Origin of the sequence: Ignatzschineria cameli, from assembly GCF_003121895.1 — a bacterium.
GTDB lineage: Bacteria > Pseudomonadota > Gammaproteobacteria > Cardiobacteriales > Wohlfahrtiimonadaceae > Ignatzschineria > Ignatzschineria cameli.
Map to the genome: position 1 here is coordinate 461,372 of NZ_QEWW01000001.1, position 115,343 is coordinate 576,714.

General features: G+C 40.7%; 92 protein-coding genes, 1 tRNA gene, 2 pseudogenes and 2 riboswitches (1 of these 97 cut by a window edge). Of the genes and pseudogenes, 30 read left to right on the top strand and 65 right to left on the bottom strand.

What is annotated here, in order from left to right:
• From ruvX to clpP, 13 genes are all read right to left on the bottom strand, one after another.
• Positions 1–406, bottom strand: the 5' portion of a protein-coding gene (ruvX, locus tag DC077_RS01785) for a Holliday junction resolvase RuvX (protein ID WP_109201047.1). The gene continues 98 nt to the left of window position 1, outside the view; the window shows 406 of its 504 coding nt (coding positions 1–406); it begins with the start codon at positions 404–406; the stop codon falls past the left edge of the window.
• Positions 407–450: 44 nt separating this feature from the next.
• A complete protein-coding gene (locus DC077_RS01790) occupies positions 451–1,041 on the bottom strand; it encodes a nitroreductase family protein (protein ID WP_109201048.1) in 591 nt (196 codons plus the stop codon).
• The gene (gene pepN, locus DC077_RS01795) at positions 1,038–3,596 is read right to left on the bottom strand and encodes an aminopeptidase N (RefSeq protein ID WP_109201049.1); all 2,559 of its coding nucleotides are present in this window, start codon (positions 3,594–3,596) and stop codon (positions 1,038–1,040) included. Before pepN ends, DC077_RS01790 begins: the two co-directional genes overlap by 4 nt.
• 297 nt (positions 3,597–3,893) lie before the next feature.
• A complete protein-coding gene (locus DC077_RS01800) occupies positions 3,894–4,427 on the bottom strand; it encodes a hypothetical protein (protein WP_109201050.1) in 534 nt (177 codons plus the stop codon).
• A gap of 61 nt (positions 4,428–4,488) precedes the next feature.
• Positions 4,489–5,316, bottom strand: coding sequence for a glutamate racemase (gene murI, locus DC077_RS01805; RefSeq protein ID WP_157953467.1), 828 nt, complete (start codon positions 5,314–5,316; stop codon positions 4,489–4,491).
• A gap of 26 nt (positions 5,317–5,342) precedes the next feature.
• A complete protein-coding gene (mraZ, locus tag DC077_RS01810; protein ID WP_109201052.1) occupies positions 5,343–5,843 on the bottom strand; it encodes a division/cell wall cluster transcriptional repressor MraZ in 501 nt (166 codons plus the stop codon).
• A gap of 367 nt (positions 5,844–6,210) precedes the next feature.
• Positions 6,211–8,277 carry an FUSC family protein gene (locus DC077_RS01815; protein ID WP_109201053.1) on the bottom strand — a complete coding sequence of 689 codons (2,067 nt, stop codon included), beginning with the start codon at positions 8,275–8,277 and terminating at the stop codon, positions 6,211–6,213.
• Positions 8,278–8,401: 124 nt separating this feature from the next.
• Complete coding sequence (locus DC077_RS01820; protein WP_109217812.1) at positions 8,402–9,721, bottom strand: NCS2 family permease; 1,320 nt, start codon at positions 9,719–9,721, stop codon at positions 8,402–8,404.
• Between the two features lie 63 nt (positions 9,722–9,784).
• Positions 9,785–10,834 carry a TerC family protein gene (locus DC077_RS01825; RefSeq protein ID WP_275663858.1) on the bottom strand — a complete coding sequence of 350 codons (1,050 nt, stop codon included), beginning with the start codon at positions 10,832–10,834 and terminating at the stop codon, positions 9,785–9,787.
• A gap of 127 nt (positions 10,835–10,961) precedes the next feature.
• Positions 10,962–12,545 (bottom strand): glutamate--cysteine ligase, encoded by a 1,584-nt coding sequence (gene gshA / locus DC077_RS01830; RefSeq protein ID WP_109201055.1) that lies wholly within the window; start codon positions 12,543–12,545, stop codon positions 10,962–10,964.
• Between the two features lie 54 nt (positions 12,546–12,599).
• Positions 12,600–13,271: a ribonuclease T gene (gene rnt, locus DC077_RS01835; RefSeq protein WP_109201056.1), complete on the bottom strand. Its 672-nt coding sequence runs from the start codon at positions 13,269–13,271 to the stop codon at positions 12,600–12,602.
• Between the two features lie 247 nt (positions 13,272–13,518).
• Positions 13,519–14,871: an ATP-dependent Clp protease ATP-binding subunit ClpX gene (gene clpX / locus DC077_RS01840; protein ID WP_109201057.1), complete on the bottom strand. Its 1,353-nt coding sequence runs from the start codon at positions 14,869–14,871 to the stop codon at positions 13,519–13,521.
• Between the two features lie 143 nt (positions 14,872–15,014).
• Entirely contained in the window at positions 15,015–15,623 is a 609-nt protein-coding gene (clpP, locus tag DC077_RS01845) for an ATP-dependent Clp endopeptidase proteolytic subunit ClpP (protein ID WP_109217813.1), read from the bottom strand.
• Between the two features lie 357 nt (positions 15,624–15,980).
• Between clpP and serC the strand changes: the two genes are divergently transcribed.
• The 7 genes from serC (at position 15,981) to DC077_RS01880 (ending at position 26,454) form a co-directional block, all read left to right on the top strand.
• Positions 15,981–17,081 carry a 3-phosphoserine/phosphohydroxythreonine transaminase gene (gene serC / locus DC077_RS01850; RefSeq protein WP_109201059.1) on the top strand — a complete coding sequence of 367 codons (1,101 nt, stop codon included), beginning with the start codon at positions 15,981–15,983 and terminating at the stop codon, positions 17,079–17,081.
• Between the two features lie 505 nt (positions 17,082–17,586).
• A complete protein-coding gene (locus DC077_RS01855; RefSeq protein WP_239990332.1) occupies positions 17,587–19,755 on the top strand; it encodes a carboxy terminal-processing peptidase in 2,169 nt (722 codons plus the stop codon).
• 72 nt (positions 19,756–19,827) lie between these two features.
• The gene (gene mnmA, locus DC077_RS01860; protein ID WP_109201061.1) at positions 19,828–20,925 is read left to right on the top strand and encodes a tRNA 2-thiouridine(34) synthase MnmA; all 1,098 of its coding nucleotides are present in this window, start codon (positions 19,828–19,830) and stop codon (positions 20,923–20,925) included.
• Positions 20,926–21,133: 208 nt separating this feature from the next.
• The gene (locus DC077_RS01865; protein WP_109201062.1) at positions 21,134–22,969 is read left to right on the top strand and encodes an ABC transporter ATP-binding protein; all 1,836 of its coding nucleotides are present in this window, start codon (positions 21,134–21,136) and stop codon (positions 22,967–22,969) included.
• Positions 22,970–23,035: 66 nt separating this feature from the next.
• A riboswitch (M-box (ykoK) riboswitch) is annotated at positions 23,036–23,235 on the top strand.
• A gap of 222 nt (positions 23,236–23,457) precedes the next feature.
• The gene (locus tag DC077_RS01870; protein WP_109201063.1) at positions 23,458–24,393 is read left to right on the top strand and encodes a magnesium transporter CorA family protein; all 936 of its coding nucleotides are present in this window, start codon (positions 23,458–23,460) and stop codon (positions 24,391–24,393) included.
• A gap of 54 nt (positions 24,394–24,447) precedes the next feature.
• Entirely contained in the window at positions 24,448–25,398 is a 951-nt protein-coding gene (locus DC077_RS01875; RefSeq protein WP_109201064.1) for a magnesium transporter CorA family protein, read from the top strand.
• A 108-nt stretch (positions 25,399–25,506) separates the two neighbouring features.
• Positions 25,507–26,454, top strand: coding sequence for a magnesium transporter CorA family protein (locus tag DC077_RS01880; RefSeq protein WP_239990207.1), 948 nt, complete (start codon positions 25,507–25,509; stop codon positions 26,452–26,454).
• A 105-nt stretch (positions 26,455–26,559) separates the two neighbouring features.
• On the opposite strand, the gene DC077_RS01885 is transcribed toward DC077_RS01880, so the two are convergent.
• The gene (locus tag DC077_RS01885; RefSeq protein ID WP_109201065.1) at positions 26,560–26,799 is read right to left on the bottom strand and encodes a hypothetical protein; all 240 of its coding nucleotides are present in this window, start codon (positions 26,797–26,799) and stop codon (positions 26,560–26,562) included.
• Between the two features lie 190 nt (positions 26,800–26,989).
• On the opposite strand from DC077_RS01885, the pseudogene DC077_RS01890 reads away from it, so the two are divergent.
• Positions 26,990–27,792: pseudogene (locus DC077_RS01890) on the top strand (integrase core domain-containing protein).
• On the opposite strand, the gene DC077_RS01895 reads toward DC077_RS01890, so the two are convergent.
• From DC077_RS01895 to lhgO, 4 genes are all read right to left on the bottom strand, one after another.
• Positions 27,771–29,816 carry an autotransporter outer membrane beta-barrel domain-containing protein gene (locus DC077_RS01895; RefSeq protein WP_109217814.1) on the bottom strand — a complete coding sequence of 682 codons (2,046 nt, stop codon included), beginning with the start codon at positions 29,814–29,816 and terminating at the stop codon, positions 27,771–27,773. The pseudogene DC077_RS01890 and the gene DC077_RS01895 overlap by 22 nt on opposite strands.
• Positions 29,813–30,190, bottom strand: a complete 378-nt coding sequence (locus tag DC077_RS01900) for a hypothetical protein (RefSeq protein ID WP_109217815.1) — start codon at positions 30,188–30,190, stop codon at positions 29,813–29,815. Before DC077_RS01900 ends, DC077_RS01895 begins: the two co-directional genes overlap by 4 nt.
• Positions 30,191–30,252: 62 nt before the next feature.
• Positions 30,253–30,678, bottom strand: a complete 426-nt coding sequence (locus DC077_RS01905; protein WP_109201067.1) for a hypothetical protein — start codon at positions 30,676–30,678, stop codon at positions 30,253–30,255.
• Between the two features lie 383 nt (positions 30,679–31,061).
• Positions 31,062–32,276, bottom strand: a complete 1,215-nt coding sequence (gene lhgO, locus DC077_RS01910) for an L-2-hydroxyglutarate oxidase (protein ID WP_109201068.1) — start codon at positions 32,274–32,276, stop codon at positions 31,062–31,064.
• A 29-nt stretch (positions 32,277–32,305) separates the two neighbouring features.
• On the opposite strand from lhgO, the gene DC077_RS01915 reads away from it, so the two are divergent.
• The gene (locus DC077_RS01915; RefSeq protein WP_109201069.1) at positions 32,306–33,016 is read left to right on the top strand and encodes a GntR family transcriptional regulator; all 711 of its coding nucleotides are present in this window, start codon (positions 32,306–32,308) and stop codon (positions 33,014–33,016) included.
• A 640-nt stretch (positions 33,017–33,656) separates the two neighbouring features.
• On the opposite strand, the gene DC077_RS01920 is transcribed toward DC077_RS01915, so the two are convergent.
• The 6 genes from DC077_RS01920 to DC077_RS01945 all read right to left on the bottom strand — a co-directional run bounded on the left by DC077_RS01920 (position 33,657) and on the right by DC077_RS01945 (position 38,382).
• Complete coding sequence (locus DC077_RS01920; RefSeq protein WP_109201070.1) at positions 33,657–34,940, bottom strand: arsenic transporter; 1,284 nt, start codon at positions 34,938–34,940, stop codon at positions 33,657–33,659.
• An 82-nt stretch (positions 34,941–35,022) separates the two neighbouring features.
• Positions 35,023–36,774: an arsenical pump-driving ATPase gene (gene arsA, locus DC077_RS01925; RefSeq protein ID WP_109201071.1), complete on the bottom strand. Its 1,752-nt coding sequence runs from the start codon at positions 36,772–36,774 to the stop codon at positions 35,023–35,025.
• 23 nt (positions 36,775–36,797) lie between these two features.
• Entirely contained in the window at positions 36,798–37,094 is a 297-nt protein-coding gene (gene arsD, locus DC077_RS01930) for an arsenite efflux transporter metallochaperone ArsD (protein WP_109201072.1), read from the bottom strand.
• Positions 37,095–37,128: 34 nt separating this feature from the next.
• The gene (locus DC077_RS01935; protein WP_109201073.1) at positions 37,129–37,530 is read right to left on the bottom strand and encodes an ArsC/Spx/MgsR family protein; all 402 of its coding nucleotides are present in this window, start codon (positions 37,528–37,530) and stop codon (positions 37,129–37,131) included.
• Positions 37,531–37,668: 138 nt separating this feature from the next.
• Positions 37,669–38,013 carry an ArsR/SmtB family transcription factor gene (locus DC077_RS01940; protein WP_109201074.1) on the bottom strand — a complete coding sequence of 115 codons (345 nt, stop codon included), beginning with the start codon at positions 38,011–38,013 and terminating at the stop codon, positions 37,669–37,671.
• Positions 38,014–38,067: 54 nt separating this feature from the next.
• On the bottom strand, positions 38,068–38,382 hold the full coding sequence (locus DC077_RS01945) for an ArsR/SmtB family transcription factor (RefSeq protein WP_239990335.1): 315 nt from the start codon (positions 38,380–38,382) through the stop codon (positions 38,068–38,070).
• A 99-nt stretch (positions 38,383–38,481) separates the two neighbouring features.
• On the opposite strand from DC077_RS01945, the gene DC077_RS01950 reads away from it, so the two are divergent.
• A complete protein-coding gene (locus tag DC077_RS01950; RefSeq protein ID WP_192874921.1) occupies positions 38,482–39,429 on the top strand; it encodes a permease in 948 nt (315 codons plus the stop codon).
• Positions 39,430–39,683: 254 nt separating this feature from the next.
• On the opposite strand, the gene DC077_RS01955 is transcribed toward DC077_RS01950, so the two are convergent.
• Both DC077_RS01955 and DC077_RS01960 read right to left on the bottom strand, forming a co-directional pair.
• A complete protein-coding gene (locus tag DC077_RS01955; protein ID WP_109201076.1) occupies positions 39,684–40,133 on the bottom strand; it encodes a VapD in 450 nt (149 codons plus the stop codon).
• 111 nt (positions 40,134–40,244) lie between these two features.
• Positions 40,245–40,949, bottom strand: a complete 705-nt coding sequence (locus DC077_RS01960; RefSeq protein ID WP_109201077.1) for a hypothetical protein — start codon at positions 40,947–40,949, stop codon at positions 40,245–40,247.
• A gap of 557 nt (positions 40,950–41,506) precedes the next feature.
• On the opposite strand from DC077_RS01960, the gene DC077_RS01965 reads away from it, so the two are divergent.
• On the top strand, positions 41,507–42,475 hold the full coding sequence (locus DC077_RS01965) for an AEC family transporter (protein WP_157953468.1): 969 nt from the start codon (positions 41,507–41,509) through the stop codon (positions 42,473–42,475).
• Positions 42,476–42,600: 125 nt separating this feature from the next.
• Positions 42,601–43,917 (top strand): acetamidase/formamidase family protein, encoded by a 1,317-nt coding sequence (locus DC077_RS01970; protein WP_109201079.1) that lies wholly within the window; start codon positions 42,601–42,603, stop codon positions 43,915–43,917.
• A 93-nt stretch (positions 43,918–44,010) separates the two neighbouring features.
• Here the strand turns inward: DC077_RS01970 and DC077_RS01975 are convergent, their stop codons facing one another.
• Positions 44,011–45,870, bottom strand: coding sequence for a DNA/RNA helicase domain-containing protein (locus DC077_RS01975; protein ID WP_239990336.1), 1,860 nt, complete (start codon positions 45,868–45,870; stop codon positions 44,011–44,013).
• A gap of 624 nt (positions 45,871–46,494) precedes the next feature.
• Between DC077_RS01975 and DC077_RS10820 the strand changes: the two genes are divergently transcribed.
• Both DC077_RS10820 and DC077_RS01980 read left to right on the top strand, forming a co-directional pair.
• On the top strand, positions 46,495–46,668 hold the full coding sequence (locus tag DC077_RS10820; RefSeq protein WP_157953469.1) for a hypothetical protein: 174 nt from the start codon (positions 46,495–46,497) through the stop codon (positions 46,666–46,668).
• 37 nt (positions 46,669–46,705) lie between these two features.
• Positions 46,706–48,199 carry a basic amino acid/polyamine antiporter gene (locus DC077_RS01980; RefSeq protein WP_109201081.1) on the top strand — a complete coding sequence of 498 codons (1,494 nt, stop codon included), beginning with the start codon at positions 46,706–46,708 and terminating at the stop codon, positions 48,197–48,199.
• Between the two features lie 145 nt (positions 48,200–48,344).
• Here DC077_RS01980 and DC077_RS01985 read toward each other — a convergent pair whose 3' ends face one another.
• The 4 genes from DC077_RS01985 to DC077_RS02000 form a co-directional block, all read right to left on the bottom strand.
• Positions 48,345–49,262: an energy transducer TonB gene (locus DC077_RS01985; protein WP_109201082.1), complete on the bottom strand. Its 918-nt coding sequence runs from the start codon at positions 49,260–49,262 to the stop codon at positions 48,345–48,347.
• A gap of 51 nt (positions 49,263–49,313) precedes the next feature.
• Positions 49,314–51,317, bottom strand: coding sequence for a TonB-dependent copper receptor (locus DC077_RS01990; RefSeq protein ID WP_109201083.1), 2,004 nt, complete (start codon positions 51,315–51,317; stop codon positions 49,314–49,316).
• Positions 51,318–51,498: 181 nt separating this feature from the next.
• Positions 51,499–52,440: a sulfite exporter TauE/SafE family protein gene (locus DC077_RS11055; RefSeq protein ID WP_109201084.1), complete on the bottom strand. Its 942-nt coding sequence runs from the start codon at positions 52,438–52,440 to the stop codon at positions 51,499–51,501.
• A 441-nt stretch (positions 52,441–52,881) separates the two neighbouring features.
• Complete coding sequence (locus tag DC077_RS02000; RefSeq protein WP_094568016.1) at positions 52,882–53,643, bottom strand: GntR family transcriptional regulator; 762 nt, start codon at positions 53,641–53,643, stop codon at positions 52,882–52,884.
• A gap of 334 nt (positions 53,644–53,977) precedes the next feature.
• Here DC077_RS02000 and DC077_RS02005 point away from each other — a divergent pair, with 334 nt between their 5' ends.
• Positions 53,978–54,604, top strand: a complete 627-nt coding sequence (locus DC077_RS02005) for a CopY/TcrY family copper transport repressor (protein WP_109201085.1) — start codon at positions 53,978–53,980, stop codon at positions 54,602–54,604.
• Positions 54,605–54,794: 190 nt separating this feature from the next.
• Here DC077_RS02005 and hydA read toward each other — a convergent pair whose 3' ends face one another.
• Positions 54,795–56,201 carry a dihydropyrimidinase gene (hydA, locus tag DC077_RS02010; RefSeq protein ID WP_109201086.1) on the bottom strand — a complete coding sequence of 469 codons (1,407 nt, stop codon included), beginning with the start codon at positions 56,199–56,201 and terminating at the stop codon, positions 54,795–54,797.
• Positions 56,202–56,611: 410 nt separating this feature from the next.
• Between hydA and cobB the strand changes: the two genes are divergently transcribed.
• Both cobB and nhaA read left to right on the top strand, forming a co-directional pair.
• Positions 56,612–57,358: a Sir2 family NAD+-dependent deacetylase gene (gene cobB / locus DC077_RS02015; RefSeq protein ID WP_109201087.1), complete on the top strand. Its 747-nt coding sequence runs from the start codon at positions 56,612–56,614 to the stop codon at positions 57,356–57,358.
• A gap of 207 nt (positions 57,359–57,565) precedes the next feature.
• Entirely contained in the window at positions 57,566–58,729 is a 1,164-nt protein-coding gene (gene nhaA, locus DC077_RS02020) for a Na+/H+ antiporter NhaA (protein ID WP_109201088.1), read from the top strand.
• Positions 58,730–59,143: 414 nt separating this feature from the next.
• Here nhaA and DC077_RS02025 read toward each other — a convergent pair whose 3' ends face one another.
• Complete coding sequence (locus DC077_RS02025; RefSeq protein ID WP_094568011.1) at positions 59,144–60,607, bottom strand: catalase; 1,464 nt, start codon at positions 60,605–60,607, stop codon at positions 59,144–59,146.
• Positions 60,608–60,974: 367 nt separating this feature from the next.
• Here DC077_RS02025 and DC077_RS02030 point away from each other — a divergent pair, with 367 nt between their 5' ends.
• Positions 60,975–62,018, top strand: a complete 1,044-nt coding sequence (locus DC077_RS02030) for a CNNM domain-containing protein (protein ID WP_109201089.1) — start codon at positions 60,975–60,977, stop codon at positions 62,016–62,018.
• Positions 62,019–62,185: 167 nt separating this feature from the next.
• Here DC077_RS02030 and DC077_RS02035 read toward each other — a convergent pair whose 3' ends face one another.
• The 7 genes from DC077_RS02035 to DC077_RS02065 form a co-directional block, all read right to left on the bottom strand.
• Positions 62,186–62,404: a glycine zipper 2TM domain-containing protein gene (locus DC077_RS02035; RefSeq protein ID WP_094568009.1), complete on the bottom strand. Its 219-nt coding sequence runs from the start codon at positions 62,402–62,404 to the stop codon at positions 62,186–62,188.
• A 294-nt stretch (positions 62,405–62,698) separates the two neighbouring features.
• On the bottom strand, positions 62,699–65,374 hold the full coding sequence (gene acnA, locus DC077_RS02040; protein WP_109201090.1) for an aconitate hydratase AcnA: 2,676 nt from the start codon (positions 65,372–65,374) through the stop codon (positions 62,699–62,701).
• Between the two features lie 180 nt (positions 65,375–65,554).
• Positions 65,555–66,019, bottom strand: a complete 465-nt coding sequence (gene ribH / locus DC077_RS02045) for a 6,7-dimethyl-8-ribityllumazine synthase (RefSeq protein WP_109201091.1) — start codon at positions 66,017–66,019, stop codon at positions 65,555–65,557.
• Positions 66,020–66,228: 209 nt separating this feature from the next.
• Positions 66,229–67,455 (bottom strand): 3,4-dihydroxy-2-butanone-4-phosphate synthase, encoded by a 1,227-nt coding sequence (gene ribB / locus DC077_RS02050; RefSeq protein ID WP_109201092.1) that lies wholly within the window; start codon positions 67,453–67,455, stop codon positions 66,229–66,231.
• Between the two features lie 84 nt (positions 67,456–67,539).
• A complete protein-coding gene (locus DC077_RS02055; RefSeq protein ID WP_109201093.1) occupies positions 67,540–68,169 on the bottom strand; it encodes a riboflavin synthase in 630 nt (209 codons plus the stop codon).
• Positions 68,170–69,318, bottom strand: coding sequence for a bifunctional diaminohydroxyphosphoribosylaminopyrimidine deaminase/5-amino-6-(5-phosphoribosylamino)uracil reductase RibD (gene ribD / locus DC077_RS02060; RefSeq protein ID WP_109201094.1), 1,149 nt, complete (start codon positions 69,316–69,318; stop codon positions 68,170–68,172).
• A gap of 445 nt (positions 69,319–69,763) precedes the next feature.
• A riboswitch (FMN riboswitch) is annotated at positions 69,764–69,890 on the bottom strand.
• A 117-nt stretch (positions 69,891–70,007) separates the two neighbouring features.
• Positions 70,008–70,547 (bottom strand): HdeD family acid-resistance protein, encoded by a 540-nt coding sequence (locus DC077_RS02065; RefSeq protein ID WP_109201095.1) that lies wholly within the window; start codon positions 70,545–70,547, stop codon positions 70,008–70,010.
• A gap of 583 nt (positions 70,548–71,130) precedes the next feature.
• Here DC077_RS02065 and DC077_RS02070 point away from each other — a divergent pair.
• The gene (locus tag DC077_RS02070; RefSeq protein ID WP_239990344.1) at positions 71,131–72,474 is read left to right on the top strand and encodes an SLC13 family permease; all 1,344 of its coding nucleotides are present in this window, start codon (positions 71,131–71,133) and stop codon (positions 72,472–72,474) included.
• 145 nt (positions 72,475–72,619) lie between these two features.
• On the opposite strand, the gene DC077_RS02075 is transcribed toward DC077_RS02070, so the two are convergent.
• From DC077_RS02075 to DC077_RS02085, 3 genes are all read right to left on the bottom strand, one after another.
• Entirely contained in the window at positions 72,620–73,237 is a 618-nt protein-coding gene (locus tag DC077_RS02075; protein ID WP_109201096.1) for a class I SAM-dependent methyltransferase, read from the bottom strand.
• 243 nt (positions 73,238–73,480) lie between these two features.
• Positions 73,481–73,942, bottom strand: coding sequence for an META domain-containing protein (locus tag DC077_RS02080; RefSeq protein WP_109201097.1), 462 nt, complete (start codon positions 73,940–73,942; stop codon positions 73,481–73,483).
• Between the two features lie 118 nt (positions 73,943–74,060).
• On the bottom strand, positions 74,061–74,498 hold the full coding sequence (locus DC077_RS02085; RefSeq protein ID WP_109201098.1) for a TOBE domain-containing protein: 438 nt from the start codon (positions 74,496–74,498) through the stop codon (positions 74,061–74,063).
• A gap of 590 nt (positions 74,499–75,088) precedes the next feature.
• Here DC077_RS02085 and DC077_RS11060 point away from each other — a divergent pair.
• A complete protein-coding gene (locus tag DC077_RS11060) occupies positions 75,089–75,766 on the top strand; it encodes a response regulator transcription factor (protein ID WP_275663860.1) in 678 nt (225 codons plus the stop codon).
• A gap of 140 nt (positions 75,767–75,906) precedes the next feature.
• Here the strand turns inward: DC077_RS11060 and DC077_RS02095 are convergent, their stop codons facing one another.
• From DC077_RS02095 to DC077_RS02115, 4 genes are all read right to left on the bottom strand, one after another.
• Positions 75,907–77,220, bottom strand: a complete 1,314-nt coding sequence (locus DC077_RS02095) for a PLP-dependent transferase (RefSeq protein ID WP_109201099.1) — start codon at positions 77,218–77,220, stop codon at positions 75,907–75,909.
• A 583-nt stretch (positions 77,221–77,803) separates the two neighbouring features.
• Positions 77,804–78,571 (bottom strand): dethiobiotin synthase, encoded by a 768-nt coding sequence (gene bioD / locus DC077_RS02105; protein WP_109201101.1) that lies wholly within the window; start codon positions 78,569–78,571, stop codon positions 77,804–77,806.
• Between the two features lie 94 nt (positions 78,572–78,665).
• Positions 78,666–79,610 (bottom strand): methyltransferase domain-containing protein, encoded by a 945-nt coding sequence (locus DC077_RS02110; RefSeq protein ID WP_109201102.1) that lies wholly within the window; start codon positions 79,608–79,610, stop codon positions 78,666–78,668.
• Positions 79,603–80,913 (bottom strand): aminotransferase class I/II-fold pyridoxal phosphate-dependent enzyme, encoded by a 1,311-nt coding sequence (locus tag DC077_RS02115; protein WP_109201103.1) that lies wholly within the window; start codon positions 80,911–80,913, stop codon positions 79,603–79,605. Before DC077_RS02115 ends, DC077_RS02110 begins: the two co-directional genes overlap by 8 nt.
• Before the next feature lie 381 nt (positions 80,914–81,294).
• On the opposite strand from DC077_RS02115, the gene bioA reads away from it, so the two are divergent.
• The 4 genes from bioA to DC077_RS10615 all read left to right on the top strand — a co-directional run bounded on the left by bioA (position 81,295) and on the right by DC077_RS10615 (position 86,017).
• Positions 81,295–82,668 carry an adenosylmethionine--8-amino-7-oxononanoate transaminase gene (gene bioA / locus DC077_RS02120; protein WP_109201104.1) on the top strand — a complete coding sequence of 458 codons (1,374 nt, stop codon included), beginning with the start codon at positions 81,295–81,297 and terminating at the stop codon, positions 82,666–82,668.
• A gap of 167 nt (positions 82,669–82,835) precedes the next feature.
• Positions 82,836–83,819, top strand: coding sequence for an alpha/beta fold hydrolase (locus tag DC077_RS02125; RefSeq protein WP_157954927.1), 984 nt, complete (start codon positions 82,836–82,838; stop codon positions 83,817–83,819).
• A gap of 183 nt (positions 83,820–84,002) precedes the next feature.
• Positions 84,003–85,709 (top strand): amidohydrolase, encoded by a 1,707-nt coding sequence (locus DC077_RS02130; protein WP_109201106.1) that lies wholly within the window; start codon positions 84,003–84,005, stop codon positions 85,707–85,709.
• A 113-nt stretch (positions 85,710–85,822) separates the two neighbouring features.
• Positions 85,823–86,017 (top strand): hypothetical protein, encoded by a 195-nt coding sequence (locus DC077_RS10615; protein WP_133243402.1) that lies wholly within the window; start codon positions 85,823–85,825, stop codon positions 86,015–86,017.
• 158 nt (positions 86,018–86,175) lie between these two features.
• Here the strand turns inward: DC077_RS10615 and DC077_RS02140 are convergent, their stop codons facing one another.
• Together DC077_RS02140 and DC077_RS02145 are read right to left on the bottom strand one after the other, a co-directional pair.
• Positions 86,176–86,451 (bottom strand): hypothetical protein, encoded by a 276-nt coding sequence (locus tag DC077_RS02140; protein ID WP_109201108.1) that lies wholly within the window; start codon positions 86,449–86,451, stop codon positions 86,176–86,178.
• A 108-nt stretch (positions 86,452–86,559) separates the two neighbouring features.
• Positions 86,560–87,447, bottom strand: coding sequence for a LysR family transcriptional regulator (locus DC077_RS02145; protein WP_109201109.1), 888 nt, complete (start codon positions 87,445–87,447; stop codon positions 86,560–86,562).
• Positions 87,448–87,702: 255 nt separating this feature from the next.
• Here DC077_RS02145 and DC077_RS02150 point away from each other — a divergent pair, with 255 nt between their 5' ends.
• A complete protein-coding gene (locus DC077_RS02150; protein WP_109201110.1) occupies positions 87,703–88,758 on the top strand; it encodes a DMT family transporter in 1,056 nt (351 codons plus the stop codon).
• 152 nt (positions 88,759–88,910) lie between these two features.
• The gene (locus tag DC077_RS02155; RefSeq protein ID WP_109201111.1) at positions 88,911–89,552 is read left to right on the top strand and encodes a class I SAM-dependent methyltransferase; all 642 of its coding nucleotides are present in this window, start codon (positions 88,911–88,913) and stop codon (positions 89,550–89,552) included.
• Between the two features lie 194 nt (positions 89,553–89,746).
• Here the strand turns inward: DC077_RS02155 and DC077_RS02160 are convergent, their stop codons facing one another.
• From DC077_RS02160 to DC077_RS02205, 11 genes and pseudogenes are all read right to left on the bottom strand, one after another.
• Positions 89,747–90,094 (bottom strand): arsenate reductase, encoded by a 348-nt coding sequence (locus DC077_RS02160; protein ID WP_109201112.1) that lies wholly within the window; start codon positions 90,092–90,094, stop codon positions 89,747–89,749.
• Positions 90,095–90,239: 145 nt separating this feature from the next.
• A tRNA-Met gene (locus DC077_RS02165) sits at positions 90,240–90,316 on the bottom strand.
• A gap of 79 nt (positions 90,317–90,395) precedes the next feature.
• A complete protein-coding gene (gene hisIE, locus DC077_RS11115) occupies positions 90,396–91,064 on the bottom strand; it encodes a bifunctional phosphoribosyl-AMP cyclohydrolase/phosphoribosyl-ATP diphosphatase HisIE (protein ID WP_239990345.1) in 669 nt (222 codons plus the stop codon).
• Positions 91,062–91,826: pseudogene (hisF, locus tag DC077_RS11120) on the bottom strand (imidazole glycerol phosphate synthase subunit HisF); the annotation flags it as partial. The pseudogene hisF and the gene hisIE, both read right to left, overlap by 3 nt.
• Positions 91,811–92,542 carry a 1-(5-phosphoribosyl)-5-[(5-phosphoribosylamino)methylideneamino]imidazole-4-carboxamide isomerase gene (gene hisA, locus DC077_RS02175; RefSeq protein ID WP_109201114.1) on the bottom strand — a complete coding sequence of 244 codons (732 nt, stop codon included), beginning with the start codon at positions 92,540–92,542 and terminating at the stop codon, positions 91,811–91,813. The gene hisA and the pseudogene hisF, both read right to left, overlap by 16 nt.
• Positions 92,543–92,699: 157 nt before the next feature.
• Entirely contained in the window at positions 92,700–93,788 is a 1,089-nt protein-coding gene (gene hisB / locus DC077_RS02180) for a bifunctional histidinol-phosphatase/imidazoleglycerol-phosphate dehydratase HisB (protein ID WP_109201115.1), read from the bottom strand.
• A gap of 59 nt (positions 93,789–93,847) precedes the next feature.
• Positions 93,848–94,981: a histidinol-phosphate transaminase gene (hisC, locus tag DC077_RS02185; protein WP_109201116.1), complete on the bottom strand. Its 1,134-nt coding sequence runs from the start codon at positions 94,979–94,981 to the stop codon at positions 93,848–93,850.
• Positions 94,974–96,320 (bottom strand): histidinol dehydrogenase, encoded by a 1,347-nt coding sequence (hisD, locus tag DC077_RS02190; protein WP_109201117.1) that lies wholly within the window; start codon positions 96,318–96,320, stop codon positions 94,974–94,976. The genes hisC and hisD overlap by 8 nt, the downstream gene beginning before the upstream one ends.
• 236 nt (positions 96,321–96,556) lie before the next feature.
• Positions 96,557–97,453 (bottom strand): ATP phosphoribosyltransferase, encoded by an 897-nt coding sequence (gene hisG / locus DC077_RS02195; protein WP_109201118.1) that lies wholly within the window; start codon positions 97,451–97,453, stop codon positions 96,557–96,559.
• Between the two features lie 471 nt (positions 97,454–97,924).
• Positions 97,925–98,761, bottom strand: a complete 837-nt coding sequence (locus tag DC077_RS02200) for a MetQ/NlpA family ABC transporter substrate-binding protein (RefSeq protein ID WP_109201119.1) — start codon at positions 98,759–98,761, stop codon at positions 97,925–97,927.
• A gap of 337 nt (positions 98,762–99,098) precedes the next feature.
• Positions 99,099–99,803 (bottom strand): TIGR04211 family SH3 domain-containing protein, encoded by a 705-nt coding sequence (locus tag DC077_RS02205; protein ID WP_109201120.1) that lies wholly within the window; start codon positions 99,801–99,803, stop codon positions 99,099–99,101.
• Positions 99,804–100,057: 254 nt separating this feature from the next.
• Here DC077_RS02205 and DC077_RS02210 point away from each other — a divergent pair, with 254 nt between their 5' ends.
• The 3 genes from DC077_RS02210 (at position 100,058) to DC077_RS02220 (ending at position 108,591) form a co-directional block, all read left to right on the top strand.
• Positions 100,058–100,780 carry an SDR family NAD(P)-dependent oxidoreductase gene (locus DC077_RS02210; RefSeq protein WP_109201121.1) on the top strand — a complete coding sequence of 241 codons (723 nt, stop codon included), beginning with the start codon at positions 100,058–100,060 and terminating at the stop codon, positions 100,778–100,780.
• 359 nt (positions 100,781–101,139) lie between these two features.
• Entirely contained in the window at positions 101,140–105,690 is a 4,551-nt protein-coding gene (locus DC077_RS02215; protein WP_109201122.1) for a hypothetical protein, read from the top strand.
• A gap of 246 nt (positions 105,691–105,936) precedes the next feature.
• On the top strand, positions 105,937–108,591 hold the full coding sequence (locus DC077_RS02220) for a hypothetical protein (protein WP_133243403.1): 2,655 nt from the start codon (positions 105,937–105,939) through the stop codon (positions 108,589–108,591).
• A 244-nt stretch (positions 108,592–108,835) separates the two neighbouring features.
• On the opposite strand, the gene htpG is transcribed toward DC077_RS02220, so the two are convergent.
• The 4 genes from htpG to DC077_RS02240 form a co-directional block, all read right to left on the bottom strand.
• Positions 108,836–110,731 carry a molecular chaperone HtpG gene (gene htpG / locus DC077_RS02225; protein ID WP_109217816.1) on the bottom strand — a complete coding sequence of 632 codons (1,896 nt, stop codon included), beginning with the start codon at positions 110,729–110,731 and terminating at the stop codon, positions 108,836–108,838.
• 775 nt (positions 110,732–111,506) lie between these two features.
• Positions 111,507–111,785: a hypothetical protein gene (locus DC077_RS02230; RefSeq protein WP_109201125.1), complete on the bottom strand. Its 279-nt coding sequence runs from the start codon at positions 111,783–111,785 to the stop codon at positions 111,507–111,509.
• 231 nt (positions 111,786–112,016) lie between these two features.
• Positions 112,017–112,913: a pirin family protein gene (locus DC077_RS02235; protein WP_109201126.1), complete on the bottom strand. Its 897-nt coding sequence runs from the start codon at positions 112,911–112,913 to the stop codon at positions 112,017–112,019.
• An 85-nt stretch (positions 112,914–112,998) separates the two neighbouring features.
• Positions 112,999–114,015 (bottom strand): lipoate--protein ligase, encoded by a 1,017-nt coding sequence (locus tag DC077_RS02240; protein WP_109201127.1) that lies wholly within the window; start codon positions 114,013–114,015, stop codon positions 112,999–113,001.
• Positions 114,016–114,230: 215 nt separating this feature from the next.
• On the opposite strand from DC077_RS02240, the gene DC077_RS02245 reads away from it, so the two are divergent.
• Complete coding sequence (locus tag DC077_RS02245; RefSeq protein ID WP_109201128.1) at positions 114,231–114,866, top strand: hypothetical protein; 636 nt, start codon at positions 114,231–114,233, stop codon at positions 114,864–114,866.
• Between the two features lie 15 nt (positions 114,867–114,881).
• Here DC077_RS02245 and DC077_RS02250 read toward each other — a convergent pair whose 3' ends face one another.
• The gene (locus DC077_RS02250; RefSeq protein WP_109201129.1) at positions 114,882–115,286 is read right to left on the bottom strand and encodes a hypothetical protein; all 405 of its coding nucleotides are present in this window, start codon (positions 115,284–115,286) and stop codon (positions 114,882–114,884) included.
• Positions 115,287–115,343: the final 57 nt, after the last annotated feature.

Sequence of the window (115,343 nt, forward strand, 5' to 3'; positions counted from 1 at the left end):
CACTCTCTTGGGAGCTATATGCCTCATTGACAACAAAAACGGGGAGACCAAATCGACCATGAAGTCGATTGATAAATTTTTTGATGATTTTTTGATGTTCAGTGACCGTACCATCTCGGGTATAAGGAATACCAACAATAAAAGCCTCAGGTTGCCACTCTTGTAGAAGCTCCTCAATCGCTTCCCAGCGGGGTTGATTGTGAGTCACTTTTAAGATTGTAAGAGGTTGTGCAGTCTGAGTTAAACAGTTCCCGACGGCGATCCCTAAATTTTGGGTGCCAAAGTCAAATCCTAGGACAATTGAGAGCTCTTCACCCTCTTTAAGCGCCCCCAGATAGGGGGCATCTTCTTCTGTTTTATCCTCTTTCGCGATAAGCGACTTTAGAGATTGAATAGTAGTTTGCATAACGAATATCAATAATAGATCTGCTATTGAACGACCGATCCCGACTATTTTAGTACGGTAACATACTGTTCAAATTGTGGTTTTGGAAAGGGAAGTGGTCGTTTTTCAGGATAACCATACCAAAAGAGTCCTTCAATGACCTCTTCTTCGGGATTGATCCCTAAGACAGCATAAGCCGCTTCAGTAAAGAGAAGAGAACCGGTAGACCACTTTGTACCAATGCCTTCAGCAGTTAAAGAGAGCATCATAATATAGAGTGAGATACTGAGCGTGGCATAATCTTCATGAGCAACCTTCTCCTTATCGCTCTTCTTACGAGTGGCCAGGATCCAGCCGGGAATCTTTTTCCAGCGCGCAAGCTTTGTCTCGGCAGAGGCAGGATCTCGTTCAGAGAAGGCCTCTTTAGCATAATCGAGAAAACGCGATCTAATCTCTTCCCCCATTAAGTAGAAACGGTAGGGGTGAGTATGATGGTGATTAGGCGCATAAACAGCAAGCTCTAATGCTCTTTTAACAGGTTCAAGTGGAACTGCAGTCGGCTCAAAGTGATGAATGGTCCGACGGGCAATAATCAGCTCCGCCATCTTATGTTGCTCTAAGTTAGGGCTTAATAACGACTCTTCTCTATTCATCATAATAAAATCCTCTTCAATTGATCTGATAAGTTATGCGAAATCTCCTGGGAATCGAGCATCTCTTGACCGATAGCTCGAACTTCATCTTGCAATGGTTCTGGCAAACGAGCAAGTTTCGCAAAAGGAGTGATAAGACGGGCAGCTGTTACTGCATTGATCTTATCAACTTTTACAATCTCTGTCGCAATCCATCGATAAAGAGGAGCACCTATTCTTGCTAAAGCAATACGATTTCGCCCAATCGATCCAACAATTGCACGTGCGCGATTGGGATTTTTGAGATCAAAAGCAGGATGAGCACTAATCATTGCAACATCATCCATTGTTAAGTGTGGTGTCCCGCCTAAAAGTGCAAAGTAACGGTCAACTAAGAGCGCATCTTCTTGATATCGCTGATAGAAGTTTTGCATAATTGTTTCTGCCTGAGGATTTTGATTGGTAAGAAGCGCAATAAGTGCGGCATTGATATCAGTCATATTATCTGCTTGAGCATACTGTATGACCGCTAATTCCGCCTCATCAGGAAGATGGCTAAGGTAACGCAGGGCGACATTTTTAATCGCTCTAGCGGCAACAGAATCTTCTTGATAATGGGTATAAAGTGCTTTCCATTGTGTAGAGAAACGTTTTGCTAAACCGACCTCGACCTCTCTTTTAAGCTGATAGAGCGGCAGAATCTCTTCATTTTCAAGTCGATCAAAGAGTTGATCATTATCAGGAAGCGTTAAGAGTAGGGCTGCAAATTCAGGTGCCTGATAGGCATACTCAAAAAGAGGAGCTAAAGCATCACCAATGATCTCAATCTGCTCCTCGCGAGGCAGTACTCGATTAAAGAGAACGCGAGTTACTAATTTTTGGACCGCTTCCCATTTTGCAAAGTAATCACTCTCATATTGAATAAGGATCTTCAGATCATCGATCGATTGAGGATAATCAACAGTAACAGGAGCGGAAAAATCTCTTAAGAGGGAGATTACCGGCACTTCATCAATATTGTGGAAGATGAGACACTGATGCGCCATCGTCAATGTATAGGTCTCTTCTAGAAGCATCTCGCCTTCTCGATTGAAAAAGGCATACTTGATGGGAATGGGAAGCGGCTCTTGTAGCTCATTGGTGACAGGATCGAAGAGAAATTGCTTCAAAGAGAGGCGCATCTCCCGTTTGTCAGGATAGTACTCCGTTGCTACCTGAATTTTAGGTGTTCCTCGCTGCGAGTACCAGAGCGGGAAGTTCTCAAAAAGACGGGGATTTTCCATCTTCATTGAGGCATAGAGATCATCCACCGTAACCGCCATTCCATCAAACTCTTTGATATAGCGCGCAAATCCTCGATCAAAACCTTCGCGCCCTAAAATTGTTTGGTAGAGCCGAATAATTTCCGCCCCTTTCTCATAGGTTGTTGTGGTATAGATATTCTCAATCGACCCTAATTTATCGGGTCGAACCGCATGGGAGAGGGGCCCTTGATCCTCTGGGAATTGGTGAAGGCGTAGAAAGTTTACATCTTCAATTCGGCGAATTCCGGGGGCTACTTCCGACATAAATTCTTGTTCGCGAAAGACTGTTAAGCTCTCTTTTAAGGAGAGATTAAACCAATCTTGGCAAGTAATCCGATTCCCCGTCCAATTGTGGAAATATTCATGAGCAATCACCGCTTCAACAAAACGGAAATTTTGATCAGTTGCTTGCGCTTTAGTGGCTAAAATACAGCTTGTATTAAAGAGGTTGAGCCCTTTATTTTCCATTGCACCGCTATTGAAATCATCTACAGCTACAACATTGTAAAAATCGAGATCGCAGGCAAGTCCAAATCGCTTCTCATCCCAGCGCATCGCTTTTTTTAGGCTTGCGAGGGCAAAATCACAGGCACCAATATTCTCTTTGGAGGCGTAGATGCGAAGTTGTACCGGGCGACCATCTGGACGGATATGTTGATCTTCAATAAATTGAAGATCGCCGGCCACAATAGCAAAGAGATAGGTGGGTTTAGGAAAAGGATCTTCCCAAATAGCGTAGTGGCGCTCTTCATCAATTGAACCTTCTTCCACTAAATTGCCGTTAGAGAGCAGGATTGGGTAGCAGCGATTAGCCTCTAAGGTGACACGATATTGGGTCATCACATCAGGTCGATCAGGGAAGAGGGTGATATTTCTAAAACCTTGCGGCTCACAATCAGAGCAGATAATACCTCGTGAAAGGTAGAGTCCACTAAGCGCACTATTGGCAGCTGGGGAGATGCTATTTTCAATCTCTATTAACTGCTCCCTCTCGCCTAACGTCAATGTGAGATTTCCCGCCTCATCGAGCAGTGGTGCTACTTCCACTCTCTCTCCATCGATCTTTAGCTGAAGGTCAAAGAGGGCTTTTGAACCATGGAGTTTGATTGAGTGGGGTAACTCGATTCCCTCTTCAATAATCACCTTAAATTGTGAGCGAACTCTGCTCACTTCTGGATCAAGCGTGAAGTGTAGCTCTAAAAGAGGGATTGTAAAAGTGGGTGCAAGATAATCTAAGCGGTAAATCTGCTGGTCAGAGCGGGGGGTAAATGGCATAGAGTAATCCTTGTAATCTTTTTATAACATACTACTTTAGGGGGTATTTCGAGCAGTTTTGCAAAGTAGTAAAAAACAGTAAAGAGTAGTAATTTTAAGTAGTAACTTTTTAAGTAGTAACTTTAAATAATTTTTAATAACTTTAAAAATTTCAGATAGTGGCTTTTCAAATCATCAAATGGACTAAAACGAGATAATAGAAGAAGGCCCAAATAAGAATCCGCTAATGTGCTGCTACCATAGAGCGACGACACAATTAGCGGATTGAGCTATTCAGCTATTTCAGCTAATAAACATTTACTTTTTAAATTGAATACTATTGATTGCCGCTTCAGCGCCTTTAGTATCATTTGTAGTTCCCATACAGATGGTTGTGATCTGCTCTTCGACAGCAATACGGCAATACTCATAGTAGGGAACATTATTGAGCCGGGTTTCGGCAATATAGTTAATCTGTGTTTCACTTCCTTTAACGGGAGTGACTTTAAAATCGACAATCTCATTGATGGCATCCATCTGCTCATTCATCACCTCTTCAAACTCAGGAAGAGTAATTACAACGCCTTCTGGAAGATCGATCGTGACTGCATAGAGAATATCTTTCTCAATATCTCCCTCTTTTGCTTGAAGCAGGGTGATATTTTCTGCAGGAGCGCCCTCTAGACGGACGGCAACAATGGCATCCTTCTTGTCCATAACATCTTGGAACTGCTCGCTAATCTTCATGGTAAAGAGCTGATCTTGAGGAGCGACACTCTGTAGTGAGTCACCACATGCTGCTAAAATCATCATTGCGCCTAAGGCGATAGTTGCTTTTAATAATTTATTCATGGTTAATCCTAGCATCTTTTGTCGATAATAGGATCGATTCTACCATATCTGATGAGAGGGGTTAAGTATCGATTTTTGCAATCTCTGTTGTGATACCATCATTCTGCAGGAGTGAGAGTTGTCGTTGAAATTCTGTGATCTCTCCGGTTGTTAAAAGAAGCACACTCTTCTGAGCGACTCCTTTTAAAGTATCAGAAGAGGCGAGGGCAACAAGATGAGGTTGATGTGCTGAAAGACGGCTATAACACTCTTGAACAATTGCATTAGCAGGATCGATAATGGTGATCTCTTTAGGAAGAATAGCCTCAAGTGCCGGCATCAAGAAGGGAAAGTGTGTACAGCCTAAGACCAATTGATCAATAGGGTATTGAAATAGTGGACTTAAGGTTTTGCTTAAAATCTCCCGATTTTGCTCAAGTGTTAATTTCTGCGCCTCCACCAAATCGACCCACTCTGAGCCGACAATTTTATGAAGCTTCTGATCTGCGGCAAAACGTGCTGCAAGATTCTCTAACCGTTCACTATTAAGGGTTGAGCGAGTTGCCGCAACCGCGATATGACCACTCTTTGTTGCTTGTGCTGCAAGTTTTATAGCAGGTTCAATCCCGATAATAATAAGATCGGGATATTTTTCTCGTAATTTCTCGGCACTGACCGCCGTCGCCGTATTGCAGGCAATCACTAACGCATCGATCTTTCGCGCTAACAGCTCCGCCGTTAAGCGCTCCATTCGCTCATGAATATAGTGATCACTCTTTAAGCCATAAGGAAGATGGCCTGAATCGGCAATATAGATAAATTGTGTCTGATTAAGGGGTTTCGCTGCTAAAAAAGCATTTAAGATAGAAAATCCACCAATACCGGAATCAATTAAACCAATTCTAATCACATCTAGCCTCACCTATCTCGGACAATCTATCGACGGCCTAAAGGAACCACAATAGAAGGGTCTAAGAGAGGCGCTTCTTCAACCTCTTCCTCTTTTGTCATCACCTCTTCAGCTAAGAGGGAGAAATCCTCTGGATCGATATCGAGCATTGTTTCATAAGTGGTTAGATCCCACATCTCAAAGAGATTGCCATTTCCTAGGAGAATAAGATCACTCTCAATATTGGCATATTGCATCAATCTTTTAGGGAGGACCATTCGCCCTTGTGCATCTAAAATCACCTCTGTCGCACCGCCACGGACAAATCGTGCAAAATCACGCTCTTTTTTAACAAAGGGATTGAGCTTCTCCAATTCTGCTTCCACTTCGCGCCAAGCCTCAATAGGGTAGAAGTTAAGACACTTATCGAGCGCACGGCTGATGACAAAATGGTTCATCCCATTAAACTGTTTTCTTAAGGCAGCAGGGAGCGCGATACGATTTTTCGTATCGACCTTTAACTCATATTCCCCTAAAAATTGGTACATATCTGTTACCTGCGCCTACCATTGAATATCCTACTGCCGGATATCGTCTACGACTCGATGTCGCTACTCTTCAATATCGATGAAAGAGTAAAGCGATTCATTAATAATACGATTATCATCAATAAATGCCAACTCTTTATCGTCATAGTTATCAATTTTAGTCATCAATTTTAATCATCACTTTTAGTGATCAATCATTCATTTGATCGTAACCATTAGATCATAACTCCTCAGATCATAATTTATGTGATCCTATTGCTCTGTACGTATTGCTTTGTACGTATGGCTCTGTACATATCTCCCTTATCCCTTCTACCACACTTATCATCCCCGTATTATTCATATCGATTTTGAGAGGCGCATGATGCTATTTAGGCTCCACTAGCCAGATAAGGGGCTTTAACTCACGCATCATAAATTTAGGAATACGATGGGAGCGGCTATTATGGATTTTGGGATCCATGCGAAATTTAATCACTTGAAAGATCTCTCTAAACTCAGGAATCTTAGTGGCATCTTTTCCTTCTAAGAGCGAAGCGAGATAGGAGAGCTGTGAAAGTACCGACTGCATCTCAATCAGCTCATCATTAATTGCTGAAATATCCCGTTCTCGATTTTTGATAGGCTCATCTTTCATCCGTTCTAATGAATTTGAGAGGGAGACAATCGAAACTTGTGCACGGCGAAGTGCTAATTTCAGATCAGCATCATCTTCGCTCTCTTTTGTAATTTGCCATTTCTCTATCTCTTCGATAATGGTAAAGAGATCTTTTCGGGCATTTTTTGTCAATCTTGGTAGGTTAACTTTCTCCCAGCTTGGTAGAAAATGGCTAAAGCCGATTGCAATCACCGCTGCAATCAAGGTATCGATAATGCGCTCAATAGAGACAGAGATCCCTTGGAACATTGTTAGATCTTTACTAATGTTCAAGATAATTAAAACATAGACCGTCGTAAAGGTAACACTTAACGGATTATGAATACGAATCAGACCATTATTTAAGATCACAGAGACAAATAGGATTGAGAGTAATCCTAAGGTAGAGATCTCAAGCGAGATCAAAATCCCGCCGACGATACAGCCAATAATAGTGCCGATAATTCGATTTCTACTGCGCTCTTTTGTGAGGCTAAATCCAGGACGCATCAGACTCAATAGTGTAAATGCAATCCAGAATCCATGGGAGAGGAAATCGGTAATACTGACGATTGAAAGCGCACAAAACATCGCCAGCGACGAGCGAATCGCAAAACGCAGCACAGGAGATTGGAGCGTTAAATTTTGTAAAATATAATCATTAGACCAATGGGAGTGGGAGAGAAACTTCTTCAATTTATGTTTAGGAAAGCTTCCCTCTAGCGCCACATCATCCACTAAAAAGGAGCGGATTCGCTCTAAATTACGAGAGAGTGACCAAACTTTGCGAAAGTGGTTTGCAACAATTTGGTACGCCTCTAAAGCTTCTCCTTCAAGATCTTGGCGACGAAGAAGCTCTAATTCATACTCTAAAGCACGCAATTCCGCCTTAAAGCCGAGTCGTTTTAACATATCACCGGCACGCAAGGAATACATCCCCATCTCTTCAAGGTTGATTCCCGCTTTTGAGAAGCTATCACGAAAGAAGATCTGCAGATCACTATTGGGATAATTCTCTCGAATAATCACAAAATCTTGGAGAGGAATAGTGGCGATCTCGCGGGTTTCGATCAGCAAGAGTAGCTCATTGACCATCTGATTGAGGCGATGATCCTTCTCATAGTCGAGGCGAAAAAGAAGATCTCGCATCACCTGCAACTCTTCTAAAAGCTCAGTCTGTGAGTTAATAAAATTCTTAAATTCCTTCTCAATAACGACATTTTGTCGATAACATTTCGAGAGCGCTTTAAGGTAACGTGAAAGAAGAAAGTAGATGCCGGAGAGATTCTGCCGCACAATGTAGATCTGAAAGAGCTTTGTCACAATCATGCTAAAAGCAAAGTAGAAGAGCGCACCTAATGAGAAGAAGAAGAGGTAGACAGTAGGGGAAGCCGCGCTATTTCCGGCAGCAAGGAGGGCCGTAAATCCTACAATAAAACCTAGTGCAATAAATTTAGCTTTAAAGGCGTAGATAAAGGCGACAACAAATGAGATCAATGAGAGAGAGATAATCTTTAAAAGATGAAGCCCTGGCGATTGGAAGATAAAGAGCAGGGTAATCAGGACAATCGCAATAAAGGTGCCTAGCATCTCATTACGTTTATGCTTTAAGGTGCCGGTCTGATCGGCAATAGACATCGTTAAACTACCATAACCGGCAATCATTAAGATCTCTAGCGGAATTGAGAAGAGGGCTAACAGCGCAACAGGCAGGAAGATCCCTAGCGCCATCTTTACCCCCATGGCAAAGTCGCTACTAAAAAAGAATCGATACGTTGCTGTTATAAAATGATTCATACTTCAAAAACCCCACATTTAAAAAACGCCATATTAAAGATCATGCTCTAATATGGCGTATTTATGCCTATCTCAATGTTACAACTCTAGGTTACCATCTTTACCCTAGAAAAAGGGGAAGATCCTAGAAGAGTGCAAATTTTACTAGAAATAGAATTGCAATGATATAGGTTGCAGGATGAATATCTTTTAATTTTCCTGTCCCTAACTTCAATGCAACATAGCTGATAAATCCAAAGGCAAAACCTTCTGCAATCGAGTAGGTAAATGGAATCCCTAATACTAAGAGTGCAGCAGGAATAGAGTCTGTTGGTGAATCCCACTCAACCTCTGTTAACTCTCTTAACATCAATCCCGCAATATAGACTAATGCCGGCGCTGTTGCATAAGCAGGGATCGAATTTGCTAAAGAAGAGAAGAAGATTGCAAGAATAAAACAGGCCGCAATAGCAAGTGCTGTCAATCCTGTGCGACCACCTGCTTGGACACCTGCGGTACTCTCAACATAAGCTGTTACAGAGCTCGTTCCTAAAAGGCTTCCAGAAAGAATCGCGGTACTATCAGAAAAAAGCGCACGATTAAAGCGTTTTTTAGCATCTGGAACCTTTGTCTCATCGAGTAGACCACTCTGTTTAGCCACACTCATCAGAACGCCGGTAGCATCAAAGAGCTCTACAAGAACAAGAGCGATTAAGATCTGTACGAAGCTACCACTTAAGACCTTCTCAAAGCTTAATTGGAAGAATGTTGGCTCGATTGAAGGAGGCGTTGAGATCACACCTTTAAATTCAGTATGGCCTGCTAATGCACTAATAATAGAGACTATAAGGATACTTAAGAGAATTGCTCCACGAATCTTAAAGTTATCTAATACAACAATTAAGAAGAATCCTAAAATTGCATAGAGCGCCCCGTGAGAGGAGAGATCCCCTAAACTAACTAGCGTTGCTGAATTGGCTTTAATAATACCAACTTCAGGATTGGAAAGACCGATAAAAGCAAGGAAGAGACCGATACCAGCGCCAACTGCAGCTCTTAGAGATTTAGGAATACCATTGATAATCCAGGAACGCAATCCGGTAATCGTTAAGGCAAAGAAGATCACCCCAGAGACAAAGACGGCACCTAATGCTTCTTGCCAAGTATAACCAAAACCACCGGCAGCAACGGGCGCTGCGATAGTAAATGCAAAGAAAGCATTGAGTCCCATTCCAGGTGCGAGACCCACAGGGTAGTTAGCGACAAACGCCATCACTAATGTACCAATAGCGGCGGCCAGACAGGTTGCCATAAAGACAGAATCGTGATCCATTCCTGTTGTTGAGAGTAGGCTTGGATTTACGAAAATGATATATGACATCGTTAAGAAAGTCGTAATTCCGGCAATGATCTCTGTTCGAGTCGTTGTACCGTGTTCTTTCAGTTTAAAGAGTTTCTCTAACATGACGCGTCCTTTTTGCGAAGAGAAATGAAAAAAGTCTCGCAGATAATACGAGACTTGTTGGGGTTAAGATGATCGTTTTTTAGGAGGGATCATCAGTGATAAGATGATGGAACCCACCAGTGTTCCTAAAATAATGGTTAAAGAGATCGTGATCGGGAAGTGGTAATCGAAGTAGAGTACCAACATTTTAATTCCAATAAAGATCAGAATGATCGCTAAACCATATTGTAGAAGATGGAATCGCTCGGCCATATCTGCTAAGAGAAAGTACATCGCTCTTAAGCCTAAAATTGCAAAGACATTTGAGGTCATCACAATAAAGGGGTCAGATGTAATAGAGAAGACAGCCGGCACCGAATCCACCGCAAAGATAATATCGGAAATTGTAATCAAAACTAACACAATGAAGAGCGGTGTTGCGTAACGAACACCCTCTTTAACGATGAAAAAGTGCTCTTTTTGATACTCATCAGTGGTTTTTACAAACTTTTTCGTCCATTTAACAATCTTATTCTCACTGAGATCAGCTTCTTCATCATGCCCAAAGCACATCTTAATCCCGGTAAAGAGAAGAAATGCACCAAAGAGATAGAGGATCCACTCAAATTTAGAGATCAAGAAGCTACCGATCAAGACCATCACAACCCGCAAGAAGACTGCAGCTAATACCCCATAGACTAAGACACGGCGTTGATAGATATTGGGGACTTTAAAGAAGCTAAAGATCAGAAGGAAGATAAAAATATTATCGATCGAGAGAGATTTCTCAACGATATAACCTGTTAAAAACTCAAGTGCTTTGCTCGTTGCATATTCACTTGTGGTAGCGAATTGACTAGGGATAAGAATATCAGGCGGCAACATATATTGAATGTAGCCCCAAATTCCCGCCATAAAGAGTAGTGCAACGGTAATCCAGATCAATGTCCAGATTAAGGCTTCTTTTACACTAACGCGATGATCCCCGCTCGCCTTTAATGCGAACATATCGATGAGAATCATCACGCTAACAACAATTGCAAAGATAGTATAGAGAAGGGGAGAACCTAGTGAGTGAACCTCGTGCGCGATCTGCGCCGTCGATTCTAACGTTTGTGCGACAGTTTCAGTCACTTACAATACCTCTAAAAGAAGGGTCAATTTATAAAAGGGTTTTATATAAAATAGCTCTATTCAATATAGTTATTGAATTTATTGAATAGAAATATCATTAAACAACTAGATTTTACGCTTCAAATTTTTACGACTCAAATTGAAAATAGTTATCTAAATATTGTGCAAAAGGAATTTGCGGCTCTGCTTCAATCGCACGCTGCTTCTCCACTGATTTTACCGCACTTGCTTCAAAAGCGACACGTTTCTCTTCAGCTAAAGGAGCAAATTCTTCCTGATAGAGTCTTTTAGCTTGCGCTAAAAAGAACGCTTGATAAGAAGTCCCGCTCTCTTTGAGCATGGATAAAACCTGTTGTGATGGTAAAAGGGAAGGATCTTCAACTCGCGCATACATCGTCTCAAGTGCCGCTTGATACTTTTCACCCAAAATTGGCGCTAAAGGTGTCAGCCACCTTAATACCGCTAAGATAGACTCCTTAAGCGTCATTGTTGATTCGGCAACGGTAAATGCTTGGTCAAGATCTAATCCACGTTTAGCCACTGCTTTCATATTTTTTTGATTATGCTCATATTCTTTTTGCGATAACTCTGGCGCATCGGTTAAGATTGAGGCGGTCATCAGCAACTGAATAAAGCGCATCTCTTCAATTCCAATCCCTTCAGCAACTAATGGATTAATATCGATCGATCTTAATTCAATATACTCAATACCACGGCGATTGAGAGCTGTTAAGAAGTTCTCTCCTGCACGCATAATCTGTTTTGGTCGAACGCTCGCATAATACTCATTTTCGATCTGTAAAATATGATTATTGATCTGATTATATTCCCCATTCTCCACAACCGGAATTTGAGAAAAGATATTACAAGGCGTTGTGATGGCAAATTGAATATTTTTGGTAAAAGCTTCAATCGTATTGAAAGAGACATCAAAATGACACTTATTATTGCCATAACCGATATCAGAAAGGCGTAGTGATTCTCCCTTTTCAAGGTAGCTATCACTTGCATTAAGTGATGCGAATGGATTCTCTTTTCCTCGAAGGAAACTCTTATCCATCACAGGAGATGCCCCTAGTAAGAAGGGAATCACAAAGCCGTAACGAGAAATATTACGACAAGCATGGAGATAGCGATCCGTCTTAAACTGCTGTAAGCTCATCGCTTCTACTGAAGCATGGGCAGGGGATTGCGCCGCTAGAGCAACCTGAAAAGCATCAAAGAGGTGATCTTTTAAAGAGAAGTTGTAGTGAATTCCCGAGATCACCTGCATCATTTTGCCATAACGAAGGCTTAAGCCTTTACGATAGAGAGACTTCATCTTGCCATCATTAGAGGTACCATAATACCCAATCTTAATCTCATCTTCTGATTCGATATAGGGGGGCATAGAGTTAGGCCAGAAGAGCTCTTCATCTAATTTTTCTAAGACAAAGCGTTGAATATGATTGAGATCTGTCAATGCCGCTTCTGGCGAGTCGACAGGATCGGTAACAAATTCAAGCAACGATTCGGAGAAATCAGTAGTGATATTAGAGTGTGTAAGCGCCGAGCCGATTGCTTCAGGATGCCCCTTATCACTAATTCTACCTGTCTTTGGGTTAATTCGAAGAGTCTCTCTTTCGAGCCCAATATTAACCTCTTTGAGGGAGGATTGATGCTTTCCAAGGAGTGTTAGATTCTTCTCTAAACGGTCTAGTAACTTATCCATGCAAACGCTCTCTTATCGGTACTACGGGATGGTTCATTTGATTTTCTACTGCCCTTATCGAGCATCAATAGGGTCATCATTAGGTTGGAATAGGGCGAGATTAAAACCGACTTTCTCCTGCCATATATTGACTATATTACAAAATAGCTCTGCCGTCTTTTCTGTATCGTAAAGTGCTGAGTGAGCTCGGCTATGATCCCACTCAATACCTGCGGCTTGAATAGCGCGCGCAAGAACAGTCTGGCCATAAGCAAGGCCGGCAAGACTGACCGTATCGATAACAGAGAAGGGGTGAAATGGAGAGTTTTTAATGCCGGTACGCTCAATCGCCGCATTGAGGAATGCAAGATCAAAGTGAGCATTGTGTCCCACTAAAATAGCTCGCGTACATCCTTTCTCTTTTAGTGCTGCACGAACAACAGCAAAGACCTTTTTTAGGGCCTCTTTTTCTGAGATAGCAAAACGGAAAGGGTTATCAATCTTAATTCCATTAATCTTCATCGATTCAGGATTTAAGAGAAGGCCTTTTTCCGGCTCGATATGGGCAGAGACGCTCTCCGCCATAGTAAGTTCACCTTCATTACTCATATCGATCACAACGGCAGCGATCTCTAAAAGGGCATCTGTTCGCGGGTTAACCCCACCGGTTTCCACATCAATTACGACGGGAAGAAAACCACGAAAACGCATTGAGATGGGGGGAGGGGATTGTAAATGGTCTGCCATAATCTTTGAAGAGTCTCTTCTTCCTTTTATCTTTTATCTTAAATTTCTATCTTGCACTTCTATTTTAAACTTCTATCTTGAATCTAATGGCTATCTCATTTCTCTGTTACGCTACCTAATCGAATGCTCAGTTCTATGACACTAAGACGAAGAACTAAGACGAAGAGGTAGCGGTAAGAGAGATAGGTTAGATAGATCGGATAGGTCAGTGGCTTATCAATGCTTATCGATTCTATCGAGAGATCAATTAAGCTGTTGTGCTCTTTTTACCACTTTTACTACTATTTTGATCACCCTTCTGGTTATCATTTTTGCCGGGGCTACTCTTATCATCTTTTTCTGAATTCTTTTCAGAGTCCTTTTCAAAAATGATCTCAGGCGCAACACCTTCTGTAACACACTTCTCATCAACGACCACTTTTGCAACATAATCGAGAGAAGGGAGTTCAAACATAGTGTCGAGGAGAAGATGCTCAATAATACTTCTCAATCCGCGCGCCCCTGTTTTACGAGCCAACGCTTTCTTCGCAATCGCTCTTAAGGCTGATTCGGTAAACTCTAATGAGACATTCTCCATCTCAAAGAGATAGGCAAACTGCTTAGTAAGCGCATTTTTCGGCTCTGTTAAGATATTGACAAGCGCATCTTCATCGAGCTCTTCAAGTGTTGTAATAACAGGTAGACGACCGATAAACTCAGGGATTAAACCATATTTAGCTAAATCCTCTGATTCCACCTCTGAAAGTAGTTGCGAGATATTCTTCTTCTCATCTTCTGCCTTCACCTCTGCGCCGAAGCCGATGCCACCTTTTGATTGACGCTGCTGCACAATCTTATCTAATCCGGAGAAAGCACCCCCACAAATAAAGAGAATATTACGAGTATTGACATCGATCAATTCTGCATTAGGGTGCTTACGTCCACCTGTTGGTGAGACCGATGCAGTTGTTCCTTCAATAATTTTAAGCAATGCCTGCTGAACACCTTCACCAGAGACATCACGCGTAATTGAAGGGTTTTCGCTTCTTCGTGAAATCTTGTCGATCTCATCGATATAGATAATGCCTGATTCTGCACTCTCTACATCAAAATCACAATTTTGTAGTAGGCGAAGAACAATATTTTCAACATCCTCCCCCACGTAGCCCGCTTCTGTTAAGGTTGTCGCATCGGCAATGGCAAAGGGAACATTAAGCGTTTTCGCTAAAGTTTCCGCAAGTAGTGTCTTCCCCGATCCTGTTGGACCAATGAGAAGAATATTACTCTTACTTAATTCAACCTCTTTAGTATCGGAAAAACGCTCGCTCTCTAGACGCTTATAGTGGTTATAAACAGCAACACTTAAGGTGCGCTTAGCATCCTCTTGACCGATAACATATTGATCAAGATGGGCAAAGATCTCTTTTGGAGTAGGGAGACTTTCATACTCAGCTTCAAGTTCAGCCTTTACATCTTCCGTTACAAGATTGTTGCAGAGCTCGATACACTCTTTACAGATATAGACGCCATTGCCGGAAATAAGGCGTTCTGCTTCGCTCTGATCTTTACCACAGAAGGAGCATTCAATACTTTTTGTGGGTTTATCAGTTTTATTACTCATTGTGTGAATTCACTCCCAATTCTTTTATTTATCAATGCTTGATATCGCTTTTACTATCGCTATCTATTCGATCTATCCGATCTCAATTCGTTAGAATCAAAACTTAAGATTTTGTTATTAGCATCTTGTAATAACGTTTGCAGTTAACGCTTTGTCACAACCTTGTCAATAAGGCCATATTTTGCAGCTTCTTCTGCACTCATGAAATTATCGCGGTCGGTATCTTTCTCAATCTGTTTGACAGTTTTACCCGTATGATGGGCAAGTAGCGTATTGAGCTGCTTCTTAATTTTGAGCATCTCACGAGTATGAATCTCAATATCGGAGGCCTGGCCTTGATATCCGCCAAGAGGCTGATGAATCATAACGCGCGAATTGGGCAGGGCAAAACGCTTTCCTTCTGCACCGGCAGTCAATAAGAATGCACCCATACTACATGCTTGACCTAAGCACATCGTTGAAACATCAGGTTTCACAAATTGCATTGTGTCATAGATCGACATTCCGGCTGTTACAGAACCACCGGGGGAATTGATATAGAGGTGGATATCTTTATTGGGATCTTCCGCTTCTAAAAAGAGGAGCTGAGCCACAATAAGGTTAGCCATATGATCTTCCACTTGACCGACCATAAAGATAATCCGCTCTTTCAGGAGTCGTGAGTAGATATCATATGAACGCTCTCCACGACCAGTTTGTTCAACAACCATGGGCACCAAACGCGCCATTTCAGTATCGATAATAGAAGACATTACGAATTTTCCCTTTGTGGTTTAAACCAATTAATCTCAATTAATCTCTTTCAAACGAGCCATTTTAGCAGAAAAGCAAAAAGCATTATGAATAATATTCAGATATTCTCAAATATCCGCATCAATTGCATTTATTCAAAAAATCCCTCAAAAATTATCTTGCGCAAAAGAGAGCTGAAGATCCCATTTTCCCCTCTTCTATTGCCTAAAATATCTCTGAAATATCTCGCCCATAGTAGTAAGATAGAGGAGGTTATTTTATAAGTTTTTAGTGTTTTTCGCTTTAACTTATTTTCTAACTTATTTTTTTAACTTATTTGCAAATTAAGCATAAGCAGAAACAGAGGATTAATCGCAGTGAGAGAGACATTCAATTTTTGTGCAGGTCCAGCAACGATGCCTTATAAAGTCTTAAAAGAGGCACAAGCAGAACTTCTAGATTGGCAAAAGCAAGGGGCTTCCGTCATGGAGGTATCCCATCGTGGTAAAGAGTTTGTGGCATTAGCAAAAGAGTGTGAAGCAGATCTACGTGAGCTACTCGATATCCCTGTTAACTATAAGGTTCTCTTTCTTCAAGGGGGCGGTTTATCACAATTTGGGCTAGTTCCACTCAACCTTTTAGGCGATCGTATTGGTGATGGTAAAACAACTGTCGACTATATTGAGACCGGAGTTTGGTCGAAGAAAGCTGCGATTGAAGGATCTCGCTACGCGAAGAACAATATTCTCTACAGTGGCCGAGAAGAGGGTTATCTCTCTGTTCCTAAACCAAAGGAGATCTCCCCTAATCCTGATAGCGCTTATCTCCATCTCTGTTCAAATGAGACTATCAATGGGGTAGAGTTCTTCTACGATATTAAGAATAGTCCTATTCCAGTTGTTGCCGATATGAGCTCTAATATTCTTTCTCGTCAAATTGATGTAAGCCAATATGGCGTGATCTATGCCGGCGCACAGAAAAATATTGGTCCTGCCGGCTTAACCTTGGTCATTGTTCGTGAAGATCTTTTAGGAAATGCTTCTCCTTATGTTCCTGATGCGCTCAACTATACGCTTCAAGCGAAAAATGATTCAATGCTCAATACGCCGCCTACTTTTGCCATCTATCTGATGAGCTTAGTCTTAAAAGAGCTTAAAGAGAAGGGTGGTTTAGCAGAGATTGAGAAGCTTAACTATAAGAAATCATTCCTACTCTATAATACGATCGATAATAGTCGCCTCTATCGTAATCATGTTCATGTTGATGCTCGCTCAAATATGACTATTCCTTTTACATTGGCAGATCCTACGCTCGATGCACTCTTCTTAAAAGAGGCAGAAGAGAATCATCTCATTAACCTTAAAGGACATCGCAGTGTTGGTGGTATGAGAGCAAGTATCTACAATGCTATGCCGATCGAAGGGGTTATTGCTTTGACCAACTTTATGAAAGATTTTGAAGATCGTCACTACTCATAATTCAAATTCACAGTTCATGATAAGCTCTACTGTTGATGATGCACACTAAGATCATATGAGTCAGTCATAGAGGTCGAGCAGAGTGACAGCAGAGTTGTAGCAAAGTGGCATCACTAGATCAACTAGATGTGAAATCGAGAGAGTCCTATTTTAGGACTCTCTTTTTAATGCGTGGTGGAGATCGAGATAGATCGAGATAGATCGATTAGCATATGAGAAAAGCGCCGATTATAGTGAGCAGAAGTGAGGGTATGAGGTAAAAAAGTTAAACAAAAAAGCCTGATTCCGCTATACTAAAACGAGTTTTATCAATTGATATGGAACTGATAATAGACTGATTGTTTTGTAACATCGATTAGTCACTATTCAGGAAATATTCCCTTCTATTGCGGATCAATAGGCTAGGGATATCTTTTATCGTTCTAGATGCTAAATCAAGGTGATGGTCTTATGAAAAGGGCGTTGCCTTGGCGCAGTAGCTAGTTACGAACTAATCAAACAGACAATGGATATAGAAAACGTAATGGTTAATGGGAAAAAATATATTAAAAGCCGCTTTGCCAAATTAGTCGGCGGAATCTTTATCTCGTCAGCACTTCTATTTGGACAATCGACAATTGCCGCAACCGATACACCAAAAACACCGATTATCACGAAGCCCTCCTACAATGAGCAATTGATCAACTCTGCCCATTCGGCAATTTTGGCTCAATATCATTATGATCGTATCCCTATTGATGATGCGCTCTCAGAGAGGATCTATACGCTCTATCTTAAAGCGCTCGACCCGCAAAAAGTCTTCTTTATACAATCCGATATTGATCAATTTGAGCAATATAAATATAGTTTCGATGACTTTGTTCGTCGCTCTCAGCTAGAGATTCCCTATGAGATGTATCAGCAACTGTTGGTCCGTATGGATGAGCAGTATGCCTTAGTAACAGAGATCTTAGCGGAAGACTTCGATTTTGATGTTGATAAAACATTAGTTATTCAGCGAAAAGATGAGAACTTTCCCAAAGATAAGACCGAGATGCGTCAACTCTGGAAAGATCGCCTTCAAAATGAGCTAATTAATCTAATGGTCACGGATGATACATTGACCCTTGAAGAGGCAAAAGAGAAGTTACAAAAACGCTATAATGCACGCCAAAAACGCATTCATGATATGGAAGAGGGAGAGCTTTTCAGCCTCATTATGAATGTCGTTTCTCTCAGTTTTGATCCCCATTCTGGTTACTACTCTGCTAAACAGATGGAGCAGTTTAATATCAGTATGAGTCTATCACTGCAAGGGATCGGTACGGTTCTGCGCCAAGATGATGATTCCATCAAGATTGTAGAGGTCGTTCCTGGAGGACCTGCAGACTTGACTGGCCAGGTGCAGATCGGTGATGAGATTATCGGCGTTGCGCAGGGTGAAGATGGTGAGTTTGTCGATATTGTTGGAATGCGTCTTGATAAAGTGGTTGAGATGGTTCGCGGCGAAAAAGATACCGTTGTCCGTCTACAGATGATTGGCAATAAAGGAAAAGGCGCAGAAAAAATTGTTAAGATCGTTCGTGATACGGTCAAACTTGAAGAGCAAGAAGCGAAATCGAAAGTCTATCAACTCCCTTCTGAAAATGGTGAAGAGGAATATACTTTAGGCGTTATTACACTTCCGGCATTCTATAGTGACTTTGAAGGTAGTAAAAAAGGGATTCAAGACTTCAAAAGCACAACACGTGACGTTAAAAAATTACTACTTAAGTTGGTCAATGATGAGCATATTGATGGGCTCTTAATTGATCTACGCGGTAATGGTGGTGGATCTTTAACGGAGGTGATCGATCTCTCTGCACTCTTTATCGGTAGTGATAAGACCATTGTTCAAACGCGAGGATTTGATGGTCAGCAAGATGCACAATCGAGCCCTAATGAAGAGTTGATCTACGATGGACCTATGGTGGTTCTAATCGATCGCTTAAGTGCTTCAGCTTCTGAGATTTTTGCCGGCAGTATGCAAGATCAAGGTCGAGCGATTATTGCCGGTCAAACCTCCTTTGGTAAAGGTACCGTTCAGACCATGATCGATCTGAGCCGAATCTTAGCTAAATCCACGAAGCCGGGACAATCAAAAGTAACGATTGCAAAATTTTATCGTGCAAATGGAGAATCAACGCAAGAGAAAGGGGTCGCTCCTGATGTAACGCTTCCCTCTATCTATGATCCTAATGAGATTGGTGAGTCGAAAGAACTTTATGTTATGGCTTGGGATACTATCGATGCCGCGCCAGATTATGATCCTTCAGTCGTTATTACAGAAGCGGTGACTACACAATTGCAGGATAAGAGCAAAGAGCGTTTCAAAGAGGAAGAGAAGCATCAGATCTTTAAAAAGCAAGCGAATAAGACGCTTGAGCTCTGGAAGATCAATGAGATGAGCCTCAATCTTGACGAGCGTAAAGAGAAGCTTAAGAGAGAAGAGAAGGAGAATCTCGAACTACAAAATAGAATGAGAGTTCTCTACGACTATGAGCCCTTAACATTAGAGCAGTTCCGTAATGAAGATGGATCATATACTAAACTCTTAAAAGAGACAGAGACCGATCTTTTGCTAGAAGAGGGCTTATTAATCCTCCGTGATTATATCGATCTCCTTGAGAGTGAAACAGATGCCAAGAGCCATTAAATAGGTATGAAAATAGGTTTGGCTGGCTAAGATACAAATAGAGTGAAGCAGATTAAAGCGTAAGGAAAAGTGATGGAAGATATAAGAGGCAAACGTGTCATTGTAGGCATGAGTGGTGGTGTTGACTCCTCGGTCGCCGCATTTCTCTTAAAAGAACGAGGCGCCGATGTTCATGGCGTCTTTATGAAGAACTGGGAAGAGGAGTTCGATCAGGGTTACTGTACCGCTGAAGAAGATCTCAAAGATGCTGAAGCTGTCTGTGAAACGCTTGGTATTCCTCTTCACCGAGTCAATTTTGCGAAAAACTATAAAGAGCGAGTATTTGATTACTTTATCGATACTCTAAAAGATGGCTTAACACCTAATCCCGATGTTCTTTGTAATAAAGAGATTAAGTTTAAAGCGTTTTTAGAGTACGCCGAAGAGCTCGGTGCTGATTATTTAGCGACCGGTCATTATGCTCGAGTGAGACGAGAAGATGGAAAAGCTTACCTTTTAAAAGGGATCGATAATAATAAAGATCAGAGCTATTTTCTCTATCTGCTTAACCAGCAGCAATTGATCAATACGCTCTTTCCCATAGGGGATTATGAGAAGAGTGAGGTACGTCAAATCGCACTCGATAATCGTTTGATCACCTTTGATAAAAAAGATTCTACCGGGATCTGCTTTATTGGTGAGCGGGATTTTACCGATTTTATTATGCAATATCTCCCTACAGAGCCGGGCGATATGGTTCTACCTAATGGCGAAGTAGTCGCACAGCATCAAGGTTTGGCATTTTATACCATCGGACAACGACAAGGATTAGGAATCGGTGGACGCAAAGATTCTACCGGCGAACCTTGGTTTGTGGCAGATAAAGATCTTGAAAAAAATCAGTTAATTGTTGTTCAAGGGGATCAGAAAGAGCTCTATGGTACAGGATTAATTGCGCGAGAACTCCATGAGATCAATCCTATCGATTGGCAAGCGGTTAATCCACGCCTAACGGCAAAGATTCGCTATCGCCAGCAGGATGTAAAATGTGAGGTGATACCGGAAGAAAATAATCGCATTCGAGTCCAATTTACGGAGCCTCAAAGAGCGATTACACCTGGGCAATCGATCGTCTTCTACGACGGCGATATCTGCTTAGGTGGTGCTTTTATCGAGCGAAAAATTGCTTAATCACAAGTTTCCAATCATAGATGATTATCAGGGATAAATTGATAACTAAAGAGGCGACATTACAAGTCGCCTTTTTTATTCGACTCTTTTTTTATTCAATCTCTATTCCTTACCCTCTAATTGATAATAGATATCAAATAAGGTACTCTATCAACTATTAACCGAATATTTTTAGCATCTATTTTTCGTACTTTTATAATGGCCCTTTATGAAAATTCTCCAACGTTTTGAATCCCTTATCGACCCTTTTAAATCACACCCCGATAAGGCGCCTCCTAAAACGTTATTCGCCTTCTATTGGCACTATATTAGCCAGGTTAAATGGGTCTTTGTTACACTCCTTGTGACAGGATTTTTTGTCTCAACATTGGAGATCTTTCTCTTTAAATATATTGGGGAAATTGTGGATCTTGTTGATAGTGTCGACACACCGGCAGAGCTTTGGGCAGAGCATCGTTGGACCTTTATTGTGATGTTATCGGTAATTCTTCTTTTTCGCCCTTTAGCCTCATTTTTACACAATCTCCTTATCAATCAATCTCTCACGACCAACTTTACCTCGATGATTCGCTGGCAACAACATCGGTATGTGGTAAAGCAGAGTCTCAACTTTTTTCATAGCAGTCTTTCCGGCGGTATAGCTAGCCGAGTGATGAATACGGGGCAATCGATCCGTAACTCCGTCATCATGTCGACAGATTCCATGTGGCGAATTGTGATCTATGCCGTTACAACGATTATCCTCTTTTTTGAGATGAATCCTTGGTTAGCGCTTCCGATCTTAATTTGGATTGTGCTCTATAGCTTTATTCTGCGCTACTTTCTACCCAGAACGCGCCATCGCTCCCATATCTCCGCAAAAGCGCGCTCTCGATTGATGGGACATATTGTCGATAGCTATAGCAATATTACAACGCTAAAACTCTTCTCCCATTCGGAAAAAGATGAGGCGGATGCTCAATCTGTAATGCAGAAGCAGACAGATGCCGCACTTCGATCAACTCAACTCTCAACCATGATGGATCTTACTTTAATGGTGCTAAACAGCATTCTTATCGCCACAACCATTCTTCTTTCCCTCTATCTATGGGGTGCATCACTGATTACCGCAGGAGCAATTGCTTTTACGATGAGTCTTGTGATTCGGATTAACACTATGTCGAGCTGGGTCATGCGAGTTATTAGCCATATTTTTGAGGATATTGGAAATGTTCAAGATGGAATTAAGGTCATTGCACAACGCAGAGAAGTGCAAGATCATCCTGATGCAAAAAGATTAGAACGGGTAAAAGGGGAGATCACCTTCCGCAATGTTCATTTTAATTACCATCAAGAGAAACCGATCTATCACAATCTCAACTTGATGATTCATCCAGGAGAGAAAATTGGGCTTGTTGGGCCATCTGGTGCCGGCAAAACCACATTAACGCAGATTCTCTTACGACTATACGATATCGATCAGGGAGAGATATTAATTGATGGGGAGAATATTACACAATTTACGCAAGATTCTTTACGCCAAAAAATTGGTGTTGTGACCCAAGAGCCGACTCTTTTCCACCGATCGATTCGAGACAATCTACTCTATGGCAATCCTCATGCCACCGATGAGATGCTCTATGAAGCTCTCAGAAAGACACATGCCGAGCAGTTTGTGCGTGAATTAGTGGATCAATATGGGCAAAAAGGGCTCGATGCATTAGTTGGTGAGAGTGGAGTTAAACTCTCTGGTGGACAGCGACAACGTATTGCCATTGCTCGCGTCTTGCTTAAAAATGCGCCGATCTTAATTCTCGATGAAGCGACCTCCGCGCTTGACTCAGAATCAGAGAGTGTCATCCAGGAGAATCTCGAGCAGCTGATGGCGGGAAAGACCGTCATCGCAATTGCCCATCGCCTTTCGACCATCGCTAAAATGGATCGCTTAATTGTGATGAAAGAGGGGCAGATTGTCGAACAGGGAACCCATCAATCATTGCTGAAAAAAGGGGGGCTTTATGCCTCATTTTGGGAGATGCAAGCAGGGAAAATGGGTAGAGAATAGATCTTAAAACTTCATAAAACTTGACAATGATCTATTGTTGAGACTATGATCTGTTCCAACATATTACATATACCTCGTTAGGTGAGGCTCCTGTACGGAGACATGCTACTGCCCAGAAACGTCCAAAGACGCCAATGGGTTTGAACAGAAACTATCGAATTAAGGTGGTTTATAACGTAGCTAGTCAATCAGAATAGAAAATGATTTTTCTCAATTGATTGATCTTATGCCGTACAGTGCTAAAGCTCAATGAATGGAGGAAGATCGGACTCAACGGAAATCGATAGGATAATGGTCATTATCGAATCTTTTTTGAGTCAATTAAGATCGTGCTAAAGCGAGATCGCTCATTTTGAACGTATCTCCATAAAAAAGCGCGCCTTCGTCATTGAGGTGCGCTTTTTTTGTATCTATAGCCTCTCCAAACCTGTTTTACCTCTTGTATAGAGCAAGGGGACCAAGAATCACCAACAGAAAGGAGTTCTATCATGGCGATCAACCCAACCTATCAAGACATTCTACTCAATAGCACCGCTCGGCATGAAGAGAAGCAAAGCGCTAAGACTCTTTGGATCAATCTTGTTGCACCGAGTAGAGAGAAGGTTGACAGACTCCTCCATTCTCTCGATCTACCACTCGATACGCTCAATCAACCTCGTAGCAGCTTGCAGAAAAAGATCGGAGATCTACTTCTCTTAAGGCTCCATATTCCTAAAAGAAATCTCCCTTACTCTCCGATTCCTTATCAAGTGACCCTTTTAACGATCTTAATTAAGGGTAATAAGGTGGTGACGATTTTAGAAGATGAGACAACGCTCTTAATGCATCTTGAGCATGAGTATCTTGTGAAATGGGCATTTTTAGATGTGACAAGCTTTGTCTATCGCCTCTTAGCATTAACAACAGAGGGCTTTATTCTGGCAACAAAAGAGGTTGAAAGAGAGACAACGCAGATGGAAGAGGCATTAAAAAGAACTTTTAATAACCAATCGGTCTATCAACTTCTCAACTACAACAAGAGCTTTCTCTTCTTTGCAAAAGCATTGAAGCATAACTATAAATTACTCAATGTCATCTATGAGCAGAGTATGCTCAAAGCCGATTATGAGCAGGATCTTCAGCTCTCAGATCTAATTGTAGAGACTGCTCAAGCAGAGAATTTAGCCCGTATTTACAATGCCAATCTGCGCAATTTGATGGATGCTTATTCCGCATTGATTAAGAATAATCTAAGTCTCTCTGTGCAATATTTAACGATCTTTATCACCATCTCGGCGATACCTATGTCAATTGCAGCGCTCTATGGCATGAATACCCCCTTACCATTTCAAGATGAGCCTTATGCGCTCACGCTTCTTGCAATCATTACCGGCATCCTCATCTTAGGCGCCTTACTGGTCTTTAGAGTAAAGAGAATGATATAGCACCAATGCTTTAGAAAGAAATCTTCCCCATTTTTAAAGAGAGGAGTAATAAAAATGTTAACCATCTACCAAAATAGCGATGAGCGCTTAATAAAAAAATCAGTCATTCGTCCTAATCATCTTCTTCTTTTGATTGATCCTAATGAGGATGAGATCAGACAGATGACACGTCACTTTCAATTACCGGCAAAATTCTTTATCGATGCGCTCGATCAGGATGAACGCCCCCGTTTAGAGCGAGATGAGCAGGGCTATCTTATTGTCCTTAATCTACCGGTGAAGAATCCCAAGGCCGGGGAGAAGCATGAGCCTCCCTATATCACTCAGCCTTTAGGCGTTATTCATACCGATAGCAATCTCATTTTAGTGAGCAAGAGTGGTCATCCGATTATCGATCAACTTATCGCCGGAGAGTGTGGTGAATTTCAAACAGAGATGAAGACGCGTATTACGCTACTACTCTTTAAGGCTGTTGCAAAAGCTTATGATGATCATCTTGGTTATATCAATGATCAAGCGGCACAATTACAGCAGAAGTTACGCGCCTCCTATCAAAATAAAGAACTCTTTAGCTTGATTGAGTTGAGTAAAAGTCTTGTCTTCTTCTCCACTTCACTCTCTGCTTTAGCGATTCTCTATCGGCAGATGATGCAGGGGAAAACGTTCAAGATTCAAGAAGAGGATCGCAAGCTCCTCGACACTATCTTAATCGATATTGAGCAATCGGCTGAAGTTGCAGAGATGCGGCGAGAGAGCCTTAGTAACTTGATGGATGCTTATGCAGCGATTGTTCATAATAATCTTAATACTGTTTTAAAAGCGCTCACAGCAATCGCCATTGTGATGATTATTCCCACTATGATCGGCTCAATCTTCTCCATGAATGTGGCACTCCCTAATGAGGATGATCCCACAACGACAATCATTGTCGCAACGATTATGGCAGGTATGAGCCTATTACTGATGGTCTTTTTCTACTTTAAACGATATATCCGTTTGCAGTAGAGGATTTATAAAATTGATTCAGATCTTAAATATATGAATATATGAATATATAAAAATATACGAAGATATGAAAATATGAAGATGTAAAGATATCTCGGAGGTATCACAATGATGCAGATCTATAAAAATCTTATTCGCAATAGCTACTATCATGAATCAGAAATTACTCAAGATAACTGGGTTGAGGTCATAGCCCCTACAGCGGCAGAGCGTCTAAAGATGAATCGCCAACTAGGTATTTCGAGCCATTTTATTGCAGAAGCGCTCGATCTAAATACACGTCCTATGATCGAAAAGAGTGAGGGGATCACCTACATTATTATCCATGTCCCAACGGTTAATCGGGAGATTGAAAAGAATAGTGATGGTATTCGTTATCGCACTGTTCCTTTTGGAATCGCACTCACTGGCACCCATTTAGTCACCATCTGTAGCGTAGAGACTCCACAACTACGTGAAAATTTTATTCGCAATTGTCAGGGGTTAGGGAAGGAGCGACTCATTCAAAACACCCTCGATCTATTGCATCATACCGCTCAACGCTATCTAAAGTTGATGCATACCATGGAGCATGAGATTGCTGAGGCAGAGGAGGAATTATCCCGCTCATATCGTAATTCTGAGCTCTACACATTACTCTATCTTAATGATGGGCTTCTCGATATGACAATATCGCTCAAGCAGATGCTTCATCTTATGCGTAAGATCAATCATGAGCATCATTTAGAATTGATTGCCGATGGCCAAGAGCTATTTGATGATACGATTATTGAACTTGAACAAGCTTACTCTGTTGCAGAGATCAATCAACTTAATGCCAATAATGTGATGGATGCTTATGGCAATATTATTCAAAATAATGTGAGTCACGTGGTGAAGCTCTTAACGGCAATGACAATTGTCCTCTCGATTCCCACCCTAATTGCAAGCATCTATGGAATGAATGTACCTCTCCCATATCAGGATGCACCTGAGGCATTTATGCTTCTCATTGCAATCATGGTTGTTTTAAGTGGAATTGTTGCCGGCATCTTCTTTAAGAAACGTTTTTTTTGAAATGTAAAAAGTATCTTGATGAGTGGAAAAGAGAGCCCTAAATATGTCTTTTATATTTAGGACGAGACAATATTTAGGGCTCTTTAACTAATAAGGGGTTATAAATTAAAGCTCATAATTGACTCGAATACTTATCTCGCCTCCTTTCCGTTTACCAAAATAGCCGGAAAGATTTGTATCATAAGAGAATCGAGATGTTTCAGAAGGTTTTAGCGTTGCACCAATATTAACAATCCCGCTACTTCCCTTAAGTGATCCTGTATCAACCTTCATAGTCTGGTAGGTAGAGAAGTTAAAATCAGTATCAAATTCATACTCATAAGCAACTCCTGCTTTAAAAGTCATATTAGGGCGATATTGGTAACGCCACTCAGCAGCAAGATTGAGTCGTTTAGAGTTGATTGCACCAAAATGGATAGGATCACCTGTTATTCGGGTATTCTTCCCACTAAGTCGTGTCCATAAAAAGGTAGAGGAGAGATCTAATTTGTAGGATTTACTAGCGTTGTTTACAGTATTCGGAGAAAATACTGTTATGAATATGCATAAAAATACCAGATTAACGCCTTATCATCGTGAAGAGATTTGGCGTCTTTATACCAAAGAAAAAGTGACTGTTACTTATCTTGCGCAAAGATTCAATGTCAGTCGTCCCACTATTTACAAAGCTCTTAGGCTCTCCAGACTTGGGCTATTTAAGCCACAGACTAGCACTAATGAGCGTTTTAAAACCATCAAATACGGTATTAAAAGGCTTGTAAAGGTTGAAAAATCAATAGAGGATCGCCTAAAAAGGCAAGCTAAACGTTACAACAAATCCTATCCTGGTGAAATGGTTCATGTTGATACCAAAAGGCTACCATTGCTTAAAGGAGAGCTTAAAAAAGGTCGTAGAGAATACCTGTTTGTGGGTATCGATGATTTCTCAAGAGAACTATATGCTGGTATTTATGAAGATAAATCACAATTTAGTGCGGCAACATTTCTTCAGGAAGATATTCTTGCCCAATGCCCTTATACTGTTGATTGCGTCTACTCTGATAATGGACGAGAATATAAGGGAACGATAGATCATGCCTTTGTTAACCTGTGTAGATTGAATCATATTAATCAGAAATTTACACGACCAGCAAGACCACAAAGAATGGTAAAGCTGAACGGGTCATCCGTACATTAATGGAAATGTGGCATGAAAAAGAAGAGTTTTTAAATAGTAATGATCGAAAATCAAAACTCAAAAGATTTTTAAATTTCTATAACACGGTAAAACCTCATAAGGGATTAAATGGCTCAACGCCTTATGAAGTTTTAGATTTTTATTTTAAACAGGAAGTGTAAACAACGCTCCCTTTTCTTACATCTAATTGTTGTCGCTCTGCAACAGCTATCTGATACCCCAAAGAAAGATGCGCTCCCCAATAGGGGCTTGATATCTTATAACTCGCTAACTCCTTCGTTACTACATGAGCTAAATCTTTAGAGTTAAATTTATTACGGCTTCGGCCATAACGTATTCCTCCATCAAGGTAGAAACCATTCTCAAAGTTATAGCGGCTTAACAACCCTAGACCATAATAATAGTTATCGCCAGAACCACGGCTACTTAAATGGTTGCCATAAGGGGTATCAGTTTTATAATCAGACCAGCCATATTCAATAATCGGCGCTATCACCCAACGATCCTTTTGATAGGTCACCCCCATTGTAATGATATATTCATTCGCTCGAATAGTTGAGCCATTGGTATATTTCGAATGTCCCGCATAAAAATCAGCAAAAGGAACATAACCATCAACTTGGTTTTTACGCATAATGCCGGTGAGATTATCAGCACCTCTTAAAAGAAGCTCTTCCATAGCTAAGCGCCCATCACCGATCGCTTTTAATTTTGGATTAACCTGAACCGCAGGGGGATTAGGCTTATCGGGAGGAGAAGGCTCATCAGGCCTATTAGTTCCACTCTTAATGACTGTAATTACTCGATCATTCTCATACTCAACAACGGTTTCAACATCATAAATTAATGAGATTCCTTGATGCAATTGAGTGATTTGATCCGTTCCCGCAGTAGCATCCCCTGTTAATTTTCCAGCTCCCGCTTGCATTAAGATAAATTGATCTCCGGCACCTAATAACGTATCGCCAGAATGCATTCCTACAACTTTAATGTCAGAAGGTCTATTGGAATTCCTATCCTGATAATCACCATAATTGCCATTATGGCTACCTAAAGTAATGGTATCAGCATTAATAATAGCGATATTCTTATTTGCTAATTGAGGCGTTAATGTGAATTGATAATATTCAAAGTTCGCTACATCTTGAAAATAGAGTGGCGATTTTGCACTCACATGAAGTCTATTGCCGGTAAAAAGATCATATTGGCTTGCACTATAAGCATCATTATAAGTTAGGCGGCCGCCATATAACTGCCCACCATTTTCAACTTTTGCAAACTCCCCTAACTCCACTAGGTTATTGATCGCAGATACTTGAGTGCCATCCATCAATACTTGATTTCGCCCCGCGATCTCACTTCCATTGGAGAAGTACGCATTTCCGGGAGTAATTGCATAGTGAATATCACCTCCATAAATATTCCCTCCATCATTAAGGGTACCTAAAAGCTTTACACTATTATCATTTGCTTCTAATACTGTATTTTTTAGATCGATATTGGCCCCGGCATCGATCTTATCGCTCGATTGCTCATGATCTCCTGAATGAATTACAGCACCACTTGTTGCTGATCCAGCCCTTAAATTGAGAGCAGTATATCCACCGATAAGATCGCTCACAGATCCTTTATCGGCAACTTCAACTCGATTCTTATTGGCTTGAAGTGTCATGGAATCGGCATAAATTTCTGAATAGGCATAAGCTTTCTTATGAGGTAAATTCCCCTCTGGATCAGCAGGATCATGATATTCAGGATTACGGTCATAAATATTTGAGTTAGAAGTAATATTGCCAGCCGCCGCATTCCCTGATCTTAAAGATGCAACGGCATTTCCGCCCACGACCTTATTAGCTGATCCTGCTGATAAAATAGCATTGTCACTAGCATTAATGACGGATCCTGTCGCCCGAGTAATTGCGTTTGCATCAACATCTGCAAATATTTTTGTTCCATTTTGATAGGTCACATCTCCCGCTGTCGCATCAGCGGCTTGAAGTAATAAGGTGGCATCTCCACCATAGATAGTTTTACTATTACCCGTTGTTTCAACATGATTACTGCTCGCTTTAAGATTTAAATCTCGAGCTACCACATAACTATTGGCGAAAGTATAGTTTTCAGCAGCAATATCTTCGGTTGTATCGATCGTGATATCTCTTGATGTTGCGTTGCCCGATATCAACTGTACTGATGCTTTTCCCCCACAAGAAGATTAGCATCTGAAGAAGATTGGATACGATTCTCAGAAGCATCTAAAGCGATCTTATTGCTATCGATATTTGTAAAGGCCGATGCCCGATTTTCCAAGCGAGATAAGCTGTTTTGGCTTGTCGGTTGATTTTTTATATCCCCTTTTTGTGCGCTTCCTGTTTTCCCATCTAATAATGCTTCGCCCCCAATAACCGAATCGATTATATTTTGACTTGAGAGGAGAGAAACCTGATTTTTAAGAGAGGAGATGCTCATCTCACCATAAATATTGAGACTACTATTTTTAACACTAAAACCATATTGGCCATCACTAGTAACTTTATCTCCCTGAGTCGCACCTGTCATTAGTTCAACGGCCGATTGTCCACCGTAAAGAGAGCCGGTAAAGCCTATCTCATCTTTAAGGGTTAAGCTATTACTTGGGTTTTTAGTGAAAAATTAATGTTAGCGGGCAGGGTAATCGCCGATTCAGCACGGGAATGTCCTGTTGATTCTCCAGCGATCGCATCTCCAGTTTTAATAGTAGCACTCGATTCTCCACCAAAAAGGGGATAACTATCTGCCGGCGCACTTGCTACAGCCGTCTCTCGATCTTCAATTACTGACTCATAACTCCCTAAATTAATGGTCGTGACAGCAGAGTTATCAAAGTTTGTAGAAGGTTCGGCACTCTTATCTATAGAGGGTGTTATCTGCTGATAATGTTTATTCTCGCTCGCACGATTCTCCTCTTGAGCAACTGTTAATCCCGGAATAGAAGATATTAATAGAAATAGTAGAAGAATTTTTTTAATCTCTCTTTTTGTACAACCAGAAAAAATATTATGATTCATAATCAGCCTTCGTTTTTATAAAGGGTTAATTTATACAGCCACTCATGAAGTAAATAATCCTTAGGGAATATTTAACAAAATTTATCTAAACACAAAACTATATTATTAATATTTACAATCTACTACACTATAGATCGAACGAAAAGTTAATTTAATTATCGATTATTCTCATAATATAAAAAATATTAATCAAAAAGATAAAAAACATTAAGTTACATAAATCATCAAAAGGTAATAGCGCTATCAAATCGCTATTTTAGTAGAATGGGCTAACTCAATAAGCACAAAAAAGGCCGTGAATTTTAACCCTAATTCACGGCCTGTCGTCTCACGCTACCATCAAATAGCAGATAGGGAAGATCACTTTAATCTTTCGCTCTGAACTACGCTTTTCCTTGCATCACTTCGCGGACAATATACTCTGCAATTGCCATAGAAGAGGTTGCACCGGGTGATGGTGCATTACGAATATGGGTAATATTTCCATCTCGGCGAATAACGAAGTCATCCACTAATGTTCCATCTGCTTCCATCGCTTGCGCTCTAATCCCTCGAGTTGCGGGTTTGACCGTCATATTGGCAAGGCTAGGTACATATTTAGTCGCTTCATTAATAAAGTTTTGTTGGCTAAAGACAGTCTTCGATTCCCGCATAGCCGCTGGAATATTACGAAACGCAAAGCGCCAAAAACCAGGGTAGAGGAGATACTCTTTAATATCACGCCAGTTAAAGCCTTTACCATCATAATTTTCTCGCCCTTTAGAGAGGAAAGCATTAGGGCCAATTGTCATCTTGCCATCGATACGTTTTGTAAAATGAACCCCTAAAAATGGATATTTCGGATCCGGCACCGGGTAGATAAGCCCTTTGACATCATGAGTATATTGATCATCTAAAACAAAATATTGACCAAAGAAGGGAACTATTTTAGGCGTATCGATATCACCTGAGTTTTTAGCCAATCGGTCTGACTGTAAGCCGGCGCAACTGACCGCATAATCAAACTCTGTCGCTACTCTTTTTCCACCGGCAAGTGTTAAGATAATTTTTCCATTTGCTGTATTGATAATAGACTCAATGGGGCTATTGAGCTCAATCTTTCCGCCACGCTCACGGATCTCTTCTGCAATTCGTTTTGCAATCGCCTCATAGCTAACAATTGCCGTTTCAGGAGAGTGAAGGGCAGCAACACCAATACAGTTAGGTTCTACCTCTTTAATCTCATCACCATAGAGCATCCGGACATTAGGCACTTCATTATCAAGGGCAATTTGAAAGAGTTTTTTAAGGCGTTCTTCTTCCACTTTATTGAGTGCAACCACCACTTTGCCACATTGATCATAAGGGAGATCATTTGTTTGACAATAATCACGAACAAGCTCAACACCCCTTCGACATAACCTTGCTTTTAAGCTACCCTTTGCATAATATAATCCTGCATGCACAACGCCGGAGTTATGGCTTGTTTGATGCCTTGCAACCTCAGATTCCTTTTCAAAAAGGGTCACATTGGCATCGGGATAGTCGATGAGAAGTTGTCTTGCAACGGAGAGTCCGTTGATTCCTCCTCCGATCACTGCATAGTTGATGGTTGACACATTTATCTCCTTAATTACGATACTTGAATATGAAAAAACTAAAAAAAATAGAAAGTCTCTCTGATCAAGCGTTTGAACTCTTACGTGAAGCGATCCTTAATAATGTGTTAGAACCAGGAAAACTCTACTCAGCAACAGAGATTGGGGAGTGGGTTGGAGCATCACGCACACCGATTCGAGAAGCGGCTCAGCAGCTAGCAAATATCGGTCTTGTACGGGTTGAACGCAATCGCGGCATCCGTATTCTTCCCACCTCTTTAAAAGATCTTTTAGAATCTTTTCAAATTCGTCTTATGCTGGAAGTTCCATTGGTAAGAAAAGTGGCGATGATTCGTACTGAAGATGATCTCAAAGCGCTCAATACTGCTTATCACAATCTCTTTAAAGCAGCAGAAGCAGATGATGCAAAAGCAACGCTTCAAGCAGATAAAGAGTACCACTCAGCGCTATTAAAGATCGCTGCAGTAGAGAGGGCGCTTACAATTATCGACAATACTCGTAATACCGTATTACTATCAGGGCCTAGTACAATTCCTCATTCACGCACCTGTCTTGAAGCTTTTGAAGATCATCAAGAGTTGCATAAAGCGATCCTTAATGGTGATCCGGATACTGCTGGTAAAGAGATGGAGCGCCATATTATCAACACCGCACGCCTCTTAGTAACACAAGAATCAAGTAGCCGTGAAAATTGGAATGATACCGATATCCTCGAACAGTTTTCATGGATTCATAAATAGTAGTATTTAAAGATCTCTCCTTACTTATAAATTCGTTTAGCTTACAGCTATTTTTATCATATGTGACAGTTGCATGCAACACGCAATGTGTAATATATCCACTAGGATTAGGCATATTACCAAGACGGATAGAGTAGCTAAGAATCGATCTCACCACTTATAAGGCTGCTTTTTAAGAGTGAATCTAATGAAGATGAATCTATTTGAGTTTGTTGAGATAAGAAATAAGAAGAGAGATCTCCATACCTCAAAATAACAAATGGATTAACAATTGGATGAAAGAATTCGATAAGCATTCAATAGGAAGATGCTATAGATCTAGCTATAAGTCTAAATCTATTAAGTCTATAAAAAATCGCTACACGAATATTATTGTTAGATGAGATCAAAATCGCATTGAGCTAATGAATCCTCATCAAAGAGGGTACTCCTCCACTGAGAGATGGAAGATATATAGAATGTCTGATTCTATATATTATGTTAAATAGTATGTTTATACAGTCCTAACTCATAAATATCTATCTCTTATAGATTCATAATAACGATCCCAAATTAATATTAATCGTAAGCTTACGCAATGAAACCTCAGAATAAATCTTGAGGTTTCATTAAAAGTATTTATATTCAATTTCTACTCGAATTAGAAAGAGAGTCTGATGGCCAAAGCAGCTAAAGTGACTAATAAAATTGGCGTGGTTAAAATAATACCGACTTTAAAGTAATATCCCCAAGTGATTTTTAAGTTCTTCTGAGATAAAACATGTAACCAAAGTAGTGTTGCGAGGCTTCCTATTGGCGTTATTTTAGGACCTAAATCACTACCGATTACGTTTGCATAAACCATCGCTTCTTCAGTCAGTCCTGCCGCCGTACTCGCATCAATAGAGAGTACGCCGACCAATACTGTAGGCATATTATTCATCACAGATGATAAAATAGCGGTGAGAACCCCTGTTCCAAATATGGATGCCCATAACCCGTTATCCGCAAGATGATTGAGAATATCGGTAATATAATCTGTTAATCCTGCATTTCGTAATCCAAAAACTACAAGATACATGCCTAGTGAGAATATCACGATTTGCCAAGGAGCGCCTTTTACAACAGTTTTGAGGTTGATTTTCTTTCCTCGATAAGCAATCAATGCCAAAATTAATGCGGCAATAGAGGCGATTAAACTGATAGGAATCTCTAAATAATCAGATGTGAAGAAGCCAATCAATAGGAAAACTAAAATCCCCCATCCAGCTTTAAATGTCGCTAGATCCACAATAGAATTTTTCGGTGCTTCAAGGTGATGAACGTTATATGAAAATTTTGTATCTCTTCTAAAAAAGAGATGGAGCACAATTAATGTTGTGACAACAGAAACGATATTTACCGGCAACATAACAGAGGCGTAACGTGTAAAATTAATATCAAAATAATCCGCTGAAACAATATTAACAAGATTCGAAACAATAAATGGCAAACTTCCTGTATCAGCGATAAAGCCAGCCGCCATCACAAATGCGAGTGTGGTTGCTCGGCTAACGCCTAAAGATAGAAGCATGGCCATAACGATTGGTGTAATAATGAGAGCCGCACCATCATTGGCAAAGAATGCCGCAACTAAAGCCCCGAGCAGAATTAGATAGGTGAATAGTTTTCGACTATTACCGTTGCCAAATCTGGCAATATGTAAGGCCGCCCATTTAAAAAAGCCTGCTTCATCTAAAATTAAACTAATAATAATAATGGCGATAAAAGTAATCGTCGCATTCCAAATAATTTCCCAAACGAGGGGAATATCCTCAAAGGTAATCACCCCAAATAAAAGTGCTAATATAGCGCCAATAGATGCGCTCCAACCAATTCCTAAACCTTTGGGTTGCCATATGACTAACACCAAAGTCAGTATAAATATAATAATTGCTGCTATCATCAGTAATTTCCTAAAAAAAGATAAATAAGCCCCTAATAAAGGAGCTTATCAATATATGATTTATTTATAAAAAGAATGCTTATCAGTGATGAGAAAGTTTACTTAATCCTTCTATGCCCACAGGCTCATCATTTTGTAACCTAACAAGCGCTAAGTTTTCTTGACGTTTTGATACCTTTTCAATTTCCTCTTTTTCTTTCAAGGCTCGCTCTTTTAGGAGTCCTGATCGAGTAGGATGATTGACTAAACTGTTATTGACGATCCAGCCCCATGGTTGAATTCCTGCTCTACCTAAATCTTCTTCAAGATGCTGAGCTTCTGTAATAGGCGTTGTTTCCGCAAGTGTCACAAGAATAATCTTTGTTTTATCGGGATCTTGAATCTGCATCATCGGCGTTGTAACGCCTTTACTACCCATTTGCTTAATCACTTCATTGTGATAGGCACCTGTTGCATCTAATAATAGTAGTGTATGCCCCGTTGGCGCTGTATCCATTACGACAATCTTTTTACTAGATTCTCTGATAATTCTCGAGAATGCTTGGAAAATCGCAATCTCTTCGGTACAAGGTGATCTTAAATCTTCCTCTAAAACAGCTTTTTCACTATCACTTAAATTATCCCCATGGCGTTTCATCACTTCCCCACGATATCTTTCAGTTTCCGCAGTAGGATCAATGCGACTGATGGTTAAATTGCTCAACGCTTCATCATTTAAAGTCGATGCTAAATGTGCTGCAGGATCAGATGTCGATAGATGAACCTGTTTCCCCATTTGCGCTAATTTAACGGCAATTGCTGCGGCCATCGTTGTTTTCCCGACACCGCCCTTCCCCATTAGCATTAATAATCCCGTATCCTTTTGAGCAAGTTTTTCTACCATAGTTGCTAAATTGGGAACAGTAACATTGATTGCTTCGGGTGTTATCAATGTTTCAAACGAGAGATTCTCACGATTTAACAGTAATCTTAAGTAATCAATCCCCACTAAATTAAAGGGTTTTAAAGGGATATAATCAATCGATAATTTCTCAAGATTTGATGGGATGGCTTTTAGAATTTTCTGCTCTCTTTCATAAATTGTAGCCCCTAGTTCATCCTTCTGCGCTTCTTCTTTAGGAAATAAGCCATTGATCACGAGATATTGTTTATGAATTCCAAGAGCATACAGTTCATCGAAAGTTTTAGATACCTCATTGATTGCACTTCTTTGCGCTCGAGAGACAAGAACCATCGTTGTCATTTTTTCATCAGCTAAAGCATCAACCGCAGCTTTATATTGAGTTTTCTGTTTTTCTAGTCCTGCTAAAGGTCCTAAACAAGAAGCGCCTTCTGGTGAAGCTTCTAAGAATTCGCTCCAAGCACCTGGCAACGATAGCATTCTAATAGTATGACCAGTGGGTGCTGTATCAAAGACAATATGATCAAATTCACGCTTAATATCACTATTTGTTAATAGTGCTGTAAACTCATCAAATGCCGCAATTTCAGTGGTACATGCTCCAGATAATTGCTCTTCTATTCCGGCAATAACATCTTCAGGAAGTGTGCCTTTAATAGGATCAATTATTTTTTTACGATAGGCTTCAGCCGCATCGTGAGGATTAATTTCAATCGCTGAAAGATTTGAAACAGCCTTTATCTCGGTAATATGTGAACCTACTTTTTGCCCGAATACTTGAGCAATATTAGAAGCAGGATCGGTACTAACAATTAATACCTTTTTCCCCATATCCGCCAGCGTTACAGCCGTGGAGGCGGCAATAGATGTTTTTCCAACACCGCCTTTACCGGTAAAAAATAGAAAGGGAGAGGCATGTTTAATAAAATTCATATCAATAACTCCTAGTTCAACCGCTATAAAAGCGCTAACAGATCTTTTTCTTGAGGATAACTTTTAGAGAAGGCGATCACTTCATCGATGATCACTATCGGTAGCGCCGAACTTCCCTCTGCTTCTAATAAATTTTTCACAAGAGTGTTCTCAGCAAATTTCGCTGGCTCTTGACCTAAATTATACCGAGTCACGGGATAACCTTTCTTCTTCAAGGATTCAACAATTCCCGCCATTCTTACTAATTCATCATCAGGAGTTGCGCCACAAACGCCGGTACTGCAACATAATGCTGGATCAAAAATTTCGATTTTTTTCATAAATATTTCCTTACAATTGATATTTAAAAAGAACCTAAACTACTTTTTCCCCATCTTCTTTATAAAAACTATTTAATTGAGGCTTGGTTAAGATTTCTAGGACTTTTTCAGAGGGTCTACAAAGAGCTGTACCTTTAGATGTAACAACAAAAGGCCTATTAATTAAAATTGGTGTTAGAAGCATATGATCAATAATCTGCTCTTCACTTAAAACTTGATTTTTTATTAATTCAAATTCATTAACATTTTTTCTTAAAGCTTCACTTGGTTTCAGTCCAGCAGAAAAAATTAATTTTTTTAGTTCATGTTTTAAAGGAGGTGTTTTCAAGTATTCAATAATAATAGGCTCAATCCCAGTATTTCTAATCAGCCCTAAAACATTTCTTGAAGTGCCACAATCTGGATTGTGATAAATAATTACTTCATTATTTTTCATTTTATAAATCTCTATTTTTAAATTTTAATAAATCAACTATTCAACAACTATTGAAATATTTCAGGAGAAGCTTATATACCAATTATTCAACTAGTATTGAAATATTAGATGAGTAATTATATATACAACATCCTAAAATTATCTTAAAACATTTTTAAGTTTGGGATGTTTCTCTCGAATAGATAAACAATGGTTTGGGTTATTAAAACAACATTCATCAGTTAAAAATTCTACTAAAGATAACATTAAATCAATATTAGCTTTATAACGTAGGAACCTTCCTTCTTGCTCTACATATAGCATTTCAGCGTGTACAAGAGCCTTTAAATGAAAGGATAAATTAGTATTAGGAATATCCAGTAGAGTTGCTATTTCTCCTGCAACTAAACCTGAATCACCATACTTAACTAATAAGCGGTATACATCCAATCTGACCTCAGACGATAATGCTTCAAACATTTTTATTGCAATTTTCTTTTCCATATTTTGATACTATAACTTCTATTGAAATAATGCAAATAATCTATATGATTTTTTCTAATAGCCCAAACAACATTCTTCTTTTAAAAAATTAATAATTTCATCAAGTTTAGTATAAACAGGAATACATCTGACAATTCTCCCTTCCTTTTTCTGATCAATGAGGCCAACATTAACCATTCTCGATAGATGATGTGAAAGAGTCGAATTGGGAATATTTAATTTTTGTTGTATGTCTCCAACTATAGCACCTTCGGTTCCTGATTTTACTAAATAACGAAAAATCGCCAATCGATGGACATTTCCTAATTCAGCTAAACATTTAGCAATATTTTCATGTTGTTGCATGGTGATAACCTTTTTTAATTTCATTATATGGATCTTCCCATTATAGTTGACATCCTAAATTTTGTTGTATAACTTATATTTCTATATTTCTAGAAACATAAAATAATGAAAAGGATGGTATCAATGACTGAAGAACTAAAGAATGCTATTGAAATGTTTATTTTTCTAGCATTCGAATTATCTATTCTATTTATAGGAATAAGTTTTATTATTAGCTATTTGCAGGAGAGATTTCCTACTTTAAAGAATGGCTTTTTTCTTAAAAAAAATAATAAAAGTAGCTATTTAATTGCTGCCGGATTTGGTGCTATAACCCCATTTTGTAGCTGCTCTACTATCCCTATGTTAAAAGGTATGTTAAAGGCAAAAGCTGGATTTGGCCCAACTATGGTTTTTCTATTTGTTTCGCCATTGCTAAATCCTATTATTGTTGGCCTGCTGTTAATAACTTTTGGCTTTAAAATAACAACTATTTATGCTTTCTCTGCACTTTTAGTTTCATTATTTTCAGGCTGGATGCTGCAAAAAATAAACTTTGATCGCTATATTATTGAAGAAAAAGTACAGGAAAATAGTAGTTGCCAAAATAACCACTGTGAATCTAGTTTATTAGCAGAAGTAAATACGAGATGCGATAAAAAAATGGCTTCCCCTAGGAAGAAGATAAACTTAAAAAAAATCTGGATTAATGCATGGCTAGAATACAAAAAATTATCTTTATATTTATTTATAGGGATTGCTATTGGAAGCTTCATTTATGGTTTTATTCCAACAGAATTTCTAGCTAAATATACCAGTGATGATAATCCGTTTGCGATACCTCTAGCTGCTATCATAGGTATTCCCCTATATGTTAGAGCTGAAACAGTTATTCCTTTAGCATCTGGATTATTAGCTAAAGGAGTAGGAACAGGAACAGTCCTAGCATTAATTATTGGTAGTGCTGGTGCGAGCATTACAGAGTTAATTTTATTAAAATCGATATTTAGAACTCAATTATTAATAGCTTTTGTTGTCATAATATTAGGAATGGCTTTACTTGCGGGCTATTGTGCATATCTATTTTTTTAAATGAATCAAAAGGCTCTGCTGTTATGTAGAGCCTTTTAAATTATCGAGGCATTTAAAAAGAAATTAGCGAGGGATTGATATTCGTAAAAAATTATTTGATATCATTTTACTCAATTAAATTATCACGTAATAATTTAAATCTAGTATTAGCTACTTGTATCGCTCTGTAAGCGCTATCTGAAATAAACTAGGGGTATTAAACTCATTTTCAATACGGTAAAATTATATGTTTGGTAATATTGATCTAACCACTTTTAAGTTTTAGAGTTATCTATATCTAGAATATGATTAAAATTCTGTTGTTCCTGTTTTGCTAGAATCTGTTCAATCTGAGCTTCACTCAATCCGCTTTCAATTAAACTCTCCCGTAATAATTCTAATCTCGCACGACTAGCCTGTTTTGCTTCATGGACTCTATCAGAGATAAATTGTGCGTTTAAATCACTCTCTAGTCGATAAAATCGAATATTAGATACACAGGGATTAAACCAATCAAATTTATAGGTTACTTCCTGGATCGCAATCGTTCCATGCGCTTCACTAATATTTTCATCACCTAAATAGACACTACCCTGAATATTTTTAAACCCATGCTTTTCTAAGACACGTCTAATATCGGCATATGCGTTGTTTGGATTATTATGATGATACTTTTCAGCCAAACAGTTGGTATCCATATCAAAGGTTATTAAATAACGACTCATTAAAATTCTTCTCCCGTCCTATCGGTATAGTACAAAGAAATATAAATCTACTCTCAATAGTGTACTTCATTTTTAAAGACCAGTTATAACCTCTCTATAAAGATATTAAGATCACTTCGATAATAAATAGAGCCCATATTCACCCACGCCGAAGACGGCGACGCCATTTGTCATCTCAAAGCAGTTATCGATCTTCCAGGTTGAAGGATTAAACCATTGATCACTCTCTTCTCTATAGCGCGTATGCCAATCGATCCCTTCTGGATAGTTGAGCATCACAACCCATCCTTTATCGCAATGGTGAATCTCACCATCCTTCTCATATTGATACACCTCGGCAAGTTCAAGGGCGATTCCTTGATAGTTGAATTCAAAGGCGGAAGTTGGGAGATGATGAATCGCTTGAGGCGTTGAAAAACGGACACTATCGATGCCTTGGCGGATATCTTTTAGACTCTCTAACGGATAATCTGTGGGGGAATCGAGATTAATCCATGATTGTGCCGGGATCACTATCTCGCCAAAACTTAAATCTTCTTCTACTTGAAAATAACGCTTATTAAGCTCTTCTAAAGCTCGCTTTTCAGCGATCAGATCGGTGATTTCTGTAACAAAGATGGTCCAAAGAAGCATGACTGCCGGGAAAACCGTAATCACCATCGATAGATTGATTCCAAAGAGTTTGAGCTTAGAGATCTCTCTCGATCCTCGTAAATAACGCCGGCGATAGATCCACAAACCTAAAAAGAGTAGAAAGCCAAGGATGGCAATAAAGATAACAATAATAAAACCACCAGCAGCAGCGGAAGCGCCCATAAAGCCTCTCTTTTAAGGTATTGAAGGAGTCGTTCGGATCGATTACAGAAGAGCTCGCTCTTTGTGTATCTAAAATTTCACGTTTGATCTTTACTATTGAAGATCAAGGTCGTTATCTTAACTCGATATTACAAATAGTGTCTATTACAATGCTAAATTTATCCATATAAATCATCAAGTTCACAAGCTTTATAGATTTTATTTTCTATTTTCTTATCTATTTACTTCTCTATTATTATTTACAGCTCTATTTCACAATAAATATCTTCAATTTAAAGAGGTCATCATTTCACTAAATCAGTGAAAAATATTCTAAATACTGAGCTTCGAAAGGTGTTAAAGTTATCAAATAGAATGTAGCTTTTTAACTAAAAATCGGTCCACATTATTTTGATTTAATTTAATTTGATTTGATTTTTAAAAAATTATCTCTTTTAAGATACCTATTTAAACTCACCTATTTAAATTTTAATTGAAGACTAGTCAATATAATAAATAGGCTGATATATTCTTGATATATTTATCGATAACTACACCATAAAAGCGAGGTGATGAAGATGATGATGACTGTATTAGATACGACGCTCCCTATCGTCGTAACGCTGTTACTCGGTTTTTTTGCTGCATGGCATCATGATTTTACCAGTAGTGATGCGCCGATTTTAAACCGAATGGTCTTAACGTATGCGGTGCCAATGGCGATTTTTGCCGGAACAATCACCACTTCTCGTGAGTATTTAATTGAAAGCCTCCCATTATTTACAACCATTACTGCCGGCGTCGTTATTACCTATATTGTTGTCTATTTTATTTCACGTCTCTTATTGAGATTATCCCTTAGTGCAAGTGCCTTGGTCGCGGTCGCTGTTGCCGGGCCGGCAGTTCCCTTCTTTGGGCCGGCAATTCTTGAAGGAGTCTTCGGTACAAGCGGCGCCGTCCCGATGGCAATAGGAAGTATCGTTATTAATGTCACTATCGTCCCCTTCACTGTTTATCTCTTAACTGTCGGAAGAATGAAATCTGAACGAGCAGAAAATAATAAAGAGATAGAAGAGCACGCAGGATCAATATTTATTGATCACTTAAAAGAGACTGTACAAAAACCTTTAGTATGGGCACCTATACTTGCCGTTATTATTGTCTTCTCAGGGCTTGATCTCTCCTCACTCTTTGGGAAATCCTTGGATCTATTAGGATCATCCGCCTCTGGCGTTGCCCTCTTCGCTTCCGGGATTATGTTAGCTGCCTATAAAATCCGATTAGATTTTTTAACCTGGTTTATCGTCATATTGAAGAATATCGCAGCGCCAGCGGCTATCTATTTTGCAGCTTCTGCATTAGGGCTTGATCATAAAACCGTAGCTCAAGCGGTAATCACAATGGCAATCCCAGCAATGCCGATCATCGTTGTTTTTGCAATTGAATATAAGGTCGCAGAAAAGAATATGCCATCAGCACTGTTACTCAGCACCATTCTATCGCCATTAACAATTGGTGGGTTTATCTATCTGTTGACTGCTTTCTAATAGGTTGTTTAATTTAAAAATAAAATGTAAATAATCTAATACATTGGTCAATATTTTTATATAAAAGCATGATATCTTGGTAATAGGTCGTTTCGTTCTGTTTCACTTCAATATGAAGGGTCGATATGATGAAAAAAGCAGTTAATACTCTTTTAGTTAATAGTTTTGTTGATGGTATTTTGGATCCTAACAAACCGATGCTTGGACCTATTAAAGATGGAGGTCATATTATTGCTCATACGACTCCCGGTTGCTGGGGGCCTATGATAACTCCTGAACTTAAAGGTGGTCATGAGGTCACTCAACCTGTCTATGTAGAGGGGGCTGAAGTGGGTGATGCGATTGCCATTAAAATTCTTAACGTTGATGTTGTCTCAACCGCAACCGCTTCCGGCAGTGATCAACCTGTAGAGGGGAGATTTAATGATGATCCTTTTGTCGCAGCAAAATGCGATTCCTGTGACACCTTAAGACCTGTTACTAGAATCGAAGGGATAGGTTTAGAAGCGATTCGCTGTGATAATTGTGGAGCAAATGCGATACCTTTTCTTTTAACAAATGGTTACACAATAGTTTTTGATCAGCAAAATAAAATTGGGATTACTCTCACGAAAGAGAAAGCTGAAGAGATTGCCCATCAAGCCCGTGATTATATGGGAACACCTGAAGCTTCTATTCAAAATCCTGTCGTTACTTTAGCGCCACATGATCTTGTAGGAACTGTTGCTCGAATGCGTCCTTTTTTAGGTCAATTAGGAACAACACCTTCAACTCCCCTGCCCGATTCTCATAATGCCGGTGATTTTGGCGCATCATTAGTGGGCGCAAGTCACGAGTATGGCTTAACAGAAGAGGAGCTCAATAAGCATAAGACTGATGGGCATCTCGATATTAGTCGAGTCCGAGCAGGTGCAACACTGATCTGTCCGGTCAAAGTTCCAGGTGGCGGTGTCTATCTAGGGGATATGCACGCGATGCAAGGCGATGGAGAGATCGCAGGTCATACTGCTGATGTTGCCGGTATAGCCCATCTACAAGTCCATGTTTTAAAAAATGTAACTCTTGATGGCCCTATCTTGTTACCCAATCATGATGATCTGCCTTATACGGCAAAATGCTTTAATACTCATGAAAAAGCAGCGGCTGAAGCGCTTGCTAAAAAATGGGATATTCCGGCATTAGAAGAATCTTATCCCGTAGCATTTATCGGCACCGGCGCAACTCTTAACCAAGCAACAGATAATGCGCTTAATCGAGCAGCAATATTATTTGATGCCCCTGTAACAGAGATTATGAATAGAGCGACCATCACAGGCTCTATTGAAATTGGCCGTAATCCTGGCGTCGTAACAGCAACATTTTTAGCACCTAAAAAGTACTTAGAAAAAGCAGGAATATTAATGACGGTCGAAAAACAATATTTTGAGCAATCTGATTGTTAGAATCGATTTAAGTTATATAAGCTTGCAAGTTATCAAGCCAAAAAAATCCAAAGTTGAAGTAGACTTTGGATTTTTTGTTTAATATAAATAAGTTTATTTTATAAAATTTCTTTTATAGCTTTTTATTAAATTTAATCTGCGCTTTATATATGCCTCTAATTCCTTATCTTCACAATATATGTAGCATCCTTTTTGACCCCTAGTTAATAAAACTCTGTAAGTATTTTTTATAATTTCATCAGCAAGTTTTATAGCTCTTTCAGGATCTTCCTTCATTAACTTTTTAATACCTCTCAAAGACTGGTCTGTTTTTGCTCTTTCTGTATGATCTGTAATAACTTTTTCATTCTCAAATCTTAAGTCATTACCTATAATTACGCCAACATAATCTAGTTCTAGTCCTTGAGATGTGTGAATACAACCAATCTGCTCTATTGATTTTTCATCGAGAATATAGGTCTTTGTATTACCTAAATTCCAACTTTTTTTAAAGGCATATTCCTCAATAATTATGTCATAGTGGTCAGGATTATTTCTATTAGAGCTATCCCAATCCCAACAATATCCTGCTAATATCCTTGCTCTATTATTAATATTTTTTTCTAAAATAATATCGTATAAATCATTTGGATTGTCTATAACAAGCATTTCATAATCAATATCAAAACCATCATAATTAGCTGTATCTCTAATTTGTAAAAGATCATCAATAAAAGCCAAATAACCATCTGATCCATTACAGCGAAACTGTGATTTCAGCTCCATTTTTTTGAAATCCGCATCATAATAATCTGAATAATATTCTATGTCTGCAATACTTCCTGAATCTTTAATATGAACACGCTGTCTTTCATCTATAAAGAAAACTGATAATTTCGCTGAATTAATTAATTCTTTGGTTTGGTTTTCTCCTAGATTACTGAAAATCCCTGACTTTTCATTTAATCTATGAGCCTCATCAACTAGAACCACATCTAATTCATTTGCATTTAAACTATGATATATTCCAGAGCTTTTGAATAGATTATCTATACTATTACGTTTCATATGTCCCTTAAGTTTTGAAGCATAGACCTCCCTTGGAGCAAGGTTTTTAGTTACATAATGACACATTTTATCTTGATTAATTAATGCTACTAAGGCTTGAATTGCTAAAACACTTTTTCCTGTGCCAGGTCCTCCCTCAACAACTAATACTTGTTTTTTATTTGTCTTTTGAGACTTATTGGCTAAATATAAAATTTCTTCATAAATAACTTTTTGTTCATCTATCATTACAAATTCTTTATTTCCTTGAATCATCTTTAAAAGAGACTCTTGCAATGATTTTGAAGGCTTTAATTTCCCTTCATTTATTAATTTTAATGTACTGTTGTCACTAGACTTAATTTTACTTTTAATAAAGTCTCTTAATTTTGTAGAATCAGTCCTCCCAAATATAGGTGCCTGATTAACATAGTCTAAATAAATTTCATCTAATAGAGGATCTGGATTTTGTACAATATAATTATGTAAGTAAGCGCAAGGGAATAATTTAATATTTTCATGGCAAACAGCTTCATTAAAATCCTCTATTAAGGTTGCATATGATAAAGCTTGATAAGATGGATGAATTGTTTCACGCTCCCCTCCTCCTAAAAAAGTTTTGACTACTCCATCTTTTTCTATAACTTTTTCTGCGCTCTCCCATTGTTTTAATTCAATAATAACTGCTGATTTATTATCTTTATTTTTCCCAGCAATAATAAAATCGACTCTTTTTGAAGTTGATGGGATCCGATATTCTATAGCAATATTCAAATCATCAGGTATCTCGCTATCATTAATTACCATATACATTCTAGATAAAGAGTTATCCCAAGATCGTATTTCGCTTTTTCCTGTTCTACCTATTTTTTCTAAAAAATTTTTATATATTTTTTCTACTAAAACCCCATTAGTAATATCTTCCATAAATCCCAACTTAGTACTGCTATAAATTATCATTTTAATAACACCTGTAAATTAGAGTAAATAATATAGGATATTCCCATATTACATTTTTATCTACTATAAGCGAGATTTGATATAGTTTCCCCTCCAAAAAACAAAAAGCCGGCGCTATGCCGGCAATTGAATGGATACTCCCTTTCAGGTTTATTGTTTTTAAGATATGTGATTATGAGTAGTGATACAGATTTTTCACAATTTTTGTACCTTGGGAGAAAGTGATCCTCAATAAGTATGATGAATTGTGATGGAATTCATCAAAAAGGATACGGGGTACTTTAAGCCCCCTCTATAAAATAACCTCAGTTAGAACGCTGAAAATTCCGCGCTGTTTGGCCTAGTGAGATTACGCTACAGAACTATTGATAGTAGCAAATATCCTTAACAAGATCATGACAATTTTTTTCATTTATCGTCACAAATTGACATATATCATTGTTTACTTCAATAGTGTAAATATCTCTAAAAATAGCGGAAATTGAGGCCTATTTATATAAAATATCTTTCTTAATTGTTATATATTGTTAATAAGGTATTAACAATACTTTATTGGGATAACCCCTTTATCCATCTAATGCGGAGTTTAAGATGAAATATAATAGAGATATTCTTTTTATTAATGATTTTTCCGATTATAGTGATCATCCTTCCCACCTACTCAATGAGCGATTAACGGCGCTACAGAGCGCGCTGACAGCTTTGGGGTATCAGTTTACAGTGACTGATTCTCTTCAGCAGGCGACGGTAATTAAATGTCATTAAGTGTTATTAAATTTTAAAAAATAAGGATTCATCAATAATGGGTCAATCAAAAGGTGGTAAATTGGGCTTAATCGCCCTAATTGCAATCGTTATGAGCTCCATGATTGGGGGCGGTGTCTATAGTCTTCCCCAAAATATTGCTCAATATTCCGCGCCGGGACCGGCAATTATCGCATGGATTATTACCGGTATCGGTCTCTTCTTTATCGCAAACTCTTTTAGTATCTTAGCCAATGCTCGCCCCGATCTAAAAGCGGGGATCTATATGTACGCCCATGAAGGCTTCAACCCCTTTGCCGGCTTTCTCGTCGCTTGGGGTTACTGGCTTATGACGATCTTTGGCAACGTCGCCTTTGCCGTGATCTTAATGGATGCGCTCAATACCTTCTTCCCCGGCGTTTTTACCAATGGAAATAACTTAAACTCTATTATCTGCGGTTCGATTCTTATTTGGGGATATAACCTCCTTGTGAGTCGTGGTGTAAAAGTGGCCGGCTTTATCAACTTTATCGGGACAATCGGCAAGACAATTCCTCTTTTGATCTTTATTATCGTTGTGGGAGTGATGCTCGATTATAGTAATTTAACGCATAACTTCTGGGGAAATGATCCCCATACAATGAGTGAGCTAGGTTCACCACGAGAGCAGATCACCAATCCCTTAATGGTGACCTTATGGGTCTTTGTGGGAGTTGAAGGGGCTGTGGTTCTCTCCGGCAATGCTAAAAATCCTAAAGATGTTGGAAAAGCAACCTTAATCGGCTTCTTCCTTAGCCTCTTTATCTATATTGCGCTCTCCATTTTGCCCTATAGTGTGGCGAGCCAAGATACGCTAGCGAAGATGGCAACGCCTTCCACTGCCGAAGTCTTAAAGTTAGTGATTGGCGAAGCGGGTTCAATCATTATGAGTGTTGGAGTCATTATCTCAGTGATGACCGGATGGCTCGCCTGGACAATGCTCTGTGCTGAGATCCCTATGGCGGCTTCAGAAAATGGAACTTTCCCCAAATTTCTCTCTATCAAAAATAGTCGTGGCGCTGCAAAATACTCGCTACTGATTAGCAGTAGTATTATGCAGATCGCGATGATCTTGGTCTACTTCTCTAAAGATGCCTGGAATACAATGGTAGATATCACCTCGGTAATGGTGATTCCCGCCTATCTTGCCACTACCCTCTTCCTCTTTAAATATGCAGTCAAAGGGGATAATGAGGTGATTAAGAAGCGTAGAATCTTGGCATTAATGAGTGGCTTAGTTGGATTTCTCTTCTGCGCATTTATGCTCTACGCTAGCAATCGTCTCTATGTTGCCGTCATTCCATTACTATTAACGCTAGGTGTTCCGCTCTATATCTGGGCGAAGAAGGAACATCGAACAGCGCCTACAGCAGATGGAGTGATAGAAGCGGGAGATTCTCAATCTGAAAAAGGAAAACTCTTTAGACGTGATGAATTGCTCTATCTCATACTGCTCCTTATTCTCGATGCGGTTGCGTTAGCAGTTCTCTACTTTGCCCTCTTTAAACATTAGTCTTAATAAAAAAAAGCCGGCATGATCGCGATGATCGTGTCGGCTTTTGTAATTGATAGGATGCATTCTCTATCAATATTACTAGGGGATCGTTATCTATCGATAGTGATAAGACTATCGATTATCAATTCTCTTAATCTCTCTGCTATCTCTTTTCGATTGAAAAGGTCACAGTGAAGAGATAATCATATTCAACCGCTTGCCCATCCCGCTTTGCAGGCTGATAGCGATACTCTTTTGCAGCTTTAAGCGCTGCTTCATCTAGACGTGGGTAGCCACTACTTTTATGCACTTTAACACTCTTCGCTCGTCCTGAAGGGAGTACTGTCGCTAGTAGTGTGACTTGCCCCTCTTCTCGACGCCGTAAAGAGAGCTCTGGATAGCGAGGTTTACGATTGCCTAGTGCCGCTCCCTGATGCGATGGCGGCACAAAGGCTTGATTTCTAAGATCACTCCCACCGGCTTGGCGATTATTGGAGCGACTCTCTTGTGGATTATCTCCACGATTATTGGCTTGCCTATTAGCTTGACGCTTCCCACTATTTTGTGGTTTTTTTCTCTCCTCTTTTATGTTCGATTTCTGCGTTTTAACTTGCGTTTGCTTAACCTCTTTTGGCTTTTCAACCGCTTTTTTAACTCTTTTTTCAACTGGTTTTTCAACTGTTTTTCCAACTGATTTTCGAGCCGACTCTTTAATCACTTCTACCTTATCACCCTGGTAATATGATGCTTTTGATGCTTTAGTGGTTAAGAAAGTTGCCCCCTCTTCTAAAAATGGTGAGGTCATTGCCTCCGGTGGAGAGATCTCTTTTGCAGCTTCCGAAAGCTCTTCCACATTGATCTTTTCTACCGCGCTGATCTCTTCCCTATTGCTAACAGATTGAGCGCTTGATGCACTCTCCATCCGCATCTCGGGAATTAAAGAGATCTCTAATATTGTGCCCGCCGTAGCAAGATCTTGCCGAACGACTTGATCAGGGGGAGCGATCAATAATCGTTGCAAAATCCCATAGTGGAGGAGAATCACTCCGGCAAAGATCACAATATTAGAGAATTTAAACATCAGACTAAAATACTCTGAAAATCATTTCTAAAGATCGTTCTGAATATCGCTCTAAAGATCGATATTCATCCGTACCCAAAGGCTTCTCCCCGGCTCATTAATACGCGTTTTATTCTGAATGTTATAACCTGCAATATCATGAGTCTTACGGCTGATAAACTCGGCATAATTTTTATTAAAGAGATTATCAACGCCCGCCATCACTGTCATCTCATTACGTACTTTCCATGATGCATTGAGAGAAACCGTGCCATAACCTGCGCCAGGACCAATATCTGCTCCAAAAATATTCCCTTGCCCTTTTGCATAACGATGTTGAGAATTCACCACTCGCCATACAACACCGGCACTAAATTGCTCATTATGCCATTGAAGTGAGCTATTCCACTCTAATGGCGGAACTTGTGCTAAAGGACGATCATCAGTTTTATTCTTTCCATAGGTATAAGCGATGCTACTACTCAAGCGCCAATTAGGGGTCATATTCCATTGTACTTGCGCTTCAATACCATATCGATCGGCATCAATATTACGAGCCGCTTTCTCTTGAATTAAAATATAATCTTTCATTTTGCTAGCAAAGAGCGTTGTTGAGAAAGCGATAGTTTCATTTTGGAAGATAACCCCTAGATCGATCTCATGATTAGTCTCTTTCTTAAGACGTTCACCATTATCTTTACTTCTCTCCCAGAAATCGGGCGCACGTTGTGCCATTCCGTAACCGGCATGGAGTAACCAATCCCCTAAACGATGCTCATAGCGAATAAAGGCTGAGTCGAGATTGTAACGTTTTGAATGAAATTGAGGATCAACATCTTTCCCTTTATCAAAATTGGGATTATATTTTGCATCATAACGATCATGACGGTACCCCATTGCCAACTTCTGAGAATCATTGAGGAACCACTCATCTTCAATAAAAAGGCCCCAATTTTTAAATTTCTGATTCGCTTGATAAGGCATCTTATGGTAGTTGGCTGCCTCTGCTAAATTTGGTTTCATACGGCTCACTCGCAACTTATGGCGATCATCAAGCCAATCGATCCCCACTGTTGTCTCATGATTCCCTAAAGAGAGCTCTGCAAAAAGCTTTGCCGATTGTGTTGTCCGTGCAGGATTACTTACCGAATACTTACTAGGAGTGGCGCGATAGCTATAATTATCCATCACGTGATCAATCTTATTATGGCTATACTCAAATTGAAGCGTGCGTAACCAATCGGTAATATTCTCCTGCTTCACTTTAAGACGCCAACTGTCGCGGTCAAATTTAATACCATCCATCATCCGATCTGCATAGTAACTGTGGCCACGACTACGATCATAGCCTAATTCAATGAGCGTATTCTCTGTTGGTGTTAAGCCTGCATCAATGGTTTGACTCTGACGTTTATATTGGGAGTGAATCTTATCACCGGCACCATCTTTATAATCGTGCGAGCGATTATAGGTCGCATTTGCATGAATCCAGCCCCACTCATTACCAATGATGCCATCGATATAGGAATCAATTCGATCAAATGATCCTCCTAAGAGTGAAGCGCTCAATTTCGCTGTTGGCTGATCGAAACGAAGATCATTCCGGATAAAACGGGCGACTCCGGCAATATTACCAGGGCCATATTTCACCGATTGAGGACCTTTAATAAAGATCACTTCATCATACGATTCAGGGTAGATATAAGCGGTTGGGGGATCCATTCGGCCACCACATCCCCCTAAAATCTGATGATCATTACTTAAAATTCGTAGACGAGAACCCCCTAATCCACGGAAGATTGGCTCACCTCCACCGCCCCCTTTACGAGCGATACTCATATTGGGGATTAAGCGTAATAGCTCTGCACCATCTTTTGCCGGCGCGGGCTGAATCGCCTCTTTAGGATTGATATATTGCACATTGGGCTGATCGGAGATCTGCGCTATGACCTGAATATCATCTAATGCGGCTAACTGCTCTTCTGCTGCAATCTCTTGAGAATGCGTTATTTCATCTGCTAAGAGTGGGGGGATAAGAATCGCAAAGAGCGCGAGACACAATCTCTTCTGTTTCATAGAGGTTCCTTCAACTAAATAAGCGTGGCTCCATTCAATGAGTGATGGAGGTTAATGATTAATAGAGGGCGATTGAGAATTCAATTCTCCTTCGCCGGAGAAATAGCGTTGTAGCATCATAGGGATGCTCTGATCGTAGGGCCTTATTTCAAAGGTCTGATCCCCAACGATCTTTCAACGCTTAATGATTCATTTGACTATGATCCATCAAGTCATGATTGGTCTCGGAGTGATTTTGCATCTGATGCTCCATCGTGTGATCCATCGTATGGTCCATTGCCTTATGATCCATAGTGCTGTGATCCATTTCACTATGCCCCATCGCACTATGATCGATCATCTCATGCCCCATTCCCGCATGATCCATGCCGCTGTGATCCATTTGAGAGTGGTCCATCTGTGAGTGATCCATCATTCCATGTCCATGATGATCATGTCCGCCACCGATTCCAAGATCGCTCATCAGCATCGATCCCATATAGAAGATGGTCATCGCTAACACCAATAATCCGGAAATCTTGCGTGCTTTTGGAGAGCTAAAGAAGCTTCCAAAGAAGTTGCCGGAGACACTTAAGGTCAACATCATCGGCAAAGTTCCTAAACCAAAAAAGAGCATTACTAATGGTGCAGCAAGCACGTTTTCGACCCCTAAGCTCATCGCAAATGCCATATAGACCATGCCACAAGGGAGGAGACCCCATGCAAGCCCGGCAACATAAGCCCCTTTTAGACTCTTAATGGGGAAGAATTTGCGCGTCAATTGAGAGATTGGGCGCGAGAGCTTGTTAAGCGGTTTTTCAATAAAAGCAAGATATTGAGGAAAGCCGATCAGTTGTAGTGCTACAAAGAGCATAATCACACCTGAAAAATAGCGAATCACTATCTGCAACGGTTTGAGATCTTGCATCGCAATACTCAAAAGCATCGCTACAAAACCTAAAATCACATAAGTAGAGATTCGACCCAAATTATAAAAAATGGCCGTCCCTATCCGTTTACGGTGTGTATCCGCCTCTGTATTCATCCCTAAAATACCGACAATCGGCCCGCACATCCCTACACAATGCAGCGACCCATTAAGGCCTACTAAAAATACCGCTGCGAGCAACGTAATATCAATCATTTTTGTCCCTTATTATTGCTGTTTTTTATAACTATTTTTATAACTATTTTTATAACTACTTTTGTAACTACTTTTGTAACTACTTTATTTTTTATATCTATTTTCTATCTTTACGCACTCCACTCTGAGTTGCGCTATATCTCACAAGCTCTAATTTATAAGTTGTATATACAGGATTATAGTGTATAGTTGTCTATACAGATTGTTAACTATAGGGATATAGTCTAGCCGTAAAAAAATAAATAATAAAGCCCCAAAGATCACTCTTTTTGAAAAAAGGTTAAAAATCACCGCTAATTTAGAAATAGATGATCAATATCAAATAATTAAAAATAATTAACCTCATTGAGTTTGAGTGCATTCTATAAAATAAAAATAAGCTCTATCAATGAATTTTAGATAAGGGGCTTGATGATCTAATGATTTATTTAATAATTGATTTTAAATACGGCTATGGAACTGGTAGCGAGATGCAGGATAGAACTGCTCTGCATAAGAACGAAGTTTCTCTTGAATCTGGAACTTCTCGATCACCTTAAAGCAAGCCTCTTCGCCATCAAGCGCTAAGATCTTCTGTAACTCTAAAGAGGGAATGATTGCTTCTAATCGATGTTTTTGCGACAGTGCCGGCACTAAATTGAGCAGATAAGCACTACTGCAATGGTGAAGAAAATGCTCCTCTTCATAACGGGGGGCAAAAGCGGCAAGTAACGTTCGCTTCTCATACTGAATCGGAACGCCATTGCTTAGATAGAGGATCTCACTATAGAGAAAGGGGAAATCTGCCGCCTCTTCATCGGTAAGTTGAAAGTGGGACGCAAAAGGGACCTCATCGAATGCAAGGCGCTTACGCTCTAAGATAAGAACGCCATATTGGTTCCCTTCAATAGCAATCTCCTGAGAGATCGGGAAGAGCTCAAAAAAGGGGGTTAATTGAAATGGCTCTGCGACAAAAGTTCCAGAGCCCTTCTCCCGAAAGAGATACCCCTCTTCTGTCAGCTCCTTAAAGGCACGATTCACCGTCATGCGGCTAACATTTAAAGCGGCAGAGATCTCATTTTCAGAGGGGAGCTTCTGATGGGGGCGCCACTCTCTGAGCGCAATCTTTTCGAGAATAAACTCTTTAATCTTCTGATAGAGCGGTAACGAGCGATCATCACGCTCAAGTGAGTGCTGAAGTTCTTGAAATGAATGAATAGGCATATTTTCGATTCAATCTCCCATCGATCGATCATTATAAAAGAGGGTAGTATAACTTAAAATCCTGATCACTATGCTATTTCCCCGAAATTGATCTTACTTTTGATCTATAATGGAAAGATAAGTAGATCAACTCCTTTATTTTAACCACTCTACCCCAATCTTACTTGATTGATTATCTCTTATCGATCATATTTCATGAGTCATATTTCATGAATCAATGTTTCATTGAGGTTTTATTAAAGTTTTATTAAGTTTTTATTAATTTTTATTAAAGGGCGAGTTGATCTCTCATAGCTTACCCATCAACTTCTAGATCGAATCGAGGGCGATAATAATGACAAAAAACAAGATATCACCAGCTGAATATAGCATTATGCAGGTTTTATGGTCCCAAAACCAAGCCACTAGCCAGGAAATGATCACCATTTTAAGCAAATCGACCGACTGGAAACCTAATACGATTCAGGTAATGCTCTCTCGCTTAGTGAGTAAAGGGGTTGTCGGCATTCGAAAACGGGGTCGCTACAATGTCTACTTTCCTACTATTGCCGAAGGTGAGCGCAGTCGCCATATTGGAGAAAATGCCGGCCATATCTGTGCAAGAAAGATTGGAAGCCGTATTGTCGAGATGATTGAGAATAGAGTTCTCTCTTTTGAAGATATTGCCAAGATTGAAAAGGCGCTCGAGGCGAAAAAAGCCTTTGCTGTTGAGGAGGTGATGTGTGATTGCCCGCCGGGAACCTGTACCTGTAAAAATTGTAACTGTAAGCGAGAAGATCGAAAATTTGCCCTAACGCCGGCCAATAGCCAGGTAGAAGATCTTGCTAAAAGTAGCATAGTAGATCAAGGGCTTGCAACGGCATTGATGGCAGAGCTAGATAATAGCGCTGGCAATGCGAAAAATAGCGCTGAAAATAATCCCGCAAAAGCAACCGTTAAAAGTAGCTGTTGTGGTGGATAGAGAAAACCCACTTTTGACTATTTTAAACTTAATCTCCAATAAATCTATTAAGGAATCTATTAAGGAATCTATTAAGGAATCTATTAAGGCCATTAAAAACAGATCGAAAGTGGGAGGACTATACTTCTCTTACTCTCTTAAATTAACTTATTACACTTATGGCAAATGATGATGAGATCGAATCATCAAACTAAGTTAGAGGTTCTGGAGAATGTTTTAAGTAATCGAAGCAGCGACCAAAGGGTTTTGCATATTGGCGTCTTCCTTGCCCTTTCTCACCAACAAATTTCCCCTTCTCCGCCATCAATTTTCCCCGAAGGAAAACTTTATCTGCACGCCCTTTAATTTTAAATCCTTCAAATGCAGAATAGTCGATTCCGTGGCAGAGATCGCTATTATGAATCACACCTTCATAATTTTGATCCCAAATTAAAATATCCGCATCACAGCCCACAGCAATACGCCCTTTATGCGGAAGGTTGATCAATTTTGCGGGATTACTTGCCGTAATCTCTACAAATTTTTGCCGGCTAATATGGCCTGCTTCAACACCATAGGTCCAGAGCATCGACATCCGCTCTTGCATGCCGGGAATGCCATTAGGAATTTTTGCAAAATCGCCATATCCCTCCTTCTTCTTCTGAAATCCGCCCACTAAAGCACAGTGATCGGAACTTGCTGCCGTTAACCAACCTCGGCGAAGCCCTTCCCAGAGAGGTGCTTGATTCGATTTACTTCTCAAAGGAGGTGCACAGACATATTTAGCCCCTTCAAAATTGGGCAGTCCAAGATAAGATTTATCGAGCGTTAAGTAGTGAGTGCAAGTTTCACCATAGATAGGATACCCTTTAAGATAGGCATCGCGGATCGCTAACATCGAATCTTCCAATGTGACATGAACAATAAAGAGTGGCGCACGCGTTAAGATTGCCATATCGATCCCTCGATGAGTCGCCTCTACTTCTGTAATCGGCAAGCGCGAATAGTAATGATCGATCGTCTGCTCAGGATGCTCCTTCTCTAAAATTTCAGTCAAGTAGGAGATCATATCGCTATTTTCACAATGGAGCATTGTGGTTACCCCATATTTTCTCGCTTCTCGCATACAGTGCATAATGGTCTCATCATTTGAGTAATACTCACTCCCCTTATATCCCATCAATAACTTAATGGTTGAGACACCATGTTTCGGGAGATTCTTCACATCATCAAAGAGTCCCTTATGCCCACCGCCCATCACCATCGAGTGGAAAGCATAGTCACAGCTTGCGATTCCGGCCGCCGTTTGGTCATGCGCTTCAATCGCTTCACTGAAGGTCTCCCCTTCATGCATAGGAGCAAAGTCGATCACCATTGTTGTCCCCCCGGCAAGGGCTGCATGGGTTGTTTCAAAGCCCATTCCACCAAATGAACCGAGATGGGTATGCTCATCAATTCCCCCGGGAAGAAGATATTTTCCTTCGGCATCAATCACTTCATCCGCCGGTAGAAGCTGATCGGTAATCGCAACGATCTTTTCACCATCAGTCAATAGATTGGCACGATACTCATGATCTGTATCGACAATAATGCCATTTTTAATCAAAATAGTTCCCATTACTCTACCCTCATCACAATATTATTATTGATCAAGCGCTAATTGATCAGCGCCAGGTCTGATCAAAATTTAACGAATTATGTCGACATTTTAACACTCTTTTAAGGAATGTCATTATCAATGATTACGAATATTTTGTTATCGTTATTATTATCAAATTATTGTTATTTGTCTGTTTGCCCGCTTGGCAGTTTCGTTATTTGTTGATTGAGCTATTTTTATTGGGTTATTATTAAGTTATTAAAAACTAATTATTAAAAACCAATTATTAAAAAATTATTTATTGAAAAATATTTTGAAGCGTGAAGTCACTGAGCATTTGGGTATTTGGGTATTTGGGTATTTGGGTATTTTAATATTTAAAGACTGAGAACTTGAGAATACTGAGATAAGAAATAAGGAGATAAGAGATGAAAAGAGAGAGCAAGAGAGAATCATTTAGAAGGAAATTACCCGGAGTAAAGCCTAAGGTAGTTGTTTTAACAGGAGCCGGCATCTCTGCTGAATCTGGCATTCGCACCTTTCGCGCCGCGGATGGCCTTTGGGAGAATCATCCTATTGAAGAGGTGGCATCACCACAGGGGTTTAGACGAAATCCACAATTAGTGCAGCAGTTTTATAATGACCGCCGAGCACAACTGCAAGAAGAAAGCATCAAGCCTAATGCCGCTCACTTTGCCTTAGCGAAATTAGAGGAACGCTTAGGAGATCACTTTCTTCTTGTAACCCAAAATGTCGATAATCTCCATGAGCGAGCGGGATCAAAACGATTAATTCATATGCATGGAGAGCTTCTTAAAGTTCGTTGTTTAGAGACCGAAATGATTTTTGATTGGCAGCAACCGGTGACGATAGAGAGCCTCTGCCCCTGTTGCCAACAGCGAGGAAATCTCCGCCCCCATATTGTTTGGTTTGGGGAGATGCCGCTAGAGATGGAACGAATCTATAAAGCGTTAGAAAATGCAGATCTCTTTCTCTCCATCGGTACCTCGGGAAATGTCTATCCCGCAGCTGGCTTTGTTGAACTTGCGAAAATGGTGGGGCCGCATAGCGTTGAACTCAACCTTGAACCGACAAAAGGAGCAACCCTCTTTGATGAGGCTTATTATGGTCCCGCTTCTAAAATTGTTCCCCAATATTGTGATAAGATCGGCTAAAAAAGGAGGATTTGAGAAAAGAGCTTAAGGACTCTGCGAGAGTAAGGTTGAGAGATTAGAGGTGATTTAAGCTATTCTTTGGGTAATTTTCACCCATAATCTGCGTAAATTTCAATATTTTGTCACGGAAAATTTTAGTACACTGAAATTTCACGTTGAAAATATCAATGAAAATTACAAACACCTGACTCACTTTAAGGAGCCAAGATGTATCAGAAAATTAAGTACTTTTTTACACTTCCAACTGCCGGTGGCATTATCTTAATGCTTTCGGCAATTATTGGTCTTATTCTCGCCAATAGTGCACTATCAGAACTCTATTTCTCTATTTTAAATAGTTATGTTGCCGGCTTATCGGTACTTCATTGGATTAATGATGCTTTGATGGCAATTTTCTTCCTCTATGTCGGTCTCGAATTGAAACGAGAATTTATTAGTGGAGAACTTGCAACAAATGCTCAACGTATTTTACCAGGCTTAGCAGCTTTTGCAGGATTAGCGGTGCCGGCATTGATCTACTTTACTCTTAATCGTGCCGATTCTGTAGCGCTTCAAGGCTGGGCGATTCCTACCGCAACCGATATTGCCTTTGCTCTTGGGATTGTCGCACTTTTAGGAAGTCGCGTCCCGGTCTCTTTAAAGATTTTCTTAACCGCATTAGCGATTATCGATGATTTAGCGGCTATTTTAATCATTGCGCTCTTCTATAGTGACTCCTTACAATTGAGTTATCTTTTAGCGGCGCTTCTCTGTTTGATCATTTTGATCTTCTGTAATTACCGCCGAATCACCCAACCACTCGTCTATATCATTGTGGGCGCTATCCTCTGGTTTGTTGTCTTAAAATCAGGGATTCATGCCACGCTCGCGGGTGTTGTCTTAGCAATGACAATTCCGCTTAATGGCGTTAAAGAGAATAAAAGAGGTGAAACACCGCTTATCGCTTGGGAGCATGCGCTTAGCAATTGGGTCAGCTTCTTAATTATTCCGCTCTTTGGATTAGCCAATGCCGGTGTCTCTCTCAAAGGATTTGATTTCTCCATGTTGACCCATCCTGTTGTTTTAGGGGTAACATTAGGACTCTTTGTCGGAAAACAGATCGGCGTTTTTGGAATGGTCTTTATCGGAGAAAAATTGGGAATTTTCAAGCGCCCAAGTGGTGCGACTTGGTTGCAGGTTTATGGTATCGCCCTACTCTGCGGAATCGGTTTTACGATGAGTCTCTTTATTAGCATGTTGGCCTTCACCTCGGCAGAATTACAAGATCTCAGTAAGATTGGTGTCTTCTTAGGATCTATTCTTTCGGGAGTTTTAGGTTATCTTCTGCTTCGTTTCCACAAAGCACCAGCAGAAAAGCTCGGAAGCAATTAAAGAGCGACTACAAGTCATTAAATGCCACTATAGATAGACTATTAAAAATCTGAAATGATTTGAAATGATTTGAAATGATTTGAAATGATTTGAAATGATTTGAAATAATCTAAAGAATCTAAAATAAGCAAAAACAAGCAAATTTAGCTAAAAAAGATGCCCCAATTTCTACTATTAGATCAAAAGATCGAAGATAGAAATGGGGCATTTCCAATAAGAGATTACAGATATTGCTCTAAGGAGAATACTTAATCCAATGTTAATTCAATATTAATTCAATGTTTTAAGAATCCGCAATTTAGCAATAGAGACTGTTACCTCTTTCACTCAAATTCAGGTCTAATCTTATCTTTTACCCTCTGCAATAGAAGATTTGGTCAGCGATAAGATTAGAACGGAGTTAGTTTACCTCAATTACGCAGGAATAACACTCTTAATATCGATTCCTAACGCTTCTGCCACACCTTTTCCATAGGCTGGATCTGCTTGATAGCAGTGATAGATATGACGTTTTTTGATCTGCTCTTCGCTATCACCCATATTTCGAGCCGTATTCTCAAAGAGACGTTGCTGCTCTTCAGGTGTCATTAATCGGAAAAGTTTGCCCGGTTGCTCAAAATAGTGATTATCATCTTCATGGAAATCCCAACGCGTTGCCGGTCCGATAAGATCGAGTTCTGGCTCTTCTAAGTGACGAGCTTCAGTCCACTCACTATAACTATTGGGCTCATAAGCAATACGGCGTCCTTGGTTACCATCAACACGCATTGCTCCATCACGATGGTAGCTATGAACAGGACATTTAGGAGAGTTAACAGGGATCTGATGATGATTAACTCCTAAACGGTAGCGCTGAGCATCCCCGTAAGAGAAGAGTCGACCTTGTAGCATTCTATCTGGTGAGAAACCAATTCCTGGAACAACATGAGCCGGATTGAAGGCTGCTTGCTCAACATCTTGGAAGTAGTTATCAGGATTACGATTAAGCTCAAATGTTCCTACCGGAATCAATGGAAAATCCTTTTTATACCAAACTTTGGTGAGATCAAAGGGGTTGTAAGGCATCTTTTCTGCCTCTTCAAGCGTCATCACCTGGATAAACATATCCCATTTTGGATAATCTCCTTCGGCAATCGCATTGTGTAGATCACGTTGACTCGCTTCCCGATCTTTACCAACAATCTTTTCTGCTTCGCTATCGGTTAAGTTCTCAATCCCTTGACGTGTATGGAAGTGGAATTTTACCCAGAAACGCTCTCTCTCTTTATTGATAAAACTAAAGGTATGGCTTCCAAATCCATGCATATGACGATATGACTTTGGAATACCACGGTCACTCATGGTAATGGTGATTTGATGAAGCGCTTCCGGTAACGATGTCCAGAAATCCCAGTTAGCATTAGGACAGCGCATATTGGTATGTGGATCACGTTTAATGGCATGATTAAGATCAGGGAATTTTAAAGGATCACGGAAAAAGAAGACCGGCGTATTGTTACCGACTAGATCCCAATTTCCCTCTTCGGTGTAGAAACGAAGCGCAAATCCTCGAATATCACGCTCCGTATCAGCCGCACCGCGCTCGCCGGCAACGGTTGAAAAGCGAGCAAACATCTCTGTCTCTTTACCAATTTCTGAGAAGATTTTTGCACTGGTATATTGGGTAATATCATGGGTAACGGTGAATTTCCCGAAAGCTCCCGATCCTTTTGCATGCATCCGTCGCTCAGGAATAACTTCACGATCAAAGTGGGCTAATTTCTCTAAAAACCAGACATCTTGAAGCAACATTGGTCCACGACGACCTGCGGTTAAAGAATCTTGGTTATTCGCAACGGGAGCACCTGCTGCGGTTGTAAAATATTTTTTATCGCTCATAAAGTTATCCTTCTGCTGAAGTGTTAAACATTGATGTAAGATCCTCTCAATGAAGAATGATCGGATGATGATCGATCCACTCTGCTTAATCGACCCTACCACTGCAGATTAATACTTTTTTGATCATTATGAAAATGAATTATATTAATAGATCTATTTAATCTTATTAAAAAGAGTCTCATCAATTTTTTTTATTACGGAATTGCCCAACTGGCCTGCTGCCTGAGTCGGATAAAGAGAGAATAAAGAAAAATAAGGTGGAATAAGGTGAAACAAGGCGAAGATGCAGCCTAAAGCGATGATTGCTACAGCAGAGGCATGAATAATTCGTTATAATTGACTCTTCTTTTCTATTTTTAGAGTCATTATGGTTCTACTGACACTTACCGTTATTCTTTCTATTGCCGTCTCGTTTCTCTGTTCGATATTAGAGGCGACGCTACTCTCATTAACGCCCACCTTTATCTCGCAGCAAAAAGAGCGATCACCCCAGCTCTATCTTCGTTTAAAAGCGCTAAGAGATAAGATTGATCGACCATTAGTCGCAATCTTAACACTCAATACTATTGCCCATACGGCTGGTGCTGCCGGTGTTGGTGCTCAAGTAACAGCACTCTATGGAAGCGCTTATTTAGGAGTAGCTTCCGCTGTTATGACGATTCTTATTTTGATCCTTTCAGAGATTATCCCTAAGGTTTTAGGGGCGAAATATTGGCGTCAGATAGCGCCAACCCTACCGGGAATTCTCAATCCGATGATTCTAATTCTTCGCCCTTTTATCTGGCTTTCAGATCGGATTTTGCGCATTATTGGCAATAATAAGGAGGAGATCAATCTTCGTGCTGAAATAAAGGCACTATCACAATTGGCGAAAGAGCTTGGGAAGATTGAGACAAAAGAGCAGCAGGTGATTGCTAACGTATTAGATCTCAATGAGGTTGATATCACCTCAATTATGACTCCGCGTGTTGTAACAACGGCAATTAAGCCGGATATCGATCCTCAAGAATTGACGGATCTTATTGAAAAACATCAATTTTCACGATATCCCATTATTGATGATGAGGAGAATCCATTAGGTATATTTTTTCGTCATGATCTCCTTAAAGTAGCACAAGGCGGCGAAAAGATTATGGATCTAGCGGAAGAGCCTCTTGTTTTTCCCGATACGATCAGCGTTAAAAATGCTTTTCGTAAACTACTCGATGAGCAACAACACCTTGCCTTTATCTATGATGAGTATGGGACTTGGCTCGGTATTATTACCTTAGAAGATATCTTAGAGAAGCTGATTGGCGAAGAGATTCTCGATGAGCATGATCTTGTTCCCGATATGCGTCTATTGGCCAAAAAGCGCTGGGAGAGCCGGCAAGAGAGTGAATTAGGTAAAATTAAAGGGAAATCCCATTAGCCTATAAAGCTTATACAACTGCACAGCTTCAGGCGGTAGATAATAGATGATAGATAATAAACGATAAAAAACCCGTAGAAAACTACTACTCTACGGGTCTAATTAAAAATTGATGATTACAACTAACGATTAGTAAGCTAGCAAAATTTGTTGCAGATCGCTCTAATTTAGAGGGCTTTACCAACTTCGTTACCGATTACACCACCTACAGCAGCGCCAATCCCTGTACCTAAAATCGTATCTGTCACCGCAGCACCAGCGACTGCACCAGCACCTGTACCGATGACCATGCCCTTCTCTTTATTGCTCATCCCATCCCAAGTTGAACAGGCTGTTACAACAGCAACAATCGCAAATAAAGAAGCTACTTTTATGATTAACTTCATCGATTTTCTCCTTATTAAACATCAAAGATATCAACTAAATACCTCTGCGGTACCATGATATAACATCAACTAATATCTTAATTTCTTGCTACCTATCTTATCTAAAATTGTCTGCTAACTTTCTATTAAACTTTCTATTAAACTTTCTATTAAACTTTCTATTAAACTTTCTATTAAACTTTCTATTAAATTTTTGTTAACTTTTACTTAGTATTATTACATAAAACAAAAAAAGAGATGCAACAATCTGCATCTCTTTTCGTTTATAAGCATCTACTTATCAATAGCCGATAATTATTTATGCTCTTTGATCATCTCACGAAGAACGTAATGTAAGATACCGCCTGATTTGTAGTAATCTACTTCATTAAGGGTATCGATACGGCAAAGAACAGTGAATTTCACCTCACTACCATCTGCTTTACGTGCTACGACTTCGATATCTTGACCTGGCTTGATATTGTCATCTAATGCAATTGTAAATGACTCTTCACCTGTTAAACCTAAGCTTTCAGCATTTTGACCATCTTTGTACTGAAGTGCAAGGATTCCCATACCGATAAGGTTAGAACGGTGAATACGCTCATAGCTCTCAGCAATAACTGCTTTAACACCTAAAAGGTTTGGACCTTTTGCTGCCCAGTCACGGCTTGAACCTGAACCATACTCTTTACCCGCAAGAACGATTAATGGCGTATTCTCTTCTGCATAGCGTACTGCGGCATCATAGATCGGCATTGTCTCGCCTGATGGGATATGTTTTGTATATCCACCTTCAACATCCGTTAACATCTTGTTACGAATACGGATATTTGCGAATGTACCACGGATCATTACTTCATGGTTACCACGACGTGATCCATAAGAGTTAAAGTCTTTAGGCGCTACACCTTTATCTTGGAGATAGAGACCGGCTGGTGAACCTGCCATAATTACCCCTGCTGGAGAGATATGGTCTGTTGTGATTGAATCACCAAAGTATGCAAGAACGTTTGCATTTTCGATCGATTTAACCGCTTCAACGGGTTGGTCAATTTTCTCAAAGTATGGAGGATGTTGAACATAAGTTGATTTCTCATTCCATTGGAATGTCTCTGTCTTATCAACATCAAGCGCTTGCCAGTGAGCATCACCATCGAAGACACCTTCATAACCTTTACGGAACATTGTACCATCAACTTTAGCAACTGCTTCTGCAATCTCATGATTTGAAGGCCAGATATCTTTGAGGTAAATATCTTTACCATCTTTATCTTGAGCGATCGGATCTTTAGAGATATCGATACGAGTTGTCCCTGCAATTGCAAATGCAACAACTAATGGTGGTGAAGCAATCCAGTTCGTTTTGATTTGTGGATGGATACGACCTTCAAAGTTACGGTTACCTGAGATCACAGCTGCCATTGTGAAATCGTTTTGATCGATCGCTTCGCCCACTTCTTTAATCAATGGACCTGAGTTACCGATACATGCAGTACAACCGTAACCTGTTAAGTTGAAGCCAACTTCATCAAGATACTTAGTTAAACCTGCTTTATCGAGATATTCACTAACAACTTTAGAGCCAGGTGCTAAAGAAGTTTTCACCCATGGCTTACGTGTTAAACCGAGTTTCGCTGCTTTCTCAGCAACTAAGCCCGCTGCCATCATAACACTTGGGTTAGAAGTGTTTGTACATGAGGTGATCGCTGCAAAAACAACATCCCCTTGGTGAAGCGTTTCTGTTTTACCATCTAACGTGATATCTGCTGAAAGCTCGAGATCTTCTTTTGAATCTTCAACAAATTTATCAAATGCTGATTTAAGATTTGGTAAAGTCACACGGTCTTGAGGACGCTTTGGACCTGCCATGCTTGGCTCTACGCTACCAAGATCGAGTTCGAGCGTATCTGTGAAGAGTGGCTCATCATTATCATTACCCCAGAAGCCTTGCTCTTTAGCATAGCTTTCAGTTCTTGCAATCACTTCTTCATCACGGCCTGTTAAGCGCATGTAGTCGAGTGTGATCTGATCTACTGGGAAGAAACCAACCGTTGCACCATACTCAGGCGCCATGTTAGAGATTGTTGCACGGTCTGCTAATGGAAGCTCTTTAAGTCCATCACCGTAGTACTCAACAAATTTACCAACAACACCTTTCTTACGGAGCATCTCAACAATCGTTAAGACTAAGTCAGTTGCTGTTACACCCTCTTTCAATTTACCAGTTAATTTAAAACCAATTACTTCAGGGATGACCATTGAGATTGGCTGGCCGAGGATCGCAGCTTCCGCTTCGATACCACCCACACCCCATGCAAGGACTGAAAGACCATTCACCATTGGTGTATGTGAGTCAGTTCCAACACATGTATCTGGCATAATCCAAGTTTTGCCATCTTTCTCGTTAGTCCATGCAACTTGTGAGAGATACTCAAGGTTTACTTGGTGACAGATTCCTGTTCCTGGAGGAACAACACGGAAGTTATCAAATGCATTTTGACCCCATTTAAGGAACTCATAACGCTCACCATTACGCTCCATTTCGAGCTTAACGTTCTCTTCAAACGCTGCATTTGTACCAAATTTATCGATCATTACTGAGTGGTCGATAACAAGGTCTACAGGTGCTAATGGATTGATATGTTTTGCATCACCACCCGCTTTTACCATCGCATCACGCATTGCTGCTAAGTCAACAACAGCAGGTACACCAGTAAAGTCTTGCATTAAAACACGTGCAGGACGATATTGGATTTCACGTTTAGATGAACGATTCTTCGCCCACTCACCGATCGCTGCGATATCGTCAGCATTTACGGTAACATTATCTTCAAAGCGAAGTAAGTTCTCTAAAAGAACTTTCATCGATTTAGGTAAACGGGAAAGATCACCTAATTTCTCTTCTGCTTTTTTGATTGAGTGGTAGTGGTACTCTTTATCCCCTACTTTTAAGGTAGAGAGAGTATTTAATGAGTTTACATTACTCATGTTGACCTCCTAAGTTAATAAAAAAATAGTCTGCTAAATCCTTTAAAAACTCTATATTAAGGCTTTTATCAATAACTTTGTTCTTATTCTCTTTAATACTGTTTTGTTATTGCACCTTATTCCGCGCTCATGATAGCAAGATTACACGATAAAAGGAAACCTTAAAAACACTCTTGCATGCTACGCGATTTCATCAATCAAGCTCAACATTTCCACAACACCCATCGCCGCAGCAAAACCATTATTCCCTGCTTTTGTACCAGCACGCTCTAACGCTTGTTCAATAGTATCAACCGTTAAAACACCAAACATCACCGGCTTACCACTCTCTAAACCTACACGGCTCACCCCTTTAGCGACTTCACCGGCAACATACTCAAAATGCGCCGTTGCACCACGAATCACAGCACCTAAGCAGATAACAGCATCGATATCACTCTTCTCTGCAAATTTTTTGGCAATTAAAGGAATCTCATACGCTCCTGGAACCCATGCAAGAGTAATATCACTCTCCGAGATACCACTACGAACTAAACCATCTCTAGCACCTTCAATTAATTGCTTTGTAATCAAGCTATTAAAACGACCGGCAACAATAGCGATTTTTTTACCTTGGATATTTAATTGACCTTCTAATACTTTCATCTGTTCCTCTCTTTCTTAATTTCTCTTAAATTTTCTTAATTTTTTTCAAATGGTTAAAAATTTTTTAAAACTTTTTTAAAACTTTCATAAGCTTGTTCAGAAACTTGTTCAGAAACTTGTTCAGAAATTTATTATTTATTTAAAAAATCGACTGTTCAATAAGATATTACTCAATAGGAGACTCAATAGGATATTGCTCAATAAGGCTCTTAACGAGCGAGCCCTTTGTGCCCCATATGATCACGTTTAACATCTAAATAATCAGCATTCTCTGCGGTCTCAAATCGTGGCGTGCCACGCTCTAATACCTCAATCCCGGCAGTTTTAAGAGCCGCAATCTTATCGGGGTTATTAGTCAATAGATTGACCCGCTCTACCCCAAAAAATTTCAAGATTGCAGCAGCTTCATCATAGGTTCGTTCATCAGCACCGTGACCTAAAAGCTGGTTGGCCACAATAGTATCGTAACCCTCCTCCTGTAGCTTATACGCTTTCAACTTCTCAACAATTCCAATTCCACGCCCCTCTTGACGCAGATAGAGCAATATTCCATTGTTCGCTTTTGCTGTCTCTTCTAATCCAAATGCTAGCTGCGCATGACAATCACACTTTAAAGAGGAAAAGACATCCCCGGTAAGACATTCAGAATGAATACGGACCGTTGCCTCTTTAAGATCACTGCCCTCTGTAGCACGAAGGGCCATATGAGGTTCACCACCATTTTTATTAGGAAAGGAGTAGATCTTAAAGGTGCCATATTGGGTGGGTAATGTCGCTTCACTTAAGGGCATCAGAAGCGATTGATCTTCTAACATTAAGCGATAGTTGACAATATCTTGAATGGAGATAATCGGTAAGCCATGCTCTTTAGCATAGGGGACCAGATCACTTTCGCGTGCCATCTCACCATTCTCTTTTAAGATCTCACAGATAACCGCTGCCGGTTTAAATCCTGCTAATGTCACAATATCAACCGCCGCTTCTGTATGTCCTCGGCGCTCTAATACACCGCCTGCTTTTGCAATAAGCGGAAAGATATGGCCTGGACGGTTAAAATCAGCTCCGGTTTTACTCTCATCTGCTAATGCATTGAGTGTCTCTGTTCTCTCAAATGCCGAGATCCCAGTATGAGTTGTTGCTAAATCGATTGAAACGGTAAATGCTGTTTTATAGGGGTCTCGGTTATCGACCACCATTGGTGCTAATGCTAATCGATCTGCATATGCTTGTGAGATTGGCGCACAGATCAATCCTCCGGCATGACGAATCATAAAATTGGTATCTTCTGGGGTGATGGTCTCTGCCGGCATCATCAGATCTCCTTCATTTTCTCGAGAGGCATCATCCGTGACGATAATCATCCCCCCTTTTTTCATAAATTCAATTGCTTCTCTCACTTTTGCGACAGAACCGACTTCTTGAAATATTGTTGCCATCTCTTTTCCTACCTAATTTCTATAAAGATCTATAAAGATCTAATAAGCGATCTATAAAATGAAAATGTTATGCACTAAAGATTCTTAATAACCCCAATTGGAGAGTTGCTCAAACTGCAGGCTCTTTCGCTCTTGCTGTTGTGCTTTGATATATTTGCCGATCATATCGAACTCAATATTGACCCTGCCCCCAATCTTCAACTTCTCTAAATTGGTATGCTCAAAGGTATGGGGAATAATTCCGACTTTAAAGGTTTGATCTGTTACGGCGATAATGGTCAAACTGATTCCATCGATAGCGATTGAACCCTTCGGAATAATCAATCCTTCATGGGGATTTTTCAGCTCAAAGGTGAGCTCATGAATATCGCCAAGATCATCCACTCTTAAGAACTTTGCCTCACCATCGATATGCCCACTAACCATGTGCCCGCCTAAACGATCTCCCATTCGAAGTGCTCGCTCCAAATTAACAAGAGCTCCTACCTGATATTGATCAAATCCCGTTAGTTTTAATGTCTCAGGCATGAGATCTGCCTTAAAATAATCATCACCAAATTCCGTGACCGTTAAACAGACACCATTTACCGCAATGCTATCGCCCAATTTGACATCACCAAGCACCACTTTAGCGCTAAAGGTAAATCGAGAGATATTGTGATGATGGGTCATCGCGATGATTTTTCCGCGCTCTTCAATAATTCCTGTAAACATCTAACGTCTCCTTCTTGCAACTGTTAAAAATGATTCTTCAAGTAACTCCACCGATTCAATCGTCACTAGTGGCGCATCTTGGAGCTGCTCTATCGGGCTTGAATGCCACAGCTCTAGCGCTTGAGGGCTACCTATTAATTTAGGGCCGTAGAAGAGCAGATATTGGTCAACGCAATCGGCATTGATAAAGGCATCATAGATCGCAGCGCCCCCTTCAATAAAGAGACTCATAAATCCGGCATTAAAGGTATATTCCATCACCGCTTCTGGTGTTATCTCGGCAAGAGCAGATAATTGGACACCCTGCGCTTGGAGCAATGAGGCAATCTTCTCATCTGGTGGATTCTTCTGATCATAAAGAATCAGCGAAGGCGCTAAATCGGTATTGAAGAAATGGTATTGGGTAATCACATCTGTCGTGATTCCGCTAAAGTCATTGAGCATCAAAAGGCGTGTTGGTGCCGGGGTTTTATAACCATAACGTACTGTTAAAGAGGGATTATCGACTAAAAGCGTTCCCTTGCCGATCAAGATAAGGTCATGTAATCCGCGATAATAGTGTGCTCTTTTACGTGCTGCCTCACCGGTAATCCATTGTGAATCACGATGCTTTGTTGCTAATTTACCATCAAGACTTAAGGCTGCTTTCAAGGTGACAAAGATCTTTTTATGGCGCTGATTATGGCTAAAAACTTCAATAAGCTTCTCCCCTTCATCAAGAAGAAGATGCGTTACCACCTCAATACCAGCATCTTGTAAAATTTGATGCCCCTTGCCCGCTACCGCAGGATTGGGATCTTCCATAGCCGTGACTACGCGAGCAATCCCACTTTTTAAGATCAGGTCGGTACAAGCTCCCGTTTTACCTCTAAAGCAGCAAGGCTCCAATGTTACATAGAGCGTTGACCCCTCTAGCTGATGCCCTTTATCTAACGCATCTTGTAATGCATTGACCTCTGCATGAGCGCCTCCGGCATATTGATGGTAGCCGCGGCCAATGACCTCTCCTTCTTTGACTAAAATTGCACCAACATAAGGATTAGGAGAGACAGCACCATACCCCTTCGTAGCAAGTGTTATTGCTTCTAGAAGATAATGGCGATCGATCATCGCTTGATCGAGATCTTGCTGTTGAATCTGTTTTTGCATTAAAAAAGCCCCTTGCAATCTGCTTGGGGCTTTTAACGATTCGGGATAGATGTTTATTAAAGTCGATAGTTTCGATTCATAGATGCCGGCATATCGGCCAGGATATCTCTATCTTAGAGAAGGTTGCATATCGACAAGGATCTATATAGTTCAATATGGATCGAAATAGGTCGATTAAACTCTTTTCATTTCTCTTATCTTCTAATCTGTAGAAGATGAAGATCGAATTATCACTTGAATCGTTAATTGAATCGTTAATTGAATCGTTCACTTAAATCGAAATCGTAAAATTGAGGCCGCTTAGTGCATCGCTCAATAGATTACTTACTCAATAGAATACTTATAAATATTGCATATGGTTACATATGATTGCATATGAGTTGCATATAGATAGTATCTAAAGATTGAAGATCAATTACTACTTTCAATTACTACTTTAATAATCATTTATCTTTTACCATCCAGACTATACTGTCGGTTTTGGAATTGCACCAATATCAGCTCGCGCTCGCGGACTATCACCGCCGGTCGGGAATCAAGAATTACTCTCTCACCCTGCCCCAAAGATAAATTTAAAACCTGTTGAACTACTATACCCCTTCTCCTAAGAAAAAAAAAGAGCCTCTTATCAATTAGAGGCTCTCTACCCAATAATCTCTTTTAAAAATCTCTTTTAAGAGACCTATTCACTACGCTCTATGGCGACGAATAGCAAAACCGAAGAAGAGGCTATAGATTCCTGCAACCAATGCATATGCACCGATCAATGTTGTAATAATCTCGATACTATTGAGGGGTGAATAGGACATTGAAAGACCTAAAAGCAAGCCTAAAATACCGATAATTAGCGTCAACCACCAGCTTCCAACACCCATTTTTTTAAGGCTAAAGGAGAAGGTGATGGCAGAGATACCGTAGAAGATCAACCAGAACATAAAGAGGAAAATCATCATCATTTCCGGCAACCCTTCGTTAGCATGCTTAATCAAATACGCCCCGATAAAGACCTGTAAGATCCCCATAATCAAGTTAAAGACCCAACCTTCAACATGTCTATTGGTCAGTGAATAGATCACTTCAAAGATCCCGGTGACAAAGAAGAACGCTACCATAAACTGTGACAAGACAATAAAACTTGTTAAGGGGCTGATAAATAGATAACCACTCATAATGATGTAGAGAATCCCCATCAAGACCCACATCCACCAATTCTTAATTGCTCTTTCCATTTTGTAAAACTCCCTAAGAGTACAGCTGTTATAAAAATGTAGATAAAATGCACATCACGTGCATATAGATCACATACAAATCATATATAAACTACGTATAAATGACGTATAAGTCACGTATAAATCGAATATGAAAGATATATAAAAATATTCGTAGATTATAACAATTTATTACAGATATATATATGATAATTCGCGATAATTCTTTTACCTATTACTAATGTCAGACATAGCAGAGATATTGAGGCGAAAGATAAGCTTCGCACCTTATCATAAAGGAGCATAAAGGAGGTGATCTCTCTGCCATAAAACTAATAAAGCCACGCTAAAATTGCACAATATCTCATAAATACTTTGCAAGTTTCTGGCAAATTATTAGATAGATGTTTGCAATCGTGATCACGATCCACTATAAAGATCGATGCTTAAAGCAATAACAATATCTATTTCAATAGAATGATCAGTAAGGTGTGACTATTTTTATACCTATTATTTATTAATATTAAAGGAGTATACTGTGGCAAGTTCCGCACAAAACCCAGACTTGCTAGCTGAGGAGCTATCTCGTTTCAATCTAGCAAAGGTGATTAAATCTGTTGTGGGGATCGCGATAATTGTAGCTATCTGTGCTGTTATCTATCGTTTTCTTCCCTTTACGGAGCAAGCAAATAAAGGTCTAGTGATTCTCTTCTTTATTGGCGCTCTCTGGCTTACCGAGGTTGTTCATACCACGATCACAGCACTACTAGTGCCACTGTCTGCAGTTCTATTAGGGGTGCCGGAGTCGATCACTTTAAAAAGCTCATTAACAAGTTTTGCTGATCCGATCATCTTCCTCTTCTTTGGAGGATTTGCGTTAGCTACTGCATTGCATATGCAGAAAATCGATAGAAAGATCGCCCTCTTTATGATTCGTCTGTCAAAAGGACACCTTGGTGTAACCGTCTTCTCCCTCTTCTTTGTGACGGCGGGATTATCAATGTGGATTAGTAACACCGCCACCGCAGCGATGATGTTGCCACTTGCCTTAGGGATTATGAGCAATCTCGATTTTTCCAAAGAGCGTGGAACCTTTATCTTTATTCTATTAGGAATCGCTTATTCAGCGAGTATCGGCGGTCTTGGAACTTTAGTAGGTTCTCCCCCCAATGCGATTGCAGCTAAAGCGCTCAATTATAGCTTTGACGATTGGTTCTTAGTGGGAATACCGATGATGGTTGTCTTGATGCCAGTTATGTTCCTTGTACTCTTCATTATCTTCAAACCTAAGCTCAATATGCGTATCGATATCATCGATGAGGTTATTCCTTGGACGCTTCCTCGCATTATTGCAACAGTACTCTTTATTGTTACGGCTATCGCCTGGATTAGTGGTTCATTTATCCAAAAACATCTCGGGATCACTTCACCCGATACCTATGTTGCCATCACCTGTGCGATTGCGGTGGTTGTGTTAGGTCTTGCTTCATGGCAGGAAGTGTCTGAAAATACCGATTGGGGCGTTCTCTTCCTCTTTGGTGGCGGTTTAACCCTCAGCGCTGTTTTAGGAAGCTCAGGAGCTTCAGAGATATTAGGTAATACTGTTGCCGATCTCTTTGGTCGCTCACACCCACTCGTTGTCATCTTAATTGTTGTGGTCTTTATTATTATTCTGACAGAATTTACCAGTAATACCGCTTCAGCAGCTCTTTTAGTGCCGGTATTTGCCGCGGTTGCTGCAGAGATGGGCATGCCAGAAGAGGTCTTAGTATTGATGATCGGTTTAGGTGCTTCCTGCGCCTTTATGTTGCCGATCGCAACGCCTCCGAATGCCATTGTCTTTGGTACCGGTCACCTCAAGCAGCGAGATATGATGTTTGCTGGCGGTATTTTAAATCTCTGCTGTGTTGGCATCTTAACCATCTACGCTTACTTCTTCCTTCTCTAAAAAGAGATAGAGAAAACGATGGCACTATAGAGCCACTATTAAAAGAGGAGCAACATTATCGTGCTCCTCTTTTTTATGCTCTTATAAACTGTTTTCTACGCATCTGTTTTCTACGTATTTTTATCTTCTAGTGATATCAACACCACTATGCTTTTCGCAACTGAATGGCAAATTGAATAACATGGCAGATTCCCCGATGGAGCGCTCCCTCTTCACGCATCACTTCACCCACATAGAGATGGCGGATAAAATCCCCCTCAAAAAGAGTCGTAAAAAGAGAGGGCGTATAGAGATAATCAGGATTTCTCGGCCCTCCTGATTGATAAGGGATCTGCTCTTCGGAATAGACCTCTCCCACAATCCAACCACCAGGTTTAACACTTTGCCGTAGACCTTGAAAAACTTGCTGCTGCATCTCCTTAGCAAAATGACCATAAACACAAATCGCCGCATCATATCGATTCTCCGGCCAAATGACCTCAGTCAGATCGACCTCTTTTGTCTCAATGGGGAGATCTCCCTTACGCTGATTAATCTTCTCTAAAGCAACATCAGAATAGTCCCACACTTCAATTTTGATCGGCTCTTCTGCCATAACGGCTTCTTCAGCGATATAGAGTGCATTACGTCCTTCTCCCTCAGCAATAGCCAAAATATCCCCTTTTAGATTAATTTTCTGATTAATCTCACGAATAAATTGGTTCGGCTCCTTTCCATAGAGATAAGCTTCCTGAGAGAAACGCTCATTCCAATGTGATTTCATACTCACTCCTTCTTTCATAATCTCTTTTGTGACACTGCTTTATATAGCACCTCTTCTATGATCTTACTGATCATATCGAAAAATAATGCAAATGGCACAAAAAAGCATAAAAGGCCTAAAAAGAGATAAAAATAAAAGGTGACCCCATTGAGATCACCCTTTATGACTAGATTCTAAGCCGATCGTAATGATCTTGCTATAATCCTTAAATATTTCTACTTGCCTATTCAAGATCCTTGAGATCTATCTAACTTTATCTCTCAATTTAAACTCTAACTGCGTTGTGGTGTTAGATAATCTTAAGAATTGGCCATCGGTTGAAACAACTGCTTCTGCACCATTTTCGAGAAGTTGAGCAATGTCACCATCGAGCTGATTGAGAACAGGATCGCTACAGAGCATACGTGTCATACCAACACCCTGAGCGCGTAAAATACCGCGATTAGAGAGGGTTGCTTGCCCAAAGAAGTTATTACACATCGTTCCTGTTACTCGCATATCTTGACCAAAGGCAATTGTTGGAGCTTCTACATTTTTACCCGCTTCAAAGGGCTTTCCATTAACCGACACTAATTGATAGTCATGATGTTGTAACTCTTGAACCGTTGCAATTTTGGTATCTAACTGGCTCATAGGGGTAATTCCTTTTGATGAACATGCCGCTAACACAAAGAGAACTGCAGCACCTAATAAAAGCTTTCTCATCTCATGATTCCTTATTTAACTCGATTTGACACAATACAATTTTCTAATTAACCAATTATACTAATCGATCATTCTAGAACAAAACTTAATAAACTTCGAAAAAAGTGCAGAACAACTTCTACGCCTCTTTCTCCGTTGCCACAATAATGCTTGATGCTTTAACGAGACCTACCACTTGAGCACCCTCTTTGATCTCCATCTCATCAAAGCTCTCATTGGTAATAACCGCTGTTAAACCAAGGCCTTTCTCTGTAACAAAGTGAACAGTACTATTTACCGCCCCTTTTACACATTTTTTGACTTGGCCTAAGAATTGATTACGGGCAGAAAAGAGGAGATTACTATCGGCTTGCGCTAAAACGACCCACGGGGCTTTGATGATCGAAATAACCACTTTTCCTGGGGAAATTCCCAAAGTTTCACAACTCTGCTTGGTGATTACGGTCACAATCTCGTCACCATTATCGAGTGTGATAATCACCTCATTATTGACACTTCCTTCAATAATGGCACTTACTTTACCACGAAGTTGATTACGGGCAGAAACTGCTCTCATATAAAACCTTCCTTTTCGATCTAATTAAGATGTAGTACGAGATGTAATACGATCATTATAATATCACCTCTCCCTCTAATCCCCTATAAATAGATGATGTTATAGATTGGGAATAATCGGTTATAATAGTGCCTCTTTTAAGGGTAAGGCCGTCAATAACTCGTAAATAGCTGTAAAAAATTATTCAAGTGGTATCGTAATAGCTTCCTCTTGGCATGAAAAATGAGATGAAAACGCCCATTATTTAGGCAAGCAGTCTTATAAAGAATCTTATAAAGAATCCTATACATGCGCTCAATAGCACTACTATTGATCCTATATTTTTGAAAATAGAAGATAATGCATAGAGATAGCACCCTACAAGGAGCAATTATCAGTTTTTAATCGAGGGAATATCTAGCAATGATGAGAATAAAACTCAATCTTGCATAAAAAAGAGATAGGATAGAGAGGAGATCCACAAAGCACGAAAATAACCTACAAAAGAGAATCCATTAAAGATAACCACAAAGAGAGATCTTATCAAAATTGTGAATCGATAGAGAGATCGATTAGATAGAGATCATAATAGATAGGAACCACAAATTATTATGAAAAGAAGTGTAGAGAATCAAGACCCCCAGATCATCCTTATCGACCCTAATCGTCTATTTCGAGAACGTATCGCCTTTCTACTAAGAGATGAAGCAAAGCCAGGTTACTCATCGGTCATTACCGCTCAATCTTTGAGCACACTTCCTCCACTTGAAAGCGCGATCGATCTTCTTTTAATTGATGCTCAATACCTCAATCATGCCAAAGAGCGTAAATTATTTGAGATGATAAGTGCTCAGAGCCCCAATCTTACGGTGATATTATGGGTTGAAAATGCAACCAAGAAACTTGCGGTCACAGCGCCCTCTCGCACAGAAATGAGTGATGATTCCTCATTACAGCTCTCACAAAAAGTACGGGATCAGCTAACCCCTATTGAACGCTACTACGCCTTAAGTAGAAGTGTTGATCGTCAAGCATTTATCCACCTCATTAATAAGGTCCTCCCTACTCAGCGGGAAGATAATGACTCACTGCTCTCCACCTTAACCCCTCGTGAAATCGAAATTTTACACTATTTGGTCAAAGGGGATAGTAATAAAGAGATCGCACGAGAACTTAAGATCTCAGAGAGTACTGTTAAAGTTCATGTACAAAATATCTTAAAGAAATTTTCTGTATCGAGCCGCGTTGAAGCCGCTGTTTATGCTGTTCGTCATGAATTGATGCAGTAGATGGCAAGGAATCATTACACAACGATTCGCCAACGATTCACCAACGATCCACAAATGATACAAAATTGAAAAGGGGGCTTTCATTAAGCCCCTCTCTTACATTAGAACAATCAATTCTACCGATGCAGATGCATCAACCATCAACTTAGCTCACCAAGGCCTCTTATGCTTAATCGAGCAGCGCTAAGCGCTAAAGCAGCACAAAGATCATTTTTAAGATCTTCAAGCTCCTCTAAGCCAACAGAGAGGCGTAGAAGTGTCTCATCGATCCCCATCAACTTTTTCAATTCCGGTGAGAAGGTTCCGTAGATAGTGGATTCAGGATGAATAATAAGTGTGCGATTATCGAAGAGATTTGTTGCTCTGCGAATAATCTTTAGTGCATCCATCAGCTGAAAACAGGCGGCTTTTGACGCAAGATTAAAGGTTAACATCGCTCCAGGATAATTGTTAAAGAGCCGATCACTCAATTCTTTATAGGGAGAGGATTGTAATTTTGGATAATTGACCGAAATGACCCGGTTCTCCTGCTCTAAAAACTGTGCTAACTGGTAGGCACTCTCTCCCATTCTGTGATAGCGTAATTTTAAGGTCTCTAATCCCATAATTTGAGCATAAGCGCTATCGGCATCGAGACAGGCGCCAAAGTTACGAGCAATCTCCCGCTTAATCTTAAACATAAAAGCACTAAATGGGCCCGGATCAGCCACTTTGGCTAAACGTTGATTAGCAGACCAGTCGAAAGTGCCATAATCGAGTATCGCACCACCCACACTTGTTGCACCCCCTGAGATATATTTGGTTGTTGAGACCACTTCAATATCAATTCCCCATACTTTTGCATCAAAATCACACCAAGGAACGACGGTAGTATCCACAATTAGTGGCACTTTTTTACACGCCAAAAGGGGCTTAATCTTCGTAAGATCGGCAATTTCAAGATGAGGATTAGTCACAAGCTCGCAGAAAAAAGCCACCGTATTCTCATCAATGGCAGCTTCAATTGCAGCTAAATCATCACTATCGACAAAACGAACTTCAACCCCAAATTCCGCTAAGGTAAATTGAAAGAAGGAGAAGCTATTACCAAAAAGATGGGGTGAGGTGACAATATTACTGCCGGCATAAGCAAGCGCCATAAAAGTATTGGAAATTGCCGCCATTCCACTACTTAACATCATGACATCTTTAGCGCCTGAGATCGCTTTTACCTTATTCTCTAACGCTTCAACTGTAGGATTACTGATACGAGAATAGGTGTGGGAAGGGATGTTCTCCCGATTTTGGAAAGCTGCCGCAATCGCCTCAGAGTGGGGAAAACCATATGCTGCACTGCGATAGATCGGGGTATTCATCGATTGATGAACATCGGGATGATTCTTATCGCTATTAAGAATGGTCGTTGTAAACCCTAATGATGCTGACTGCTCTTCTTTTTTAACCTGCTTTTCCATAACTGCTTCCCCCTTCTCTGCCTAAGCAGATGGTGACTCTCTCAATGAATCTATCTCGCATCGCTCAGCTTACCGATAATTATAGTGTTGGTAATGATGTTGTAACGATATTAGTAATATCGAAAATAGCCTCAAAAATGATCTCGACAGCTGTCTTGACAACTGTCTCAAAACAACCTCGAAGAAATATCAAACGTAATATCAAACGTAATATCAAACGTAATATCAAGCGTAGTATCAAGCATAAATTTGAGAACTATTACGAACTAAATAAGAATCTCCCCCTTAAAGACAAGGTAGATCTTTGGTCCCAGCCCCTCTTTAGCGCTCAAAAAGAGCTTGAGAATAACTTGCTATCCTCAGAAAGATAACTATCTAAAGTATGCTGATTTTATCAGCCATGCAAGCCCTTTCTTGAAAAAATAGAATAAAATCAACACTATCGATTATCTTAAAATATCTCTTAAGAATCTATCATTCCCTAAACTATTTGCCATGCGCTCTAACTATTGACCACTCATAATCTCATAATGATTCTTTTCTTAAGTCCTCTCAAAGAAGGGTCTTTCTTAGGATACTCTTTTTAAGAGTGTTGTAAGAGAGGTTTAAGATCAAAATAGTGATCGATCTTTGCCATTAAATCTGAATTCTGCGCCGCTTGATAAGGGATCTCCCCGATCATTGGAATATCGGTAAAAGCTTGAATGCCGGCAATATAATCAGGTAGTGAGGATGATTCTGAAAGATGATTTGCAACCCAACCAATCACCGGTAAACCCGCTGCCCGAATAGCATCAAAAGTTAGACGCGCATGGTTGATCACACCCAGTTTTAAGCCGACAACAACAATTACCGGCAAGCGATTTTGTATCACCCAATCACTATAGCTTCGCTCAAAGCTAAGAGGGGTATACCAACCGCCGGCACCCTCCACCAATGTAAGATCTCCCTTCTCTCTTAATTGTGCTAAACCACGAGTCATCACTTCAAAGTCGATCACTTGCCCCTTTTTATCGGCCAAAATATGGGGCGCTTCCTCTTCTGGGAAGAAGTAGGGATTCACCATCTCATATGGCAGCTGAGTCGATGAGGCACTAAGAAGAGAGTAGGCATCAGGATTTTTAATACCTAACGGCGTCTTTGCTGCGCCAGAAGCCACCGGTTTATAACCATTTGCCCTAATACCTTGTCGATTAAGCGCCTTGAGGAGAAGTGTAGAGACATAAGTTTTTCCGATCTCTGTATCGGTCCCTGTTATAAAGTAACATTGATGGTAACATTGATGCTTGTCTCTCTCTGCTTGTAGTCTCTCTTGCTCATCTATTTTTATATTTTCTGCTTCAAAGCTCATCACAAATTCTCTCTCTTTCTCTTCTTTTACTGTATTGATATCTTTTTATATCTTCTTGATATCTTCCTATTTCATCTCGCTCTTGATATGAATTTTAAGCTCGACCCGGAAGAATAATTTCAGCCACATGGTAGGTCAGCTGATATGCCCCTAATTGTTGGAAGTAATGATCGATCTTTAGGAAATCATTTCGCCCCATTAAACCTTTTCGACGCGCCGGCAGTGCCGAGGCACCAATTGAACGTAAGCTCTTAAAAAGCGCTTTTAATGTTGGAAATTGCATTACCGCTTGATAATGATGAATATCACCCCCCAATTGCCGCACAATATGCGTTGCGCTCTCAAGGCTGATAAAGGGAAGAATATGTTGCTGATCATCTACCTGCTTAAAAGCATCTTCTAGCTCTTGCAATGTGCCATCGAGAAGCGTAGTGATAAAGAGGCGTTGCTTTGTCACCTGCTGAAGCGCACCAAGCGCTCGCTTAAGATGGTGACACCACTGCACAGCAAGACTACTCATCGTAAAGTCAAAGGGAGAAATCTCGCTTGGAAGGTAATACGCAATCGCTTCAATATCCCCCTCGATAAAGTTTTGATAGCCCCCTTGTGCCTCTGCCACCTTAAGCATCTCCGGCGCAAGATCGAAAGCGGTTAATACCAGCGCTTGCGATAATTTTTCGTCTGATAAGTTTGCGTCTAAATGATCTTCTTTCTCTAAAAGGGTTGATAGCGCCCCTCTTAGTGCCCTGCCGAGATATCCTGTTCCAGCACCGGCATCTAAAATTGTGATCTGTAAATCTTGCTTGCGCTTCTCCTCACGCACCGCATCAATGCCTTTATCTACCTCTTCACCAAGTTCAGGGAGGAGATATTTCGCAATTAAGCGATCTGCTATTTGACGCTGAACAACAGCGATCGAATCATATTGGGTGGCATAAGTCCCAAAATTTTTCTGCACCACAGGCTTAGCAACATTTTTTGTAGGAGTTTCCGCGATATCTACCAATTTGATCTCTCTATCACGCTCTGCACTATGCATTATTAGCTCCTGCCCTATTATCTTCTCTCCTACTCTCTTGCTCTTCTCTTAAGAGAAGTTTGATCGATTGCATTAATTTAGCGATTAGATGATCGATCATCATCTCTTGATGATCTGCTGTAATCGTTATACGAAGACGCGCACTTTTAGGAGGAACGGTCGGAGGTCGAATCGCCGAGATCCAGATTCCCTCAGCCTTTAATGCCGCTGAGAGCGCTAACGCCATCTTCTCCTCCCCAATAACAAGAGGTTGAATTGCACTCTCTGAAGGGATTAAGTAAGGAAAGATAGATCCATCACTCAACTCTGCATTCAACTCTACACTTAACGCCGCTCTTAAATGGGTAAACATCTTTTCCATTTCTTGACGGAAATAGGCGATATTAGTAGCTAATTTTTGCCGGCGTGCCTCTCCCTCATCAGATTCAAGAAGTGAGATTGTTTCATCTAAAATAACGGCTTGCATCGGTGGAATCGCAGTGCTGTAGATTAGGGGTCGAGAAAATTGAACAAAATATTCTGCAAGCTCTTCCGAAAGAAGAACTGCAGCACCACTCATACCGAAAGCTTTTCCAAAGGTGACAATTAGAATCTCTGGCTTAATTCCAGCCTTATTACAACTACCTCGTCCTCCATCACCAACAATGCCAACACCATGTGCATCATCAACCATTAAAATGGCACCATATCTCTGGGTGATTTCTGCAATCTCTTCGAGAGGCGCGCCGTCACCATCCATACTAAAGAGCCCTTCTGTCACTACTAGCTGAAGAGGATGGGGAGATGTGGAATCGATCGGGCTTTGATGATAACGCTTCAGATAACTCTCTAGTGATGCAAGATCATTATGTTTAAAACGATGGAGCCGTCCTGGCGACAATATCGCAGCTTCCATCAACGAGGCATGGGAGAGTCGATCTGCAATAATCAGATCTCCCTTCTCAATTAAAACCTTAATAACCGCTTGATTAGCTGTAAATCCAGAGGGATAGAGAATCGCCCGATCATAACCCAACCAGTGAGCTAATCGCGTCTCTAATTGAGCAAGTGGCCGACTATATCCTGTAACATGGGGCGATCCACCACTGCCGACACCATAATCTTCTGCACCCCGCGCCGCCGCTACTTGTAATCGCGGATGATGTGCTAAGCCGAGGTAATCATTCGATGAGAAGTTAAGATATTGCTCCCCATCTACCTCAATATTGATACTACTTCCCGCTGCATGACAGATAACTCGCTGACGATAACGATTATCGATGCACTGTTGATCGAGAGCACTTTTGATTCTTTCTTTCCACATAACGTTCACATAACGCCTATATACCAATTCGAACTAATTCGATTTCTATCGATTATTTTAAAAATTACTTACAATTAATTACTTACAATTATTTACTTATAATATTCCCTATGAAATCTCTTCTCTGATAATCACTTTTAAGTTCTTTTAAGTTTTTATAGATCCTTTATCAGATGCTTTATAGGCACTTCTAAAGCCTAAAAGTGTTATCAAAAATCCTATTTATAGTACCATAGTGCTCTATCACCTGAGCTGTAAATATCATCCTCTCCCGAGTTCTGCCGGCAAAAGAACGCCCTTCACAGAGATTGAGTGGAAATGAGAATGGATGATAGTGAATGATTTAAGAACAGCGACAATAATCAACCTAAAGAGAAGAAGATGAAACAAGAACAAAAATCCTTACAAGGTCACGATACGTGTTTTGATTCTATCGATTTAACATTTGATACGCGCCATATTTGGCACCCTTATACCTCGATGAGCGAGCCACTTCCCTGTTATCCCGTTGTCTCTGCGGAAGGTGTCAAGTTGCAGCTTGAAGATGGTAGAGAGTTAATTGATGGAATGTCCTCCTGGTGGGCAGTACTTCACGGCTACAATCACCCGGTGATGAATGAGGCGATCAAAGCACAGTTGGAGAAGGTCTCTCATGTGATGTTTGGTGGCATTACTCATCAGCCAGCGGTCGATCTTGTTAAGAAATTGATTGAACTGACGCCCGATGCATTGGAGTGTGTCTTCCTTGCTGACTCTGGTTCTGTTGCAGTTGAGGTTGCCCTTAAGATGGCCTTTCAATATTGGCAAGCAAAAGAGAGCTTAGATGCAAAAGCAGAAGGTCGAGCGCCTCAACCTCGCCATCGTGTTCTCTCCCTCTCTCATGCTTATCATGGCGATACCTTTGGTGCGATGTCGGTCTGCGACCCTCAAAACTCTATGCACTCAATCTATGGAGGTTATCTTCCTAATCATCTCTTTGCGGAGACCTTCACAATTGGATTTGATCAACCGTGGGAAGATTCAGCTGCCGATAATTTAAGAGAGCTCTTTGCAAAACATCACCATGAACTCTTCGCCGTTATTGCCGAGCCGATTGTACAAGGTGCCGGTGGCATGCGCTTCTACCACCCCAATTATCTTAAAGTTCTTAGGGAGCTCTGTGATGAGAGTGGCGTTTTGCTCATCTTTGATGAGATTGCAACCGGCTTTGGACGTACCGGACGATTCCTTGCAGGAGAACATGCCGGCGTTGTTCCTGATATTATCTGTTTAGGAAAAGCGCTAACAGGTGGCTATTTAACGCTCTCTGCCGTCTTAACTACACGCCATGTTGCTGAAACCATCAGTCAAGGGGATGCTAAATGTTTTATGCATGGCCCCACCTTTATGGGAAATCCTTTAGCCTGTGCCGCCGCCAATGCGAGCCTCTCCCTATTAGAAGGGGGACACTGGCAGGAGAATGTCTCTCGCATTGAGAAGCAACTCAAAGAGGAGCTACTTAAACCATTACAAGGCAATCCTCATATTGAGGAAGTTCGTGTTTTAGGAGCCATCGGTGTTGTAGAGCTTAAGCGTCCCGTCAATCAAGCGCGTATTCAGAAATACTTTGTCGATCGTGGTGTCTGGATTCGCCCTTTCAATCGCTTGGTCTATATTATGCCCCCCTTTATCACTAGTAAGGAGGAGTTGGCAGAACTCACATCAGCATTAGTGGATCTTCTCAATCGGGAAGATTTCTCTGAGTTTGTTGAATAACATTAAAAAATATATATAAAAAATATTTATAGAGATCTTATAGAAACTTATAGCTTATATAAGTAAAGTTGATATAAGTAGTTTTATAGAAAGAAAGCGCAGAAGCGAACAGTAATGAGCAGTGTAATAAGCAATAAGTAAGGGTAATAGACACCATGAGAGAATCATTGATAACAAACGATACCTCTAGCACTAAAACTAAGAGTGAAGCTATTAGTGCCGAATCGTTAACGATAGAGATGTTAACAGATGAACCGGCAAAGCAAGCGCAGCCGTTAACACTCTCCTATCTTCAATGCAAAAAGAGTGGGAATCAAGCAGTAGATCAAGCTGAGGTAGAAGATGCTCCGGCACTACTCTTTCTCCACGGGATTTTAGGGGATGCGCGAATCTGGCATCCCTATCTCTCTGCTTTTCCACAATATGATTGTTATGCGCTAACTCTTTCAGGATTTGGGAGAGGAAGTGAAGATGAAACCCCTTTTGACACAGACCGCCATGGCGCAGAAGTTGCCGCCTTTTGCCAGGCGCTCAATAATAGAGAGGGAAAACCTCATCGACAATATATTGTGATCGCTTGGTCTTACGCTTGTCATGTTGCGCTTTTGTCTGCAAGTAGAGCACCTGATCTCTTTGCCGAGCTTATTCTCTATGAATTGATTATTCCTAGTTATGGTATCTCCGAAGAGATGCATCAACAATTCACTCGTGATATTGCCAAAATGATGAGCCCTATTATTCGTGCTTTTCGCCGAAACAAGGAGGCAGAAGCGATCGATCATTTTATTGCCGCTTGTAAAAATGCCCCTTTCTCCCTTAAAGAGCAATCGGCAACGATTCAGCAGATTAAAGCGGAGAATCATCACACACTCAATAAACTCTTAACCCAAAAGGAACCGAATCCCTTTACTGCAGAGATGCTTCAAGCGCTTAATCAAAAAGTGCCGATCACTATCTTCTGGGGAGCGCATTCTCGGGCGATATTTCAGCTTAGTTCAAAGGCAGCTTATCAAGCCCTTCAAGCCTATCAATCTCACAATAGTAGCGGCGGTGGTGAAATCGATGCCGACCATCTTCTGCCAGAAGAAGAGCCGGAGAAACTGCTTCAGCACTTAAAGGATCATCTCGCCACTGATCGATCGGCCAACTAATCACTTCAGCCAGCAATTATCCGATAGCCCGATAACCCACACATACTCATTGCAACATTCCATCGAGCTACAGCCTATAAACCTATAAACCTATAAACCTATAAACCTATAAAAATATCTTATTAAAACAAAATATCATCAACAAAAAACATCATTTTAATACGCCAATAGAAGGAGCGAGACATGGGTCAACCTGCAGACAAAATCTACTACAATGGTGCGATTTTTACCGCTGATGCCACTAACACTATTACCGAAGCGATCGCATTTAAAGAGGGTAAAGTTTTAGCCACCGGTACTTTGGAGTCGCTCAAGCCTTACCTTAGCGCAACAACAGAGCAGATCGATCTTGCCGGCAAGATGTTAATGCCGGGGATTGTCGATTCCCACCTTCACCCATTCTGGGGTGGATTACAACTTTCAGGCTGTAATCTCGATTATCGATCACTCTCGGTGGAAGAGACGCTCCAATTTATTCAAGAGTATCTCGATCAAGATCCCAAAAAAGGGGATCGGGACTGGTTACCAGTTCGGGCATATCTCCGCCATGGCGTTCTTCCTATAGGATACGATATCACTCGGCGCGATCTAGACCAGCTCGATACTGTTCGTCCTGTTATTCTCTTTGCCAACGATTGCCATACGTTAGTGGCTAATAGCCGAGCATTAACACTCTTTGGGATTGATGAATCAACACCAACTCCAAAAGATGGAACAATTCGTCGTTATCCTGATGGGACACTCAATGGCATTATGGAAGATGCGCCGGCGATGCGCGCTTATGATTCGATCCCAACACTCGATGCATCTGCCGCTATAACAGTTGCTGAAAATGTTCAACAGTTACTCAATCGTCAAGGAGTCACAACTGTCATGGATGCTCGAGCATTACCCCTTCAATTTGATGCCTTTACCGCAGTGAAGGCCGCGGGGAAATTGACATTACGTCTCTTAGGGGCGCGTGAGATTACACCAGATGATGCACCTACCGTTGCCGATGTTCCTCGTGCCGTAGCAGAGATGGCAGCTTTTGCGCAGAAATATAGTGATGCTTCTTGGGAGGTCACGCCGGGAATTTTCATTCAGCATGCGAAATTTTTTGTCGATGGCGTCATGCAAGCGCCGATTCATACTGCAGCACTTCTTGCACCGTATCGTATTAATTATGGGACAAAGCAGGCTCCTGACTATCGCCTCTCAGAGCAAACGGGTGATCTCTACTACTCCGATCAACTCTTAACAGCGCTTATCACCGCTGTGAGTCAACATGGATTTCATCCCCATATGCATACGGTTGGAGATGGTGCAATTGAAGCTACGCTCAACGCTATTGAGAAGATGCGCGCCGAAGTAACCGGCGATATTCGCCCAAGTCTTGCACATAATGAGTTAACATCTCCACATCAATATGCGCGTTTTAGAGAACTCGGTGCTATTCCCTGCCTCTCCTTTCAATGGGCGGATTATCCGCAACTCTTTGCTGATGAGATGAGAGAGATTTTGGGCGATGAACGCTTCCAATATTTAGAGACTGCCGGAAAATTTTATGATGCCGGCGTTCGAGTTGCCTTCGGTAGTGATTGGCCGATCGATCCGCTCGATGAGTGGTTTGCCTTCAAAGTAGCTGTTACAAGACAAGGCGATGGTGATGATAATCCAAGACTCAATACCGATCGCAATCTCACCCTTACAGAGGTGTTACGCTCTGCAACTATTGAGGCCGCTTATATGATCGATGCTGATCGTTATATCGGTTCCTTAGAGCCCGGTAAATTTGCAGATTATATTATTCTCGATCGAAATCCATTTGATCAATCGCCTGAAGAGATCGGCACAACTCAAGTGCTCAATACCTTTGTCGGGGGAGAAGAAGTTTATCGCGCACAATAGCGCTTCTTACCATAGAAGATAGAGCTGCGATAGAATCATCAAAGTAGATTACCGGCATCTTTGCAGTTCTCTTTTTAGTTTAGGACTTTTTAATACTAAGAAGAGCTGATAAGTTGCCGGATTTTACTGTTGCACTCTTTTTTAAGATCGCGCGCCGGCAAAGAGGCATCTTCTCCCCCGTTCCACCAAGTTTATTGATTGAGATAAGAGAGACCGATAAGTTGCCGGATTTTATGACCGCACTCTTCTTAAAATCACGCGCCGGCAAAACGGCATCTTCTTCTACCCCGTTCCGCCAAGTATATTGATTGAGATTTGAGATAAGAGAGGTCGATAAGTTGCCCACCCGCGGGCATGCAGTTGTGATAAAAATAAAATCATCCTCTCCCGCCTATCCGCCGATGATCTTATGCGTTCAGCCAAGTGTGACTAAGTATTGTATAGTGTGAACTTTAGCCCTTCCATCTTAATGGTGCTCTTGATGATTCTTTCCCTTAAAGTCGGGCAGTTTAGGAAGCTCGAAGCCATCAGTCTGCTGCTCCACCATCTGACGCGCCTCTTTAAAACTCCAGATTCGATAATAATCTAAGACCCAGAGAACAACTCCGAGAAAGATTAAAATCATTACAAGACGCATCACTAACTTAATAAAGATTGAAGCAATCTTCCCAACAAAACCTAAAGCAAAACGCAATGCGCTAAAGGCTACTAATATCACTAAAACGATCACTATCGCTTCCATTGCTTCTCCTTAATGGCCCTATCTAATCTCTACTAATCTATTAACAATTTATTAACAATCTATTAACAACCTGTTAACACAAATCTCTCTTAAGTTTCACCTGAGAACTTAAAAACGGAAAAAAGGAGAAATCGCATCATCTTTTGCTAACTCTATCGTCTCAACAAAGGCTTGCAATACCGGGCTAACCTCCTCAGTAACACGATAGATAAAGGTTGTCGTAATCTCACTATATTGCGCCGATAGCTCATGGCAGAAGATTAATCCCTGACGCTCATAATGTTGTACTGCAGAATAGGGAACATAAGCAATTCCTAACCCAGAGATCACGCTCCCTAAAGTTGTCTCTAATGTTCCAAGCTCCATATTCTTTGTGGGCTCAAAATGGATCGTCTTTAACCACTCTTGGAACTTTGCTCGATACCCACAGCCATCACTAAAACTTAAAAGGGGCATCTCTAAAAGCGTCTCAATATTATCGGCCTGATGATCTGCAATCAGTACCAATTTCTCTTCAAAGACATCTATCTCCCGCAATTCAGGATGACTGGTAAAACGGCTCTTTGTAACAAATGCCCCATCTAGCTTATAGTTGAGCACCTTATCTCGAAGCTCCGTTGTCACACCGGTTGCTAAACGAAGATCGACCGTTGGATAATTTTTATTAAATTTAGAGAGAATAAGCGGCAACTTAATCACCGTCTCAACAGAAGCGATCTCTAACTTCCCGACAGGTTTTCCACCAGAGCGAGCAAGCTGCATCATCTTGTCAGAAAGTTCAATAATCTTATAAGCAATATCAATTAATACCTTTCCTTCTGGCGTCAATTGCATTCCCTGCTTACTTCTAAAAAAGAGCGTAACATTGAGATCCTCCTCTAACTTCTGAATCCGAGAACTCACATTTGATTGTACATAATTGAGCTCTTTTGCCGCATGACTAATAGAGCCTAATTCCGCCACTTTTGTAAATATCCGTAGATCACGACCATTCATAGCTACCCGCCTCCTCTTTGGTTCAATAGCGAAGATATTATATCCATCACTAAAAATGATCGCAACTAATATAATTAATCGTTTTACAAGATATGAAAAGAGGTTTAAATTGAGTCACATTGCGAAGAGATGCCTGCCTTGTGGTAATAGGGGCTTCAGAAGAGGCTTCAGAGGCAATGCTCAACGCACAAAGAACAATGAACAGATAACAACGAAAAAATAGTGGAATAATCGACAAGGATGGGGTGAATTATTATGGCAAGTCGGCATAGTCTAATTTATGGAGTAATTTTACTGATCATCGCAAGTGCATCTTGGGGCGCAATGTTCCCTGTTGCCGCGGAGATCTTTAAGGTGATGAATCCTTACTACTTCACACTCCTACGCTATCTTCCAGTGGCGTTAATTTTATCGCTTCTCCTTCTCTATAAAGAGGGAGCTTCCGCCTTTAAAACTGAAGGACATACCTTCATGATCTGGTTTTTTGGATCGATGGGCTTTACCGTCTACAATCTTTTGATGTTTATCGGGCAAGATCAATTGGGTGATCCCGGCGTTCTTATCGCCTCAATTATGGAAGCTGCGGTTCCTATTATCTCTGCGATTGTAATTTGGGCTTACTACCGCTCAAGACCGAGTAACTTTACTCTAGGCACCATCTTAATCGCGTTCTTTGGGGTTACATTGGTTGTAACAAATGGTGATTTCTCCACCCTCTTTAGCGGTGATCGCTTGCTACCACTCTTCTTCCTCTTCTTAGCGGCTTTAGGATGGGCACTTTATACAATTGGTGGATCACGTCTTCCGAAATGGTCTGTCTTACGCTACTCAACGCTCTCTATTATCTATGGTATGGCAACAACCTTTATTGTTGTTATGGTGGGAACGTTCTTTGGTAAAATTACCCCGCCGACACTCCCGGAGATCTACTCCGTTAAATATGAGCTTCTCTTTATGATCTTTCTCCCCGGTCTCTTTGCGCTAATCGGCTGGAATAAAGGGGTACAGATCTTAACGCCGATCAATGCGGTGCTCTTTATCAACTTTGCGCCGGTAACGACAATTATTATCAGAATGTTCCAAGGTCATGCTATTGAGATTGTGGAATTGCTCGGGGTTGTTATTGTCTGTGGTATGATTATAGCGAACAACCTTCACAACCGCTTTCAGCAAAAAAGACGTTTTCCTAAAAAAAAGTGTGCTGAAATCAATGTTGACAATGCTATCAATGCTGAAGTTTCTACCGCAGAAGCAACTGATCACTCTACAACAGAATGTAATGTTGCAGAAGAGGGATTAACAGCACGATAAGCACATTGTTAAGAGAAGATCGAATAGCGTCTCATTTAGAAATCGATCATAGAAAGATCATCAATTAAAATAATGCAGAAGAGGTTGTGGTTGAGAAGAGAGAAAGTTAACTATTTTCAAGAATCACTTATACGAATCAAAAAGAGTCCCCTATGACCCACCCTTCTGCTGATTATCTCCCTATCATCTATAAGCGCTATGCTAAGGCATGGCGCAAATTACGTTCAGAATCTCCCTTTATCGAAAAGACGTGGCTCGATCGTTTTCTCGATCTAATTCCTCAAAAAACAGAAGATCAGAGTCTTCCTAATAAGGCTGAAGTGTTAGATCTTGGATGTGGTGATGGATACCCCATTGCGCACTATCTCTTAGAAAATGGCTGCCAAATTAGAGGAGTTGATTTCACCAAAGCTTTTATTAAAGCTGCAAAGAAGAACTTTAAAGGAGCGCCGGCTGAATGGATTATCGCAGATATGCGAGATATCGCTTTTGATCAACAATTTTCCGGCATTATTGCCTGGGATAGTTACTTTCACCTCCCGGCAGAGGATCAGATCGCGCTCTTTCAAAAATTTGAACGCTATTGCCGTCCGGGTGCGCCTCTTCTTATTACTACAGGCGCTAATGACGGCGAAGCGATTGGGGAATTTAATGGTCATCCACTCTACCATGCAAGCCTTGCGCCCGATCATTATCGGCAGCTCTTTATTGAACATGGATTTGGATTGATTCAGTATAAGATAGAAGATCAGAGCTGTGGCGGGCGAACGATCTGGTTAGCTAAGAAACGCTAATCTCAAGATCGGCGTATCCTCTACCACGTGATACGTAATACATATTATTGATAGCAGAGTCATATCGAAAATATCAATATAACTCTTCAATAGGACCCTGCTAATTTTCAAAGTGATCACTGAGGACTTACTTCCTCAACCCCTTCTTTCCAACCGAAGTCAATTTACCTAATATAAACTTAAGCTTACCGGAACTATTTTAAGAGAAGATCGTTATAGAGCGCTTCAGAAAAGCCCACAAAAGCTTGATCATCAGTTACGATAACGGGGCGTTTAATCAGTGTAGGATGAGCTTGTAAAATTGCAATGGCACTCTCTTTCTCCATCACGGCCGCCTTTTCACTCTCTGAGAGCGCGCGCCAAGAAGTACTCCGTTTATTGACCAATTTATCAAGACCGATCTTATCGATCAATTGATTCAATGTCGCCTCCGGCAAAGGGGGATTACGATAATCTTGAAACTGATAACTGATCTTATGAAGATCTAACCAATTAAATGCTTTCTTCATCGTATCGCAATTTTTAATACCATAAACAATCATTTAGTACTCCTTCTCTTGTTGCATTCTGAAACATTCCCCAAATATCTCAATACCTAAATATCTAAGGAATAAAATAGAACAGACAGCATAATGGATAATAGTCAATAAAAAAAGCTCACTAACATTGTTAGTGAGCCTTTCAATTTGGTTGCGGGGGCCGGATTTGAACCAACGACCTTCGGGTTATGAGCCCGACGAGCTACCAGACTGCTCCACCCCGCGCTAATTGATTTAGTAATTATAGAGCCTTTTCAAAAAAAGGCAAGCATTATGTTAAATATTTTCAAAAAGATCTCAACGCTTAACGATTTCGCTCTTCCAACTTCGCCAACACATCGCTCCAAGAGAGCTCCTGATCCTGAAGTAAGACAGTTGCATGGTAGAGCAGATCTGCCATCTCAGAGATCACTTCTTCGGCATCATGAACTGTCGCGGCTAAGGCAACTTCAACCCCCTCTTCCCCCACTTTTTGGGCAATGCGCTTTGTTCCCTTTGCATAGAGTGAAGCGGTATACGACTCTGCAGGATCTCCCCCTTTTCGTGATGCTAAGAGAGACTCTAGGCGAGAGAAGAAGACCCAAGGAACCTCTTTAGAGCAAGATTCAAAACAGCTGATCTCCCCTAAATGACAGGTAGGCCCTTCTGGCTTAGCAAGAATGAGAAGAGTATCTTGATCGCAGTCGAGTGCATAATCAACAATGGTTAAGTAATTTCCCGAGGATTCCCCTTTTGTCCAGAGACGCTCTTTCGTACGGGAATAGAAGGTAACTCGCCCTTGCGTTAAACTCTCTTCTAAAGCTTCGGCATTCATATAGCCTAACATCAAGACTTCGGCAGAATAGTAATCTTGCACAATCACCGGGAGAAGATGCTCTACCTTCTGCCAATCTACCGAGGCAATAAGTTCTTGAGCTGCCTCTATCGAGATCTTTCTCTCCCCCTGCTGCTGAGCAGATTTTACAGGAATCACCTCAATCCCCGCTGCGACAAGATACTCTTTAAGCGCGGTGATATTGATCAGCTCTTTATGAAATGCTGACGCACCTAAAGTGCCATCAACCCCGGCAATAAGATAGGCATCTCGAAAATGCTCCATCTTTCCTGCGCCGCCTGAAGCGATCAATTTAGCTCGCTTACAAACAGCTTTAACTGCCTTTAACTGCTCAAGATCATAACCATCTCGCACGCCATCTTGATTCATCATATTAAGGACAATCTCACCGGCACCTCGGCTCTCAACCTCGGCAACCCAATCTAAGGTACGCCATTGAGTCTTCGCTGTTGTCGCCTCATCTCCCGTTAACGTATAGACAAAATAATCATCTAGCGCTTTGTCATAGTAAGAATCGATCCCAACAACAATCTTATCACTCCCAAAAGCTGCTACTAACTCATTAATCAGATGAGGATTTGCCAGTGCCGGTGAATTGATTGAGATTTTATCAGCCCCATTGGCAAAGAGCGCTGCAGCATCTTCGATCGAGCGAATGCCACCTGCCACACAGAGTGGAATATCGATCAATGCTTTAATCTCTTTTACCCATGATTTATCAACCACCTCCCCTTTGCTCGAAGCGGTAATATCATAAATCACCAATTCATCGGCCCCCTCTTGGGAGTAACGCTTCGCTAAAAGTGCCGCATCTCCCATCGTTTCATGGTTCCGAAATTGCGTCCCTTTAACCACAACGCCATCTTTAATATCTAAACATGCTACTATTTTTGCCAACATCTGATCGCCTCCTCAGCGGTAAATTTTCCTTCTAATAGTGCGCGTCCCACAATAACACCCGCGACTTGACTCTCCTTTAAGGCTTCAATATCCGCCAGAGAGCCAATACCACCTGAGGATTGAAATGCAATATGGGGATACTCGGCCGAAAGCTCCTGATAGAGCGGAACATTCGATCCTGACAACATACCATCGCGCGAGATATCAGTGCATAAAACATGCTTTAAACCATAAGGCACATAGAGAGCAATTAACTCCTCTAAACTACGCTCACTTGTCTCTAACCAACCACTGAGAGCAACCTTTTTAACGCCCTCTTCGATACGAATATCGAGCGCTAAAACAATACGATCACCTCCAAATTGTTGAAACCAACGGATCACTTCATCAGGATTTGTAACAGCCGTAGAGCCGACAACAACTCGAGAGACACCAATATTGAGTAAGTTTTTAATATCCGCTTCAGTTCTAATCCCGCCGCCAACTTGAATCGGTGCTTTCACCTCTTCAACAATCTTTGCAATCAATGGAAGCTGCCTAGCCGCAGGATCTTTAGCGCCATCTAGATCCACAAGATGGAGATATTCTGCGCCTGCATCAACATAGTGTTGAAACTGCTCAACGGGTGAGTATGAGAAGGTGGTCTGGCGCTGATAGTCACCCTGTTGGAGACGCACAACTTCGCCATTAATAAGATCCAAAGCGGGAATAATCATGGGCTACTCCTTGTAGCAATTTTATAGGTTATTGATAAGGTATTGATAAGTTGTTTATGCGCTATTGTTATTAATTGAGATAGCTTAATATGACTCAAGACGACTCAAGATAACTTAAGATAGATTCAGATTGGTCAATAAGATGAGACAAGATTGATTAAAGTAGACCTTTCGAGCTCGGCAATAGATCACCCTCTACCTTAATTGCTTGACGCAATGTCCGCCCAAATACCTTAAAGAGTGACTCAATTTTATGGTGTGTATTGACCCCTTCTGCTTTCAAGTGGAGCGTACAGCCTAATGCGTAAGCCAAGGAGCGGAAGAAGTGAGGAACCATCTCTGTACTAAAGGTGCCGATCATATCGCGATTAAAGGTTGCTTCAAAATCGATATGGGGACGGCCAGAGAGATCTAATGTACAAAATGCGCGACACTCATCCATCGGTAGAACAAAGCCAAAACGGGCAATACCTCGCTTATCTCCCAATGCAGCACGAAGCGCTTCACCAAGTGCAATCCCAGTATCTTCTACAGTATGGTGATCATCAATCTCTAGATCACCATCAACCGCAACATTCATCCGAAAACCGCCATGAGTTGCGATCTGATCGAGCATATGGTTGAAGAAAGGAATACCGGTCTCAATCGTACTACTACCGGTCTCATCTAAAAAGAGTTCAATCTGAATATCGGTCTCTTTTGTCTTACGTGCGATCTTTGCACTCCGAGCTTGATGCCCTTCTCTAACAATTCCTTTGTCGATCAATCGCTCAACAATCAAGGGCCAATCCATCTTTTCACGATGGTATAAGATCCCTTCAATCCCCATATTTTCAGCAAGGCCAAGATCGGTTTCTCGATCACCAATCACATAGCTATTTTCAGGATTAAAGAGCTTCTCCTCTAAGTAGCGAGTCACCATACCGGTCTTTGGTTTACGACACTCACAACTATCTTCCGAAAAATGGGGACAGAGTAAAACATCATCAAAGAGAATGCCTTGTGAAGCAAAGGTCTCCATCATTCGCTCATGTACAAGATCAAACTTATCTTGTGGATTGCTCGGCGTGCCTAAACCATCTTGATTAGAGACAATCACAAAGCGATAGCCTGCATTTTGTAACTCTAAAAGTGCCGGAATTACTTTAGGTTCAAATAGCAATTTCTCTAATGAATCCACCTGAAAATCACTCTTTGGCTCATCAATTAAAGTTCCGTCTCGATCAATAAATAGAATGTTCTGCATTAAAATCCTCTTCTTCCTCAATTTTTATAATCTTTTATAAGTCTATTAAATCATTAAAGTTAAATCGTTAAACTCTCCGCATAGCGATTCATTGCGGCAATTAAAGCATCATTCTCTTCCGGCAATCCGACAGAGATTCGTAACATATTCGCAAGTGCCGGCGAACTTTGATAGCGGACAAAGATTCCCTCCTTAGAGAGATAATCAAAGAGTGATTGGGAGTCCTGCACTTTCACCAATAAGAAATTGGCTGCCGATGGATAGATTCGCTCAACAATAGAGATTGCAGCTAATGCTTCTTTTAATGCCTCTCGACTCTTTAATATCTTCGCTCGGCTCTCCTTCATAGTAGCAATTCCTTCTGCTGTAAGCGTCGCCTCTGCCGCGGCAATTGCCGGTACTGGAAGCGGATAAGGCGCAATCACTCGGCGTAGGATATCGATCAATCCTCGATCAGCAACTACAAAGCCCATCCGAATACCCGCTAAAGCAAAAGCTTTAGAGAGTGTCCGCACTAAAGCAAGATGAGGATACTCTTTAACTCGGGTAGCAAAGGAGGCTTGATCACTAAATTCAATATAAGCTTCATCAAGAACCACGATTGTCTTATTGCGCGTCGCCTCCAAAATAGCCTCAATCTCCTTCGTGGGAATCACATTGCCGGTGGGATTATTGGGGCTACAGAGAAAAAGCATCTTAATGCCATCGAGCTTTGCAAGAAGCGTCTCTAGATCGAGTGAGAAATCCTCTCGGAGCGGCACCATCACCGTCTCGACATCATAAAGATCACAGGTGACTTGATACATTCCGAAGGTGGGAGGAAGGTAGAGTAACTTATCCTCTTTCGGCTCACAAAAAGCTTTAATCAAAAGCTCAATGGCAGAATCACCCCCTAATGTAACTAAAACTTCCGCTCTATCGACCCCTAGAAATTGGGCATAACGCTCAATCACTCTCTCCGGCTGGGAGTCGGGGTAACGATTCATCATCATCTCTAGTGAAATGGGTGCAGCATAAGGATTCTCATTCGCATCGAGATAGATCTCATTGCCACTATAATCTCGTGATGGCGCAATATAGGGCTGAGATTTCTGAACAGAGCGACGACTCAACGCCACAACACTCCCTGCCTCTTTCGATAGTGAGCCACTCTTTTTCTGATCTTTCATCGCTTCTGCTACCTCTCTACTCATTATTTCCCCTCTCCTCTTCTATTAACGCTCCTGTTAACGCTCCTGTGAACGTTTCAGCTAATGCTTGGAGTCTTACTTCAACTGCTAATTTATGAGCATCTAACTGCTCTTTTTCCGCAAGAAGTGCCACTGTCGGCCCTAGACGTGAAAAACCCTCTTTCGTTAGACGTTGAACCGTCATACGCTTACTAAAATCGGCTAAACCTAAACTTGAATAGGTCCTAGCATAGCCATAAGTTGGAAGAACATGGTTCGTTCCCGATGCGTAATCGCCCATCGATTCCGGCGAGTAAGCGCCTAAGAAGAGAGATCCCGCATGCATAATTTGATCAACCCACGCTTCGGCATTTTCTGTCTGAATAATTAGATGCTCCGGCGCATAACGATTACTAACTGCCACTGCTTCGGTTAAATCATCGACTAAGATCGAGCGGCTATGTTGCAAAGCAGCTCTTGCGGTCTCTGCGCGCCCTAGTTGTTGCAGTTGCTTCTCAATCTCACGCTCTACTGCATCGATCAAGGGCGCTGAAGGGGTTACTAAGATCACCTGGGAGTCAGCACCATGCTCTGCTTGAGAGAGAAGATCTGCCGCTACAAAGGCGGGATTAGCAGATTGATCCGCGATAATTAAGACTTCGGATGGTCCTGCCGGCATATCGATAGCAGCGCCTCCCGGCATCTGACTAATTTGACGCTTTGCTTCTGTTACAAAGCTGTTGCCGGGACCAAAGATCTTATCAACCTTTATAACGCTCTCGCTTCCTAAACCTAGGGCAAAGATCGCTTGTGCGCCCCCCATCTGATAGATCTTATCGATTCCACAAAGTTGTGCTGCATAGAGAATCTCATCTGCAATCGGAGGCGGAGAGGCAAGAACAATCTCACCACATCCTGCAATTTTAGCGGGAATTGCCAACATCAAGACTGTTGAAAAGAGTGGCGCTGTCCCCCCTGGGATATAGAGACCGACAGATTCAATCGCTCGTGTTAAGACCTCACAATAGACCCCCTCTTCTGTCTCCACTGCAATCTTCGGTTGCTTTTGAGCCTCATGAAATTTCTTGATATTGCGATACGCTCGTTCAATCGCCTGCTTAAATTGTGAAGAGAGGCGTGATTCAGCGGCAATAAAGGCCTCTTTGCCAACAGATAGATCTGTTACTGTAACCTGATCGAACTGCTCTGTCAGTGCTATAACGGCACGATCACCCTCTTCTTTTACCCTTGCGCCAATCTCTGCAACAATTGTTTTGATCTCAGCTGCGGCTCGCTCTGCGGGGCGCTCTAAAGCTGCTCTCTGTTCTGCTTCTGACAGAGAATTCCAAATAATTTTCTCCATTTTTTCCGCTCTCTCCACTCTCTCTTAATTACTAATGGATTTAATTCTAATCGTTCTCTTCCAATGATCATTTAGTCATTTAGTCAATTAGCCAATTATCATTGGGTTAATTATCATTGGATTAATTATCGTCTAGTTGTTGCACATAATGCACCCTAGATAATATCTCACGATCTCTCATCATATCGCATCTCTCTACGGACTATCCGATTAAGCGTGACATATTAAACATGACATTACTCCATCATCTTCTCAATCGGTAGGACTAAGATAGAACTTGCCCCTTTCGCTTTCAGCGCTTCCATCGTCTCCCAAAAGAGCACTTCACTACTGACAACGTGAACCGCAACGCGAGATTGATCCGTCGCTAAAGGGAGAATGGTTGGATTTTCAGCACCTGGAAGTAGCTTAGTAATCTCCTCTAAACGATCCTTAGGGGCGTGTAACATAATATATTTCGATTCATTTGCCTGAATCACACTCTGAATTCTCGGCATAATTTTGGCAATTAGCGCCTTTTTCTCGGCACTCATCTCAACATTGGTCTCAATAAGACAAGCTTTAGAGCGGAAGATCACCTCAACCTCTTTTAGACCATTTGCTTCTAGCGTCGCTCCTGAAGAGACAAGATCACAAATTGCATCCGCCAAACCTGCTCGCGGCGCAACTTCAACAGATCCTGTTAAGAGAGAGCTCTTATAATTGATCTCCTTCGCCTTTAAATAACGATCGAGGAGATTCGGAAAAGAAGTTGCCACCCGTAAGCCTTGAAAATCCTCAATACCTTGATAATCACAGCTCTTAGGCAGCGCTAATGAGAGTCGGCATCCTCCAAATGGAAGAACCTGTTTGACACGATAGAGAGATTCGATCGACTCTTTACGACCAAGGGCCACCTCCTCTAATACATTTTGTCCAACAATTCCGAGATCAACAACACCATCAAAGACTAATCCCGGGATATCATCATCGCGGACTCGTAGAATATCGATCGGCATATTCTCTACATGAGCGATCAGCTTATCTTTGGTCATATTAATCTTAAGTCCACTCTTCTCAAGTAACTCCTGAGATTCTTCACTTAAACGTCCTGACTTCTGGATAGCGATTTTTAAGCGACTACTTTTCATCATTGTCGATGCCTCTTCTACGATTTTAATCCTGTTATAAAAATAAGAAGAGAAGCGAATTGATTATTTAATGCCCCTCTTCTGTATTAGCGTAGTAGTACAATAATACAATCTTAAGAAGATTACAATGCTTTTTTGTACTATTTTTCTAATCAACATATGAATCTACATATGAATCTACATATGAATCAGCATATAAAACCTACAAGTTAGTCTATGAGGCAACATCTAACAATTGATCCGCCCTCGACAATCGCCCCTAAAAGTGACTGATACAAAAATGGCTGACACAAAAAAGGCGATCTTTCGATCGCCTCTAATTCGATAATAACATCGTAATAATTCAGTAATATTACACCCTAACTCCGATTAGCTACTCCGATTAGCTACTTCGATTAGCTTATTACTTAAATTTAATGATTGTAAGTTCAAACTTAATCTCGCATCATTTAGGAAGAAGCTTGAGTCAATAGCCTACTTTGTCGCCTCGTCCCATGCTGCTGGATATTTATAACCGGCAAAGCGTTCCGCAGCATAAGCTTTAAATGCATCGGAGTTATAAGCCTCTTTTACATCTTTTAACCAAGGCGCATCCACATCTTTACTCTTTACCGCAGCCCAGTTGATAAAGGCAAATCCTGGATCCGTAAAGAGCGCTTCACTAAAGGGAATTTTAGAGCTTGCAGCATAGTTCCCAGGAATAATGACATAATCGAGATCATCACGAACACGCGGTAATTGAGGCGCCTCAATCATCACTAATTCAATATTATGAGGATTATCAGCAATATCCGCTGCAACGGCTTTCAAAGAATCGGTCCCTGGTTTGAGCGTAATTAAACCTGCATCTACCAATAGCGCTAATGAACGAGAGAAGTTACTCGGATCATTAGGAACTGCAAATTTCGCTCCTTCACCGAGCTGATCTAAACTCTTCTTCTTACCGCTATAGATCCCTAAAGGACCTGTTGGGATCTGAAAAACTTCTGTTAGATCGAGCTTATGTAGTGTTTTAAAGGAGTTAAGATAAGGAAGATGTTGGAAGGTATTGATCTCGATCGAACCATCTGCCAGCGCATGATTAGGCTGAACATAATCGGTAAAAACAACTAACTCTACCTGATATCCCTTCTCTTCCAATTGTGGTTTAACAGAATCGGTCACCATATCAGCAAAGTCACCCACTGTTGTCCCGATCCGAATTTTCTTACGATCAGCTTCATCCACCTGATCATCTTTATTACAACCTGCTAAGACGAGTGAACTCCCTATTAGCGAGACAAATGCTAATTTCTTTAAAACTGTTTTCATCGATGCTATTCCTTTTCTATCTAAAGAGTTGCTTATAAATGTTTTTAAGTGCTTTTATCAAATTCTGTTAAGTTCAGTCAGTTATCTACAAAAGCGCTTCAACCGTTTTTCTGATATTTTTTGATATTTTTTCTAATAATATGAAAAACCCGTAACCTCAAAGAAGTTACGGGCTATTTGGCTAATTCTGGTATAGAGGCTTAGACTCTTTTTATCAAGATCTAACTCATCTTCTATATCACGCTTTAGCTGTTCATTGCCCGCAAGCTGTGTCAAATCGGCATTCTTTATTAAAACGGGTATTGGGAATCGTGTCAATACCCTCTTTTGAAAAAACTTAAAAATCCCAAGTTCTTTTCCGGCGCGTTTTTGCAAAGAGGCGTGGCAAAATCGAGGTTCCTAAGATAATTCCTCCTAAAAGAATCAATGCTCCCGCCGTCCATTCACTACTTCGATTGACCGACTGAAGACGCGCATTTTCCTGCTTTAATGTTGTGATCTCCACCTTTTGAACATGATCTCGACGATTGAGCGCATCATTCTCCTGTGCTAACTCAATCTCTCTTGCATTGAGGGTTCGCAACTCGACAATCTCCGATTGTAAGGCTTGATTTTCAGCGGTTAAGACCTCTAGCTCATTGAGAAGTGACTCTTTATCTTGTTGCGCTCGATTGAGTGCTTGCATCTGCGCCTCTTTTAAGCGCTCTATCTCCTCTTCTAAGGCTCTATTTTCCTGCAAGAGTGGCTCATAACGATTCTTCGCCTCTTCAATATAGTTTCGCGCACTCGGCTCATTCATCAAAAAGGTGTTATAGATCCAGCCGGTCTTATTGCCATCATAGCGAATCTGATAGTAGCCATTACGCTCAGCTAATTTTACAACCGGCTCTCCGGCATTAATCATCTTAGTAATTCGATAATTATCTCCGGCACCGGCTCTAATAGGGGCTTGTAGTTTATCGCTAATATAGAGTTGCTCTGCCATCGCACACGATGCAAACCAAAAGAGTGCTGCCGTTACTAAGCGCTTCGATCTTTTCATAACTCATTCCACCTATCTAATTATGCCTACTACTCGGTTAGTATAAAAAAATCTTATTATACATGAAAGGCTATCTCTGAATACTTCATAAATAGCACAATCTCCCCTACAATGAGTGGAATATTTGAAGATCGACATTAAGAATCAACATTAAGGATGAGTGCTCAATATTAGCGTTAAAAATCAATATTGAAAATCGATGTGAAAGATTAATGTTAACGATCAATCATTAAATAAGAGAGAAGGAGTTGTTGATGAAAATCTATATTATTACCGGCGGATCGAGAGGAATTGGTCACGCATTAGCGACTATTTTAGAAGCGGAAGATTATAAAGTCCTCCGAGTTTCTCGGAATAATCCCGATCAACTACCGAATCATATCGCACTTGATCTGACTCAACCGGGAGCGACAGAACAAGTTATGGCATGGCTCGAACCCTACCTTCATATCGCCTCAGAGATCACCTTAATTAATAACGCCGGCGTCGTTCAACCTATCGAACAGATTGGTAAACTTGATAGTAGTGTCATTGCAAAGGCGATCGATATCAATATTAAAGCACCGATTGAATTGAGTAATCGATTTGTCGAAGCGACACAGAACCTTCCTATTATGAAGCGGATTGTCAATATCTCGTCCGGCGCCGGACGCCATGTCTACTCCGGTTGGTCGATCTATTGTGCGACAAAGGCGGCAATCGACCACTTTAGCCGAGCACTCCATTTAGAGCAAAAGCAGCATCAACACCCCATCTATGTCACTGCACTCGCTCCCGGTGTCATCGATACCGATATGCAAGTGGAGATCCGAGCAAGCTCCCCAACGGCATTTCCCCATATTGAGCGCTTCTTACAGCTTAAAGAGCAAAATCAGCTCCTCTCCCCGCATCAAGCGGCAGAAGCTATTATCCGCTATTTTAACTCTCCACTTATGACAGGTGATGAGCCGATCGCCGATATTCGAGATCTCCCATAGAAGAGAGATCTTATAGATCCCATCGATCCCATCAACGATGGTTGATTACCCAACAATTAACCGCTAGCAATTTAGCGCTAATGGTCAGGATATGAATGACTAACGATTAATAGTTCATAGAGAACGGATTAGTCGTTAGTTATTCGTTATTCGTTATTCGTTATTCGTGCAGAATTATAAACTAGATCAACACTAAATCAGCAATAGCGCTTCCTCGCTTCCTCGCTTCCTCGCTGCCATGTTGCCATGTTGCAATATTGATACATTACTTTAGTAGAATTGAAAGGGTATGAAAGAGCAAGAAAGAGTATTAACAATCCGTTAATCTCAATAACTACTAGATAAGTAAGGGTTATACCATGGCGCAACCATCTCCCGTCTACTCCTATAATGCCCTCTTTGCTGAGATCTTAAAACAGAATATTGCACTCAATGGAGAGAAAGGAATTGCTGGCTTCTCCCTCTTCAACGGCCCGACAGGATTGGGGAAAACTAGCTCGCTCTATAGTGCGCATGATGATTTGACGGCTCTTCCGATTCTCCAAGAGATTAAAAATAGGGGTAAAAAAGCGATCTTCATCACCCACCGCTGGAATATTATTTTAGATCTCTACCATAATTTGACCCAAGCTGCTCCCACTAACGATCCCAACGGTGATCACAATGATCAAGGGAAGTTGCTGCCAAATTTTAAAGCGACGCTACTCTACCCACAACAGCAGCTATTAACCCATGTTATTTGCAATCTTCCTCTTCCCCATGAGAAAGAGGAGGACTCTCCAATGCCCACTTATCTTTCAAAACAGAAGATCAATGCAGCAACCAAAAGAGTTTTCAAAGCAATCCGTAACCTAAAGCTTCAAAAAGCGATCACCCAAAAAACTGCGGAGCAATGGTTAAGTTACTGCCAAAAGATCTACTATAACTATGAGCCTTATCAAGAATCAGCACAGCCCCCCTCTGAGAAGCAAGAACAGCTAACCCGAGTCTGTAGTCTATTTGAACAATCACTTATTAAGACACTTCTAGAGAGTGATGAAGATTCCCAAAAGATATTGCGGAAAAACCCGCTCATTCAGCAACTGTTGCCAGGAATCTGCTTTCAAGATCAAAAACATGATCTCCTAATAATGACCACTCAGAAATTCTTTTACGGTTTTTATGATGGTGTACAGCAACAACGCTTCTCCCAGAAGAGTTTACGCGATTACGTGATCTTTATCGATGAGTTTGATTATCAATCTGATGTGTTACAAAAGCTTCTCTCTACCGATTTCCCGATCCAAAATATGATGGAGTGCATTGGGCAGCTCTTAGTAGATTCCAAAGAGATTTTAGATCGTTCAATGCCCTATCATCGGGAGGCTTCTCAACGATTAATTAATTTAAGCGAGCAATTTGCCACAGCCCTTGATCAGGCCAATATTCCTCCCTTAACGGCTAATAGACGTAATCTCCTTATTCCTAAATCGCTGTCACAAAAGACTGATGCCTTTGAGATGCGCTACCTTTTCCGTGCTGACCAACTAATCAGTAATGCCTATCTCTCACTGATCAATGAGGAGGATACCCTTGTTCTCTATCCTCATAAAGAATTGATTCCATCAACCTCTCAAAAGATTCCTCTCTACCACTTTATGCGAATTTTAGAGAATTACCTAAGTCGCTTTATTCGAGAATTACACTATATCGATGAGAAATATGGCAAGAAAGACCCTTACCCTATTCCTCTTTCCCAGAGAATTATTAAGGATCTTCTCAATGAAAAAAATGATGGGAAAGAGAGCTATTATGCAAGAGTTCTCCCTTATCTCTACCCCTATTTACAAGTTGCGATGAATCTTCCGGAGCTTAAAAGAATCGGTCTTAATGGGCAGATCCCTAAAACTTATGAGAATCTCACCGGATTTACCACCTGGGCAATCGATAATGATAATAATGCCTTTGATCTTCGGCGACTCAACATTAAACGCGCCTCCATGCAGACAACACCTGACGGTATCTTATTAGATCTCGCTTCTCGAAATCTGATTATTGCGCTCTCGGCTACCGCCTATATTCCTAGAGTGATCTCCAATTTTGATCTTCCTTGGCTGATGCAGGTGCTCCCCTACATCGCAGAACTGCGAACACCTAATCTCTCTACCGATAGCTTTGGTTATAAAATCCCCGATAAGGAGAAGGCGCTATATCTCAAATCGCCTATCCCCTATTTTGATAATCAGGAGATGATTCAGCTTCAAAAAACAATGATTCAATCTCTTATCGATAAAAAGAGAGGTTATCGAAGCAGTCGCGGCTTACTCTTTATTACCGAATTTAATGGTAAACCTATTAAAAAGAGCACACATATCAATACGCGATTGCAGACACAATTTGAAAAAGAGGCTCACAACGACTACGCACAAGACCCTCTCTTTCCCAATTTTATTCCATCAGAAACTTTGTCATTGCCACAAAGTGCTCATTTAGAGTGGGAGAGCATTTTCTATCACACATTACCCGCAGAGATTCTTTCCGATCAAGAGCGCTACAATCCATTTGCTGAAATGATTTCTCTCAACTCAACCTCCCTCGATTCAATATATCGGCGAAATCGATCAAAAGAATCGAAGGTATCGAAGACATACCAATTCCGACAAGCGCTCTTTAGTAAACAGCTTGAGTTATTAAAAATCGCTAGCTATAAAGAGATGCATCTTGGGCAGATCGCCTTTTGTAACTCCTTTAGAGCGCTTTATCATTGGTTTAAACATCCAGATCGCCCAATAAGTCAGCAATATCTTCCATGGCTTAAGATCTTCTCCATCGATCATAATCATCCTGCCATACCAATGGAGAACTCACCCGCTATTGAACCTGATCTTTTTAGCGATCTTTCACTCTCACCCTCAAAACAGATGATACCTGTCGCCCTGAATCCATACCAACGCTGGCGCCAAGCTATAGCAGAACTCAATCTAGATAAAGGAGCCACGGAGAAAGCCTTATCGAATTATCTCTACTATCTTGAGGTAAACAATCGTCCCCTTATTCTCTGGTTTCTCAATGCAAAAGTTCAAAAGCTTCCTCACTTTCAACGCTACTATCGTGAGCTTTTCCGATGTAATGTCCCCATCCTCCTGATGACACAAGCAAACTCATCCTCTAACGGGATCAATTTTCACTTTGAAGATAGTTCAGGAAAGACCCAAGATCTCTCTATCATCTATCTGCTTGAAGAGCATCACTACTTTTTTAGTAAAAAGGAGAATTTTTTCGATGGAATGGGCAATATCTCGGAAGGTGTGATGCCTTATGATCAACAACAAAATCTCCTCTACAAGATAAAAGAGGATCCGGCGATTAAGATGATTCGCGATCTGCAGAAACTTTTTCAAAACCGCTTTATTCAAAAGAGCCAATTAGCCCAAAATATTGCGCAGATCTTAGGTGATCGCTCCCTAACTGACCTTAATAAAACTTATAAAAAGAGTGAGGATTATCTACTCAATATCATGGCGAATCTACAACAACAGATCGGTCGATTAGAGCGAGTTTGGAATTTTTCTCAAAATATCGAGATCTATGCCAATGAGTCTCTAGCAGAGAATATTGCTGATTTTACCGCGACCTACTGCTATCAAAATAATGCCGATCTCATTAGCCAACTCAATCGAGAGATTATTGATCAAGCAGTACAATATCAGAAAAATAATCAGCTTGAGAGCCATATTGAGATGCTTCTCACTGAAGAGCAATCGGGAGAGTCGATTCGTTATGTTGTAGAGTCGCTCTTCATCTCCTTGCTACAAGAGTTACGGCATCAAGAGAATCTTGAAGATTTAGAGATTGTGAAACGTGCGTGGCAACAACTGGGGATCGCCGTGCTTCAACATAACTATCAATGGTGTATGGAAGATGAAGCAATTCGCTATAAGGGGAATCATCCTAAAATAAGAGAGCTATTATCACATCTTAAAATGAAACTCTCCCAATGGGCTTGCTTTAAACTCCCTCAAGTAGAGCGTGAAGATCTGCTTAAAATGCCCCACTCAACCGATTCTCACTACTTAACTAAGCGTTTACAATATATTTGGTATACCCAAAAACCTTGGAAATTCTTCACATCACCCGGGAGAGGTCGTTACCATTATGATCTCGATCGGAGTTACGATATTTTAAATCGTCATAGTAAAATTTTGTTTCAATTTCGTGCACAAGGTTTTCTCAATACCCTTTTGCCAACTCAAGCGCAACAATATGAGTATGCGCTTCACCCCCATATCCTTCAACGCATCTTTAAAGGTCGTGCTGGTGAATATGCCGTTAAGGCACTCTTTGATAGCTGCCATATCGAAACCACTTTTGAGCCTCTCTCAGCGCAAACTTATGAAGAGTATGATCTCGCCATTGTGGGTACCCCTTTTCGCATCGATGTCAAATTCTGGTCTCCGGGCTATATGCGGGAAACCAACCATGAACACTCCTTGTGGGAGAATAAGAGAGCGACAGAAACGAATAGTAACCATAGCAGCCAAGATCAACAAATAGATGAGCCCCAATACTTAGGGGAGATCTCTACCGCCGAGAGTACTACCCTCTATCCCGATAAATTGAGAGAAAAATTGGCAAGAATACGAAAACATGAGGGCAGCGAGATAAAGCTTATTCTTATCAATCTCTTCGATCCACATGCGCCCGGCACATTATTAGGGTATAACGCCGATTTTATGGAAGCCTTGCCTCCTTTAAAGGCCGATATTATTCTTCTAAGCTCAGCACTACACCATCAAGAGAAAGAGCAACTTAGCCCTGGATTCCTCCACTTAATTGAAATCTTACAGAGCCAATACTCTCCTCTAAAATCTTATGAAAATTGGAATGATTTGGATAACTCCGATACCCCTGATGACACTGATGAAGCATGATGATAACCCCACTCCTGCCTCTCATCTCCCCCTCTAACCTTACCTGACCTTACCTCACCTTCTCTCATTATTTGGAAAATTCTCTAAAACATTCTGACATTTTAGGAGCTGATCATCATGACAGGCGAAAAAATTAAACAGAGTCTCCTTAGCACTTTAAATACTCTCTCTGATTCTAAAAATTCCCCATTGCAGAGACATAATGATAGGCAGGCACATAAGGAGGATAAGAGGGATAAGGAGGAGATGCGAGCAATATTACGCCTCTCAGATACCTACTTTAATCATAATGAGGTGGATCTAGGCCTAGCAAAGAGATTACCTGTCTACCGCTACCATCTTCCTAAAGGTCAAAATCACTGGCGCAAATGGCAAGATGAGAAATATCCCCAAATCTCCGAGGGTAGCAGCGCTCTCCAGCGAAAAAGCTTAGCCCCCTTCCCCTATCTTCATAAGACCTTTTTAGAGCAGAATTTTCTCTTTATAGCGCTTGATGAAGCCCATGAGAGACCACCAACGCTCCTTGGGCCGGATCATAAACCTCTTCTTGTTGAACCTGTTCTTATCAATCCTCAATTCTATCCCATCTGGATTCGACTCCTCTTTCGCAAAAGTCTTGCTGATGCCTCTCATTATGGAAATTTCCATACATTAGGCCGTCCTCTTCTCCTCCTTCATCATTGGAAAAAAGCATCACAACCCGGAATCATTCAGGCTCTTGCTATCGATTGCGCAACACAGCAACTAAACTCTCCGCAAAATCAACAAACAATTACAGAAATCTCTCTTTTTCACCATAACGTTTTACTGCGAGAAGTTGAATTTAATATGGAGCAGAGTGGACGAGAGAGAGATCGTCAATTCCTAAGAGATTATTGGGCGATTAAAGAGACAAGATTAACCCGTGCCTCTCACGAAATTTCTGCAACAGCGCCACTCTATCAAGAGATAGCTAAAAACTCTCGCTATCGCCTTACCCGCCCCTTTATTGATCTAAAATCTTATGAGAACTGCCGACAGAGTTGGCCGGCAATTTTAGGGCCTGTCCAGCAAAGGTTTATCGCACTTGCTAAACAGTATGGTTTTCAGCTCTCTCCTAAAGAATTAAAACTAATGAAACTCCCCACACAGACAAAGGCGCGCGTAAATGTCTCCTCAAAAAGCTCAAAAAACTCGAAAATCCTCATAAAACCTAAAAGTAAAAGCTACTCGCCCTCCATTCCGCCACTAAAAAAGGTTGCATTACTCGATCATCGCCTCTGTCAAAATATCTCTACCGACGCTATCTCTCACTATCTGACAAAGATTCTTCAACACCTCAATATTCCCACTAAATTCGAGATCATTACCTCAATCAAGCAACTTAATCACCATTTAGATCACCCTACATTAGTCTTAATTGATCAAAGAGCCGATGTTGTCGAAGATCGCTACCATCTGACCAATGCATTCAAAGGATTATTACCAATCCAGCATCTCAATATCAATCCCTACGATCTTTTACATAAAGAGGAGATCTTTCCAACAATCGATACTCATCGAGAACAGACAATAAAATCATCAGCACAACCTCAGTCACTCTCCATCGATGAAGCAGAGACGCAGAAAAAAAGCGCGAATGGATCAGGGGAAGATATTCAATTTTCACCTCCCGAGCATTACTACCAATATCAATTAGAAGATCTTTCACTGCCGGCAGTTAAAAAGAGCTTAGAGCAGAATCTCGATATCTGCTTAAAAGAGCTCCAGATCAAATCCTTACTACTCGATCCTCGACAAAAAATCTCTACAATATTGCCGGCACAAGCAAATCTTCTAACAGAACAACTTATCTTAATTTCATGCGGATATCTCTTTACTGTTGAGGCAGATCGCCCCATCCTCATTCCTATCTCGGATAATAATAGCGATCATCAGATATTACTAAATCACTATCTTCAACCTTTTGGTCAGACTTTCGCCTCACTCTTAGCACAAATTTATCAAAAATGGCCTTATCACTTCCCGCCTGAAGCACTTGATCCTGATGGGGGTTCTTCAACAGAGAAATTTAATGCTCGTCTACGCCGATTAACTATTTTGCTCCATAAAATGCTCCATAAAAAGGGTGATCAGCAAAATGAGGGCATCAATTGCATGATGCTAGATCCTCAATATCATCGGCCCCATATCCTCTTCGAAGAGATGGATGAGATCTTAGAGATATTAAAACAGCGTTCAGAACTGACCCCTAGAGATTGGCTAATTTATAAAAATGATTTAACAATCATCTCAAATATTTTAGAGAGATTAAAAAAAGATCCGCACTTCTCTTCTGAAAATGCAGTTAAGATGCTCACTTTAATGGAGGAGCTACTTCCTCAACTTCTAGAGATCTGGAATAGCAATTGCCGAGACTTTGAGTTACGCGGAATCACCGAAGAACTCTTTGATAAGATCAAAAGAGCAACCTTTAAAACGCTCTTTCAAAGGGTGAAAGCCACAACCCCTGAATTACAGAAAAATCAGAAATTTAATAGTACCTTCTCTACAATTTGGCACCAAATTGCCTCAGAGCTTTTTAAAATCCCCCTCCATGATCTTCGCTCTCAATGGTTAAATCATATTCCCGGGATGAAGCAAGTTTGGCATGATCCTGATCATGGCTACTATATTGTCGGCTCACTCCTCCCTCTTCAATTAAAAATTGAACGGCAACCAACAATTCGGCAATGGCACAAAATCTCAGGAGAACTCGATACAGCACTGCTTTGTGCGCTAATTGATGTTGATTGGGTTCGGACCAATCAGTTAGCTGGAAATCCAGCGCCCACTCTCCTAATAGAGAGATGGAAAGAATTACAGGCAGACGATAAGATTTGGTCCACACCTCTCCTCCCGATCAATCGATCGGAGCCCTAGAAAAATCCTTCTAGAGCTACGCCTTAAGAAGTGAATAAAAAAGACCCTTTATCATAACATTGCGCCACAATAAAGGATCTATTTTAAGAATCTACTACTAAGAGAATCGCCTGCTATACGGCTTCAATCTAAACCTTAATTTGAATCTCAACTTGAATCTCAACTTGAAGCTCAATTTGAGCCGCAATCTGAGCCTCATCAATTTGAAGATCTTCTCTTAATTTCTACGTATCTCTACGTATCTCTAGGCATTCATCAGTCGATTGAGTCGCGCTACAAACTCAGAGGGATTATCGAGCTGTGCGCCCTCTAAGAGCTGCGCCTCTTCATAGACGAGCATTGCGATATCCTCTTCTACCTTAGCATCATCTGTTTTGCTCAACTTCACTAAAAGAGGATGCTTTGGATTGATCTCCAACCAAGGTTTAACTGAAGGCACATCGTGACCTGCTTCCTTCAACATCTTCTCAAAATGACCACTTAACGCATGCTCATTACGAACTAAAACTGAAGCCGAGTCTGTAAGACGTTTTGAGATCTTAACACTCTCAACACGATCCCCTAACACCTTCTGAACACGATCGATTAGCTTCACTTCCTCTTCATTTGCCGCCGGCTTCTCTTCTGCTTCCTGCTCTTTGTCGAGCTCAATATCACCTTTAGCAACGTTCACCATCGGAGTGCCATCAAACTCATGGAGGAAACCTGTCATCCAATCATCAATCACATCGGTCATGAGAATCACTTCAATACCTTTCGACTTAAAGATCTCTAAGTGAGGACTATTTTTCGCGGTATTGAGGGAATCTGCCGTAATATAGTAGATCTTATCCTGTCCCTCTTGCATACGCTCTTTATAAGCTTTAAGAGAAACAGTCTCTTCATCGGTGGTTGTTGAAGCAAAACGTAGTAAGTTTGCAATCTTCTCTCGATTGGAGAAATCTTCCCCTAATCCCTCTTTTAAGACGCGACCAAATGCGCCCCAGAATTTTTGATACTTCTCCTCATCTTGGCTGAGTGTCTCTAACATTGAGAGACTTCTGCGTGTCAATCCTTGACGAATGGTATCGATTGTTCTTGAGTTTTGGAGAATCTCTCGGGAGATATTGAGTGGTAGATCTTGTGTATCAACAACCCCTTGGATAAAACGGAGATAGCGAGGAATTAACTTATCGGAACCCTCCATAATAAAGACACGTTGAACATAGAGATCGATACCATATTTTACCTCTTGATCCCACAGGCCACGCGGTGCCACGGCAGGAACATAGAGCAGCGAGGTATAGGTCGTATTACCTTCAACGCGATTATGACTCCAAGAGAGAGGATCGGTATAGTCATGAGTTAACTCTTTATAAAAAGCGATATACTCCTCATCACTAATCTCAGAACGCTCTCTCTGCCAGAGAGATTCTGCAGAGTTGATCTGCTCAATTACAATCTCATGCTTAAGATCGTCGGCCTCTTCCCCCTCTTTCGGTGGAATGGGCTTCTCAACCCCCATCATAATGGGATAAGCGATATGATCTGAATATTTTTTTACAATATCGCGGATCGACCACTCATTGAGAAGATCGAGATCATCTTCACGCATATGTAGAATAACTGTCGTTCCTGCTCTATCACGCGTTGTTTGCGTTAGGGTAAATTCTCCCTCCCCTTTTGATTGCCAATGAGTCGCTTCACTCTCATCGGTTCCCGCTTTACGGGTAATCAACTCAATTTCATGCGCTACGATAAAGGCGGAATAGAACCCAACACCAAACTGCCCTATCAGTTGCGATGCATTTTTTTGATCCGCTTCTAAACGCTCCAAAAATGCCTTTGTTCCTGATTTTGCAATTGTTCCAATATTCTCAATCACCTCTTCACGGGTCATACCAATACCATTATCGGTGATTGTTAAGGTCTTCGCTTCCTTATCAAACGCAAGATCGATCTGTGGCGTTCCTTGCCCATCAATCAATTTACTATCGGTAAGCCCCTCAAAACGACGCTTATCTAATGCATCAGATGCGTTAGAGATTAACTCACGAAGAAAGATCTCTCGATTTGAGTAGAGAGAATGAATCATCAAATTTAAGAGCTGATTAACCTCAGTCTGAAACTGCATTGTTTCTGCATGTGTCTCTTTTGTCATAACTATTTTGACTCCATTAAACAATGATTAAATAACGTGATAGATCTGAGCACTATAAAGCTTCATCTATAACTATCTATCTTGTATATCTATTTGGTAGATCCTATGAGATAAAACTAGGTAATAAGAATTATCTAAATAGAATCTGAATAGATAATAGATGGAGTTCCAAATTAGAAATTCAAGGTGAAAACCATTCTTGAGTGAAAAATAACCATAAAAAAAGCCCTCTTAGCAATCGCTAAAAGGGCTATTAAAAGGTGTGAATATGATAAATTATCAACTTATCATGTTCTTGATCTTATCAGGTGTCCTATCTGAATACTAGTTCAGCAATTATACAAACAGCTTTTCTAAATCATCTATTTCACATTCTTTTTCTAAAATAGAGAGTCCTCTTAAATCAAACAATATATTTAATTGAATAATATTTATTTTTTCTATGCCTGACTCCTCTCTCTATCGATCTTTTTATTGAGCAATTTCACGAGAAATCTTACGAAAAACCTTATAAGCGATCTGATGACTGATCTTAGCCATCACCATGATTATTAATTCTTAAACGGGAAGATCCTCTAAAAAAGCGACTCGGCTTTTATACTCTACTTTTACGATATTCTATCTTTACTCCTTCTCTTTTAAAATATAAAAAGAGAGGGATTAGTAATAATCTATTATCACTAATCACCTCTCTTCTCTTTGTAAGCGCTACAGAATGAAACCGTCTAATCTACACAAAAATAGTTAAAGTAGCTAAACAAATACTCAATAAAATTTACATTTTTTGAATTTTATCGTTCGCTATTTTCGATAACTCTTTCGCTTTCTCTTTTAATTGGGCAATCTTTTCATCCAATGTCTTTCTTGCATCATCAGCATTATCTGCAAGAGACTCACGCTTTGCTTTAAGCGCAACGATCTGATCATCCAATGCACGTTTTGCTTCATGAGTCTTTACAACTGTCTCATCTGTTAACTTAGCAGCTACATTTCCCAATTTCTCTGCAGCTTTTGTAATATTCTCTTTAACAACATCACCTTTTGTTTTACTCATCTTTCTATCTCCTAATTTAAGTCACTTTTAATACTATCCGTATTATGGAGTATCACCAGTATTATTAGTATTATCAATGTCAATAATAGACACCAATAATTGATAATATATAATTACTATTTATTGACACTTATTATACCTTATTTACCGCTCTATTTAGCGACTTATTTAATTGTTTATTCTGTTTCTATCTAGTTTTTATCCGATTTTCTATTTAATAATTTTATTACACTACAACGCGCCAAATTTTCCGCTCATAAAATCGAGTGATGCTTGCTTAATCTCTTCACGACTATTCATCACAAAAGGGCCATGCCCTACCACGGGTTCCTCAATAGGTTCACCACTTAGAAGTAAAATCTTCGATTCAGTTACCGCCTCGAAAGTAGCCGTATCTCCCTCTTTAGCCAATATCACTAAATCGGTCTCTTTGAGTCTCTCTCCATTACAGAGGATCTCCCCTTTTAGAAGAACAATCCCAACATATCGATCTTGAGGTAATGCGAGCGAAGTTGTCGCTCTGGCTTGCAGATGAAGATCCCATAAATCTACCGGCGTATAGCTCTTAGCCGCTCCATGATAATGTGAAGCTTCATCTCCTATGGTTACTGATTGTGCGTTATCAGGCGGGTATTTCCCGGCAATGATCCGCATAATAGCCCCTTCACTTGGTGAAAACTGCGGAATATCTGCCGCAAGAATCTGCTGATATCGTGGATCTTTCATCTTCTGCTCTGCTGGAAGATTGACCCAAAGCTGCACCATATCGAGCTTTCCACCTTGCTTAGAGAAAGATTCAGAGAGCATCTCTTCATGTAATACACCACGCGCAGCAGTCATCCATTGAACATCTCCAGGCCCAATAGTCCCGCCCTCTCCTGTCGAATCTCGATGAGACACCTCACCTTCATAGATCAATGTTACCGTCTCAAATCCACGATGGGGATGGGCACCTACGCCTCGGATCTTATCACTCGGCTCAAAATCTGTAGGTCCAGCCCGATCTAATAATAGAAAAGGATTTAGATAACGTCCATGATTATTGTAGATAAAGAGGGAGCGCACATGAAATGCATCTCCTACCCAGTGAGAATCAGGAGCTTGATAGATCTCCATTATTTTTTTCATATCATTTACCAATATATTCACCCATAATTGTTATTCATAACTAAAAAAAGCAGATACTGAAATGAATCCCTTGAACTAGTTATGCTCAACGAATAGCCTCAATAAACCAATCGCTAAATTGTTGCCACTCTTCACTAAACTGAGGATTCTGCTCTTCGATGGTCATCAGTGTCGCTTCCACCTCATCCCCATGATAGCGGACTCCTACTAATGCCGTTGCTAATTGCTCAAATGGTTCTACAAAGAGACTATCTGTAAAAATTTTAGCTTGCTCAATTCTTCCTCCTCTCGGAATATCGAGATGAATCTCAACACCACCCCAAGGAAAGCGCTCATCGAGCATATGGGAGAAATGGAGCGCTTGACCAAAATTCCAATCCCAGCTGCGTTGCTTTTCGTAGATCGCTGCAAACCCGGGAATATTAGGGGGTCGCTCTTCTGAAATGTACTCAATCTCCTCAATTTCACCAAATTTCTCAATAAATTGCGTCTCTATTGCTCGACAAATCATTTCATGATTTAACGTTGGATTAAACTCCACAAGATTAGCAACACGCGAACGTACGGAGCTGATCCCTTTCGCCTGCAACTTCTTAGGATCGGGATTGAGATAACGACTCAACTTTCCAAAATCAACATCGATTAAGAGCGTCCCATGATGAAAGCCTCGATCTTTTGTCTCTCGATAAGCAGAACCTGAGATCTTCCGTGGTTGCCCCTCTTGTAGAAGAACAATATCATTTCGTCCAGAGCTCTGCGCTTCAATACCAAGAGAGCGGAGTGCCGCTAAAATAAGGGCCGTCGAGCTCTCTTTATTGTAGCCGGGCTTTCCCGCCATAAAGGTGAAATTTGTATTCCCGAGATCATGATAAACAGCACCCCCGCCACTACTTCGGCGCGCTAACGTAATGCCATCTTCCTCCATCTTCTGAGTATTACACTCCTTCCAAGGATTTTGCCCTCGACCAATCACTACCGTTTGGTCATTACGCCATAAAAACAGAACCTGTTGAGAGGCATCCATTGTCTGAAAGATGGCATCTTCTACCGCTAAGTTAAAGAGTGGATTAACACTCTCCGATATTAAAAGGCGTGGTTTCATTGGATCTCTATTCCTTATTGCTTATTAAGTCTATCTCTTAGATGAATGGGGGCTAAAGGGATCAATTGCAACTATAGAGAACGCTAAAAAAAGATCGGGTAGATAAAATTGGATATATATCGACGCCTCTCACAAGATTATCTGTCTACTCAATTTTCTAACGATTGTGATAAAATTGAACTTATCAAACTCTATATTCTCAAGGAATAGAATCGATGAAAAGAACCTTTTTGACACTCTCCATCGCCCTTATTTTAGGATCAGCTCAATTAGCAACCGCCAAAATGCCGGCATTAACGACCCCCTCAATGAGTGATCAAGAGTATGCTGAAACATTAGGATTTGAGCTGAAAAAGGAAGATTCTGAGTCTGACAAGAGCGCCTCATCAGAGAAAGAAACGCCAGCAACGGTAGAAGCTCAGCAAGATAATCTTAAAGAGCAGGAACAATCAGCGACAGTAGATAATCAAAATACAAATAATGCCGAAACAGAAAAAGAAAATGCGCGTCCCCAAATAGAGCTTAAAAAACTTGTCTATCGTTGTGATATCTCGCTTTCACAACCCTTCCCTCTTAAAAACCCAGAAAAAGTAGAGCTTGCTTTAGGGAATCTCTCAAATGATGAAGAGATGGTAATTAAATTAAAAAACATGCCGATCAAGTTAGAGAGAACCCATTTTGAGCCTGAACATCTCTATATCTGGAGTAATACAGATAATAATGTCTTAATGACACTTGAAGTTGATGAAGTATATGAAGATAACTTTGTCAAAGCACAAACCGGCACCTTAACGATCTTAACGCCAAAGCTCAAAGAGGAGTATCGAGCTGTTCATAGCTGTCGCCGCTAAACGGGTAAAAAATGGTTAAAGGTATCGAATAATCTCTAACGACTCAAATGAAGGGGTACTGATCATCGGTATCCCTTCTCTCTCTTTAATTGTGCCAAAGATACAGGCTTCTGCTCCCAGGTGATGCTGAAGCGCTTCAATATCTTCCACCGCAATCTTCTTCTTTAAGTTTCCTACTTCCACAATAAATTGTGGTTTCTCCTTCCGCTGTTCAAACAGAATCTCTAATTGATTATTTTCACTTTTAAAACCTGTGATTAAGCCACAAACACGCCTCTCATCACCGAGATAATATCGAGCATCTTGTACAAAGAGATAATCTGAAGCAGATGTTGATAAGTGAGTTACCCCCAATAATGTGCTCACCATTAAGAATTTCCCCCAACGCACTTTTCTCTTCCTAACTTTTTCGACCCTCATGTTAACCTCCTTCTCAATTTTTGCGCGATACCTAAGTGATAAGATTGATCCGTACCA

Excerpts from the sequence above, each read along its gene's own strand:
- clpX (WP_109201057.1), bottom strand. The coding sequence starts at position 14,871 with ATGAGTAATAAAACTGATAAACCCACAAAAAGTATTGAATGCTCCTTC.
- ribD (WP_109201094.1), bottom strand. The coding sequence starts at position 69,318 with ATGCAAAAACAGATTCAACAGCAAGATCTCGATCAAGCGATGATCGAT.
- DC077_RS02000 (WP_094568016.1), bottom strand. The coding sequence starts at position 53,643 with ATGCCTATTCATTCATTTCAAGAACTTCAGCACTCACTTGAGCGTGAT.
- hisD (WP_109201117.1), bottom strand. The coding sequence starts at position 96,320 with ATGGAGAAAATTATTTGGAATTCTCTGTCAGAAGCAGAACAGAGAGCA.
- DC077_RS01875 (WP_109201064.1), top strand. The coding sequence starts at position 24,448 with ATGTTAACCATCTACCAAAATAGCGATGAGCGCTTAATAAAAAAATCA.
- DC077_RS01935 (WP_109201073.1), bottom strand. The coding sequence starts at position 37,530 with ATGAAAAATAATGAAGTAATTATTTATCACAATCCAGATTGTGGCACT.
- DC077_RS01985 (WP_109201082.1), bottom strand. The coding sequence starts at position 49,262 with ATGTTTAAATTCTCTAATATTGTGATCTTTGCCGGAGTGATTCTCCTC.
- rnt (WP_109201056.1), bottom strand. The coding sequence starts at position 13,271 with ATGGCAGACCATTTACAATCCCCTCCCCCCATCTCAATGCGTTTTCGT.
- DC077_RS02215 (WP_109201122.1), top strand. The coding sequence starts at position 101,140 with ATGGCGCAACCATCTCCCGTCTACTCCTATAATGCCCTCTTTGCTGAG.
- DC077_RS02115 (WP_109201103.1), bottom strand. The coding sequence starts at position 80,913 with ATGTGGAAAGAAAGAATCAAAAGTGCTCTCGATCAACAGTGCATCGAT.
- pepN (WP_109201049.1), bottom strand. The coding sequence starts at position 3,596 with ATGCCATTTACCCCCCGCTCTGACCAGCAGATTTACCGCTTAGATTAT.
- DC077_RS02025 (WP_094568011.1), bottom strand. The coding sequence starts at position 60,607 with ATGAGCGATAAAAAATATTTTACAACCGCAGCAGGTGCTCCCGTTGCG.
- DC077_RS01880 (WP_239990207.1), top strand. The coding sequence starts at position 25,507 with ATGATGCAGATCTATAAAAATCTTATTCGCAATAGCTACTATCATGAA.
- htpG (WP_109217816.1), bottom strand. The coding sequence starts at position 110,731 with ATGACAAAAGAGACACATGCAGAAACAATGCAGTTTCAGACTGAGGTT.
- hisC (WP_109201116.1), bottom strand. The coding sequence starts at position 94,981 with ATGAGTAGAGAGGTAGCAGAAGCGATGAAAGATCAGAAAAAGAGTGGC.
- DC077_RS01855 (WP_239990332.1), top strand. The coding sequence starts at position 17,587 with ATGGATATAGAAAACGTAATGGTTAATGGGAAAAAATATATTAAAAGC.
- DC077_RS01990 (WP_109201083.1), bottom strand. The coding sequence starts at position 51,317 with ATGAAACAGAAGAGATTGTGTCTCGCGCTCTTTGCGATTCTTATCCCC.
- DC077_RS02150 (WP_109201110.1), top strand. The coding sequence starts at position 87,703 with ATGGCAAGTCGGCATAGTCTAATTTATGGAGTAATTTTACTGATCATC.
- bioA (WP_109201104.1), top strand. The coding sequence starts at position 81,295 with ATGAAACAAGAACAAAAATCCTTACAAGGTCACGATACGTGTTTTGAT.
- arsD (WP_109201072.1), bottom strand. The coding sequence starts at position 37,094 with ATGAAAAAAATCGAAATTTTTGATCCAGCATTATGTTGCAGTACCGGC.
- DC077_RS01900 (WP_109217815.1), bottom strand. The coding sequence starts at position 30,190 with ATGACAGGTGCGACTCAGGGAGATAAAGTTACTAGTGATGGCCAATAT.
- bioD (WP_109201101.1), bottom strand. The coding sequence starts at position 78,571 with ATGAGCTTTGAAGCAGAAAATATAAAAATAGATGAGCAAGAGAGACTA.
- DC077_RS02220 (WP_133243403.1), top strand. The coding sequence starts at position 105,937 with ATGCGAGCAATATTACGCCTCTCAGATACCTACTTTAATCATAATGAG.
- DC077_RS02095 (WP_109201099.1), bottom strand. The coding sequence starts at position 77,220 with ATGGAAAAGCAGGTTAAAAAAGAAGAGCAGTCAGCATCATTAGGGTTT.
- clpP (WP_109217813.1), bottom strand. The coding sequence starts at position 15,623 with ATGTCTTCTATTATCGATACTGAAATGGCGCGTTTGGTGCCCATGGTT.
- DC077_RS01905 (WP_109201067.1), bottom strand. The coding sequence starts at position 30,678 with ATGAATCATAATATTTTTTCTGGTTGTACAAAAAGAGAGATTAAAAAA.
- ribB (WP_109201092.1), bottom strand. The coding sequence starts at position 67,455 with ATGGCAACAATATTTCAAGAAGTCGGTTCTGTCGCAAAAGTGAGAGAA.
- hisG (WP_109201118.1), bottom strand. The coding sequence starts at position 97,453 with ATGATGAAAAGTAGTCGCTTAAAAATCGCTATCCAGAAGTCAGGACGT.
- DC077_RS01940 (WP_109201074.1), bottom strand. The coding sequence starts at position 38,013 with ATGGAAAAGAAAATTGCAATAAAAATGTTTGAAGCATTATCGTCTGAG.
- DC077_RS01920 (WP_109201070.1), bottom strand. The coding sequence starts at position 34,940 with ATGATAGCAGCAATTATTATATTTATACTGACTTTGGTGTTAGTCATA.
- DC077_RS01815 (WP_109201053.1), bottom strand. The coding sequence starts at position 8,277 with ATGAATCATTTTATAACAGCAACGTATCGATTCTTTTTTAGTAGCGAC.
- DC077_RS01975 (WP_239990336.1), bottom strand. The coding sequence starts at position 45,870 with ATGGAAGATATTACTAATGGGGTTTTAGTAGAAAAAATATATAAAAAT.
- DC077_RS02065 (WP_109201095.1), bottom strand. The coding sequence starts at position 70,547 with ATGGAAAGAGCAATTAAGAATTGGTGGATGTGGGTCTTGATGGGGATT.
- hisA (WP_109201114.1), bottom strand. The coding sequence starts at position 92,542 with ATGATTATTCCCGCTTTGGATCTTATTAATGGCGAAGTTGTGCGTCTC.
- DC077_RS02210 (WP_109201121.1), top strand. The coding sequence starts at position 100,058 with ATGAAAATCTATATTATTACCGGCGGATCGAGAGGAATTGGTCACGCA.
- DC077_RS02250 (WP_109201129.1), bottom strand. The coding sequence starts at position 115,286 with ATGAGGGTCGAAAAAGTTAGGAAGAGAAAAGTGCGTTGGGGGAAATTC.
- DC077_RS10820 (WP_157953469.1), top strand. The coding sequence starts at position 46,495 with ATGAAATATAATAGAGATATTCTTTTTATTAATGATTTTTCCGATTAT.
- DC077_RS02245 (WP_109201128.1), top strand. The coding sequence starts at position 114,231 with ATGAAAAGAACCTTTTTGACACTCTCCATCGCCCTTATTTTAGGATCA.
- DC077_RS02030 (WP_109201089.1), top strand. The coding sequence starts at position 60,975 with ATGGTTCTACTGACACTTACCGTTATTCTTTCTATTGCCGTCTCGTTT.
- DC077_RS02130 (WP_109201106.1), top strand. The coding sequence starts at position 84,003 with ATGGGTCAACCTGCAGACAAAATCTACTACAATGGTGCGATTTTTACC.
- DC077_RS01915 (WP_109201069.1), top strand. The coding sequence starts at position 32,306 with ATGAAAAAACTAAAAAAAATAGAAAGTCTCTCTGATCAAGCGTTTGAA.
- DC077_RS02145 (WP_109201109.1), bottom strand. The coding sequence starts at position 87,447 with ATGAATGGTCGTGATCTACGGATATTTACAAAAGTGGCGGAATTAGGC.
- DC077_RS01950 (WP_192874921.1), top strand. The coding sequence starts at position 38,482 with ATGACTGAAGAACTAAAGAATGCTATTGAAATGTTTATTTTTCTAGCA.
- DC077_RS01955 (WP_109201076.1), bottom strand. The coding sequence starts at position 40,133 with ATGAGTCGTTATTTAATAACCTTTGATATGGATACCAACTGTTTGGCT.
- DC077_RS02235 (WP_109201126.1), bottom strand. The coding sequence starts at position 112,913 with ATGAAAAAAATAATGGAGATCTATCAAGCTCCTGATTCTCACTGGGTA.
- DC077_RS02200 (WP_109201119.1), bottom strand. The coding sequence starts at position 98,761 with ATGAAAACAGTTTTAAAGAAATTAGCATTTGTCTCGCTAATAGGGAGT.
- hydA (WP_109201086.1), bottom strand. The coding sequence starts at position 56,201 with ATGGGAACTATTTTGATTAAAAATGGCATTATTGTCGATACAGATCAT.
- DC077_RS02075 (WP_109201096.1), bottom strand. The coding sequence starts at position 73,237 with ATGAAATCACATTGGAATGAGCGTTTCTCTCAGGAAGCTTATCTCTAT.
- acnA (WP_109201090.1), bottom strand. The coding sequence starts at position 65,374 with ATGAGTAATGTAAACTCATTAAATACTCTCTCTACCTTAAAAGTAGGG.
- DC077_RS02085 (WP_109201098.1), bottom strand. The coding sequence starts at position 74,498 with ATGAGAGCAGTTTCTGCCCGTAATCAACTTCGTGGTAAAGTAAGTGCC.
- DC077_RS02160 (WP_109201112.1), bottom strand. The coding sequence starts at position 90,094 with ATGATTGTTTATGGTATTAAAAATTGCGATACGATGAAGAAAGCATTT.
- DC077_RS01865 (WP_109201062.1), top strand. The coding sequence starts at position 21,134 with ATGAAAATTCTCCAACGTTTTGAATCCCTTATCGACCCTTTTAAATCA.
- DC077_RS01960 (WP_109201077.1), bottom strand. The coding sequence starts at position 40,949 with ATGGGCGCTTCCGCTGCTGCTGGTGGTTTTATTATTGTTATCTTTATT.
- DC077_RS01800 (WP_109201050.1), bottom strand. The coding sequence starts at position 4,427 with ATGAATAAATTATTAAAAGCAACTATCGCCTTAGGCGCAATGATGATT.
- DC077_RS02155 (WP_109201111.1), top strand. The coding sequence starts at position 88,911 with ATGACCCACCCTTCTGCTGATTATCTCCCTATCATCTATAAGCGCTAT.
- DC077_RS01885 (WP_109201065.1), bottom strand. The coding sequence starts at position 26,799 with ATGACTTTTAAAGCAGGAGTTGCTTATGAGTATGAATTTGATACTGAT.
- DC077_RS01980 (WP_109201081.1), top strand. The coding sequence starts at position 46,706 with ATGGGTCAATCAAAAGGTGGTAAATTGGGCTTAATCGCCCTAATTGCA.
- mnmA (WP_109201061.1), top strand. The coding sequence starts at position 19,828 with ATGGAAGATATAAGAGGCAAACGTGTCATTGTAGGCATGAGTGGTGGT.
- ribH (WP_109201091.1), bottom strand. The coding sequence starts at position 66,019 with ATGAAAGTATTAGAAGGTCAATTAAATATCCAAGGTAAAAAAATCGCT.
- mraZ (WP_109201052.1), bottom strand. The coding sequence starts at position 5,843 with ATGTACCAATTTTTAGGGGAATATGAGTTAAAGGTCGATACGAAAAAT.
- DC077_RS11060 (WP_275663860.1), top strand. The coding sequence starts at position 75,089 with ATGAAAAGAAGTGTAGAGAATCAAGACCCCCAGATCATCCTTATCGAC.
- DC077_RS02080 (WP_109201097.1), bottom strand. The coding sequence starts at position 73,942 with ATGAGAAAGCTTTTATTAGGTGCTGCAGTTCTCTTTGTGTTAGCGGCA.
- gshA (WP_109201055.1), bottom strand. The coding sequence starts at position 12,545 with ATGGATAAGTTACTAGACCGTTTAGAGAAGAATCTAACACTCCTTGGA.
- DC077_RS11055 (WP_109201084.1), bottom strand. The coding sequence starts at position 52,440 with ATGATTGATATTACGTTGCTCGCAGCGGTATTTTTAGTAGGCCTTAAT.
- DC077_RS02205 (WP_109201120.1), bottom strand. The coding sequence starts at position 99,803 with ATGAAAAGATCGAAGCGCTTAGTAACGGCAGCACTCTTTTGGTTTGCA.
- DC077_RS01820 (WP_109217812.1), bottom strand. The coding sequence starts at position 9,721 with ATGTTAGAGAAACTCTTTAAACTGAAAGAACACGGTACAACGACTCGA.
- arsA (WP_109201071.1), bottom strand. The coding sequence starts at position 36,774 with ATGAATTTTATTAAACATGCCTCTCCCTTTCTATTTTTTACCGGTAAA.
- DC077_RS02230 (WP_109201125.1), bottom strand. The coding sequence starts at position 111,785 with ATGAGTAAAACAAAAGGTGATGTTGTTAAAGAGAATATTACAAAAGCT.
- DC077_RS01790 (WP_109201048.1), bottom strand. The coding sequence starts at position 1,041 with ATGATGAATAGAGAAGAGTCGTTATTAAGCCCTAACTTAGAGCAACAT.
- DC077_RS02005 (WP_109201085.1), top strand. The coding sequence starts at position 53,978 with ATGACAAAAAACAAGATATCACCAGCTGAATATAGCATTATGCAGGTT.
- DC077_RS01965 (WP_157953468.1), top strand. The coding sequence starts at position 41,507 with ATGATGATGACTGTATTAGATACGACGCTCCCTATCGTCGTAACGCTG.
- DC077_RS01945 (WP_239990335.1), bottom strand. The coding sequence starts at position 38,382 with ATGAAATTAAAAAAGGTTATCACCATGCAACAACATGAAAATATTGCT.
- DC077_RS02055 (WP_109201093.1), bottom strand. The coding sequence starts at position 68,169 with ATGTTTACAGGAATTATTGAAGAGCGCGGAAAAATCATCGCGATGACC.
- DC077_RS02035 (WP_094568009.1), bottom strand. The coding sequence starts at position 62,404 with ATGAAGTTAATCATAAAAGTAGCTTCTTTATTTGCGATTGTTGCTGTT.
- DC077_RS01970 (WP_109201079.1), top strand. The coding sequence starts at position 42,601 with ATGATGAAAAAAGCAGTTAATACTCTTTTAGTTAATAGTTTTGTTGAT.
- nhaA (WP_109201088.1), top strand. The coding sequence starts at position 57,566 with ATGTATCAGAAAATTAAGTACTTTTTTACACTTCCAACTGCCGGTGGC.
- DC077_RS02240 (WP_109201127.1), bottom strand. The coding sequence starts at position 114,015 with ATGAAACCACGCCTTTTAATATCGGAGAGTGTTAATCCACTCTTTAAC.
- DC077_RS02110 (WP_109201102.1), bottom strand. The coding sequence starts at position 79,610 with ATGCATAGTGCAGAGCGTGATAGAGAGATCAAATTGGTAGATATCGCG.
- DC077_RS01870 (WP_109201063.1), top strand. The coding sequence starts at position 23,458 with ATGGCGATCAACCCAACCTATCAAGACATTCTACTCAATAGCACCGCT.
- DC077_RS02140 (WP_109201108.1), bottom strand. The coding sequence starts at position 86,451 with ATGGAAGCGATAGTGATCGTTTTAGTGATATTAGTAGCCTTTAGCGCA.
- hisB (WP_109201115.1), bottom strand. The coding sequence starts at position 93,788 with ATGCAGAACATTCTATTTATTGATCGAGACGGAACTTTAATTGATGAG.
- cobB (WP_109201087.1), top strand. The coding sequence starts at position 56,612 with ATGAAAAGAGAGAGCAAGAGAGAATCATTTAGAAGGAAATTACCCGGA.